At 49.2% G+C, this 88395-nt stretch carries 80 protein-coding genes, 1 tRNA gene, 2 pseudogenes and 1 other annotated feature; of the genes and pseudogenes, 56 read left to right on the plus strand and 27 right to left on the minus strand.

Annotated features, from left to right (window positions below):
- From BZG74_RS11470 to BZG74_RS15845, 3 genes are all read left to right on the plus strand, one after another.
- Nucleotides 1–191: transposase (locus tag BZG74_RS11470; RefSeq protein ID WP_162274017.1), on the plus strand; the 191-nt coding region annotated here is incomplete at its 5' end.
- A 313-nt stretch (nucleotides 192–504) separates the two neighbouring features.
- Nucleotides 505–1254 (plus strand): hypothetical protein, encoded by a 750-nt coding sequence (locus tag BZG74_RS11480; protein ID WP_077772723.1) that lies wholly within the window; start codon nucleotides 505–507, stop codon nucleotides 1252–1254.
- 128 nt (nucleotides 1255–1382) lie between these two features.
- Nucleotides 1383–1622, plus strand: a complete 240-nt coding sequence (locus BZG74_RS15845) for a hypothetical protein (protein ID WP_077458646.1) — start codon at nucleotides 1383–1385, stop codon at nucleotides 1620–1622.
- Nucleotides 1623–2028: 406 nt separating this feature from the next.
- On the opposite strand, the gene BZG74_RS11490 is transcribed toward BZG74_RS15845, so the two are convergent.
- On the minus strand, nucleotides 2029–3051 hold the full coding sequence (locus BZG74_RS11490; RefSeq protein WP_077772724.1) for an IS110 family RNA-guided transposase: 1023 nt from the start codon (nucleotides 3049–3051) through the stop codon (nucleotides 2029–2031).
- Nucleotides 3052–3140: 89 nt separating this feature from the next.
- Between BZG74_RS11490 and BZG74_RS11495 the strand changes: the two genes are divergently transcribed.
- From BZG74_RS11495 to BZG74_RS11535, 8 genes are all read left to right on the plus strand, one after another.
- Nucleotides 3141–4037, plus strand: a complete 897-nt coding sequence (locus BZG74_RS11495) for a hypothetical protein (protein WP_077772725.1) — start codon at nucleotides 3141–3143, stop codon at nucleotides 4035–4037.
- 139 nt (nucleotides 4038–4176) lie between these two features.
- Complete coding sequence (locus BZG74_RS11505) at nucleotides 4177–4698, plus strand: GrpB family protein (RefSeq protein ID WP_077772727.1); 522 nt, start codon at nucleotides 4177–4179, stop codon at nucleotides 4696–4698.
- 86 nt (nucleotides 4699–4784) lie between these two features.
- Entirely contained in the window at nucleotides 4785–5261 is a 477-nt protein-coding gene (locus BZG74_RS11510; RefSeq protein ID WP_077772728.1) for a GNAT family N-acetyltransferase, read from the plus strand.
- 91 nt (nucleotides 5262–5352) lie between these two features.
- A complete protein-coding gene (locus tag BZG74_RS11515; protein ID WP_077772729.1) occupies nucleotides 5353–5766 on the plus strand; it encodes a hypothetical protein in 414 nt (137 codons plus the stop codon).
- Between the two features lie 45 nt (nucleotides 5767–5811).
- Nucleotides 5812–6498 (plus strand): GNAT family N-acetyltransferase, encoded by a 687-nt coding sequence (locus BZG74_RS11520; RefSeq protein WP_158020649.1) that lies wholly within the window; start codon nucleotides 5812–5814, stop codon nucleotides 6496–6498.
- Nucleotides 6499–6649: 151 nt separating this feature from the next.
- Nucleotides 6650–6988, plus strand: a complete 339-nt coding sequence (locus BZG74_RS11525) for a hypothetical protein (protein ID WP_077772731.1) — start codon at nucleotides 6650–6652, stop codon at nucleotides 6986–6988.
- A gap of 12 nt (nucleotides 6989–7000) precedes the next feature.
- Nucleotides 7001–7498, plus strand: coding sequence for an ASCH domain-containing protein (locus tag BZG74_RS11530; RefSeq protein WP_077772732.1), 498 nt, complete (start codon nucleotides 7001–7003; stop codon nucleotides 7496–7498).
- The gene (locus tag BZG74_RS11535) at nucleotides 7495–7890 is read left to right on the plus strand and encodes a GFA family protein (RefSeq protein WP_077772733.1); all 396 of its coding nucleotides are present in this window, start codon (nucleotides 7495–7497) and stop codon (nucleotides 7888–7890) included. Before BZG74_RS11530 ends, BZG74_RS11535 begins: the two co-directional genes overlap by 4 nt.
- Nucleotides 7891–7893: 3 nt before the next feature.
- Here the strand turns inward: BZG74_RS11535 and BZG74_RS11540 are convergent, their stop codons facing one another.
- Nucleotides 7894–8529, minus strand: coding sequence for a phytanoyl-CoA dioxygenase family protein (locus BZG74_RS11540; RefSeq protein ID WP_131825637.1), 636 nt, complete (start codon nucleotides 8527–8529; stop codon nucleotides 7894–7896).
- 250 nt (nucleotides 8530–8779) lie between these two features.
- Nucleotides 8780–10255, minus strand: coding sequence for a sensor domain-containing diguanylate cyclase (locus tag BZG74_RS11545; protein ID WP_077772735.1), 1476 nt, complete (start codon nucleotides 10253–10255; stop codon nucleotides 8780–8782).
- Between the two features lie 216 nt (nucleotides 10256–10471).
- On the opposite strand from BZG74_RS11545, the gene BZG74_RS11550 reads away from it, so the two are divergent.
- Complete coding sequence (locus BZG74_RS11550; protein WP_077772736.1) at nucleotides 10472–10867, plus strand: hypothetical protein; 396 nt, start codon at nucleotides 10472–10474, stop codon at nucleotides 10865–10867.
- Between the two features lie 79 nt (nucleotides 10868–10946).
- On the opposite strand, the gene yciA is transcribed toward BZG74_RS11550, so the two are convergent.
- From yciA to BZG74_RS11565, 3 genes are all read right to left on the minus strand, one after another.
- On the minus strand, nucleotides 10947–11345 hold the full coding sequence (gene yciA, locus BZG74_RS11555) for an acyl-CoA thioester hydrolase YciA (RefSeq protein ID WP_077605980.1): 399 nt from the start codon (nucleotides 11343–11345) through the stop codon (nucleotides 10947–10949).
- A gap of 95 nt (nucleotides 11346–11440) precedes the next feature.
- Nucleotides 11441–11983 (minus strand): septation protein A, encoded by a 543-nt coding sequence (locus tag BZG74_RS11560; RefSeq protein WP_077772737.1) that lies wholly within the window; start codon nucleotides 11981–11983, stop codon nucleotides 11441–11443.
- Between the two features lie 143 nt (nucleotides 11984–12126).
- The gene (locus tag BZG74_RS11565; RefSeq protein ID WP_077772738.1) at nucleotides 12127–13470 is read right to left on the minus strand and encodes a sodium-dependent transporter; all 1344 of its coding nucleotides are present in this window, start codon (nucleotides 13468–13470) and stop codon (nucleotides 12127–12129) included.
- 518 nt (nucleotides 13471–13988) lie between these two features.
- On the opposite strand from BZG74_RS11565, the gene cls reads away from it, so the two are divergent.
- A complete protein-coding gene (gene cls / locus BZG74_RS11570; RefSeq protein WP_077772739.1) occupies nucleotides 13989–15449 on the plus strand; it encodes a cardiolipin synthase in 1461 nt (486 codons plus the stop codon).
- Nucleotides 15450–15666: 217 nt separating this feature from the next.
- The gene (locus BZG74_RS11575) at nucleotides 15667–15972 is read left to right on the plus strand and encodes a hypothetical protein (RefSeq protein WP_077668568.1); all 306 of its coding nucleotides are present in this window, start codon (nucleotides 15667–15669) and stop codon (nucleotides 15970–15972) included.
- An 82-nt stretch (nucleotides 15973–16054) separates the two neighbouring features.
- Here BZG74_RS11575 and trpA read toward each other — a convergent pair whose 3' ends face one another.
- From trpA to aroF, 7 genes are all read right to left on the minus strand, one after another.
- Entirely contained in the window at nucleotides 16055–16876 is an 822-nt protein-coding gene (gene trpA / locus BZG74_RS11580) for a tryptophan synthase subunit alpha (RefSeq protein WP_077772740.1), read from the minus strand.
- Nucleotides 16876–18066: a tryptophan synthase subunit beta gene (trpB, locus tag BZG74_RS11585; protein WP_077772741.1), complete on the minus strand. Its 1191-nt coding sequence runs from the start codon at nucleotides 18064–18066 to the stop codon at nucleotides 16876–16878. The genes trpA and trpB overlap by 1 nt, the downstream gene beginning before the upstream one ends.
- Before the next feature lie 92 nt (nucleotides 18067–18158).
- Nucleotides 18159–19547 (minus strand): bifunctional indole-3-glycerol-phosphate synthase TrpC/phosphoribosylanthranilate isomerase TrpF, encoded by a 1389-nt coding sequence (trpCF, locus tag BZG74_RS11590; protein ID WP_077772742.1) that lies wholly within the window; start codon nucleotides 19545–19547, stop codon nucleotides 18159–18161.
- A complete protein-coding gene (gene trpD, locus BZG74_RS11595) occupies nucleotides 19544–20548 on the minus strand; it encodes an anthranilate phosphoribosyltransferase (RefSeq protein ID WP_077772743.1) in 1005 nt (334 codons plus the stop codon). Before trpD ends, trpCF begins: the two co-directional genes overlap by 4 nt.
- 80 nt (nucleotides 20549–20628) lie before the next feature.
- On the minus strand, nucleotides 20629–21243 hold the full coding sequence (locus BZG74_RS11600) for an aminodeoxychorismate/anthranilate synthase component II (protein WP_077772744.1): 615 nt from the start codon (nucleotides 21241–21243) through the stop codon (nucleotides 20629–20631).
- Complete coding sequence (locus BZG74_RS11605) at nucleotides 21240–22844, minus strand: anthranilate synthase component 1 (RefSeq protein WP_077772745.1); 1605 nt, start codon at nucleotides 22842–22844, stop codon at nucleotides 21240–21242. The genes BZG74_RS11600 and BZG74_RS11605 overlap by 4 nt, the downstream gene beginning before the upstream one ends.
- Nucleotides 22841–23854 carry a 3-deoxy-7-phosphoheptulonate synthase gene (gene aroF, locus BZG74_RS11610; protein WP_077772746.1) on the minus strand — a complete coding sequence of 338 codons (1014 nt, stop codon included), beginning with the start codon at nucleotides 23852–23854 and terminating at the stop codon, nucleotides 22841–22843. The genes BZG74_RS11605 and aroF overlap by 4 nt, the downstream gene beginning before the upstream one ends.
- 83 nt (nucleotides 23855–23937) lie before the next feature.
- Nucleotides 23938–24032, minus strand: a sequence feature (Trp leader region).
- 416 nt (nucleotides 24033–24448) lie between these two features.
- Between aroF and rnm the strand changes: the two genes are divergently transcribed.
- The 5 genes from rnm (at nucleotide 24449) to BZG74_RS11635 (ending at nucleotide 30704) form a co-directional block, all read left to right on the plus strand.
- A complete protein-coding gene (rnm, locus tag BZG74_RS11615; protein WP_077772747.1) occupies nucleotides 24449–25351 on the plus strand; it encodes an RNase RNM in 903 nt (300 codons plus the stop codon).
- 106 nt (nucleotides 25352–25457) lie between these two features.
- Nucleotides 25458–26078, plus strand: coding sequence for an L-threonylcarbamoyladenylate synthase (locus tag BZG74_RS11620; protein ID WP_069362606.1), 621 nt, complete (start codon nucleotides 25458–25460; stop codon nucleotides 26076–26078).
- 299 nt (nucleotides 26079–26377) lie between these two features.
- Nucleotides 26378–27355 carry a 23S rRNA pseudouridine(2605) synthase RluB gene (gene rluB / locus BZG74_RS11625; protein ID WP_077772748.1) on the plus strand — a complete coding sequence of 326 codons (978 nt, stop codon included), beginning with the start codon at nucleotides 26378–26380 and terminating at the stop codon, nucleotides 27353–27355.
- Nucleotides 27356–27555: 200 nt separating this feature from the next.
- On the plus strand, nucleotides 27556–28455 hold the full coding sequence (locus BZG74_RS11630) for an AraC family transcriptional regulator (protein WP_077772749.1): 900 nt from the start codon (nucleotides 27556–27558) through the stop codon (nucleotides 28453–28455).
- Between the two features lie 77 nt (nucleotides 28456–28532).
- The gene (locus BZG74_RS11635) at nucleotides 28533–30704 is read left to right on the plus strand and encodes a TonB-dependent siderophore receptor (protein WP_235605755.1); all 2172 of its coding nucleotides are present in this window, start codon (nucleotides 28533–28535) and stop codon (nucleotides 30702–30704) included.
- Between the two features lie 44 nt (nucleotides 30705–30748).
- Here the strand turns inward: BZG74_RS11635 and BZG74_RS11640 are convergent, their stop codons facing one another.
- Nucleotides 30749–31492 (minus strand): YciK family oxidoreductase, encoded by a 744-nt coding sequence (locus tag BZG74_RS11640; RefSeq protein WP_077772750.1) that lies wholly within the window; start codon nucleotides 31490–31492, stop codon nucleotides 30749–30751.
- Between the two features lie 125 nt (nucleotides 31493–31617).
- On the opposite strand from BZG74_RS11640, the gene sohB reads away from it, so the two are divergent.
- The 3 genes from sohB (at nucleotide 31618) to BZG74_RS11655 (ending at nucleotide 36761) form a co-directional block, all read left to right on the plus strand.
- A complete protein-coding gene (gene sohB / locus BZG74_RS11645; RefSeq protein WP_077772751.1) occupies nucleotides 31618–32670 on the plus strand; it encodes a protease SohB in 1053 nt (350 codons plus the stop codon).
- A gap of 394 nt (nucleotides 32671–33064) precedes the next feature.
- Nucleotides 33065–35695, plus strand: a complete 2631-nt coding sequence (gene topA, locus BZG74_RS11650) for a type I DNA topoisomerase (protein ID WP_077772752.1) — start codon at nucleotides 33065–33067, stop codon at nucleotides 35693–35695.
- 142 nt (nucleotides 35696–35837) lie between these two features.
- The gene (locus tag BZG74_RS11655; RefSeq protein WP_077772753.1) at nucleotides 35838–36761 is read left to right on the plus strand and encodes a TIGR01212 family radical SAM protein; all 924 of its coding nucleotides are present in this window, start codon (nucleotides 35838–35840) and stop codon (nucleotides 36759–36761) included.
- Here the strand turns inward: BZG74_RS11655 and BZG74_RS11660 are convergent.
- Nucleotides 36748–39876, minus strand: coding sequence for an efflux RND transporter permease subunit (locus tag BZG74_RS11660; RefSeq protein WP_077772754.1), 3129 nt, complete (start codon nucleotides 39874–39876; stop codon nucleotides 36748–36750). The two genes, BZG74_RS11655 and BZG74_RS11660, sit on opposite strands and share 14 nt — an antisense overlap.
- Nucleotides 39869–41014, minus strand: coding sequence for an efflux RND transporter periplasmic adaptor subunit (locus tag BZG74_RS11665; RefSeq protein ID WP_077772755.1), 1146 nt, complete (start codon nucleotides 41012–41014; stop codon nucleotides 39869–39871). The genes BZG74_RS11660 and BZG74_RS11665 overlap by 8 nt, the downstream gene beginning before the upstream one ends.
- 802 nt (nucleotides 41015–41816) lie before the next feature.
- Between BZG74_RS11665 and BZG74_RS11670 the strand changes: the two genes are divergently transcribed.
- On the plus strand, nucleotides 41817–42866 hold the full coding sequence (locus BZG74_RS11670; RefSeq protein ID WP_077772756.1) for a porin: 1050 nt from the start codon (nucleotides 41817–41819) through the stop codon (nucleotides 42864–42866).
- Nucleotides 42867–42942: 76 nt separating this feature from the next.
- Nucleotides 42943–43761, plus strand: coding sequence for a DUF2057 family protein (locus BZG74_RS11675; RefSeq protein WP_077772757.1), 819 nt, complete (start codon nucleotides 42943–42945; stop codon nucleotides 43759–43761).
- Here the strand turns inward: BZG74_RS11675 and BZG74_RS11680 are convergent.
- On the minus strand, nucleotides 43758–45182 hold the full coding sequence (locus BZG74_RS11680; RefSeq protein ID WP_077772758.1) for an aminotransferase-like domain-containing protein: 1425 nt from the start codon (nucleotides 45180–45182) through the stop codon (nucleotides 43758–43760). The two genes, BZG74_RS11675 and BZG74_RS11680, sit on opposite strands and share 4 nt — an antisense overlap.
- A gap of 150 nt (nucleotides 45183–45332) precedes the next feature.
- Between BZG74_RS11680 and BZG74_RS11685 the strand changes: the two genes are divergently transcribed.
- The 10 genes from BZG74_RS11685 to BZG74_RS11730 all read left to right on the plus strand — a co-directional run bounded on the left by BZG74_RS11685 (nucleotide 45333) and on the right by BZG74_RS11730 (nucleotide 57438).
- On the plus strand, nucleotides 45333–46697 hold the full coding sequence (locus tag BZG74_RS11685; protein ID WP_077772759.1) for a cytochrome ubiquinol oxidase subunit I: 1365 nt from the start codon (nucleotides 45333–45335) through the stop codon (nucleotides 46695–46697).
- Between the two features lie 9 nt (nucleotides 46698–46706).
- Nucleotides 46707–47708, plus strand: coding sequence for a cytochrome d ubiquinol oxidase subunit II (gene cydB, locus BZG74_RS11690; protein ID WP_077772760.1), 1002 nt, complete (start codon nucleotides 46707–46709; stop codon nucleotides 47706–47708).
- Nucleotides 47708–47842, plus strand: coding sequence for a DUF2474 domain-containing protein (locus BZG74_RS11695; RefSeq protein ID WP_392397592.1), 135 nt, complete (start codon nucleotides 47708–47710; stop codon nucleotides 47840–47842). The genes cydB and BZG74_RS11695 overlap by 1 nt, the downstream gene beginning before the upstream one ends.
- A 154-nt stretch (nucleotides 47843–47996) precedes the next feature.
- Nucleotides 47997–48344, plus strand: a complete 348-nt coding sequence (locus BZG74_RS11700; protein WP_077772761.1) for a DUF805 domain-containing protein — start codon at nucleotides 47997–47999, stop codon at nucleotides 48342–48344.
- A 66-nt stretch (nucleotides 48345–48410) separates the two neighbouring features.
- Nucleotides 48411–48935, plus strand: a complete 525-nt coding sequence (locus BZG74_RS11705; RefSeq protein ID WP_201247383.1) for a GrpB family protein — start codon at nucleotides 48411–48413, stop codon at nucleotides 48933–48935.
- Nucleotides 48936–49107: 172 nt separating this feature from the next.
- Nucleotides 49108–50313, plus strand: coding sequence for an EAL domain-containing response regulator (locus BZG74_RS11710; protein WP_077772762.1), 1206 nt, complete (start codon nucleotides 49108–49110; stop codon nucleotides 50311–50313).
- Nucleotides 50310–55094 carry a PAS domain S-box protein gene (locus BZG74_RS11715; protein ID WP_077772763.1) on the plus strand — a complete coding sequence of 1595 codons (4785 nt, stop codon included), beginning with the start codon at nucleotides 50310–50312 and terminating at the stop codon, nucleotides 55092–55094. The genes BZG74_RS11710 and BZG74_RS11715 overlap by 4 nt, the downstream gene beginning before the upstream one ends.
- A gap of 16 nt (nucleotides 55095–55110) precedes the next feature.
- Nucleotides 55111–56031 carry a GGDEF domain-containing protein gene (locus tag BZG74_RS11720; RefSeq protein WP_077772764.1) on the plus strand — a complete coding sequence of 307 codons (921 nt, stop codon included), beginning with the start codon at nucleotides 55111–55113 and terminating at the stop codon, nucleotides 56029–56031.
- Nucleotides 56032–56322: 291 nt separating this feature from the next.
- A tRNA-Leu gene (locus tag BZG74_RS11725) sits at nucleotides 56323–56409 on the plus strand.
- Nucleotides 56410–56886: 477 nt separating this feature from the next.
- Entirely contained in the window at nucleotides 56887–57438 is a 552-nt protein-coding gene (locus tag BZG74_RS11730; RefSeq protein WP_077600183.1) for a recombinase family protein, read from the plus strand.
- Nucleotides 57439–58382: 944 nt separating this feature from the next.
- Here the strand turns inward: BZG74_RS11730 and BZG74_RS11735 are convergent.
- Together BZG74_RS11735 and BZG74_RS11740 are read right to left on the minus strand one after the other, a co-directional pair.
- Nucleotides 58383–59240, minus strand: a complete 858-nt coding sequence (locus tag BZG74_RS11735; RefSeq protein WP_077772765.1) for a hypothetical protein — start codon at nucleotides 59238–59240, stop codon at nucleotides 58383–58385.
- A 296-nt stretch (nucleotides 59241–59536) separates the two neighbouring features.
- Nucleotides 59537–60115, minus strand: coding sequence for a helix-turn-helix domain-containing protein (locus BZG74_RS11740; protein WP_077772766.1), 579 nt, complete (start codon nucleotides 60113–60115; stop codon nucleotides 59537–59539).
- Nucleotides 60116–60461: 346 nt separating this feature from the next.
- On the opposite strand from BZG74_RS11740, the gene BZG74_RS11745 reads away from it, so the two are divergent.
- From BZG74_RS11745 to BZG74_RS11785, 9 genes are all read left to right on the plus strand, one after another.
- Nucleotides 60462–60695 (plus strand): hypothetical protein, encoded by a 234-nt coding sequence (locus BZG74_RS11745; RefSeq protein ID WP_077772767.1) that lies wholly within the window; start codon nucleotides 60462–60464, stop codon nucleotides 60693–60695.
- A 1416-nt stretch (nucleotides 60696–62111) separates the two neighbouring features.
- The gene (locus tag BZG74_RS11750; RefSeq protein ID WP_077772768.1) at nucleotides 62112–62462 is read left to right on the plus strand and encodes a MarR family winged helix-turn-helix transcriptional regulator; all 351 of its coding nucleotides are present in this window, start codon (nucleotides 62112–62114) and stop codon (nucleotides 62460–62462) included.
- 72 nt (nucleotides 62463–62534) lie between these two features.
- On the plus strand, nucleotides 62535–62756 hold the full coding sequence (locus BZG74_RS11755; RefSeq protein WP_077772769.1) for a ParE family toxin-like protein: 222 nt from the start codon (nucleotides 62535–62537) through the stop codon (nucleotides 62754–62756).
- The gene (locus BZG74_RS11760; protein WP_077772770.1) at nucleotides 62753–63832 is read left to right on the plus strand and encodes a tyrosine-type recombinase/integrase; all 1080 of its coding nucleotides are present in this window, start codon (nucleotides 62753–62755) and stop codon (nucleotides 63830–63832) included. Before BZG74_RS11755 ends, BZG74_RS11760 begins: the two co-directional genes overlap by 4 nt.
- Before the next feature lie 9 nt (nucleotides 63833–63841).
- On the plus strand, nucleotides 63842–64111 hold the full coding sequence (locus tag BZG74_RS11765; RefSeq protein ID WP_077772771.1) for a hypothetical protein: 270 nt from the start codon (nucleotides 63842–63844) through the stop codon (nucleotides 64109–64111).
- Between the two features lie 582 nt (nucleotides 64112–64693).
- Complete coding sequence (locus tag BZG74_RS11770; RefSeq protein ID WP_077772772.1) at nucleotides 64694–65596, plus strand: cache domain-containing protein; 903 nt, start codon at nucleotides 64694–64696, stop codon at nucleotides 65594–65596.
- Complete coding sequence (locus BZG74_RS11775; RefSeq protein WP_077772773.1) at nucleotides 65597–66643, plus strand: methyl-accepting chemotaxis protein; 1047 nt, start codon at nucleotides 65597–65599, stop codon at nucleotides 66641–66643.
- Nucleotides 66644–66729: 86 nt separating this feature from the next.
- Nucleotides 66730–67608: a LysR family transcriptional regulator gene (locus BZG74_RS11780; RefSeq protein WP_077772774.1), complete on the plus strand. Its 879-nt coding sequence runs from the start codon at nucleotides 66730–66732 to the stop codon at nucleotides 67606–67608.
- Nucleotides 67609–67746: 138 nt separating this feature from the next.
- Nucleotides 67747–68673: a YeiH family protein gene (locus BZG74_RS11785; protein WP_077772775.1), complete on the plus strand. Its 927-nt coding sequence runs from the start codon at nucleotides 67747–67749 to the stop codon at nucleotides 68671–68673.
- A gap of 20 nt (nucleotides 68674–68693) precedes the next feature.
- On the opposite strand, the gene BZG74_RS15615 is transcribed toward BZG74_RS11785, so the two are convergent.
- Nucleotides 68694–68840 carry a hypothetical protein gene (locus BZG74_RS15615; RefSeq protein WP_158011282.1) on the minus strand — a complete coding sequence of 49 codons (147 nt, stop codon included), beginning with the start codon at nucleotides 68838–68840 and terminating at the stop codon, nucleotides 68694–68696.
- 270 nt (nucleotides 68841–69110) lie between these two features.
- Between BZG74_RS15615 and BZG74_RS11790 the strand changes: the two are divergent.
- The 4 genes and pseudogenes from BZG74_RS11790 to BZG74_RS11800 all read left to right on the plus strand — a co-directional run.
- Nucleotides 69111–69743: pseudogene (locus BZG74_RS11790) on the plus strand (cation transporter); the annotation flags it as partial.
- Nucleotides 69744–70064: 321 nt separating this feature from the next.
- Nucleotides 70065–70511 (plus strand): GNAT family N-acetyltransferase, encoded by a 447-nt coding sequence (locus BZG74_RS11795; protein ID WP_077772777.1) that lies wholly within the window; start codon nucleotides 70065–70067, stop codon nucleotides 70509–70511.
- 22 nt (nucleotides 70512–70533) lie between these two features.
- Nucleotides 70534–70620, plus strand: a pseudogene (locus tag BZG74_RS15555) (FAD-dependent oxidoreductase); the annotation flags it as partial.
- A gap of 98 nt (nucleotides 70621–70718) precedes the next feature.
- Nucleotides 70719–71738 carry a S66 family peptidase gene (locus BZG74_RS11800; RefSeq protein WP_077772778.1) on the plus strand — a complete coding sequence of 340 codons (1020 nt, stop codon included), beginning with the start codon at nucleotides 70719–70721 and terminating at the stop codon, nucleotides 71736–71738.
- 7 nt (nucleotides 71739–71745) lie between these two features.
- On the opposite strand, the gene BZG74_RS11805 is transcribed toward BZG74_RS11800, so the two are convergent.
- The gene (locus BZG74_RS11805) at nucleotides 71746–72384 is read right to left on the minus strand and encodes an NAD(P)-dependent oxidoreductase (protein WP_077772779.1); all 639 of its coding nucleotides are present in this window, start codon (nucleotides 72382–72384) and stop codon (nucleotides 71746–71748) included.
- A 107-nt stretch (nucleotides 72385–72491) separates the two neighbouring features.
- Between BZG74_RS11805 and BZG74_RS11810 the strand changes: the two genes are divergently transcribed.
- Nucleotides 72492–73400 carry a LysR family transcriptional regulator gene (locus tag BZG74_RS11810; protein WP_077772780.1) on the plus strand — a complete coding sequence of 303 codons (909 nt, stop codon included), beginning with the start codon at nucleotides 72492–72494 and terminating at the stop codon, nucleotides 73398–73400.
- 12 nt (nucleotides 73401–73412) lie between these two features.
- Here BZG74_RS11810 and ubiT read toward each other — a convergent pair whose 3' ends face one another.
- On the minus strand, nucleotides 73413–73919 hold the full coding sequence (gene ubiT, locus BZG74_RS11815) for a ubiquinone anaerobic biosynthesis accessory factor UbiT (RefSeq protein WP_158020650.1): 507 nt from the start codon (nucleotides 73917–73919) through the stop codon (nucleotides 73413–73415).
- 219 nt (nucleotides 73920–74138) lie between these two features.
- On the opposite strand from ubiT, the gene ubiU reads away from it, so the two are divergent.
- The 7 genes from ubiU (at nucleotide 74139) to yqfB (ending at nucleotide 81390) form a co-directional block, all read left to right on the plus strand.
- Nucleotides 74139–75134, plus strand: coding sequence for a ubiquinone anaerobic biosynthesis protein UbiU (ubiU, locus tag BZG74_RS11820; RefSeq protein ID WP_077772782.1), 996 nt, complete (start codon nucleotides 74139–74141; stop codon nucleotides 75132–75134).
- Nucleotides 75135–75143: 9 nt separating this feature from the next.
- Nucleotides 75144–76019, plus strand: coding sequence for a U32 family peptidase (locus tag BZG74_RS11825; RefSeq protein WP_077772783.1), 876 nt, complete (start codon nucleotides 75144–75146; stop codon nucleotides 76017–76019).
- Nucleotides 76020–76162: 143 nt separating this feature from the next.
- Nucleotides 76163–76654, plus strand: a complete 492-nt coding sequence (locus tag BZG74_RS11830) for a GNAT family N-acetyltransferase (RefSeq protein ID WP_077772784.1) — start codon at nucleotides 76163–76165, stop codon at nucleotides 76652–76654.
- Entirely contained in the window at nucleotides 76651–77049 is a 399-nt protein-coding gene (locus tag BZG74_RS11835; protein ID WP_077772785.1) for a VOC family protein, read from the plus strand. Before BZG74_RS11830 ends, BZG74_RS11835 begins: the two co-directional genes overlap by 4 nt.
- Nucleotides 77050–77255: 206 nt before the next feature.
- Entirely contained in the window at nucleotides 77256–79433 is a 2178-nt protein-coding gene (gene katG / locus BZG74_RS11840; RefSeq protein ID WP_077772786.1) for a catalase/peroxidase HPI, read from the plus strand.
- A 181-nt stretch (nucleotides 79434–79614) separates the two neighbouring features.
- Nucleotides 79615–80982: an anaerobic C4-dicarboxylate transporter DcuC gene (gene dcuC / locus BZG74_RS11845; RefSeq protein ID WP_077772787.1), complete on the plus strand. Its 1368-nt coding sequence runs from the start codon at nucleotides 79615–79617 to the stop codon at nucleotides 80980–80982.
- Nucleotides 80983–81075: 93 nt separating this feature from the next.
- The gene (gene yqfB, locus BZG74_RS11850) at nucleotides 81076–81390 is read left to right on the plus strand and encodes a N(4)-acetylcytidine aminohydrolase (RefSeq protein ID WP_077772788.1); all 315 of its coding nucleotides are present in this window, start codon (nucleotides 81076–81078) and stop codon (nucleotides 81388–81390) included.
- An 89-nt stretch (nucleotides 81391–81479) separates the two neighbouring features.
- Here yqfB and BZG74_RS11855 read toward each other — a convergent pair whose 3' ends face one another.
- The 3 genes from BZG74_RS11855 to budA are packed head-to-tail and all read right to left on the minus strand — an operon-like array spanning nucleotide 81480 to nucleotide 84766.
- Entirely contained in the window at nucleotides 81480–82238 is a 759-nt protein-coding gene (locus BZG74_RS11855) for an SDR family NAD(P)-dependent oxidoreductase (protein WP_069362573.1), read from the minus strand.
- Nucleotides 82239–82265: 27 nt separating this feature from the next.
- Complete coding sequence (gene alsS / locus BZG74_RS11860) at nucleotides 82266–83948, minus strand: acetolactate synthase AlsS (protein WP_077772789.1); 1683 nt, start codon at nucleotides 83946–83948, stop codon at nucleotides 82266–82268.
- A 41-nt stretch (nucleotides 83949–83989) separates the two neighbouring features.
- Nucleotides 83990–84766 carry an acetolactate decarboxylase gene (gene budA / locus BZG74_RS11865; RefSeq protein WP_077480760.1) on the minus strand — a complete coding sequence of 259 codons (777 nt, stop codon included), beginning with the start codon at nucleotides 84764–84766 and terminating at the stop codon, nucleotides 83990–83992.
- 194 nt (nucleotides 84767–84960) lie between these two features.
- On the opposite strand from budA, the gene BZG74_RS11870 reads away from it, so the two are divergent.
- Nucleotides 84961–85860: a LysR family transcriptional regulator gene (locus BZG74_RS11870; protein ID WP_077772790.1), complete on the plus strand. Its 900-nt coding sequence runs from the start codon at nucleotides 84961–84963 to the stop codon at nucleotides 85858–85860.
- A 4-nt stretch (nucleotides 85861–85864) separates the two neighbouring features.
- Here BZG74_RS11870 and BZG74_RS11875 read toward each other — a convergent pair whose 3' ends face one another.
- Together BZG74_RS11875 and BZG74_RS11880 are read right to left on the minus strand one after the other, a co-directional pair.
- Nucleotides 85865–86926 carry a hypothetical protein gene (locus BZG74_RS11875; protein ID WP_077772791.1) on the minus strand — a complete coding sequence of 354 codons (1062 nt, stop codon included), beginning with the start codon at nucleotides 86924–86926 and terminating at the stop codon, nucleotides 85865–85867.
- A gap of 124 nt (nucleotides 86927–87050) precedes the next feature.
- Nucleotides 87051–88103: a hypothetical protein gene (locus BZG74_RS11880; protein ID WP_077772792.1), complete on the minus strand. Its 1053-nt coding sequence runs from the start codon at nucleotides 88101–88103 to the stop codon at nucleotides 87051–87053.
- Nucleotides 88104–88395 lie beyond the last annotated feature (292 nt).

The following is an 88395-nucleotide window of genomic DNA, read 5'->3' on the forward strand; positions in this document are numbered from 1 at the left end:
TGAAAAAGCACTTACCAGCAATCCTTAATGCAATGCGGCTTAAGGCATCGAATGGCTTGGCGGAGGCTATAAATGCCAAAATCCAATACATGAAGCTTAGAGCTAAAGGCTTTAGAAACAAACAAAGGTTCAAGACAGCGATACTGTTCTATTTTGGGGGACTTGATATGACTTTCCACCATGAACGATGAAGAGCCAAGCTCCAGGTTGAAGAGAGGCCAAGAAATCTCACCGTTAATAGCGTTGATTTTCAGACGATGAAGGTTCAGTTTGTAGCCCTAGGTTTAATTACAAAAAGTGAGAAGAAGCGAAGCATTAAGGACAGTGGAACATATTGGTCTTTGACGCCATTTGGGGAGACAAAAATGATGCAACTGAGAGCATTGCGAAAAGAATAATAGAGGTTTCAGTCTGAATTACATAACAATGCAAAGCACTCGGACGCAGCGATACTTCGCCGGTGTTTGAAGCGTTAGGCAACTATAAAAGGAGTTCTGTGTAAGAATGAAGTCTGCATTGCATCCAACGGTAAATAGAAGTATTACTGTTGTAGATTATATAAATGAATTTGGGGTAAAACTTGATGGCAATGGACACCTGAGAGTTAGGCCATTTGCTAGATGTCCTGCCTGCGGTAGCGAAATGCATACTAAGGGAGAGGCAAATCCAACTGTTGATGGTGTGTTTAGCCATCAGCCAAATGTTAATCAATTTTGTCCATTAAAAGCTTCAGCAGGGCAGTCATATATAAATCTTCCACCGGTTGATGAAGATCCAAATAGAGCCAAAGCACTTCGAGATTCTTTTATAAATAACTGGAAGTTTCACTACGGATTGATGAAAGGTCACTTGACTGTACTTAGTATTTTTGACTTCATTAATTTAATAAAATTTGCAGACAACAAAAGAATATGGAGTTACCGGCATGTCAAAGAAGCGCAGCTTTCATATATATTTTTGGCGTTAAAAGAGTTTCCGCCAGTAAAGTCTAAGGGTAAATACATCCGCCGAGATTGGGTAAGATTTTGGTTCGATTCAAGGGTACGAAGCCTTGACGACTTATGGATCAAAACAAATGGAGATTGGTTGATGATAAAGGCTACCTATGCAAACCCGAGAAGTGGCGGCTTGCCAACGCATAAACAGCTTAAAGATACAGAGATCATTCAACCTGATCTAGGTTTCTTAAACACAGAAGAACCGAAATTAGCTGACTTTGTTCTCAAAGAAATGGAGAAAGCATTTGGAGTTTAGTTGCCTAACAAGCGCAGGCACGGCGACGGCTTTTTCGCTGCGTCTTCGCCTTCGCCTCCACTACAAAGCCGCGCGTGCTGCGGGCGTTAGTTGCTAGGTGAAAAATTAGGTTGTTGGAGATAATCAAGTTGGTTCAAATATACGGCGCTGAAGAGACCAAAGCGTTCTGTTGTAATTGCAAAAAGGTGACGCTTCATAAGTATGAAAGCTTCTCTAAATCTGGTGAAGCCACGGGAAAAGAAGTTAAGGGTTTCTTTTCTGGCTTATTTGCAGCAATAGCGAATGCGTTAATGGAAGGTGAGCATTCAGGTGATTACAAGTGCAAAGTCTGCGGTACAAACTTACATACACCAGACTACCTAGATTAAGGTTGTAGATCTCGGCAGGTGGTAAGTTTCACAACTAACAATAAGATTTAAGGGTGATTCACAACGCTAATCTCTCTCACTTCAAGCAAGTTTAGTGTTTATGGCACAATGCTTTAGGTAGGTGGTTAGCGTTGTTCACACCTTAATTTGGCTACATGGATTCCCCCGTTCGTCAAGCATCCGCGAAGCGTATTGAGTTTGGTTTGGACTGCCGCTCTACATTCGGCCTTTTACTGACTCACGTCATGGCCCTGATGACATTGCGCGGTTGCAGTGCCTGATTCGTTAGAAGGCATCAAGGTGCCCGCCGCATTAACAGGCTCTCTGCAAATGGTCTTCACCGATACTCATCAGCTTGCGTGTGCAATGACCCGGTTGGTGTATTTTTCCTTACGACAGCGACGAGTTAGGCCGCGTAGTCTTGATAATCCGTTTGATGGTGCAATAACGCCCACACAATGCGTGCATTTTTGGCCGCGAGAGCGACAATGGCGCGGTTCATGCCACGTCGCTCAAGGACATTTCGCCCCCAAACACTGAGCCTATCTTGCTTATCGCCTAGGTTCGTGATGACGGCTCCCGCACCATGCACTAAGAGCGTTCTGAGGTATTTATCTCCTCGTTTACTAATACGACCCAATCGCGGCTTTCCTCCGGTTGAGTACTGTTTGGGCACTAATCCAAGCCAAGCCGCAAAGTCTCTACCGGAATCAAACTGCTCGCCTTTTCCGATAGTGGCGATAATCGCCGTTGCTGTTTGTGGGCCAATGCCGCGAACATTAAGAATACGCTGGGCATTAGGACTGGCCTTGGTAACCATATCGAAACACTGCTCGGTATCGGCGATACGCTGATTAAGTGTTTGTAGGTGGTCAAAGCAATCTGCCACGACAGCACGAGCAATATCAGGCAGGCCATTTTCTGCTGCCTCGAGAATGAGTGGTACTTGACGGTGAACGGCGGCCCGTCCTGTTGGAATAATAATGCCGAACTCTGGCAGTAATGCACGAATACGATTAATGAGGGCGGTACGTTCATTGACCCAATGTTCACGTACACGATGTATGGCGAGAATCGCTTGGCGTTCGGGTGATTTAACAGGAATGAACCGGCTGTTTGGACGCTGAGCAGCGTCACAAATGGCAACGGCATCGTTCAGGTCATTTTTTCCTTTTGTGCGATAAGGACCGACGTACTTTGCGGCCATGATACGGGTATCGTGACCGAGCTTGTTGAATTCTCTGCCCCAATAATGTGCCCCACTGCAGGCCTCGATGCCTATGCACATCGTAGGCATATTTGCTAATGTAGCCAGTAGTTTAGCGCGTGAAACAGATTTATGGAGAATGACTTTTCCGTGGTCATCCACCGCGTGAAGAGAAAAGTGGTGCTTGGCGAGATCAACGCCACAAAAGAATTGAGTAGACATGGTTACCTCCGGTATTAAAGGCCGCATCTAAGTGTGGCAGATCTTCAAGAGGGGAAATCCATGTCATTCGTTAGTGTCACGGAGGACATATGAACGATTCGGAATTGTTAGAACAAGCCTTACATAGTGGGGCAATAATTCATCAACCTCATGCGTTGAAAGCATTTTTATCAGCAAATTTCCTTGCTAAACGTTTTGGTGAAAATGACAAACTTTTTTCTCATACGTCTATTTTAATGGCTAATGATTCAGTTTTGGTACAGCCTACATATGAGGAATCTGTTCAAGCACCAGCATTACAAGACTTTCGTATTCAAAGAATACTGAATCGTGGTATTTATCCCGCAGCTTATCAAGCTACTTTTCAGTGGTATCAAAACAAAGGTTTTGATGAGGTTTTTCGCTACTTTGCCACCAAAGCAGCATCTGCTAATGAATACTTATCCCACAATGTGACGATATTGCTTGCAATGAATAGTGTCTATAGGCAATTGAATGAACATCAGATCCCAGCCTTTCTTAATCGTTTTACAGAGTTCGTTACGTCTACGTTTTCAAATATAGATAACGTTAACTCGAAACCAGTGCCAGTAAAGGCCAGTCTCTCAGATGTATTATCATCTTGTATTGAGCAATTTGGTTTCTTTGGACACAACCTGATCACTTTGGCTTGGCTATTACGTTGCAAAGATCAGTTGTCAACATCGCTGTATGAAGCAATGCTGTCAAACTTATATGTTCAGGCCAATAGTCCTTTGGAAGACCCCGAAGATGAAATCGATCAAGTCATATGGGGGCAATGCAAGGCCGAGCCGGGTATAGAATCGTTTGAATCACGTATAAATTGCTTAATCTTTGATTACACGTCAAATTTGCATCAAATCACATTTGCTGATGCTCTATGCTTGTTACAATCTGAGTTTCCTCAATATACGGCAGATTTAAATAAAATAGCAAAATATCAATGTCTTGTTCTTGAAAAATGAAACTAACAAACGCTTAAATACGGATTCGCAACGCGTAGCATTTGTGGTTTGCGGCAGATTTAGTAATTTAGGTGGTATGCGTAACATCGGTATTGCGTTACTCACACCTTAGTTTGGCCTTAGGCAAATGGAGATAGACGTGAGTTTAAGGATAATTGAAGTCGTAGATTTTCAGTCGTCGTGGGCTGATGATTTTAACCGAGAAAAAGCGCTAATCTGTAATGCGTTAAGCAAAGAAAATGTGGTGGGAGTTCACCATATCGGTAGCACTTCAGTTGAAGGTCTATGTGCGAAACCAATTATAGATATTCTGCTTGAAGTTAAATGTCTCAGTGCGCTGGATGAGCAAAGTTACTTGATGGAATCGTTGGGTTATCTCGCTAAAGGTGAGTTTGGTATCACGGGTAGGCGCTACTTTCAAAAAGGTGGGGTTCAACGAACTCATCAAGTCCACGCCTTTCTAACCGGTTCACACGAAGCACAAAGACACATCGCTTTTAAAGAGTATCTTATTGCATTTCCTGAAGTGGCCGATGAGTATGGTGTGCTAAAGAAAAATGGAGCAGCAATCTGCAACAATGATATGGATGTATATTGCCGCCATAAAGATAGCTTTATTAGAGAGCATGAGGCTAAGGCTCTAAGCTGGAAATTTGCCTAACAATGTAATTAATTTCGCTCCCTGCTGTCGCCGGACGCTCATTCCTCGCGCCACTTATTGCGAGCGTTATACAATTAAGGAGAAAAATGAAGCCTGATTTACACGGAAGTAGAATTGTGTTGAGGTCAATTCAAACGAATGATTCTGATGATTTGCTTGAAATTTATGGTGATATTCAAACAATGGAATTTGCCTCAGATCCAGCTTTTACATCGAAAGATATGATAGTTCAAATGATAGAAAGCGTCGTCCAACTAGAGAAATCAGGTGAATCGTTGGAATGGGCGGTAATGGAGAAAGTGACAAAAAAAGTTATTGGAACCTGCGGCTTACATGGTTTTAGTGGTAACGGTAATTCCTGTGAGGTCGGATGCTTACTAAATTCATCGTACTGGCGACAAGGGTATATGTCGGAAGCTCTTAGCTTATTATTTTCTCATGCTAAATCTTTGGGCATTAAAGAATTGTATGCAGATATTGATGAGGGTAACTTTCGGTCTCAAGCTTTGTTTAACAAGCTAGATTTTAAAGCTAAAAATGGGCAGTTTCAGCGCTTGCTATGAGGCATCGTATAATAAGCAGTTGCAGACGACGCCAGCAAGCCGGAGCGGCTGAAATGAGCGTTTTCTATGTCAGGGAAGATCGAAAAATTAAATGAAAATTAAGCATTTATCTGTTAACTCATGCCGACCGAAGCGTAGCTCGGAGATTTTAGCTGAGCTGACAAATGGTGAGACTAAAGCATTTCCTTCAAAGACGATGACTGGTGCATGGATGTGTGTTTGGAGCGAGAGTGATAACGAACTAATAGAGCTCATTCCAGTGCAGTATAAATTGACGTTTGGCGACTTAGCTGCAATTTATGAAGAGCAAGGTGAAAAGCAAAATTTTCATGCATCTCACTTTATGCTCGAAGCAAACAAAACGGTAGATGAGTTAGTTGCGATAGCAGAAAAATATCAATTAAATCATCGATTTAGAAAACACTTTGGTGGTCCTTTGTATGAGGTTTGGCTAGAAGATGGCCTGCTAGTTGAATTTTGCTCTGCCGAAATTTCAAAACTTTAAGTGTCGCGTAGCCAGCACTTTTTACTAAGTATGGAGTATAAAGCGATGGATAGCATTGATAAATCTTGGCTTGCGCGTTTGGGCGTGAATCATATTGAGAGCAATTATATTTTCACTGGTTGTGAATACTATAAACGAGGCGGCGAAGAGGATTTAGCGTTTCTGTATGCTTCTGATAACCTGACACTGGTCAGCTGCAATGAAGACGTTCGCACACACCTAGAAAAATCTAAGCTGCGATCGCTGCATGACTATATCGACAATGTGAACTCTCAAGCGTTTGAGGTCTGTATTGATGATATTGACTATTATCTATCAGGCCATATTTGTGACGCTAAATCAAAGGTAGAGATTGATCAGCTCACGCTGGAAGCCCATCGGGAGCACATCGAACAATTTATTACAGGGTTTGATGAGGAAGAATTATATAAAGCGGATTTTAGTCTGGACTCAGACTATTTTTATATGGCATATCTGGAAAGTCAGCCTGTTGGGATCATTGCATCATATTGTGGTGTCGAGCCCTTTGAATCGCTGTCTATCTTGGTGACACCAAAATGCCGTCAGCGTGGTGTCGGCAAGGCACTGATTTCAAGGTGGGTCAAAGAGGTTGAAAAGAGGGGACGTGTCGCCCGATATCGTGCCAACCGGGAAAATATTGCCTCTCGACGCCTTTGCGAGTCGTTAGGCTTTGTTGCTCACAGTCATATTCAAATACTGGCAAAACTATGAGTAGCGGCAACGACCCAATACGCATTGGTGGGGTTATCGAAATATGATGAGTGGGAGAGGCGTTTGTGGCTGATATTCATGGAGATTAAATGTTGTCTTTAGAACCCGCCATTAGATTGTTGATGATGCATTTTTAAGGGCGTTTTTGAGTATGACTAATTGGCTACGGGCTTTACTCGTGTTTGGGGCTTTGGCGGTCTCTTTTTCATCGATGGCGCAGTCGCTGCCAGAAGGCGCAATCCAAGCAGGATCGCTAGCTAATCAAAAATTGATCCAAGATGCCATGGTAGGGGTGCTGGTTACGGTGGCATCTCAAGGCTGTGAGAAACCGGAGGAATTTGTGCCTTATGTGCGAGAAATGCCGTCAGGCGAGGTAGGCACAAGGGTGTGGCGGGAGCTATGGATTGTCGAAGGCTGTGGTGACAGCTATCCGATAAAACTTCGCTTTCAGGAGGCGGGAGCTGGCGCCGCGAATTGGATGATTGAATAAACAAGGACGCTCATGAATACAGAACAACAGGCATTTTTAAACGCCTACCTTGCCACCTTAAGTGAAGCAGAACGTCAAGCCGTGCCTGAAACGATTGCCGAGTACTTTTGCGCGGATGAATACAATGCTAACGAATGCGCCCGTTTGATTGACCAAGGCATAAAACGCGCATCGTGTAGCTTAAAAGCTTGCTACGAGATCGAAAACGAACCTTACCCGCAAGTAGGGCGTTTAACCGTGGTGCTTAACTGGGCGCAGCAGCCGGTTTGCATTATCAAGGTGACGGAAGTTAGCGAGTGCCCGTTTGATCAAGTGACTGCTGAATTCGCCGCAGCGGAAGGTGAAGGCGACAAGAGCTATGCGTGGTGGCGGCAGGCTCATCTGGCATTTTTTGAGCAAGAGGGGCAAGCACTCGGTGTGCCGTTTACAACCCAATCTCTTTTGGTGTTAGAGCGCTTTGAGAAAGTCTATCCGCTTGATCACCATGAAACTGAGCAGGTAAGCGCATGATAAAACAAGTCGGTCAAACGCCCATCCAACCCGAACATTTGGCGCGCTGCCACTGCGGAGCGGTTGTGTTAGCCCTTACGTTACCCAATGGCATTGAAAAACCCAGACGTTGCGATTGCTCGATGTGTCGACGCCGCGGCGCCATTGTTGGCTCAGTCAAGCTTGCACAATTGCGTGTCGTTGCTGGCAGTGAACAACTCAGTGTGTATTCCTTTAATACCCACACGGCTAAGCACTACTTCTGCTCACGCTGTGGCATTTACACCCATCACCAACGTCGCTCCAATCCGAGTGAGTTTGGGTTCAATATCGCTTGTTTAGATGGCGTCAATCCGTTTGAGTTGGAGAATATTCCCGTGATGGATGGGATCCATCATCCAGCAGATCGTTAAGTTTTACAGCGCCTCTGGATAGTGCGTTTTCAGTAACTCTTCGACCACCGCTAGGTTCTGTCCGAGCTTTCTCAGTGCCAGCAGGCGCGTTTTGCTAAATTTAGCGTCTTTGGGCACCAAGCGCATGATGTAGGCCGCGCGTTTGCCTTGGTAGACATCCTCTGATTTATGGAAAAAAGCGTTACAGAACAGCAGCGCATCACCTGCATCCAACGCAGAGGTCACCTTACCTTTCTCCATATAGTCATACTCTTGGTGAGTGATTTGAAACGGCGGGTGCTCGGGCACCGACGGGTCGGCAATGCGCACCAGTGAGTGCAATTGATTGGCTTCGCGGATCAGCGATAGGCGTACCGCCCCCTCTTCCATCACGATAGATAACCGCCCTGAGCCGGCTTCTTTCACTGGCGTCAGCGGGATCCATACCGTGAGCATATCTTCCGGTCGCTCCATGAAACCAATCGAGTCAAAATCAGTATGGAAAGGAAAGCCTTGATCCTCAGGCGTTTTCTCCAAATATAAATCGGCCAAAATGCGATAGTCTGGCAGGAGCGCCTCGATGGTGTCAGCGATGTTGAGATCTGGGTCGCGGAACACCATGGGCCCATAGATCGCTTTTTGTAGATGTCGGCATACCACGTTTGGCCATTGGGCATGGCGTCGAGTTTAGCGGCGAGGGCTGTTCGTGTCTCTTGGCTCAGTACACCAGGGACGACTTTGCCGTGGTGAGGAGAGAGGTTGTCGAGAAAGTCGGGGCGAGCTGACATAGAAGCTCCTTGGTGGGGACATAAAACTTAATGTGTTACCTGAAGTTTAGCAAGTCACCGTCGTCACTGAATAACAGCGATTGGCGAGGTAAGCGTACTAATCGAACAAGCCGCCAGCAAGGTTAAGCATAACAGACGACCCGATTGCGCCCGGAGAGTTTGGCGTTATATAAAGCGTCGTCGGCATGCTGGTAGAGGTGTTTAGCATCGAGTAGGGCCGCGTCGAGCTCTGCACAACCAATTGAGACGGACACGCGGATAGCCGGGGAGTAGCCGAGAATCGAGTTGTGGTCATAAATCGCCTCACAGAGCTGGTTGGCATAGTGTTGCGCGGCCTCTTTACCGGTATTTTCCAGCAGACAAGCAAACTCTTCCCCACCAATGCGATAAATGTTGCTGTGCAGAGGAAGATGCGTTTCGAGTAAAGACGCGAAGGCTTCGAGGACGTGATCGCCAACGATATGGCCGTAGTTATCGTTAATGCGTTTAAAATGGTCGATATCAATAATAAGCAGGGATAGAGGTTGATGTTGGTAACGGGCTTTGTCGCCAACGCGAGCAAGGTCGCTGGCAAACTGACGACGATTGTATAGTTGTGTGAGCGGATCGGTCGCGGCTTGGCGCATTAATGCTTGTTCTTCCGCCTTACGCTGACTGATATCCCACATCACGCCTGCGACCACACCTTGAGGCTTATTTTTAGGATCGTTATTGGTGGTGATTTCTACCCATGTATATTCGCCATTATCGCATTGAACCTGCATGTCCATTTTTAGCTCGTTGCCAGCAGGCGATAAAAAGTGGCGCACCCGCGAGAAGAACTCTCTACGATATCCAGGATGAATGCGGCGCAGCCAGTGCCGGCTGGTGTAGGTACGGGAATCACGAATGCTGCTGGTAGCACTGTCGCCGATGATCTCTGCCGAGCACCAGCAGATACCGCGTTGTACATCCACTTGCCAAGTGCTGCAGTGGGTATTGTCTTTAATGATGTCTATTTGTCGTTGTTTAGAAAACAACTCGTTTTTTAGCACTTTGCTCGCGATCAGATGCCCTGTTGCGCGCAGCAAGGTCACATCACTTTCTGACCAGCGTTGCTCACGTTCGCAATCATCAAACCCCAGCGTTCCCCACCATTTGTTATCGACAATGATGGGGATAGTCAGCATCGATAAAATGCGCTGTTGCGTTAAGTAGCGTTTGAGCCAGGATGAGGGTAATTGATCAGTAATGACCGCTTGGTATTCGCCCCGCTGTCGGCTTTCAATTAGCTTTCGGTATTCGGGGTGAGCGAGGCTAGAGCTAAAATGATTAAAATGGGGCAGGCGAATTTGCGCATACTTCTTCTCGTTGGCCCACTCGAAAACATAATCCTGCAAAATATCGGTATCGCTGATCGCCAATACTTGAAACACCCACACGCGACTGACTTGCGTGACAGCTCCTATTTCAGCGAGCAAGTGATTAATGTTGGCAAGCCTGTCGTCACCACTGACCAGCATGTCTGCGCCGCGTAGCACGGCCGATAGCAGATCGACGTTTAGCTCAGAGAGTTGGTGTCTATCAAGTTCAGGTTGGATCCCAGTTAGGATGGTCATGCCGATAGTCCGTTATCTACAAAGTCACCGCTTCGTTGAGCTTAGCAGCCAACTGAGTAATTAGTTAACACGTTATGAGCAAATCTTCAGTGTCGTGGCTCACGTTTACCTCAAAACACGATAGTGTTGTAGGTAAAAATAGACATAATAAGCGCCGCAGTGGGATGAGCCCTGTGAAAGTGTGAGTCAATAACGCACCTTAATATGGAAATAAAAATGAGAAAGTCAGTAGTAATAAAACAAACGCCAACCCATTTATGTGTGAATGATGATTGTTATGCGATGCGCAATATTGTTGACGCTAGCGTTGAAGCGCTCACGTGGAAAGATCACCTACTAAGGATGTTAGGGCTAGGGATGCTAACCGCGAGCATTTTATTTTTTATGTTAGCGGGAGAGTTGCCTTATGCGGAGTATTTGCCTGCCGTGGGCTTTGCTGCAGGCGCGCTGTTAGCTTTGCTGACATGCGAAAAATACGTGTTACGCATTGAGTATAACCACCAAGACGATACCGGTGTGCAGTGGCTGACTATCGCTAAAAGTGGAAAGAAAACGGATAAAGTGCTTTTTGACCAGCACGTCGCGCAATTAAAGCGATTGTTAGTCTCATAGCGATACTGGTGGCGTTGTTGGATAGAGCGGATAGACTAGGGCCTGTGATGTAACAGGCCCTTTTTAGTTATGGATCGCGTTATTTTTTGATCGCGCGAGGGCGGCCGTTTTCATCAATAGCGACATAATTAAAGGTCGCATGGCTCACTTTGCTGCGATCGCCAATCTCATCATGACTGACAGGCTTAACCCAAACTTCAAGCTCAATGGTAATCGAGGTATTGCCGATACGTTGGCAAGTCCCGTAGCAGCAAACCACATCGCCGACACTGACGGGCGATTTAAATGTAATGTCATTGACAGAGACAGTGACAACGCGTCCACCAGAAATTTCTTTGGCGAGGATCGCACCCGCTAAATCGAGCTGGGACATAATCCAGCCGCCAAAAATATCCCCATTGGCGTTAGTGTCGGCGGGCATTGCCAATGTACGAAGCAGCAGTTGGCCGCGGGGGCAGTTGTTTTTATTGTCAGGCATGGCTCTCTTCACATCTTATCGCAAAGGGGGATTGCCCCCTTTTTTATAGAACAAGATAAGAATTGTGACCGCTAACACAGCATTTGGGCAAGTTTTTATTGGTCTGAGTTGCTCTCTTTGGGCATATGGCGATAGATATACACCCCAGTTGCAATCATAAACAGGAAGGTCAGGATTAAAGTGCCGAAGACCTTAAAGTTCACCCAGGTATCAAGCGGCATACTATAAGCAACATAAATGTTCACCCCGGCTAATAGGGAAAAGAACCCAATCCAGGCCCAGTTAACGGTGCGCCACACGCGCTCTGGCAGTGTAATCTCTTTGCTGAGCATATTCTTAATCAAAGGCTTACCCATCGCCTCGGACACCGCCAAGCCAATGGCGAATAAGACATACACAATGGTGACTTTCCACTTGATGAAGTTGTCATCGTGAAAAAATAGCGTCATGCCGCCAAATATGGCGACCAGAACGGCGGTAATGATTTGCATCTTTTCAACGCGCTTATACAACGCCCAAACCAGTACAACTTGCACTAGGGTGGCGATGATCAGTGCACCGGTTGCCATATAAATATCGTAGAATTTGTATAAGGTGAAAAAGATAATTAAAGGAATAAAATCAATCAGTTGTTTCATAACGCCGCCGCGTAACTAGGTGTATTTAAGCTAAGTATGTACGCAGTGTACCCAAATGCGCAGGGAGGGGAAACGACAAGGCGGAGAGAGGAAAGGTAACAAGGTAGGCGCCTTGGCAGGGGGTTGCCAAGGCGCGTTGAAGATTAAATCCAATCCCAGCCGAACACCAATAGCATCAGTATCGGGCAGATAACACGAACATAGCCTGGCCATATTTTCCAAAACCAGGTTTCGCCGAGCTCAGGGCTGCCCTGAACCAGCTCTTTCAAGATTTCGTTGCGGTGCCATAGCCAGCCTGCAACCAGAGCAAACAGCAGGCCAAGGATAGGCTGTGCGTACTCGGTGGTGACGGTAACTACCAAGCCAAACAGATCGCCAAAGTTGTAAACAATCACCGCCGAGGCAATCGTGATAAGGCCGCCAATCCACCATACCGCTTTATCTCGTGATTGACGGAATTCCTCAGTAGCACAGGCTACAGGTACTTCAAGCAATGAGATGGCTGAGGTGAGGGCGGCAATGACCATCAGCAAGAAGAAGGCAAAACCGACAAAAATGCCCGCCGTTCCCATGGTGTCGAACATGGCAGGGAGAACACTGAATACCAGTGTATCACTGCTGAGAAGCGCGCCTGCATCGCTGTAGATAGCCACGCCATTGTGTTGGGCAACAAACATGGCAGGCATGATCAACAGCCCCGCAATAAAGGCGATGCCCGTATCGAGCAGTGCTACTTGTGCAGCGGTTTTAGGGATGTTGGCGGTTTTGGACAAATACGAGCCGTATACCATCATCACGCACACCCCCAGAGAGAGTGAGAAAAACGCTTGCCCCATGGCACTCACGACCAGCCCCGGCGAGAGGTGCGACATATCTGGGATCAGGTACATCTTCAGCCCTTCCATCGCGCCAGGCTGAAATAAAATGTAAACCACCATGATCACGAACAGTAAAAAGAGGACGGGCATTAAACGTGAGGACCAGCGTTCGATCCCGTTGGCAATACCATTACGGACCACCAAAATCGTTGGCACCATAAAGCACAGCATCAATGCGAGGTTACGGGTTTCGCTAAACGACTCCAACCATGCTGCCGCATCGGTAAAGCCTATTAATGCAAGTAAGGGGGAGACCATATAGCCCACCAGCCAACCGGCCACGATGGTGTAAAAGCTTAAAATGCCAGTCGCGCCGAGCAACCCGACTAATCCAAGTAATCGACCAATCCATTTTTGTCCACCGGATACGGCTGACAGAGATCGAACGGGGTTTGCATTGCCATAGCGTCCAATAGTGAGTTCTGCTATCAAAAGGGGATACGCTAGGACAAAGACCATCAGCAAATAAATAAACAGAAAAACGGCGCCGCCGTTTGAGGCTGTTTGCGTGGGGAAACCCCAAATGTTGCCGAGCCCAATCGCGGAGCCAGCAGCCGCCAAAATAAACCCTAATCGGGATGAAAATTGTGCGCGTTGTGTGTTTGCCATACCTACTCGATATCGTATTCGATAATTAATTGATTATTATGGACGCATAATCAGTGGCGCCCGTCAGGTACTCATTTAAGGTGTAAACTAATAATTACAGTCTTAAGTGAGTGGTTCCCTCTACAAAGACTCGTAAGTAAACCAGTTTATGCGTAGAATTTGAAGATCATGCCGTACGTAATACCATCATATCGCCACATTTCCCCATATTCTCTCTCCGTGTGATTACTTAGTGTGCATCGATAAGGGGAATCCGCTGCCTATAGTGAGTATCACAGTGGCTTTCTCTATCGCAATTATTGATTTAACACATTTTTAACATTGCTGCTTTGGGTCACGTTAAAATGCATCATAAGATGTACTTAACATTAAATTGGTGTGGTATTTATCACGACTTTTCCGCCGCTTGTCTTTTTCTAAAGACAAATCATGGCTTGCACCGAGTGGCAAGCTAGGCAGAATAGAGAAGGCGAGAGAACACGCTTTCGTCAGTTATTAATTAAGGTGTGCAATAAGGCATGGAAAAAGTCTACGAGATCGTAACCTTACTGTTGCTGTTGGTCTATTGGTTAACCATTGCTGGGGTAACTGTGCGAGTGGTATTCAAGCGCCGCGCGCTGGGTGTATCGATCGCTTGGTTAATGATCATTTATATCCTCCCGATTGTGGGGGTGATTGCCTACCTGCTATTTGGCGAGCTTAACCTCGGTAAAACGCGTGCAATGCGAGCAAAAGCGATGTTTGAGCCATATCGTCAATGGTTGCTCAGTTTGCAGTCGTGTCCTGCACACCGTCCTCAGCATATCAATGAACAATCTCACCATGTCAATCGACTTTGCCATGCCCGAATTGGTGTGCCGGAGCTCACCGGTAACCAGCTGGCGTTGCAAACAGAGCCGGCTGATATTCTTAAGTCGATCGCGCTCGACATTCGCCAAGCGCAAAAAAGCGTCGATATGGTGTTTTATATTTGGCATCCCGGCGGCCATGCCGATGAAGTTGCGCAGGCGGCCTGCGATACCGCCAAACGGGGGATCCCCGTGCGTATTATGCTAGACTCTGCCGGCAGTAAAGTTTTTTTCCGCAGCAAATGGCCACATGCAATGCGTGAAGCCGGCGTTGAGCTGATTGAAGCTCTTGCCGTGAATCCATTTCGGATGTTCTTCCGTCGCCTTGATATTCGCCAGCACCGCAAGGTGGCGATCATTGATAATCATATTGCCTATACCGGCTCGATGAACCTCGTGGATCCGCGCTTTTTTAAGCAAGACGCAGGTGTGGGCCAATGGGTGGATGTGATGGTGCGGGTCTCTGGTCCCACCGTGCCGGTATTAAGTAGCGTATTTGCGTGGGATTGGGAGGTAGAGACTGGACTCCGCGACTTGCCGTCATCGCCAGAGTGTTTGCTGATTGAAGATCACCAACACGCCAATCACGCGGTGCAGGCCATCCCGTCTGGACCTGGCTTGCCAGAAGGGATGATTCAACAAGTGCTGACTCTGGCTATCCATCAAGCAGAGAAGAGTATTGTGATCACCACCCCGTACTTGGTGCCAAGTGAAGGGCTGATGGTGAGCTTACAAACGGCCGCGCAGCGTGGGGTGTCAGTCACGCTGATTATTCCCGAAAAAAATGACTCCTTGATGGTGGAGTGGGCGAGCCGCTCGTTCTTTGAAGATTTAATGTCAGCAGGGATAGAAATCTACCGCTTCGGTGGTGGATTATTGCATACCAAATCCGTGTTGGTCGATGAGCAGTACTGCCTTGTGGGTACGGTTAACCTTGATATGCGCAGTTTATGGCTGAATTTTGAGCTCACGCTGACCGTCGACGATCCCGAGTTTTGTGCGAGCATTAACGCGCTACATCGCCACTATTTGGCACAATCGACCCGCATTAGTGCGGACGCTTGGCAACAAAGGCCGGTCTATCATAAGCCGATCGAGCAGTTCTTTTACATGTTTAGCCCGCTATTATAAGCGCTGCTGAGTCGCCGGGCGATACGCGAGGAGACGTGCGGGCGAATTCATTTACCGTATGCAGTATTATTGAATAAGTATTTGTTGTTGCGTGGGCTGATGCAACAAGAATGTAACCATCTATGATCTTAAGCAATACAAAGCTGGATAGTCCTCCATTCCTTATGGGAAAGCACTATAATAGGGAGTGCCCCAAGTCGAGTGATAGGAGGCTAACATGTCTATCCATTCACGTAGTTACACCTTAAACACCACCCCCGCGCGTCAAGCGCATGTGCGGGTGATCCCCAATGGCAATGTGACGGTGCACATCGCCGACGAGGAGAGCCCCCACCTCGCTGAATTTGATGAAGTGTCGTTTCAGCGCAAAGGCAAAATTACCCAGTTGTTGGCTGAGCACATTGAGCCCGGCAAACATGATAATTGGGCGTTACCTTTGAACCATCGTGATGCCAACGAGCTCGCGACATTGATTGACCAAGCTCAAGAAGAGTTCGAGATATTAATGCGCGATCTAAGCTAATACACGATCGAGCTAATACGCGATACACTAACGCATGACCCACCAGTGCAACAGCTGGTGGGTCTTTTTTATCAGGCCCTGACTAACCTTGGTCTGTTGCGGCTTTCATTTCTCTCACAAACTGCGTGAGCGCATGAAGCATCGTGGGCACATCATGTTGATGCTGCTCGATGATTTTCACCACCGCAGAGCCAGAGATGGCGCCTGCCGCCCCGGCGCTAATTGCCGCTTTGACTTGCTCAGGGGTTGAGATGCCAAAGCCAAGCAGCGGGCGCGGTGCCTCATGATGATGCAAGGTGCCGAGTAGGTGTTCAACCGGTGCCCCTGCTTTAGCCTCTGCCCCTGTGACGCCGGCGCGCGATACCAGATAGGTATAGCCACGACCCAGCTCCGCCACTTGGGCTAAGGTTGCATCGTCTGCGTTAGGTGGGGCGATAAAAATTGGATCAATACCCTGCGCCAAGGCTTGTTCACGAAATGGTGCAGATTCAGCAATCGGCACATCTGCTACCAGTACCGAATCGATACCCACTTCCGCACACCGGCGGTAAAAAGCGTCAACACCGCGTGCATAGACTAGGTTAGCGTACATCAGCAGCCCAATCGGCACGTGAGGGTGTTTTTCGCGTATCGCTGCCAACATGTCGAAACAGCTATCAGGTGTGGTGCCTGCCGATCTTGCTCTGATAGTGGCATCCTGAATAGTGGGGCCATCGGCCAATGGATCGGAAAAAGGCATGCCAAGCTCCAGCGCATCGGCGCCGCCTTCAACCAATGCATCGACCACGGCGAGTGACTGTTCTGGGCTTGGATCCCCCAAGGTGACAAAAGGAACAAAGGCACCCTGTTGTTTGGCATCCAGGTTTGCAAACATCGCTTGATATCGAGTTGATGGTGCCGTCATTACAGCTCTCCTTTGCCTTCTAAAATGTCATACACAGTAAAGATATCTTTATCACCACGTCCGGATAGATTGACCACTAAAAGCTGTTCTTTTTCAGGATCAGCGGCAATCATTTTTTGTGCCTGAGCAATGGCGTGGGCAGATTCTAACGCGGGAATAATGCCTTCGTTCCGCGCAAGAGCTTGAAACGCTTCCAAGGCTTCATCGTCGGTGATGGCCGGATATTCGGCACGACCAATGGCGTTAAGGTGCGCATGCTGTGGTCCCACGGACGGGAAATCCAATCCGGCTGATACTGAATACGACTCCTCGACTTGGCCATATTCATCTTGCATCAATGGGGATTTCATGCCGAAGAAAATACCGGGCTTGCCGTGCTTTAAGGGCGCGCCGTGTTGATCGGTATCGAGTCCTTTGCCCGCCGGCTCAACACCAATTAAACGCACATCTTTGTCATCGATAAAGTCAGCAAACATGCCAATCGCGTTTGAGCCGCCACCCACACAGGCAATCACCGCATCCGGCAAGCGACCTTCTACCTGCTGAATTTGCGCGCGGGTTTCCTCACCAATAATGCGTTGAAACTCGCGCACAATGGTCGGGAAGGGGTGCGGGCCCGCCGCAGTGCCGAGCAAATAGTGGGCGGTATCATAGTTGGCTGACCAGTCGCGCATTGCTTCGTTACATGCATCTTTTAACGTCGCAGAGCCTGCATGTACTGGGATCACAGTGGCACCCATCAGCTTCATTCGAAACACATTAGGACTTTGACGCTCAACGTCTTTGGCCCCCATATAGATGCGACACTTTAGCCCCAATAGCGCACATGCCAGCGCGGTCGCCACACCGTGTTGGCCGGCTCCGGTTTCGGCAATGATCTCTGATTTGCCCATACGCTGGGCAAGCATCGCTTGACCCAGTACTTGGTTGGTTTTGTGCGCCCCGCCGTGTAGCAAGTCTTCACGCTTGAGATACAGCTTGGTGTTCGTCCCCTTGGTGAGGTTGCGGCAAAGCGTCAACGCGGTGGGTCGTCCAGCATACTCTTGCAGCAGGCGGATAAAGTCGTCTTTAAAGTTAGGGTCGTCTTGGGCATCAATAAACGCCTGTTCGAGCTGATCAAGCGCAGGCACCAGAATTTGGGGCACGTACTGACCACCAAATTCGCCAAAATACGGGTTAAGCTTGCTCATAATTATCCTTTTACGTCTTTAACTGGGGGCCGAGATACGTTGACTGTCTTGGTGACATCTGTTCTCTCAGCCAAATCAACTATCTCGAAAAATCAATAGCGGCGAAGGGCGCGGAACGCCGTGTTTAACTTGTTGGCATCTTTCACCCCAGGCGCATGCTCGACACCGGAGTTAAAATCCAGCCCAAGGCACCCTTGTTCGGCCGCTTTGGCCGCATTCTCGGGGGTGAGCCCGCCGGCAATCATGACTTTGTCTTTGGCAGTTTTAGGGATCAGGTGCCAATCAAAGGTTTTACCCGTGCCGCCAGATTGTTGGCCGACTCGGCTGTCGATAAGGTGACGGTCCGCATTCACGCCGTCTAAAGCCGGTGCGACATCAGAGACACCGTGCGCTTTCCAAATTTCACAGTGCTCAGGGAGCTTCTCGCGCAGTGCTTGTAGATACGCTGCGTCTTCATCCCCATGCAGTTGCACCGCGTGAAGGCTTAGCTGTTGGGCATAGTCGCCTACGGTGTCCAGTGCATGATTTTGGAACACGCCCACATAGCGCAGCGGCGCACCTTGCTGGACGCGCTCGGCCACGGCGGGAGTCACCGCGCGCGGAGAGTGCTCAACAAAAATGAGTCCACCGTAGACAGCGCCAGCGTTATAGGCGGCGAGGGCATCGTCGGCGGAGGTGAGCCCGCAGACTTTGTTCTCTCCTAAGATCACTTTACGTAGCGCGAGGGTCAGATTGGGCTCTGCCATTAATGCACTGCCAATCAAAAAGCCATCCGCATGGTGGGCAAGATCGCGCACATGACGATGACTATGAATGCCACTTTCTGAAATCACGATCGCTTTTTCGCCCACTTGTGGTGCTAAGCGTTTGGTGCGATCGCGATCGATACTTAAATCGCGCAAATTACGGTTGTTAATCCCAATCACCACCGCCCCTAAGGCATTGGCACGTGCGAGCTCGTCTTCGGTGCTCACTTCAGTAAGCACGCCCAGCTTTAGCGATTCGGCTAAATCGGCCAGCTCGCGGTATTCGGCGTCGTCGAGTACCGATAGCATCAATAAGATCGCATCGGCTTGATAATGACGTGCGAGGTAAACCTGATACGGGTCGATAATAAAATCTTTACAAAGCACAGGCGCATCGACTTGTGCGCGCACGATCGGTAAGAAGTCAAAACTGCCCTGAAAGTGGTCCTCGTCCGTCAGGACTGAAATGGCCGCGGCAAAGGGTTGGTAAGCACGGGCGATACTGGCTGGATCGAAGTCTTCTCGGATCAGGCCTTTTGAAGGTGAGGCTTTTTTGCACTCCAAGATAAACTGTGACCCCGGCGCGGCCAGTGCAGCACGAAAATCGCGATCACTGAGCGTCAGTTGGTCGATAAAGCTATCCAGCGGCTGAGCACTTTTGCGCGCGGCTACCCAGCGTTTTTTGTCATCGACAATGCGGCCTAAAATGGTGTCGTTGAGGGCTGAGGTGGTCATACTGCGCTCCTTTGTGCTAACGCTTGCATGATGGTGTAAGGCTTGCCCGACGCCATCACGTCCAAGGCCTGTTGTGTGTTTGCTTTCAAGTCTTCTTGTCCGAATAAGCGTAGCAATAGTGCCACATTGACAGCCACCGCCGCTTGCTGGGCGTCTGTGCCTTTACCTTGCAAAATCGCGCTGATCATCGCGCGGTTTTGCTCCGGTGTGCCCCCAGCAATGCTGTCCAGCGGGTATTCGGATACACCAAAGTCGCTGGGGGTTAAGGTGTATTGCTCAATGTGGGTCGGGGTGATTTCTGCCACCGTTGTGGGGCCGTGAATAGCCACTTCATCCAGACCGTCACCATGAACCACGGCCGCGCGCGTCATATTGAGGTTTTGCATGGTTTGTGCAATCGGCGCAACTAGGGCTTGGTCGTACACGCCCATCAGCTCAATGCTAGGTTTCGCCGGATTAATTAACGGCCCAAGCAGATTAAAGATAGTGCGGGTTTTCATCGCTTGGCGCACGGGCATCGCATGTCGCACGCCGGTATGATATTGCGGTGCGAACAAAAAGCAGACGCCCAGATTATCCAAGGCCTCGCGGGCGTGGTCGGCAGGCATCGCCAAATCAATGCCAAAGGCGGCGAGTAAATCCGACGAGCCCGATTTGCTCGACACCCCGCGGTTACCGTGTTTGGCCACTTTCACGCCACAGGCGGCGGCGACAAAGGCGGCCGTGGTTGAAATATTAATGGTGTTCGCGCCATCGCCTCCGGTGCCAACGATATCGGCAAACGGATAACTAGGGCGGGGGAACGGCTCGGCGTTGTCAGTCAGTGCTTTTGCCGCGCCCGCGATTTCTTCAGGCGTTTCCCCTTTAATCTTCAATGCGGTTAACGCAGCCGCTAATCGTGCTGGCTCGAGCTCGCCCTGAATGATCGCACTAAACAGCTGCTCGCTCTGCGCTTGGCTGAGTGACTGTTGTTGGTAAAGCGTCTCTAGTAGTTGATCCATCACTGTACTTAACCTCGGTATTTGTCTGTTCGAGCTCCGTGCTTATCTGGCACGTGTTGTTGTTAGCGCTGATGTTCTTGTTAGCGATAATAATAGCCACTGGCCCAATCGATGGTGTGGGTGAGCAGGGCGGCGCCTTGTGCGGTCAAAATAGATTCTGGGTGGAATTGATAACCGACCACGTAGTCGGTATTGCTTACCACGGCCATCACTTTTTGCGCGTCGCCATCCAAGGTCGTGGCGATGACATCCAAGCTGGCCGGCACCTCAGTCGCCACCAGCGAGTGGTAACGGGCCACGGTGAGTGGGGATGCCAATGGGCCAAATACCGCATGTTGCTGGTGGTGCATGGCTGAGGCTTTGCCGTGCATGATGGTGCCAGCTCCGGCGACTGTGCCTCCGTAGGCTTCGACGATCGCTTGCTGACCCAGGCAAATCCCCAGCATCGGCACTTGGCCGCGTAGCTTCTCAATCAACGCGGGCATACAGCCGGCATCGGAAGGCGCACCTGGGCCGGGCGAAAGCACCAGTAGCGGCTGGGGCAGGGTACGAATATGACGAACAATCGCCTCGGCCTCTAAATGATTGCGAAACACCGTGACTGGGTAACCAAGTGCGCGAAATTGATCCACCAAGTTGTAGGTAAAGGAGTCCATGTTATCGAGCAGCACGATGTCCATTGGCGGGGTACTCATGATTGGCCTCCTTGGTGGGCGGTTTGAATCGCATGGATCACCGCTTGAGCTTTGCCGCGGGTTTCGTCCGCTTCGGCTTGTGGGTCAGAATCAAACACCACGCCCGCGCCGGCTTGCACGGTGGCAAGGCCGTTTTCAACGTAGGCAGAGCGGATCACAATGCAGGTATCCATCTCGCCTGATCCGGTAAAATAGCCCACGGCGCCACCATAACTGCCACGACGGCACTGTTCGGTGTCACGGATGAGCTGCATCGCCCGAAGTTTAGGTGCACCGGTGAGCGTGCCCATATTCATACAGGCTTGGTACGCATGCAGCGCGTCTAAATCGGGTTTCAGCTGACCCACAACCCGAGAAACTAAGTGCATCACATGGCTGTAGCGGTCGACTTTGAGCAAGTCGGCGACATGGCGGCTACCGGGTGTGCTAATTCGCGCAACATCGTTGCGGGCCAAATCGACCAGCATCATGTGCTCGGCGTTTTCTTTTTCATCATTGCGCAGCTCAAGCTCAATGCGGCTATCCAAGTCGTGGTCAATGTCGCCTTGGGCGGTCTTTCCGCGTCGGCGTGTGCCCGCGATGGGATAAATCTCAACCTGATTAGTCGCTTGAGTGTATTTGAGGGCGCTTTCTGGCGAGGCGCCAAACAAGCTAAATTGGCTATCACGCAGATAAAACATATACGGGCTAGGGTTGCCGCGCTTCAGCGCCCGATAAGCATTGAGCGGTGACGGACACGCGAGGGTAAAGCGGCGCGATGGCACCACTTGAAACACATCACCGGCAATCACGTGCTTTTTCAACGCGTCAACCTGCTGACAAAAGTCTGAATCAGAGACAGAAACCGCGACGTTGTGATCAGTGACCACGGGCGCTTCTGGAAGCGGCGCAGGCGATAAGCAGGCTTCTTTGATGCTTTGCAAACGACGCGATAAATCCACATAGTGGGCGCGGGCGTTATCACCCCCAAATAAGGTGCCTTGTAAGCGCGCTTGACGATGCTGGTGGTCAATCACCAGCAAGCTCTCTGCAACATAAAAAAGGTAGTCGGGGCAGTGCTCGGTGCCCTCCACCGCTGGCAGGGTTTCAGTGCTGGCCACCAAATCATAGGCAAAAAGGCCACCGACAAAGAGCGCATCGTCAGGTTGGTTATTCAACGCAACACTTTGTTTGATAACACGCAGGGCATCAAACACCGACGCTTGGCGCAGACGGGCGTCTTCATCCATTAGCGCACCATTGTCGTTGGGATGGCGGAACGTCAACGTTAGGGCGGGGAAGTCGCCATCGTTGGCCTGTGCAACCTCACAGGCGAGGGCTTTCAGCGCTGCGCTCTGGGCGATGCTCTCCAGCAAATGACTGCCATTATGAGCAAGCGCTTGTAAGGTGACGCGCTGCCCGCGGCATTCAATGCGCACGGCGGCATCGATCAGCATCAGGCTTTTAAGGTTGCGTTTGGAGTCAATCTCTGCCGACTCCAACAGCATGCTATAAGGCTTATCTTGGCACACGGCGGCATACAACTCGGTTGGGTCGGCCACATAAGGCACCGAGAGTTGGAGCGTATCAAGCTCGCCATGTTGGGGATCATGAGTGTTCACAGCTTTCTCCCTGCCGCTTGCACAAAGGGGGTAAGTTCTTGCATTAGCTGCGCGAACATATCGCCGGTTAAGGCTTGGTGACCGTCTGACAGTGCTTCGCTTGGGTTTAAGTGGCTCTCCACAATGATGCCATCCGCGCCCACGGCCGCTGCGGCGCGTGATAGTGGCGTCACCAGCTCTCGCACGCCGGTACCATGGCTTGGGTCGACCAACACTGGCAAATGGCTGCGCTGCTTCATCAAGGCCACGGCATTCAAATCCAAGGTGTTACGTGTGGCGGTTTCGTAAGTGCGAATACCGCGTTCACATAAAATCACATTGGGGTTACCCGCATCGACAATATATTCCGCTGCCAGCAAACACTCTTCGATAGTGGCGGAAAGCCCACGTTTTAACAAGACAGGTTTGCCAGTTTCGCCTACCGCTTTGAGTAAGCCATAGTTTTGCATATTACGTGCGCCAATTTGCAAGCAATCAATGTACTCGCATACCGCGTCGACTTGGCTAATTTCCATCACTTCTGACACGGTTGGCATGCCAGTCAGCTCACTGGCTTGTTTGAGTAGCTTTAGTCCCTCAACCCCCATGCCTTGGAAATCATAAGGGCTGGTGCGTGGTTTAAAGGCGCCGCCCCGTAATACACGTGCACCATGGGTTTTAACGCGGTCCGCCACGGATAGCAATTGAGACTCCGACTCCACCGAGCAGGGGCCTGCCATGACCACGAAGTGTTGACCGCCTACAGGTACATTGCCGATATGCACCACGCTGTCGTGCGGCTGCACATCACGGCTCACGCGTTTGTACTTGGTTAAAATCGGTTTGACTTCCTCAACCAGCGGGTTGGCCTCAAAATGACACTGTTGCAACACACGTTCATCACCCAGTGCGCCCAATACAATGCGTTCCACTCCCGGCATATAGAGCGGCTTTAACCCGCATTGCTCGATTTCATTGAGGAGGGCTTTGGCATCCTGCTCGGTAGCTTGGGGCTTAAGTACAATAATCATCAAATATCCTTATCAATTATGGTTGCCGGTTACCGCGGCTGAATGCGTGGTGGCACGATAACGCGTGATGGCAAAACTGAGAGACAAAAACGCCCGCATCAGTGGCGGGCGTTGTGAATAAGGTAGCTGTTTATACAGCGTGTCACACCGCCCGTGAGGAGCCGTGCCACCAAATAAGTGCAACAGAGGTCATGGATGTCGCTAACACACTCACGGCCTGTGTGGCAGTGGGTGTAGTGTGAATCGAATGTGATCTAAACGCGGCGTTGAAATACATGCTGCGAGACTCCGTTGTGACTGTTACCCTTAGCGCCATATTGCTCCCCGAAACTGAGAAGTGGTGCGCGTTAACTTGTGTACTAGTAAACTGATATTTTGCTTCTGTGTCAACGGGGAAATCGAAAAGAATGCAGAAAAAGTGCGGAGTAAGCACACGATAATAAACAACAAAGATATTCACCGTGCTCGCCGAGCGCTGATTAACTTGGCGCATTCGCATCGACTGAACCCGCATGGCGCATACCTAGACTCGGGCTGATAAGACACCAACTGACAGTGCCAAGGTGCGAGCACATTAAGGAAACCCGATACACCATGATCATTGATTTACATAGCCATACCACAGCCTCCGACGGCCGCCTATCACCAAAAGATTTGGTGCAGCGCGCCGTCGAGCGTCGCGTGGGCTTGTTGGCGATTACCGACCACGACACCATCGCTGGGCTGGTGGAGGCGCAAGCAGAAATCGACCATCAAAACTTGCCCCTTACTCTGGTCAACGGCATTGAAATTTCGACCTTGTGGCAGAATTTTGATATCCACATTGTAGGGTTAAATGTCGATCCCCAGCACTCGGCATTAACCGCATTAATTGCCGAACAAGCTGAGCGACGCCAACAACGTGCTGAGCTGATTGCTGAGCGGTTAGCGCGCTCGCATTACACAGGGGCGCTCGCGGGTGCGCGTGAACTGGCTGGCGATGCACCGCTCACCCGTGCCCATTTCGCGCGCTGGTTGGTTGAACAAGGTCACGCGAAAACCATGCAAGCCTGTTTTAAGCGCTTTTTAACTCGAGGGAACACCGGCTATGCACCACCGAACTGGTGTTCGATTGCAGATGCGGTTGCGGCGATCCATGAGGCCGGCGGGCAGGCGGTGCTTGCTCATCCGGGTAGATACAAGCTCAAAGCCAAATGGCTGAAGCGATTACTGGCGGCGTTTTCTGACGCCAATGGCGATGCTATCGAAGTCGCTCTTCCTCAGCAGTCGCAACAAGAGCGGCGTTTGCTGGCCGATTACGCGCGGGATTACGGCTTGTTGGCCTCGCTGGGATCGGATTTTCATTATCCTTCTCCGTGGACAGAGCTAGGCCGCAATTTATGGCTACCCAAAGACAGTCAGCCGGTTTGGCATGACTGGACATGGTTAGACGCGGCTGAACAAAAATGGCAATCAGTAAATCAACTAGATAGCGACAAGCCAGACGCGTTACAATAAACAAATACGTTATATTGATAGCGATAAGGATTATCCGGCGCGCAGACCATTCACGCTGGATTTGCGGTGCGCATCCCGATGGGGTCAAGCTACAGCAGGAGGAAACATGAGTCAGTTTTTTTATGTCCACCCAGAGAACCCGCAAGCGCGGCTGATCAAACAAGCGGTGGAAATTGTCCGAAACGGTGGGGTGATCATTTATCCGACCGATTCGGGCTATGCGCTTGGCTGTCAGCTTGAGAACAAACAAGCGTTAGAGCGTATTTGCCGTATTCGTGATCTCGATAAAGATCATAACTTCACCTTACTGTGCCGTGATCTGTCTGAGTTATCACTGTATGCACGGGTCGATAATGTTGCATTTCGCTTGATTCGTAATAACACACCTGGCGCATATACGTTTATTTTCAAAGCGACCAAAGAAGTGCCAAAACGGTTGATGAATCCAAAACGGAAAACTATTGGCATTCGTGTTCCAGACAACCAAATCGCCCTGGATTTGCTCGAGGCGCTGGGTGAGCCGCTAATGTCGACCTCACTGATTCTGCCCGGTAATGATTTCACCGAATCCGATCCTGAAGCGATTCGCGATCAGCTAGAGCACAGTGTGGATTTGATTATGCACGGTGGTGTACTAGGTGAGCACCCCACCACAGTGGTCGATTTCAGCGAAGGCTTGCCTGAAATTCGCCGTCATGGCAGCGGTGATCCCGCCCCGTTTGATTAATATCGGACGACGGGTGAACCAACGCACAGTGTCGCGCGTAATTACCCATGCAATGTTCTTGTTCTGATGTTGCGTCAACCACAGGTTGACCTTCCATTCCCGCCCAGCCGCCTTGCTGGGCGTTTTTTGTCCAGGTGTTTTGCGATTGACTCAGCCACAACAGCTGATACGGCGTGAAACTGTTTCTCTACTCCCTAGGTTCTTGGTATCATGCACGGCTGGCTAACTTATTATCGTTAGCTCTTATGCCAACCGAGACAGTGATGACGCCTGTGAAGGCGACAGTAAGGTAAGAAAACATGAGCGAAAAATTACAGAAGGTGCTAGCGCGTGCTGGCGTAGGTTCACGCCGCGAGATGGAAGGCTACATCCAAGCCGGTCGGGTGAGTGTCAATGGTGCTGTTGCCAAACTAGGTGACCGCCTTGATGACCCTAGTGCGTTGGTACGTGTTGATGGTCACGCGGTGCAGCTTAATGCGCCTTCTGAGTCTGTGTGTCGCGTTCTTGCATACAATAAACCAGAGGGTGAGTTGTGTACGCGAAGCGACCCAGAAGGGCGTCGTACTGTATTCGACCGCTTACCTAAATTGAAAGATGCGCGTTGGGTTGCGGTCGGTCGCCTGGATGCCAACACCTCAGGCTTAATGCTGTTCACTACCGACGGTGAATTAGCGAATCGCTTGATGCACCCAAGTCGCCAAGTGCAACGTGAGTACATGGTACGTGTGTTTGGTGACGTGAACGAAGATATGGTGAAAAACCTCGTTCATGGCGTTGAGCTAGAAGATGGCGTGGCACGCTTTGAAGACGTCGTTTATGCGGGCGGCGAGGGGATGAATCACACCTTCTATGTGGTGATTACCGAAGGGCGTAACCGTGAAGTGCGTCGTTTGTGGGAAACCCAAGGTGTGACGGTAAGCCGTTTGAAGCGTGTGCGCTACGGCGATATCTATCTTGAAAAAGATCTGCCGCGTGGCGGCTGGCGCGAGATGGACCTTAAAGAGGTCAATTACCTGCGCGAAATGGTAGAGATGAAGCCAGAATCGCAAACGGTGATCACGCCAGAAGATCAAAAGCGTAAAAAATCGCGCCAGAAGATCCGCCGTGCAGTACGTCGCTACGAGGAGCGTATCGACAGTAATGATAAGCCGAAGAAAACACGCCAGGCTCGTCGGGGCAACGCACCTGCAGCAGGGCCGAAAGGCGGAAGCCCGAAAAAGGGCAATCAGCGTTCGGGCGCGCCACGTGGTAAAGGTAAACCCAGAACGCGGAAGTAAGTCTGCGTGATGTTCGCTAAAGCCCGGCCATGTGCCGGGTTTTTGTTTTTGTATGACGGTCTATGTCGTCGCGATCTTTATTATTGATAGCAGCCATCTCATGCTTCTAATTGGTTCGCCGATCGCAAGCTAGTGGTGATAATGATTATTGTTTGTGTTAGTTTTGGGTTTATTTATAAACTTGTCGACAAACGGATGTGATGACAACGGCATTAGCACCAGAGCAAACCGCACGCTTTGATCGCATAGAGCGGGTTTTAGACTTTATTCACTCAAACCTTGATCAACCACTTTCTGTTAGTGAGTTGGCCGCCCACAGCTGCTGGTCTCGCTGGCAGTTACAGCGCGTTTTCTCGGAGCAAACTGGCGTGAGTGTGGCGCACTATGTACGTGAACTGAGGCTTAGTTATGCCGCTAAACAGTTGCTCACTCGGCCCGATAGAGTGATTGATATCGCGCTGTCGTTTGGGTTTACCTCAGAGGCAAATTTTTCCCGCGCATTTCGTCAACAGTTTGGGGTAAGCCCTCGGACCTATCGTCGCCGAGGGGTGATGGATGGCATCCGAACGCCACTGCATATCACCACACTGGCAACCCCAAAACCCTCGTGGCTGTCAGTGCATATTCAAACGCGATCATCGATCACGCTGGTGGGGCAGACTTCGCCGATATTAGGCTTGTTCGCACCTCATCCCAATTTTATGGACGTGGTGCCTAAGCTGTGGCGTGATGCGCATGAGGCTGGGTTTATTGACGCCAGCCAGCCAAGTATTGGTGCGATTGATGTAGCCAGTGCTGATACGCTTCAAACGCCGTTACCGTATTTAGCGGGTCAACAAGGCGACACCTTATCAGCGACTTCTTTTACTCAATGGACGGTGCCTGAGTCGACCTATGCGGTGATTACGCATTTAGGGCCAGTGAGCGAGCTACCTAATACTTTGCATACCTTTATTTATCATTGGCTGCCAGCCTCAGGCTATCGGTGCACTGACGGGATTGAGCTTGAAGTTTATCCGTCGGGCTATCAACCACAGCGTGACACTGCAGAAATGACGTATTGGATCCCGCTCGAGTGTCGCCATCATGCACCAAAATGAACAGTATTCATTTTGTGCCTCTTTAAAATGCGAATGATTACGTTTTACGTTCTATTTGCATTGAGAGGAAAAACATCATGGATATGGGTTGTGCACGCATGCAGCAGGTTGGCGGGTGGCGACTGTCCCCGTTAGCAATGGCGGTCATGGGGTGCCTGATGGTGCCATCAGCTTATGCCAAGTCGCAACACGCCGAGATGGAAACCATAGAAGTCTTGGGCGATACCTACCGAAACACCGCCACTAAAACAGTACTGGCACCAGAAGAAACACCTCAAGCGGTCACTGTCATCGACCGAGAGGCCATCGAACAGAGCCAAGCTAGTTCATTGAGTGAAGTGGTGCGCTATACGCCGGGTGTAAATACTGAACTGCGGGGTGGGGCCGTCACGCGTCTCGATCTCTTTAACATTCGTGGTTTCATTAACTACCAAAACTTTTTTGATGGCCTCGCGGTTCCCTACAATACTTGGAATTTACAGCCACAGATTGATCCGATTGCGATTGAACAGGTGGAAGTGTTTAAAGGGCCGACGTCGGTGTTATACGGGAATATTCCACCGGGTGGGATGGTGAATATGATCGCCAAAACGCCGCAACAAGAAACGGCACACCGCGTGGCAATGAGCACTGACTCTGATGCCCTGCGTGAAGTATCTGTTGACAGTACCGGTGCGATTTCTGACACTCCATTGGCGTACCGGATGGTGGCGCTGGCACGACAAAAAGATGGTCAAGCGGGCGATTCAGAAGAAGAGCGCTATGTCGTCGCTCCATCGTTAGATTGGCGGGTGTCGCCAGATACGTTGGTGAACGTTAACCTTTATTACCAAGCGGATCCAGCGGCGGGCATTTATACCTCATTGCCGGCCAAAGGCTCGGTATTGCACAGTGACCAAGGCAGCCTCTCTAGCGACAGTTTTTCCGGGGACAACAACTGGAACACCTATGATCGTGAGTTTCTGATGCTGGGTTATAAGGTGCAACACCAGCTCTCATCAAATTGGTCGTTGCTGCACTCAGCACGCTACACAGATGCTGATTTGCTGCAAAAAAATATGTACATCGATACACGGTTAGTGAATGACGACAACTATCGTCAAAATACGTTTGATGGCCGCCACTATCCGCGAAACGCTTACCTGACCAATGAAACAATGGCGGCTTGGGTGGTCGATACACAGCTTTCTGGTGATTTGAGCTGGGGAGCGGCACAGCACTACACCTTATTCGGCGTTGATTATCAAGATATGTCTTCAGACGTTGATTATGACGACACGTTGGCGAATGTGGTGCCGGATATTGATATTTTTGACCCCGACAACAACCAGGTTGATCCTGATTCTCTGGATTTTGTCTACCAAGATAAGCATGACATCTCGGTAACGCAGACCGGCCTCTATGCCCAAGATCAGATCCTGTGGAACCAATGGGTGTTGCTCGCAGGGGCTCGTTACGACGAGTACGAGTTAAAAGATGACCAGCACACACTGTATGCGGGTTCACCGAGTACGTCAGAGAAAAACATTCGCCATTATAATCTGGCATTTCGCGCCGGTGCGATGTATCAGTTTGATAACGGTATTTCTCCTTATCTGAGTTACTCAGAAAGCTTTGAGCCAACGGATATGGATAATCGCGGTAATGTGTTTGACCCATCCACCGGCAAACAATGGGAAACCGGCCTCAAGTACTTGTCGCTAGACGGTAGTACGGGCGTCAACGTGGCGTTGTTCGAGCTTAAAAAGCAAGATGCGCTGGTGAACGATCCCAATGACTCGTATGCAAAAATCCAAACCGGTGAAATTCGCTCTCGTGGCATAGAGGTCGAATTTAATCATGCACTTAGTTTAGAGACGGATGTGGCCTTAACTTATGGCTATATTGACATGGAGATCACGGATGACCCTAACCTAGAGGGCAAGACCCCAGTTTGGGTGCCAGAGCAGACTGCCAGTGCGTGGCTGAATCACCAGATCAGTGCGGGTACACGCGTGAGTGTGGGCACACGTTATGTGGGTGAGTCACAGGGTAACGCAACCAATACCTTTACGGTGCCCGACTATACCGTGTTTGATACAGCGGTGAGTTACGATCTCTCGCAAGCATCATCGTCGCTATCAGGCGCAAAACTGTCCCTATCTGCAACAAACTTGTTCGATAAAACCACTTACAGCTGTTTTGATGAATTGAACTGTTGGTATGGTGATGAGCGAAATGTCAAGGCAACACTCAGCGTTGACTTTTAACCCACCATCTAGCAAAGCGCCCCCAGTGCTGGGGGCGCTTTTGCTTAACGTTTTGGCTGCGCATCAATGCACTGACCATGCTCCTTGATGCCCTCTGGCGCCATGAGGTACAGATAGAGCGGCATAATATCCAATGGTGTTTTCAGTGTTTCTGGATCTTCCCCTGGGAAAGCGCTCGCGCGCATGCTGGTGCGGGTACCACCCGGGTTGATCGCGTTGACACGTACTTTGGTATCAGACATTTCATCTGCCAGCACTTGCATCATGCCTTCGGTCGCGAACTTAGAAATCGCATAGCTGCCCCAATAAGCACGCCCTTGGTGGCCGACAGTCGATGTGGTAAACACCACGCGGGCATCGTCAGACTTTTTCAATAATGGCAACAGGGCTTGCGTCATCAGCATGGTGGCTTTGACATTCACCTGCATCACATCGTCATGTGACTTTTCATCAATTTGATCGAATGGGCTAAGCACACCGAGAAGGCCAGCGTTGTGCAACACGCCGTCTAAGCGCCCGAACTGCTGCTCAATCGTATCTGCCATATCCAAATAATGCTGACGCGTGGCACCCAGCATATCTAATGGGATAATCGCAGGTTGCGGTGCGTCCATTGCTTCAATTTCATCGTATACTGCTTCAAGTTTTTTCACGGTGCGGCCGAGAAGGATGACAGTGGCCCCTTTCTCTGCATAGCTAAGTGCGGCTTGGCGGCCAATGCCAGCGCCTGCACCGGTCACCAAAATCACACGCCCTTCAAGCGCGTTTGAGCTTACTTGGTAGTCCACGATATAAATCCTTATTTATTGTTAAACGTAGATTATTGTAAGGTTGCAGATAAAGTGTGACAACCAAGTGCGTGATGTACGGTTAACGGCATTGCCAACGTAGCGATAAAAAAGAGGATACAACATTGGATTTCATTGCGGATTATGGGCTTTTTCTGGCCAAAGTCGTCACTTTCTTATTAGCGGCATTTGTGTTGGTCGCTTTAGTGCGCGCCGCGAGCGACAAAGGGGGGCAAAAAGGTAGCCTGAAGCTCACTGACTTGACTGAGCGGTTTAAAAACTATCGTCAATCGCTAGAGCAGCATTTGTACAATGACTCGGCGTTAAAAGCGCGAGAGAAAGACGAGAAAAAAGCCAAGAAAAAGGAAGAAAAGGCGCAAAAAGCCGCAGCCAAAAAGCAGAGCGAATCATCGGCTCAACGAGATCCACAACTGTTCGTGATCCACTTTAAAGGCAGCATTGATGCCCGCGAAGTGGAGGCGTTACGCGAAGAGGTGACGGCGATTTTGTCGGTAGCAACCGAACAGGACGAAGTCTTGGTCAACGTCGAGAGTGGTGGCGGTATGGTGCATGGCTACGGCCTAGCGGCGTCTCAGCTGGCACGCTTCCGTCAAGCAGGCGTGCCCTTAACCGTGGCGGTCGATAAAGTAGCGGCAAGCGGTGGGTATATGATGGCATGCGTCGCGGATAAGTTGATTGCAGCGCCGTTTGCGATCATTGGCTCGATTGGGGTGATTGCCCAGCTGCCCAACTTTAACAAGCTGCTCAAGAAAAACGATATCGAGTTTGAGCAGCTGACCGCCGGCGAGTTTAAGCGCACGCTAACCATGTTTGGTGAAAACACTGATAAAGCACGCGAGAAGTTCAAAACGGAGCTGGAAGAAACCCATGGTCTGTTCAAAGCGTTTATCAGCGAATACCGCCCGTCTCTTAATGTCGATAAGGTTGCCACCGGTGAACACTGGTTTGGTAACCAAGCATTGGATCTGGGATTGATTGACCAGGTCTGTACCAGCGACGAGTATTTGTTCCAGGCGGCGAATAACGAGCGAAAAGTGCTGTCGGTGTCTTACCATCAGCGTAAAAACATTGCTGAAAAGCTTGCTGGCGCATCCGCGGAGGTGGCCGATCGTGTGCTGCTAAAATGGATCAGTCGTGGGCAGCGCCCGCTCGTATAGCCCTCAGCCTCCCAGCACGCGCACGGCGTGATACTGGGAGGCCGGTGTTTACGCACAGTGCGCTAAGCAAATACGTACAATAATTAGCTCAATACCAATAATAATGTGAGCCAAGCCAAAAATTACCGCATCCATTTAGCTATTTTACGTGTGGCAATGGTAATGATTAGCGCGTTTTTTACCGGAAAGTGGCATCAAGAAGCATAGATACATCCCTCTCACAATTGATTAACAATTGCGGAAGGGACGAGCAATCAGCGTGTTTTGCTGCGAATTTAGTTGATATTCGGCTAGACTCGCTCAATATTGTAAACAGAAAGCGGCACTCCAGCATGGGAGTGAAACGCAACGAATTTTCGACAGTTTTAGCGCAAAGGGCGTCAATTAGGTCATTATGGGCAAATCTCTCGTCATCGTGGAGTCCCCAGCAAAGGCGAAAACGATCAACAAATATCTCGGCAAAGACTTCGTGGTGAAGTCGAGTGTCGGGCATGTTCGTGACTTGCCAACTGGAGCGACGCAAGGCGGTAAAAAGGCCGCACCTGTGTCCACGAAAGGGCTCAGCGCCGAAGAAAAAGCGCGAATTAAAAAAGAAAAAGAACAGAAGGCGCTCATCAACAAGATGGGCGTTGATCCTTACAATGGTTGGCAAGCGAAATACCAAGTGTTGCCCGGTAAGGAAAAAGTCGTCGCCGAGCTTAAGTCACTGGCTGAGAAAGCCGACAACGTTTATCTCGCAACGGATTTGGACCGCGAAGGGGAGGCCATTGCTTGGCACCTGCGCGAACTGATTGGCGGTGATAACGACCGCTTCAAACGCGTGGTCTTTAATGAGATCACTAAAAATGCGATCACACAGGCGTTTGAAGCACCGGGTGACGTCAATATCGACGGTGTCAATGCGCAGCAAGCGCGGCGGTTCCTCGACCGTGTGGTGGGCTTTATGGTTTCACCGCTGCTGTGGAAAAAAGTGGCGCGAGGCTTATCGGCCGGTCGTGTGCAGTCGGTCGCGGTCAAGCTGCTTGTTGAACGTGAGCATCAGATAAAAGCCTTTATTCCCGAAGAATTTTGGGATGTGCACGCCGATACGCTCACGCCGAAAGAGCAAGCACTGCGTTTGCTCGTGGCGCAGCAAAACGGTAAGGCGTTTAAGCCGAAGAACAAAGAAGAGGCAATGGCGGCGGTGTCGGCGCTTGAGCGCGCCAGCTTTGAGGTGCGTGATCGCGAAGATCGCCCGTCAACCAGCAAACCATCAGCGCCTTATATCACCTCAACTTTGCAACAGGCGGCAAGTACGCGCCTGGGCTTTGGGGTGAAGAAAACCATGATGCTGGCCCAGCGTCTTTATGAAGCCGGTTATATCACTTACATGCGTACCGACTCGACCAACCTCAGTAAAGAGGCGGTCGAGGCAGCGCGTGGTCACATTGCCAGCGAATACGGTGAGAAATACTTACCTGAGTCGGCCAACGTCTATGGGGCAAAAGCCAACGCGCAAGAAGCGCACGAGGCAATTCGTCCGTCAGATGTCAGTGTAAATGCCGATGATTTGCAGGGGATGGATCCCGATGCGCATCGCCTGTACGACTTGATCTGGCGTCAGTTTGTGGCCTGCCAAATGGTACCGGCAAAATATGACTCGACTACCTTGACGGTCGATGCGAGCGATTACACCTTAAAAGCGAAAGGACGTACGCTGCGTTTTGACGGTTGGACTCGGGTACAGCGACCTTCTGGGAAAAACGAAGATCAAACGTTGCCAGCGGTCGAGGTGGGTGAGTCACTGACACTCGATAAGCTTGATCCCAAGCAGCACTTTACCAAGCCACCGGCCCGTTATACCGAAGCGGCTTTGGTCAAAGAGTTAGAGAAAGCGGGGATTGGTCGTCCGTCTACCTATGCCTCTATCATTTCCACCATTCAAGACCGTGGATATGTGCGAGTCGAAAATCGTCGCTTCTATGCTGAAAAAATGGGCGAGATTGTCACAGACCGTCTCAACCAAAGCTTTGCCGATTTAATGGACTACGACTTCACTGCTCGCATGGAAGCGTCGCTCGATAAAATCGCTGAAGGTCAAGCCGACTGGAAAGCGGTGCTTGACGATTTCTTTGCTGACTTTACCGCTGAGCTAGAGCAAGCGGAGCAGGATGAAGACGAAGGCGGAATGAAGCCCAACTACATGGTAATGACAGATATCGACTGTCCAACCTGTGGACGTAAAATGGGGATTCGTACCGCATCGACTGGGGTGTTCCTCGGGTGTTCGGGCTACGCATTACCACCGAAAGAGCGATGCAAAACCACCATCAATTTGATGGATGAAGATGGCATCGTCAATGTGCTCGAAGAGGACGTTGAAACCGCAGATCTCCGGGCGATGAAGCGTTGCCCGATTTGTGAAACGGCAATGGACTCTTACCTCATTGATCAGCATCGCAAGCTGCATGTGTGTGGTAATAACCCGAGCTGTGAAGGTTATGTAGTTGAAAAAGGTGAGTTTAAGCCGAAAGGCTATGATGGGCCTGTGGTGGAGTGCGACAAATGTGGTTACGACATGGTGCTGAAAAATGGCCGGTTCGGTAAATACATGGGTTGCACTAACGAGGAATGTAAAAACACGCGTAAGATCCTCAAAAATGGTGACGTGGCGCCACCGAAAGAGGATCCGGTGCACTTCCCAGAGCTGCCATGTGAAAACTCGGACGCCTACTTTGTGCTGCGAGATGGTGCTTCTGGCCTGTTCATGGCCGCGAGTAATTTCCCGAAATCTCGTGAAACGCGTGCACCGCTGGTGGAAGAGCTTCACCGCTTTAAAGACCGCATTTCGGACAAGTTTAAATACCTTGCCGATGCCCCGCAGGAAGATCCCGATGGGCGTCCTACTGTGGTTCGTTTTGCACGTAAAACAAAAGAGAATTACGTGCGCAGCGAGGAAGACGGTAAACCTACAGGCTGGTCAGCCTTCTTTGTTGATGGCCAGTGGGAAGTCACTGATAAGCGCAAGAAGAAAGCCAAAGCCTAATCGGTATACCCGCCAACGACTAAACCCGCCACCAAGGCGGGTTTGTTGTTTTAGGACAAGCTCGCTCTTGCTTGATCCGCACCAATATCTCCTCGACAACAGTTGTTAGAATCTCGCCTTTGTCTTTTATCGCTGAGGCGTCATGGAGCTGCACCAACTCGTCAATACACTTGGCCAAGATTTAAAACACCGCTATGGCGAACGCGTCCATAAACTCACTTTGCATGGGGGTTTTAGCTGCCCAAACCGCGATGGCACGCTCGGGCGAGGAGGCTGTACCTTTTGCAATGTCGCATCGTTTTCCGATGAAACCGCGCAGCACCAATCCGTTAGTGATCAATTGCGCCTACGCGCCAAAGAAGTAGACCGAGCACGTCGTTATCTGGCGTATTTTCAAGCCTACACCAGTACATATGATGAAGTAGAGCGATTAAAGGCCCTGTACGAGCAAGCATTAGCGCGTGAAAACATGGTCGGGCTGTGTGTCGGTACACGGCCAGATTGTGTGCCTGACCAGGTGTTAACGCTGTTGGCGGACTATCGTCAACAAGGGTTTGAAGTCTGGCTAGAGCTTGGTTTGCAAACGGGGCATGATAAGACGTTGAAGCGCATTAATCGCGGCCATGATGTGGCGGTGTACGAGCGAATCACCCGACAAGCTCGTGCGCTCGGTATCAAAGTATGCACGCATTTGATTGTTGGCTTGCCTGGTGAGGGTATCACCGACCATCAAACAACGATTGACCGTGTCGTGAACACAGGCACCGATGGCATCAAATTGCATCCTTTGCATATTGTAGAGGGCAGTACCATGGCGAAAGCGTGGCGGGCGGGACGTCAAAGCGACATCACGTTAGACGCCTACGTTGACAGTGCCACGATGATGATCCAGCGAACGCCCCCTGACGTGGTGTATCATCGCGTGTCTGCGAACGCGCGCCCACCAACGTTACTGGCCCCTTCATGGTGCGAAAATCGCTGGCTAGCGATGACGGCCATTGCTAACCAGCTGGACAAACATGGCGCACAAGGCGCTGCGCTCGGAACTGCTTTTATTGCGCGTTAGGCTTTGACTGTGATGAGGAAACGCCGGGAGTGAGCCGGCGCAGCAGCTGTCCAATATCTTGCAACATCAGATATAAACACGGTACCAAGAACAGCGTCAGCAAGGTGGCAAACATCACCGCAAAGCCAAGTGCGACGGCCATCGGGATCACAAATCTTGCTTGCAGGCTGGTTTCAAACATGATGGGTAACACGCCCGCAAAGGTGGTGATAGACGTCAGTGTGATCGCCCGAAAACGGGCACAGCCTGCGTCGATCACTGCTTTTTTGATCGCAACCCCCGCGTGACGCGCTCGATTAATATAGTCAGTCATCACCAGCGCATCGTTGACCACCACGCCTGCTGCGGCAATCAAACCAAAGGTCGACATCATACTTAAATCGATATCAAACCAATAATGTCCCCAAATAGCGCCCGTTAAGCTAAAAGGGATCACCGACATGATAATCAGCGGTTGCGTATAGCTTTTTAAGGGCACGGCTAATAACGCATAGACTACAATCATCCCGGCGACAAAGAACAGCTTTTGTTCATCTTGCTGTGCCTGCTGCTCTTCAATTGAGCCACTGAGTTCACTGGTAACATCCGGATAATCGGCTAAAACTTCAGGGATCACCGATTGTTGAATGGTCTCAACCACTTGATTGGGTTCGACTAACTCTTCATCAATTGCCCCATAGACATAAACCGTTCTAAATCCTGCTTCGCGGCGCAGGCTACTCACCCCAGGTTGCTGTTCAAGTTTAACCACATCGCCTAACATAACTTGTTGACCGGTTGGGGTGGTGATCACCGCGTAACGTAGTGATGAAAAGGCCTCCCGGGTTAACTTGGGGTAGCGAACCATGACTTTTATCTCTTCACCGTCACGGATTAGGCGTTGTGCTTCGCCCCCGTAAAAACTTCCACCGACTTGCTGGGCAATGGTGGTGAGATCCAACCCCAAATCATGAGCGACCGGGGTGAGGGAGATCAATACTTCCTGACTACCTGAATCGATTGACGAGGAGATATCAAAAAGGCCAGCTTGTTGATTCAGGCGAGACATCAAGGCGCGACCTGCTGCGTTAAGTGTGTCAATGTCAGGGCCAAATAATAGAAAACCGAACTCATCACCTTGTTCTCCACCATTCACGTCATCTTGAATGGTGAGTTTTTTAACCCCTGGGATCTCCGGCATCGCCTCGCGCCAGCGCCGAGATAGCTCGAAGGTGGTAAAGGGGCGCAAGGTGTCATCGACTAAGGGGATCACCAGCTGTCCAGATGTTCGTCCTTCGTTAAACACCAGGGTGTCTTGCACCATGGCTTGCCCTGTTGCTTCCTCTGTCTTTGCATCGACGTGATAAACCATGTCTTCAATGGCTTTAAGCGCAGCAATGGTTTGCTCACTGGACGCATTGTTGTTCATCTCCAGCCGAATATTGGGAAAATCATGCGGGACTTTGGGCGTGGGGACCATACGCACATGACTGGCGACCACCAATGAAATACTGATAGCTAATAAGGCACCAAATAATGCGAAAGCCGACCAGCGCCAATGTACCGCGAAAGTGACGGCGCGGCGGTATGGTCCATTCACAAAACGATGAAATTGCCGATTAAAGCGCTGTCGGAAGCTATTTGGTTTGGGCGCGGAAAAGTGGGTATGCGCCAAGTGAGCGGGCAAAATAAGCTTCGACTCTACCAAGCTAAAGATAAGGCACAAGATGACGATTGACGCGATGCCAAAGAAAAAAGCGCGTTCAGGGCCGCTCGACATAATAAAGGGAGCAAACACTGCAATGGTGGTCAGTACCCCAAAAGTGGCAGGGGTGGCAACACGCTGCGCGCCTGCGACAACGTTTTGAATGCCGCCGCCTTTGTGTTCCACTTCGGTATAGACACTTTCACCGATAACGATCGCGTCATCGACGACGATCCCCAGCACCATAATAAACGCAAACAGTGAGACGATATTGATGCTGACCCCAATCACTGGCATTAGCATGACGGCACCAAGAAAACAGACAGGCAAACCGATAAGCACCCAGAGCGCAAGTTTGAAGCGCAAGAATAATGTGAGTAGCAAAGCGACCAGTACAGCACCTTGTAATAAGTTTTTCAGCATCATATCAAGGCGCGCGTTGAGGTAGTGTGTCATGTCTACCACCGATTTGAGCGCGAGCCCGGCGGGCAATGCTGCGTTTTTGTTTTGTATGTAACCTTTGACTGCATCAGCGACAGTGACCATGTTTTCGCTCGCTGTGGCGTTCACTGAGAGAAAAATTGCGTTTTTCCCTGAGTATTTAAAATAGCGTTCGCCCTCCGTAAACCCATCTTTAATCGTGGCAATATCCTGCAGCAACAGCTGACTGCCGTTGGGGCCAATTTTGATTGGGATCTGGCGAAATTCATCACCGCGGTAGCGTTGATTCTCGACACGAATCGCAATCATTCCGCTATCGGTGCGCACTTCACCGGCAGAGAAGTTGGCGGAATAGCGGGCAATGGCATCACTCACCTGGTTAAGCGTGAGGTTATACTTGCGCAGAATGCGTGGTGCCACCTCGATGGCAATTTCGTAGGTGGGGGCACTGAGCTCCACCAAGGTGACGTCTTTAAGCTGGAGGAGTTCGTCTTCAATATCCTGTGCCGCGCGCTTAAGCTCAGTCAGTGGCTTATTGCCCACCACCGCCATTTGAATAACGGGTTGGCGAAACTCCACTTGCGCCACGTTCAGCGGCTCCATCGATGCTGGGAGGTTAGAGAGGGCGTCGACTTCTTGTTTGACCCTATCAAGCACTTGGTTAAGATCTTCGCCAACATCGACTTCGATTTCTACTTGGCCAAAGCCACGCCGCGCGGTTGAAACCACTGATTCAATGCCCGTGACATCTTTAATGGCCTCTTCGACTTTAACCAGAATACTTTCTTCGACCTCTTGTGGAGATGCCCCCGGATAGTCCGCTGTGATATGGATATAGTTGATCTCGATGTTAGGGAACATCTGGCGTTGAATGAAAAAATAACTGGCCACCCCCATAACCAGAACAAACACCATGATCAGGTTCGCGGCGACAGGGTTGTGGGCGAAGTAGGCAATGATCCCGCGCGAGTGTGCGTCAGTGTTACTCATCGTCGCCCTCCGTTGATACCTCGGATGACAGCCGTACTGTCATGCCTGGCTCTGGGAACTCTGGCGGTGTCGTAACGACTTGGTCATTCGGTGTCAGCCCCTGATCGGCGTAGATATATTGACCTTCGGTTCTTACGACACGCAGAGTGCGAGGGGAGAGTTTTCCGGCTTGATCAACCACCCACACTTGACGGTTATTGATTATAGACTGAGGCAGTTTGAATACGCGCTCTAACGTCTTTCCTTTGAAGGTTGCTTCGACATAGCTGCCAAAAGGAAGAGCTGGCTGAGCCGATTGAATGCCATATGGGTCGTCAAGGCGCACTACCACTCGCATCATTCGCGTACTTTGCTCGACGATGCCTAGATCGCGCACAAGCTTTGCCTGGCGTTGAATCGGTTCGCTGCCGTTGCGAACTAAGTGCACATCAGTACCTGGCAATGGCTTGGGGAGAAAAAGGCTATCGAAGCCAGCGATTGGGAGATGGATCTCCGCAGCTTCAACGCTGTTAAGCGTGCCTACATGCGTCCCGGCGCTGATGTATTGGCCGGTACCGATGTCGCGTGACACCACAAGTGCATCGTAAGGGGCAGTCACTTGGCAGTTGTCTAAGTCGCGTTGTGCGCGTTTTAACGCTGCTTGCGCTGATTTTACCCGGGCTTTTGCACTGAGTACTTGTGGCTTGCGTAAGTAGAGATCGGTGACTTGTGAGGGAGGAAGGCTTTTTGCCTGACGTTTTGCCACCGCTGCCTGGGCTTGTTCTTCAATTAGCGCTGCTTTGGCGCTGGCCAGATCGGCCTCGGCAGTTAACACTGCGGCTTGATAGTTATCTGGCTCAATGGAAAGCAGCACCTCGCCACGCTTAACAATGCCACCTGCAACGAAGTTTGGATGCCACGTAACCACTTCACCCGACACTTGGGCAGAAAGCTGTGTGGTTTCTAACGGGGTAACTTCGCCGTGGGCCCGCAAGAGCACTTGGTGTTGTGTGGGCTGCACAACGCGTGTTTCAACAATCGGCGGTGGTGGTGCCGCGTCACCTTGTTGGGGGGCGGACTTTGTTGCCGCGATGGCGGTATAGCCGAGGTAGCCAAGACCGAGAATTATAAGGGGTAAAAACCAACGTAGTCCTTTCATTAATGCCGGGATCCTTTTTCGCCATAGCGTGGTGATATGTTGCGCTTTAGGGTGAGCTTAACGCTTCATTGACTAATTTATCACGCGAATTTGTGGATTGAATGACAGGTCAACCTAACTTTTGATGCGCATCAGTTTTTCCACAGGGGTCAGTACGGCTTGATATGCAACAGCGATCGTTGGACGACGGCGCATCAACGTCTAAGTGCCAAGACGAGGTTTTGTCACGGATGAGTACCGAGAAGTAAATCCAGTCGTAATCGTAGTTATTTTTCATAATAAAATTACATGCCCCCTCGATGTTATGCGTCTTTTTGCCGTTTTTAACGATAATAAAACCTTTTTTATGTAAAAAAATACCTTCCCTTATCCATTTTTCTCTCGTTAATTTCGTAATAAAAATAAGTTGGACGGTTTTTGTCGTTTTTGACGTGATTTTATATCCATGTTTTATGATATTTATTCCATATTGTTTGCATGAAGTGCTTGTCTGCGGGTACGGTGACTTTTGGTTTTTTTATTTAAGTTGTTGTTTATAATGCTTTTTTGTTTTTTGCTGGATAAGATCTATGTCATAAAACGGTCAAAAACATGCTCTAGTTCATATTATTCGCATTAAAAATTAAGCCGTGATTGATATTTTTCTTTGCGTAATTAGTCTGAAGGTGTGGCTACACGAAATGTGTAAGCAGCGGGGGAAAGCTGAAATATGTTTCTTAGCTTTCAAATCGGTTTTGCACTCGACAAAACTTAATAAATCAACGAGGCAAAACCCGTATCTTGCAGATAGCAGGAGTCTTTCATGAATAAGATTTTTAAGCGTTCGCTTATTAGTGCAGTGGTTGCATTAGGATCAACTGGTGCAATGGCCGCCGACCACGAAGGTGTGGTTGGTGTTTTGACTGACTACAATGTCGACCTTTATGGTGTTGCGGCTATTTCAGCCTTCAACCAAGAAGATGGTAACGGCTACGACTATGAGAATGAATCTCGCGTCGGGGTTCGAGCCGGTAAGGCGTTTAATGAAGATGTCTATATCTTCATGCAAATCGAATCAGGGTATGTCGGTGAAGATGGCACAGGCGCAACATTAGGTAATCGTGATACTTTCATTGGTATGAGAGGGGATTGGGGGCAAGTGCGTTTTGGTCGTATGTTGACGCCAATGTACGAGGTCGTTGATTGGCCCTATTCGAACCCTGGGTTAGGCCGCGTTTTTGACTGGGGGGCGGACACCAAGTCGCATTATGATCGTAAGGGCGATATTGCCCGTTATGACTCGCCAGACTTTGATGGTTTTAGTTTCGATGTCTCGGTTGGACGCGGTGATAAAGATCGCAAAGGGTCAAACCACTTTGGGGCTGCGGTGCATTATACAGTGGCAGAAGCCTTTACGCTGCACGGCGGTTACGAGTACAACTCTAATTATGAGACTGATATTGATAATTATGAGGGTGATATTGATACTAAGGCCTATTTAGCCGGTATTGAGGTACCCCTTCCAGGGGGCTTTAAGATTTCAGCGGCCTATAAATACAATGACGGCGTATATAAAGTTGGTGATTCAGACCCGCTGAAGACCTATAACGGTGTAGAGTCTGAACAAGAGCAAATATCCGTTGTCGGTGATTATTGGAACGGGCCTTGGGGATTCCGTTTGGGTTATGCGGCGAATGGTGATTCGGATCTTGACAACAATGTAGATGTCGATGATAGCGACTCCGTCATTGCTGGTCAGTTGATGTACTCGAAGAATGGTTTCTTACCTTATCTTCGTATTGGCCAGCACGATGCGGGCAATCTAGAGGACAAAAAAGCGTTTGCCCGTTTGGGTATCGAATATAACTTTTAACAGTAACACTTTGCCTTTCTATTCTTTTTTGCCGGCCAGGATGGCCGGTTTTTTTAAATTCCTGTAAGGGGGCTGTATGAAAGCAACTTTCCGTCTTGTGATCGCATCGAGTTGTCTACTTATTGTCGGTTGTACTAGCTTTGATTCGTCGAGCCAATTTGATGATGTTGCGAGTTCAGTGAAAGAGCGTCGCCACTATGTGCAGGTGGTGACGAAATCTATCACGCCAGACATTCAGGTCTTGTCTGGGACGAATGTCGTTAAAGCCAGTGCGAATTATGTGGCGAACTATCCCGTTGATAAGTCAGCAGGCCCCGACGTGGCTCCTTCCAGATTGATGACCGAGGTATCGTATTTCAAAAACTATCAAGAGTATGAAAACGTCACCATCAATGGTGAAATGGTGTCGCTTAAAAATACCCAAGTAACCTCAGAGACGTGTACAGAGCATTGTGTGACGACGCAATATGTATCATTTCCATTATCTCCAGATACCGTCGCCAATTGGCCTGAACAACAGGTAACCTACACATTTAGCAGTTCTGGAGGCGGGAATCGGGTGCAATTATCGATTCCGAAAGCTTACTTTCTTGCGGCCTACGATGAGGTTTCGCGAGTATTGGGGCAACAAAGCCAGTCCGTTGTATCCGCTAGTCAGCCAACCTCTGTGAAGGCTAAGGAAGAGAAACCAGAAGCAATGGTAAACTACTGGTATCAGCAAGCGAGTGACGCCGAGCGTCGCGACTTTGCGGATTGGGCGTTTGCGCATCGTGATGGAAGCGGTGTACTGCCGACCACTCAAAGTCAGCCTTTGCAGATGATGGGATATTGGTATCAGCAGGCGACTGCTACCTCGCGGAAAGCCATCCTTACTTGGTTACTAAACCAGTCCTAGCGTATTACCAAGCTTTGAATGTGCTGTGCAATCAAATCACATAAGGTTGCCAGCGCATTTTTATGTGCATGATCGAGTGGGTAAGAGGCATTCAACCGAAAGCAATGGGCAAACTGTGCGTGTGTCGCAAACATATTGCCCGGCGCGATACTGATATGGTGTTTGAGCGCAAGGTGGTAAAGCGCGGTGGTATCACTGCCTTTAGGCAAAGTTATCCATAAAAAATACCCCCCTTGGCTGTTAATGACATTAACGCCTTGCGGTAAATGGGCGATCAGAAACTGATAGGTCTCCTTTTTTCGTTCAGCCAGTGTGCGACGCAGCTGCTTTAGATGGTGTTCATAGTTTCGATTATGAAGATAATGCGCGACGGCAAGTTGAATGGGGACGCTGGTGGTCACTGTGCTCATTAGCTGCAGCTTTTGTAGTTTCTGGGCTTGATCACCGGCTGCCACCCAACCGAGGCGAAAGGCATCGACCAAGGTTTTTGAGAAAGAGGAACAGTGCAACACATGGCCGCTGCGATCGAACGCTTTAGTAGGGTGCGGTTTGTGTTCTCCATCATAGAGTTCGCCATAGACATCGTCTTCGATTAAATACACCTGATAGCGTTTGACGAGTTCGGCAAGGCGTGCTTTTTTCTCGTCTAACAGCGAATATCCCAACGGATTTTGATGATTGCTCATCAGCCAACAAGCGCGGATTGGATGGGTTTGCAAGGCGCGTTCAAGTGCATCGAGATCAATACCTTCTGTAGGATGTGTTCGGATCGCCATCGCTTTGAGTCCCCGGTTTTCAAGGGCTTGTAATGCCCCGTAAAACGCCGGGCTTTCGACTGCGACCCAATCGCCAGGTTGTGTGACCGCGCGTAAGCTTAGGTTAAGCGCATCCAACCCGCCCGCGGTGATCACGATTTCATCGGGAGAAACCTGCATCCCCTGCGCTGCATAGCGTTGGGCAATCAGGTGACGTAGTTGGGTATTACCCGGGGGAAGATTGTCGACCACACTATGAATCGACATAAAGCGCACCGCAGTGGTGAGCGAGCGGTTTACTTGATGGCGAGGGGCAAGCAGGGGATCAACATAGGCATGCCCATAGCTTGCCATGCCCGGCGAGCGGCTGGCTTGCAACACATCGAAAATATAGTCATTGATATCGACAGATTCTGCAGGATGAATCGCACTATCTGGCTTGTTATCGTCGAGTTCGGCATGAGGAGCGACGCGGTAACCTGAGCGGGATTGAGAAACAATCCACCCTTGGCTTTCTAGCAGTTGATAGGCTTGAAGTACCGTCATAACACTCAACCCTGAATAAGCGGCCTGTTTTCTCAGCGAGGGGAGTTTTTCTCCCACATGCCAAATGCCGGCTTGAATTTGTTGTTTGATCTGCTCGCTAAGCTGCTGATACTTCGACATCTTCCTACCATAATCGCCGCTAAGTGAACCAGACTATAACACTGACAATATAAAACTGTTATAGGTTAATCTGAATCGTCTGTATATGGGCACATTAAAAATGAGCTTCTACCATGCGCGTTGGTCTAATTACTGAAGTGGACTTCACGTATGTTTGGTCTTGATGCCTTTATGTTGGCCCGTATTCAATTCGCGTTTACGGTTTCTTTTCACATTATTTTTCCTGCGATTACTATTGGTCTTGCCTGTTATCTTGCGGTGCTTGAGGGGCTATGGCTTAGAACTCGCGAGCAAGAGTACAAAACCCTCTACCTTTTCTGGTCGAAAATTTTTGCGGTCAACTTCGGGATGGGCGTGGTGTCTGGGTTGGTAATGGCATACCAATTTGGCACCAACTGGAGTGGCTTTTCCGAGTTTGCGGGCAGTATTACCGGCCCGCTGCTGACTTATGAGGTACTTACGGCGTTCTTTTTAGAAGCCGGATTTCTTGGTGTGATGCTGTTTGGTTGGCAGCGTGTCGGTGATCGTTTGCACTTTTTCGCCACGTCCATGGTCGCGTTGGGCTCTGTGATCTCTGCCTTTTGGATTTTAGCCTCCAACAGTTGGATGCACACGCCACAAGGGCATGAAGTGGTCAATGGTCAAGTAGTACCTGTAGATTGGTTCGCGGTGGTGTTTAATCCCTCTTTCCCTTATCGCTTAGCGCACATGGTGGTCGCGGCGTTTTTATCCAGTGCCTTATTTGTTGGTGCGTCGGCGGCGTGGCACCTGCTCAAAGGGCAGCGCAGCCCAGCCGTGAAGCGGATGTTTTCGATGTCGATGTGGATGCTGTTGTTCACCGCGCCCATTCAAGCGTTTATTGGTGATTTGCATGGCCTGAACACCTTGGAATATCAACCTGCCAAAATAGCAGCGATGGAAGGGCATTGGGACAACAGTCATGGTGAACCCACGCCGCTTATTTTATTTGGCTTACCGGATATGGAGGCGGAAACCACCCGCTACAAAGTAGAAATTCCCTATTTGGGGAGTCTGATCTTGAAACATAGTTTGACCGAGCAAATCCCAGCGCTAAACGAATTCTCTGCGGAAGACAGACCCAATTCGCCCGTAGTCTTCTGGGCGTTTCGTCTGATGGTGGGCTTAGGGCTATTGATGATCACACTTGGACTAGTGGCGGCGTGGCAGCGCTATAAAGGGCGTCTGTTTGAACACCAAGGGCTGCTCCGTTTTGCTTTCTATATGGGGCCGGCGGGGTTGGTCGCGATTCTAGCTGGCTGGGTAACTACTGAAGTAGGGCGCCAACCTTGGGTCGTGCATGGCCTTTTACGCACCCAAGATGCGGTGTCTGCCCACGGTGACTTGCACATGAGTATTAGCTTGATCAGTTTCTTTGTAGTGTACGGCTTGGTCTTTGGGTTGGGGTACATCTATATGATCCATCAAATTAAATTAGGTCCGGATCAGCATGATGATACACCGCATGAACCGTTAACTGTCTCTGGCCGTGTCTAAGGGGGAAACATGGATTTAGCAATGATTTGGTTTGGCATCATCGTGTTTGCCACTTTAATGTACATCGTGATGGACGGATTTGACTTGGGGATCGGAATCCTGATGCCGTTTATTACTGAGCGCGAAGAGCGCGACTTGATGGTTAACAGTGTCGCGCCGGTATGGGATGGCAATGAAACTTGGTTGGTCCTGGGTGGGGCGGCATTATTTGGTGCTTTCCCCTTGGCATATGCCGTGATTGTCGATGCGTTAGCAATCCCGCTCACTTTGATGTTGGTGGCGCTTATTTTTCGTGGTGTGGCGTTTGAGTTCCGTTTCAAAGCCTTGCCCGGGCATCATGGCTTTTGGGATACCGCTTTTATGGCGGGGTCGATTTTTGCCACCTTTTTCCAAGGGGTGACAGTGGGTGCGGTGATTGAAGGTTTTCCTGTCGAGGGCCGCGCTTTTGCTGGTGGCGGCCTCGATTGGTTGGCACCGTTTCCTCTCTTTTGCGGCATAGGACTGATTATTGCGTACGGTTTACTGGGGGCCACTTGGCTGATCATGAAAACGGAGCATGCGTTGCAAATGCGTATGTACCACTTGAGTCGTCGACTGGTTGTGTTGATGGCGATAAGTATTGCGATAGTCAGTGTCTGGACGCCATTCGCGTATCCGGGGATTGCCGACCGTTGGTTTAGTCTGCCAAATCTGCTCATTCTCTCCCCGGTTCCTTTATTGACCGCTTTTTGTTTGCTCCGTCTCTGGCGCACCCGCCCTGATCACGCTCACCACCGACCATTTATCATGGCGTTGTGTGTCACCTTAGTCGGGTTTATTGGCATGGGCATCAGCATTTGGCCACATATCATTCCACCCAAGATCACAATTTGGCAGGCCGCCTCACCGCAACAAAGCTTGCAATTTATGCTGATTGGCGCGGTGTTTATCATCCCGGTTATTTTGATGTACACCTATTGGAGTTACCGTGTCTTTAGTGGCAAAGTGAATCCGGACGAGGCCTATCACTGATGGCTGATATGACAAAACCGACTTGGCAGCGTTGGCTTTGGTTAATCGCTATCTGGGGAGCCAGTGTAGCGGCATTGGGGGCTGTCTCTTGGCTATTTAAGCTTTTGATGCACGCTGCGGGTTTGCAAAGTTAGCTGCCGTTAACTTTCTATTACGTGGCGAATCAGTGATAAGCTTCTCAAGCTAATGATAAAGCGGTCGGATGTCTTATCACTGAAATAGTACTGACTCGATAGTCCGTTTTATGATACGTGCGAACACTTCTTTCAACTAAAAATAGGGTTACGTATGGAATGGTATTTAAAAGTGCTGCGCAATTATGCCACTTTTTCAGGGCGCGCCCATCGTCGAGAGTATTGGATGTTCTTTCTGATTAACTTTTGCATCTCATTGGCGCTAAACATTGTCGCTGAAGCGACGGGGCTGGTGTTGCTGAGCATTGTGTATTCATTGGCGGTACTACTGGCAACCTTGGCAGTCACATCAAGGCGTTTGCATGACACGGGACGTTCGGCATGGTGGCTGCTAATCGCTTTTATCCCTATTATCGGTATGATCACTTTGCTGGTGTTGTGTGCGTTGGAAGGCGAGCCTGAAAGCAACCCTTACGGTCCCGCTCCGCTGAGTGTGTCGTGAAGTCATACCTAACGCTATTTTAAAAGCCGATGTTATTATCGGCTTTTTGTCCCCTCGGAGCCTAACGTGATAGCGATCGAACCTTACCAACTGATTCCTGCCAGCTTTTCGCCTTGGCGTCCCATTTACTTAGAGATTGCCCAAGCCCTGTCTGATCATATCTCCACACCTCGTATTGAGGTACTGCATTTTGGCTCCACGTCAGCGAAAGTAGGAGGCAAGGGGATTATTGATTTATCCATTCTGTATCGTCCTGGCGAGCGCGATGATACTGTCACTCACCTCTATGCGCTAGGCTTCCAAGATCAGCACAGTAAGCAGCCGTTTCCAGAACACCGCCCTCGCAAAGACGCGTCTGTGACCTATCAAGGTGAGCGATTTTTGATTCATGCTCACGTGATTGAAAAAAACAGTGATGAGCATCATCGCCAAGTGGCATATAAACAATATTTGCTCGATAACCCCGATGTACGCGCCGAGTACGAAGAAAAAAAGCGCTCTATTTTAAAAGCAGGCGTTAACGAGCAAGACAGCTACGTAAAGCATAAAGCGCCGTTTGTGAAAGCGATTCTTAATGACATCAGTGATTGAATATGAATTCAAAGTCCTTTTCTTACGCTTTTCCCTCTCATCACTAGACTTTAGTCGTATGGGGGGATGTCACTCAAGTGCATACGCTATTGTTGGTCTATAGTACTGAAGTATGCACGAGGTATTGAACCTTGAGGCTTTTGCTTTTCCAGAGGGCGAAGAGGGTCCGTGAGTGAGTGACTTACAACAGGGAATACTAGTTGTTGATGATCAGAAAGTGGTTCGGCACACCCTATTTTTATGTCTTCAAAACCTCGGTTTTACAAACGTTTATCAGGCTGAGAACGGTCGCGAAGCGAAAAAACTCCTAAACACTCACTCGATTCAATGCGTATTTTGCGATCTCAATATGCCCATTGAAGATGGGTTTGAGGTGCTTAAATTTCTAGACGCACAAGCCTATCAAGGCGCCATTGTATTAATGAGTGGTGAGGAAGAGGAAGTACTGGCTTCAACCGCCAATTTGGCGCGTCTTTATCAACTGAATATCATTGAATGTGTGGCCAAGCCACTTTCATTTGCAACAGTGAAACGACTGCTGACCGCCAGTGAACGTGTACTAGATATGGAGGCTCACCATGCGCCGCATGCACTGCCACCACTCACCGCCAAGTTATTAAAAGGATACATAGATAAAGGCGGGCTAAGGGCGTTTTTCCAGCCGCAAATTTCTTTGTCCTCAGGTCGCCTTAAGGGGTTTGAGGTGTTGGCACGGTTGTTCAAACCTGACGAGAGCATGGTTTTTCCTGACCTGTTTATCCCCACCGCAGAAAAGCATATCGAAAGCATAACCGATCTGACCAAGCGTGTTATTGAGTGTGCGTACCAAGATATTAATCAATATGGGCAAGATATCGCCACTTTGTCATTTGCCTTTAATATATCCGCCAAAGTGTTGGAGGCCCCTAATTTTCCCCAGTGGTTACAAGCGACAACCGCCAAGTATCAATTGCGTCCTGAACAGATTATCTGTGAGTTAACAGAGACAGCTTTTACCACTGATCAAGCGACCATTGATACCCAAATGCTGCGGTTAAAAATGATGAAATTTAAATTATCCATCGATGATTTTGGCACAGGCTATTCGTCTATTGCCCAGCTGCATTCGATTCCTTTTGATGAGCTGAAAGTGGACAAGCGCTTTGTGCTCGATTGTTTATCGAATACTAAATCTGCGGCTGTGGTTGAACAAAGTATTCAACTCGCCAAAGCAATCGGGGTAAACGTTGTGGCGGAGGGGATTGAGACTCAAGCCGTATGTGACTTTGTTAAGGCACTGGGATGTGACATTGGACAAGGCTACTTGTACGCCAAACCAGAACCACTGAATGTATTTGATTGGCGTACAGCCAGTATTCAGCGTGGGAATCGTGAATGAAGTTTTCTGTGAAGCTACCTATTATTTTGTTGATGCTGGGCGGCTTAATGCTGGCATCCGTTACCGTGGTCTCTTGGAAAGGCCGCGATCTGCTTCAAGAAAGCACATTAACTAACATAGAGCGAGAAGCAGCACTACTGATTCGATTGATTGAAAGGAATCTTTTTGAAAGGTATCACGATGCTCGCGCGTTTCCTCTGTCGCTAGGGGAAATTGAATCAGATAGCCTGAGTAACCAACAAGTAAATGACAATACGGTAAGAAACCTTAACGAGTTAATCGCTAATTATAAAGTTTACCGTCGTATTGCGATTGTGAGTATGGAGGGCGAATTACTGGCGATAAATAACCAAAATACGCATGGTAAATCGCTCCCGCCTCTTGACCTTTCCCAAGCACAAATTATGAACAGTGTTTGGTTCAATGAGATCCTTAACGGCCAAACCCTCGCCCCCGAACAACCGAATAGTACGTATGTCACTGGGCCAGAGCGTTTTATTTTCGGCTCCAATGCCTCTTCCTACGACATGATCTTTGCTTCTGTGATCCGTAATACCGCCAACCGCCCTGTCGGTATTTGGGTCAATGTGGTCGATTTCTCTACCGTTGAGTCCATTGTGGCTGAAAGCTACGACTTACTCGCTAAACGCGGGCTAGTCAGTGCGGAATTAACCCTCTTAGACCGCCAGGGCCGTATTATCGTTGATTATGATCCTGTCGGACAAAATGAATCAACGTATCAAAGGGACTTTCAAGTTCTGGGTAAATTAAACTTGGCGACAAACGGTGTCGAAGGGGCGAGATTAGCCGTTGCTGGATTAACGGGGTCAAACATCTCAACACACTATCGGAAACAAGTGGATCAGGTCACCGGGTTTGCCCATACCGAAGGGGCGTATGATTATCCAGGACTGGGTTGGTCAGCGATGATCCGCGTCGAAGTGGGGGAGGCGCTGCTTGCGCCCAATACCCTGTATAAAAATTCTTTCATCATGACTGCCACACTGCTGTCGTTGATTGTACTGCTTGCCTTCTATGTATCACGGCAAGTTTTTAAACCTTTAGGGCAGCTAAGCACCGCGGTGCGAAAACTGGCGCGGGGCGAGCATAACTTTTCCCTACCACAGCGAGACAGAGGCGATGAAGTGGGGGTCATGGCCAGTGAGCTGCTCAAACTGCGTGATATGGTGAGCGAGCGAGAAAGCTTAATCAGAGAAACGGAAGAGCAGCGCTTTCAGTTAGATATCCAAAGTCGCGCTATTGAAGCGACTGCAACAGGGATCATCGTCTCTGATGTTAGGCTTGCAGATTACCCCATTATTTATGCCAATAAAGCGTTTGAGACCTTAACAGGCTACAGCTCGAAAGAAGTGGTGGGTAAAAACTGTCGCTTTTTGCAGGCCGATGATCGTGATCAGCCCGAGTTTGAACGCCTCCGCTATGCCCTTAAAAACGCCTTATCTTGCTCCGTAGTGGTGCGCAATTATAAAAAAGACGGCACACTTTTTTACAATAGTCTACGCCTCGATCCTATTTTTGATGATGCGGGCTCGTTGACCCATTATATCGGGATGCAGTCGGATATTACGGAGCTTAAGCAGGTAGACGATGAGGCTAAATTTAAACTCGAACAAGAAATACAACGCCGAACCCAAGACTTACAAGAATCCGAAGGGCGTTTGAGGACGGTGTTTGACACCGCACTTGATGGCATGGTGGTGATCGACACCCAAGGCAATATTCTCGAAGTTAACCGTTCATTGGAGCTTATCTTTGGGCGCATTCGTGAAGAGCTGGTGGGAGAAAATGCCTCTATTTTGATGCCAGATAAGTATAAAGCCCATCACGATGGGTTTATAAGTCAATATCAGTTAACAGGGAGTAAAAAGCTGATTGGCACACCACGAAAACTGCAGGGTGTGCATAAATCCGGGCGTGAGTTTCCCATTGAGGTATCCGTTGGCGAAACCTGGTTTGGCGATACGCAGGGATTTGTCGGTGTTATCAAAGATATCACAGTCGAAGAAGACGTTAAGCAGCGAGAGCAACGTCTTCAATATGCGCTAAAAGAAAGAGAAGTCATCTATCGAACTGCTTTTGATCAGGCGGCAGTGGGTATATGTCGTGTTGACCTTGAGGGTAATTTTATTGAGGTCAATGACAGAATGAGCGAGATACTGGGCTATAGCCAAGAGGCGCTGCTACAACTTAGTTACCAGGACATTACTCACCCAGATCATCTTTCAACCAGTCATGCGCAAGTCGCGCAACTCACCATAGGGGAAAGCCGCTCGTTTTCCATGGACAAGCAATATATCACCCAGGGCGGTGAAGCCTTATGGGCCACGGTATCGGTGTCTACTGTGATGGATGAAGACGGCTCGCCTAGGTATTTTATTGCGGCGTTGGAAGATATTAGTCAACGTAAAGCAATAGAGCGTGAATTGCTCTCTGCAAAAAGGGCGCGAGATGAGCTGCTTCGCGGTATGCAGTTAGCCTCTGATGCGGGAGGGATTTGCAATTGGTCAATGGATGTCACTACGGGGGAGCTTAAGTGGGACGATAACATGTATCGTTTGTATGGGATTGCACCTGAAGCGCCGGTAAATTACGAGGTGTGGCAGGCGTGTATTCATCCCGATGACCGTCAAAATGCGATTAAAGAAGTAGAAACGGCACTAAACGATAGCAACGTCTTTAATGCTGAGTTTCGTGTGATCCACCCTAAGACTCAGCGAATCAGTTGGATTAAAGCCGCGGGCAATGTGGTGAAAGATGATCAGTCGGGGCGAGAAATGCTCTTTGGCATCAACCTAGACATTACGCATGATCGACAGACACAAGCCAAGTTAGAGAAGGAATCCGTGATGGCGAGAAATGCCAATGAGGCAAAATCTCGCTTCTTAGCCACCATGAGCCATGAAATTAGAACGCCCATGAATGGTGTGATTGGAATGGTGGATTTACTAAAAGAAACGCCTCTGGAGCCAGAGCAATCTAAAATGGTGTCGACGATTCGAGACTCTTCTTTCTCGTTACTTGAGATAATCAACGATATTCTTGATTTTTCCAAAATCGAATCAGGGCAAATGGAGTTGGACCCGACCGACGTCAATGTACTCGACTTAATTGAGAAAACCTTGGACGCACTATGGGTTAGCGCTGATCAAAAAGGCGTCGAACTCTTTTTCTCACATGACTATGCCACCCCTGACTTTATCTTGGTTGATCCGGTGCGCGTGCGCCAAATTCTTCTTAACTTATTAGGGAACGCCATTAAGTTCACCAGCAAAGAAAAAGAGGGAGGCCATGTCTTTGTCAAAACAGCATATTGTCAAGACAGTGAGATGCTTACGTTGAGCATCCGAGATACTGGCGTTGGCATGACCCACGAACAGATGGATAAACTGTTCAAGCCCTTTACACAGGCGGATAGTTCCACCACGCGGAGATACGGGGGAACGGGTCTAGGACTGAGTATTTCCAAGTCATTTGTCGATATGATGGGTGGGGATATTGAGGTTGAGAGTGAGTTTGGTAAAGGCAGTGAGTTTATAGTCCGAGTACCTGCCCGCAGTAGCGCCAAAACCCATGAAACCAATCGACGTTATCCGTTTTCTGCGTTTTCTTTTGTCTTATTTATCGATCATGAACCGCTTGAGAACACCTGTATAGCATTGCTTGAAAGCTTATACCCCCGTGAGATTCTGGATGCAAAAGTCACGGTGCCAGCTAACTGGGACCCGGATACTATGATTGCGATTACAACAGATGAAAGAATGTTGGAAAGACATCAGGGCGTGCGTTGCCTATTGCTTGGGGATGATTTAGGTGGAAATGACGCCTATAAGTATCCAGGGCCTTATCGGTTAAACCGATATCCCCTTAAACCCAGTGAATTTGTACTGGGCGCTGCAGTGATGTGCGGGCTTGAAAGCCCGGATGTTGATTGGAGTGAAGCGGTAAATGGCGATGCCTTTGCCGATAGCAGTCAAGTGGATGCACAAGCGTGTGGCACCATTTTATGTGCTGAAGATCAGCCAACCAACCAGCTCGTTCTTGCCAAGCAGCTAAAACAGCTTGGTTATCAATTTGAAATGACATCGGATGGCAAAGAGGCACTTGAGAAGTGGTATCAAGGGGAGTATGCAATGCTCTTAACAGACTGTCATATGCCCGAAATGGATGGTTTTGAATTGGCGGCTGAGATAAGACGATTAGAGGCTGAAGAAAATCGCGAGCGTACGTTAATAATTGCCATCACCGCCAATGCACTCGTGGGAGAAGCGGATCACTGCTTGCAATCGGGGATGGATGATTATGTTTCCAAACCTGTTGAGATCCAGACACTTAAACGCGTGTTGGCATTGCGCCTTAGAGGGCGAGCGTTGAGAAAGGGCGAACCCGCAGTGGCTCAGACTAGCGAAGAAGTCTCTCATACGGAACCGCTCATCGATGACCGTCAGCTCGAGAAAGTCATTGGCAGCTCAGACCAGGAAATGAAGTCCGCTATATTGTCTATGTTCTGGGACGGCGTATCGGCAGATGTCAATGCGCTCGAACAGGCGATTGTCGGCGGTGACGATGAAAAAATAAAAGCGATTGCTCATGGGGCAAAAGGCGCATCTGCATCAAGTGGGGCGATGCGCTTGAGCGAGCTGTTCCGAGTCATCGAAAACAGCAGTCACGATCTTGAACAAGTAAGAACTGTGTTTACCGAAATAAGTGCAATGATGACCGCAATTGAAACCGATCTGCGGGAAGAAAAAATCATTCAATGAATGTAAGAGGCGCGATGTGATACATATCAACACGCAAGACCAAATTCCTTTTGAGCACTTTGAAAAAGCGAGTCGCGATACACTCAAATACTTGAATAAAAAGTTTGGCTACGGGACGTGGATGATGACTCGCAAGCATGAAGATCAATGGGTCATCTTACAGGTAGAAGGTAACAAATACGGTATTGATGAATTGACCACTCTCAGGTGGAGCGATTCAATGTGCAGCCGTATGGTGCAGGGCGAAGGGCCGCGTTGGGCGCCTGATGTTGACAATGTCTCCGCGTATGTGAACGCGCCAATTTACCAAGCTGAGACAATTAAGTCTTATATTGGGATACCCGTTTGCTATTCGGATGGTAATTTATTTGGCACTTTGTGCGCGATAGACACAGAACCAGTCGATCGCATCCCGCCTGATGGGTTAGAAACCATCGAGCTTGTCTCTAAATTACTTTCAACGCTATTACAGCTTGAGCTGCAAAACATCGACGTTTCGCGGAAACAAATGAGTTTTTTACCCTCACAATTAAAAGATCATGAAACCGGTTTTCTTAATCGATTAGGTTGGTCTTTATATTTAGAAAAAGAAGAAAGCAATATCCGCTCGGTGGGTACACCCGTGCATGTGGTGGCTATTGATGTTTCTCTGGGCAACCAATCAACGCACTTAAAGGATACGGCAATGACCACCCTGTTTGTGTCCATTCTCAATGGTGTCTTACATGACGGTGGCTATATTGCCCGATTGGGGGAAGATATCTACACCATGCTCTGTGCCAATAAAACCGAGGAGCAAATGGCAGTGATGGTTGAACGTCTTGCCAACGAATTGAGTGAGGCTGAGATCCCTGTCGCTATTGGCTTCAAAAAACACGACTATGGTGATGACTTGGATGTCACTGTGATTGCTGCCATCAAAAGTGTCCGGCAATAACTATGACGTGAAAGCCAGCCACTCCCTAGTTTGTTTGCTCGCTTTTCAACCATCTGAATCAAAAAGAATAACAGGACTATTGACCTCGGGTTAAATTTCATTAAAGGACACCCACGTTCGCAGCACAGTCTGCGGACTATGGTGCTACCACGCATAACTGCGTTGCCCTGGTGGTGGAATTGGTAGACACAAGGGATTTAAAATCCCGTGGGGTGATAGATTCGTAAGTGCATGTTTTACAAGAAAAAATAGACCGTTGTCCAAACTAGTTAACACATGTGACTTCAAAAAGCGGGGATGGTGGAATCGGTAGACACACGAGATTTAAAATCTCGCGGCGTACGCGCTGTGCGGGTTCAAGTCCCGCTCTCCGCACCAATACAGACCTTGAGCTTCGGCTTGAGGTCTTTTTTTGTGTACATGTAGTCACATGTGGTTAAAGATGACTGTCGTTATGTGTGTGACATCTAATGTAAGGGGCTAACGCTCTCACGAGCAGCAACGAGACAACCTAGAGACAGGCAATAGGCATTTCCAACACCTATTTGAATCGCGTTTTCAAATAGCACATCGGGAAGGTCTATATGCCTAAGAAAAAACCAGAGCCAGTATTCACTAAAGATTCACTGAAAGTAGCTTTTGAGCGACCAAATCCAGAAGATTTAGGAATACCACTACATGACGCCCCACGGAGAGCCCGTAGTTATTTATTAGTCAGCGTTATAGGCCTCTTAATGTTGCCTTTTGAACCTACCTCAAACAGCTACGGCAGGGTGGTCTATAAGTCCTGTTTGACAGTTTTAGGCCTATATAAAATTATGAGCCCATCTTATAGACCAAGGTGAAGAGTAAGAAATGGCTGTTATCGCGTATTACCGTGTTTCAACTGACGACCAAACAATCGAGAATCAACGAAGAGAGCTCAATAAGACATACCGTATAGACAAGGAGTTCGCTGATTGTGGAGTGAGCGGGACAGTTAGCGCTGAGAAGAGGCCAGAGTTTAAGAAGCTACTCGACTATGTGCGCGAAGGAGACACGCTTGTGACGGTCGATCTTGATAGATTGGGGCGAGACAGCATTGATGTGCAAAACACCGTGAGAGAGCTTCTGAGAGGCGGTGTGAACGTCATTGTGACAAGGTTAGGGGTAGACCTCAGCACAGACGCAGGAGAGCTTCTGGTGACCATTCTGTCCAAGGTTGCAGAGATGGAAAGAAGGAAGATGCTAGAGCGCTCAAATGCAGGCAGAGAGCGTGCAAAGGCAGAAGGTAAGCATATGGGTCGCCCTCACACTATAAGCAAAGAGCAGGTGCGTGAGCTTCGCTCAAAGGGGTACTCTATTAATGCCACAGCCGAGGCTTTGGGGTGCTCTGTGTCGTCGGTTAAGAGGCTACAAAAGCCATAGATGAAATATCAACCGAATATACATCGCTGAATTCAGATATTTGTGTTGTGCGGGCTGCTTGATTTACGACGTCTAATTGAAGACCCCTAGGGAAAACTTTTAGATATACATTGAGAGAGGTTAACCATTGATAGCCTCGTGGGTAGCCCTCTTCATGGTTCCTTACGTTAGCACTAGGGCATTTACAACGCCTAATTGAAGACCCCTTGGGGAAAACTCTTAGATATACATTAAGAGAGGTTAGCCATTGGTAGCCTCAACGATAGAGCCTTGTTGTCGAGTCTTCACGCCCTCACTAAGACATTTACAACGTCTAATTGAAGAGCCCAAGGAAAAACTCTTAGATATACATTAAGAGCCCTCTGTGACATCACACCACTGCTGCTGTAGTCGTAGCAGATACTAAATAGACCACCAGCACAACACTATCGCACCTTTGCTTACATGGATGAGTAGCTAAGTAGAGCGACTCTGCGTTGACTGTTATTTCACTTAATAGAAGGAGTTATCATTGTGAGCAGCAGTCGAATAGAGTGTGTCTGAGCTGTATGGTCTAGTATGGCCTATGGTCTGTTGCCTTAAGAAAATACGCGAGCGAAGCCAAGAGAGCTTTAGCTGGCCTCGTTGGATCGTTGTTCTGATTTGAATGAGTGAACTACATAGCCATAGGCAGGATTGAAGCTGCTCCTCGCCAAACTCACGGGCAACAGATAGCATGAATAAGGGGTGACAAGAATTAAACTGATTAAAAGCGCGGTCTCTTCGTATTACAGTCGTCTGTGTAAACGCTACAAGACCACTGACGCTGCACAGAGGGTTACGCTCTCACGACACACTGCCGCAATAACTCTTACCATCAGAAACCACTACCTCACTGTACGTATCCATCTATTCCACTCAGGAGCAAGTGACCCACACCCGCTGCTTCAATGCCTATGGTTGGTCTAACCATTAAACATTGGGAAAGGTACTTTAACCTCTCTCTTTAATTCAACGCCGGATTCTTTTTCGAGTATTGCTTTGAACCTTTGGTCTAGGCATGCATTCAGTACTTGTTCATTGTTTTCCATCGTGTTTTCGATATCACATAATTCTGTGGTTGCCATTGTAATCGCAGAGTTCATTAATGCCGGTCTTAGGGGGTGCTTGGGGTATATTTCGCCATGGTTATTTTTATTGAAGAGCTCTACTAAGTCATTTAAAGTATCGCCATGGCGCATTCTGAGATAGTCAACCTTTTCGGAATAAAGACAAACTGCTTCTTCGTGCACAGTGTCTTTAATGGACTCGTCTATCCTCATGATGTAGTGATTCGATTGGCTATTAGTTATCTCGAACAAAAAGCCTCTCTCTATTAGTGTTTTAATGGCGCCATCAAGAGCGAGTGAGTTTAATTGAATATCCATAAGGCTTGCTGCCATTAGTATTTCTTTTTCTCTTTCTGAAAGAGTGTCTTTAACATTCAGATAGTGCTCAATTTTTTCGGACTTTTTGTCTTCCTTTGAAGGTGGTTCGACTAAGCTAGTTTTTATGTTGCTCGTTTTGACGATACAAACCGAAATTAGTGTATGAAAGCCTTTAAATAATAGTAAGCCTAAGAAAAAACCCAAAACCCCAAGCATAAATATGACATATGAAACATGCTCTTCGGGTAATGGTTTCAATAATAAAGTTTTGGTTGCGATAATAAGAGGTGTGAGTATTGCGGACGAGATGGCGACTATGATACGTAAAAGAAAAATCGCACTAGATTCACTAAGTTTTTGAACTGAGCTTATTAAGCACTCCGAAAATTTCACCATTCCACAATCCTATCTAAATATGACGTCTGATTGAAAGCACCAAGGGAAAGCTTGAGATATACTCTCAGTAGAAGCCTTGATTTTAGGTAGCCTAGCGTTATCTTTAACAAGTTATGCCAGGCTGCAGATGAGAGTGTTGCACTTCGCGGTTGAATCCGCGAGACCCTAGCTACCTTTGCTCTCCTTGCTGTCCCAACAGGCACAGGCACAGTTATCCTTCTGTGCCTGTCTTTCTAACACTTGGTCAGGTTGAAGGAAATCGAGAGTTTTCTGACTAGTAATCTCATAGGCCACTATCATCCGTCATTCATCGCGTCTCCATATCCCGCTTCCGCCTGTAGCGAGGCAATCATATTCTTTAACTGCATATTCTCAATGGTCGATAGACTGTTACCCTTACCGTCCATCAAAAACTCTAACTGAGGCTTAGTCATAGGCTTGTTTGCGATAAACATAGCATACAGGCGGTCTACCTCATTGCCATTCACGTCGCTGTCTGCTGGCGACATAAGCTGTTCTGGCTCATTCACCTGTAAACCAGTCAATTCAGCAAACAGCTTCTTGTTCAGTCGATACACATTCACCAGATGACCACCTTTGTCGCTGGTCGAAGAATGCTTTTCAATGATACCGGAGGCGACCAGACGCTTCACATTGGCACTTACGGTCGTAACAGACCAACCTGTATCACGCGCCAAGCGTTTCAGTGATGGGTAGCACACAAAATCGCTGTCAAAATAAATAGATAGCTGCATTAGAAGAAAGCGTTCGTTTGCCTTTAGGTTAAGCGTTTGTGGGGGAATCTGTCCTAGCATCTTGGTCATCTCAAACTGTGTTTCAGGAAATTTGATAGCTTCGCGCTTAGTGTTTTTCATTATAGCGTGCCTAAAGACTGTTGTGTACCTATCAAGAAACACAAGAAGAGTATCACTGGCTACTTGAATGCACAAGCGACTAATAAAAATTACTGTTCTATTTGATTGTTTAATAAACTTAACTAGGCATCCCTATGGTACTTATGTTTCTTGAGACCCCCTTTTAAAACTTTATCTGGCGACCCTACTCAAGCAAGTGGTAACAAACAAATCATTATAAACAAAACATTAAAACAAAGGGCTTACGCCGCTACCGCTCAATTTTTTTCTGTCTCTAAAGTGAAAAAGATAAGTGCAGAGCATCTTGATACTCTTGGGCTGTAATCAAGACATGGAGACCAAAGCAATGCAGCTTTACCTGAACTACCGCAATGGGACGCTATCGATCGATGAAGCACGGCTCTCAGACGAAGAAAGCGACCTCCCCACGATCTTATTCAACTACCAGTACACGCCACACGTCGTGAAGACCATGACGCTTGAAGAAAACTCAGTGCAAGGCTTGAGTGATGTGGTCGGTGATGTGAGCTGGCGCGAAAAGCACAACTTCGATGAAATCTATGACGAAGCCTATAGCTAGCTACTGTTCCAACTCAGGATCCAAGAAGCCCTTGAACGCGACAAGATAGATGAAGATTTTGGTCTCATTGATGGGGAAGTGAACCCATAAGCCTGGTCAGCTCGAACCAGTTTTTAAACTACGGTAAAATTTTGGTTGTCTTAGTGTTTATACAGTCGCTACTATCTGGCATAGTGCACAGGTTTCTCTCACAAACCAGCACACAGGCACGCTCACAGCCTTGGTTAGATCGAGCCATATTGGTCACTAATTGAACACTGGAAGTTCTACTTGAAAAAATCTGAAAGCCCTTTTCCTAAATAATGAATTGGGGCTACCCCCACAACCCCATCTGCACAAACCCTGATAACCAAATAGACATGCATGACATTATCCTTTAATGCATTAGTAATGCTGAGATGAGTGCATATATATCCCTTTAGGCTCTCCTAATGTGTTACACCCTGTGGATTTAGAATCCCTTTTAGTGACAAGTAGAAGCACTCGACCTTTTCCCTGCTGTATTGTACTACCCGGCGAGTACAGTCTCCTGCCGTGGGGGAAACCCACAGCCAGACTCACAGCACCACACAAAGCTACCACATAGACCACGTACATTAAGCAAGGCACAAAGCTACCACATAGACCACGTACATTAAGCAAGGCACAAAGCCACCACATAGACCACACACAGCCGCGCATTAAGCCAAGCCAACCAAGTGCATTAAGACAACCTCACACAGCCGCACAGAGACAGACACACAGCCGCACACTAGGCCAAGCATTACGCCCATATAAGATAGAAACGGTCGGCACCAATATGATTAGTTCAGCTTAGTCAATGTATTTGTACCTATTGGGTGGTCTAATGTGGTCTATATGCTCATTCTTTAACCTGATTGTGCTGGGGAATGAATAATGTTGAACAAAAGGTGCTTTTGTTTCTAGCTTGGTGTAGCGCATATTTAGCGATAGGCTGCTACAGGTTGGGCCGGAGTGTGCTAGTTATAGGGTTTAGGAGGCGTCAAGCCAAATGCTTATGGAGGTCTACAAACCAAGGAAGCATTTATAGTTATGCATAGATGTGTGTTTAAGTGGGCGGGTGTCTGGTTTTTTCAGGTGATAACACTTTGACTTTCCAATTCATCATGGATAAAAGCATGCATGTCAAGCGTGAAAATTGACAGCTAGAAAGGTATCTTTTACATGAGCGTATTGAAATCAGGTATTGACATACATGCCATTGTAATCGATTTTTATTACCGCAAATGGATGCGCATGATATAACTAATACGGAGAAGATAACTGTAGACACCACATGGTATGCTTTAAAGGCAGACCACCTAGTAGATGCGGTGTCTATATTAGAAGGTTGTAAAGCCGAAGGTTTTCCGTGTATTGAAACACACGTGGGAACGTTTATAGGAGTTGAAAAATATGGAGCCATTCCCAAGTGCTGCTTGTCAGGCGTTTAAGAAGCAAATACTAGCCTTTCGCGCCCTTGTTAGCCAAGAGTTTCATCCAGTACAAATGATGATTTTTCTTGATGTTATCAATCAGCCTAAAGGCACTGTGACGGCCTCTTACGTACAGCATGCTTATGGTGTGTCACAGGTTTCAGCATCACGCCACTGTAGAGCATTGACCAAGCGCGTTAACGCTAACCGTGCAGGGCACGACCTCTGTTACTGGCAGCTTGATGATTATGATTTCCGCACCAAGGTACTTGTGCTTACTGAGAAGGGTGAGCAGGTAGCAGAAGAAATGCGCCAGCACTTCACACGCTAACGTCTCTGTTTAGCGACATGGGTTATACAAGGCGGCTACGGTCGCCTTTCTATTAACCTAAAGGAGGACGTAGTGACTATTCAGTACGCATCGAAGGGTATTGATAGGAGTGTCGTTAGAAGGGCTGAGAAAAAGCTAGCAATGGCAGAGCGAGACCCAAAAAGGATGATAAGAAAGCTACGCAAGCAAGGCTCAAAGGTCATTGAGGTGGGCATGAATTACAGGCTCATAGACCACGGCAAGGGCTGGCGGCTTGTTACCCATAGCCAATATAATCGGGAGGTCTGGAAATGAGCGAGGCGGCAAGCAAGCACAAGATCGTAGTTAGGAAGCGCGGCAACTCATACCAAGCTGATTTTAAGGTTGACGGCAAGCGTCGCCAGATAAGCAGGAAGACGGAAGAGGAAGCCAAGCAGGCAGCCTTAGAAGCGTTAGGCGTCAAGGAGAAAGCGCCAGAGAAGACGGGCATCACGCGCTATGAAAACGTAGAGCTGCTAATCAAACAAGGCACAAGCAAAAAGAATACGCTTGAGTATGCCTTTATCCGTGCCTGTAAGCGTAAGTGGAACGACGACCAGAAGGACAGCCAAAAGACACGCAGAATAGCTATGAGGCTGCTTGATTACTTTGGCTGGAAGACTCACCCGAAAGAAATCACATCGTTTGCGGTGGCTGAGTTCTGCGACGAGATGATAGACCAAGGAAAATCAGGCAGCACTATCAATAGGTATCTGAGTTGCCTTAGCGTGATAATGCGAAACGCTGCGGTGGTCGGTGTGATTGACTCATTGCCGTACATCGAGCGAGCCAAGGAAGGAAAGAGGCGCGACCGTTTCTTCACTGAGAAAGAGGAAGCGGCAATGATTGCTTTCATGGAGGACACAGGGCGCTCTGATTTTGCTGACTTCATCAAGTTGGGTATTGATACAGGGTGCCGCACAGGGGAGCTAATCGGTCTTTGCTGGGGCGACGTGGCAGATGATGGCCAAAGTATTCTATTGCGAGACACAAAGAACGGTGAGCAGCGTAGAGTTCCCCTCCTAAAGCGGTCTGCAAAGACACTGAGAAAGCGCAAGGCCACTACAGAGGCCACAGGGCAGCACGACAAGGTGTTTAGCACCATGACACATGATAAGCTGTCTTGGCATTGGCGCATCATGCGCAGGGAGCCGGGCTTTGCAAACGATCCATGCTTTGTGCCTCACGTAATGCGTCACACATGCACAACAAGAATGGCGTCGCGCAATATAACATCAGGCAAAATGATGGAATGGTTAGGCCACAAGTCGCCAGCAATGGTGAAGCGTTATACCCATATGAACATCACGCATCTTCAAGATATTCGCAAGCTGTTGGACACGAAAAAGTGATAGAACAAGATGTATGAATACGAAAACCTAGAGGATAAAGAAAAACGACCCACAATTGCTAAACTTGAAGCAGAGATTGAGCATTTAGAGGTGTCAACTCTGGTTGAGGTCGCAAGATTAATCCTATATGGTTTCTGTGTGGGTTCAGCATCGTTTGCCGCTTACTTATTGTATTTCAAAGGGGGCACAATGTGTCATAAATATTTCCCATATCTCGCTGTTTTCATTGGGTTAGCTTTGGGAGCTTTGACCTCTTTATTGCTTTACTCATTGATGTAAAAGTTTAAAAAGAATGAACACTTAGGGAAGGCTTAGCGGTCTTCCCTTTTTTGCGTCTATTGCCTGTCATACATGTCACAAAGAGTGTCACAAAGAGTGTCACAACCGTCACAAAAGGTGTCACAAGCGCATTATAGTACAGACGGTGTGATATATAATTTATTTTAAGTTTTTGATTTGTAGAGGGTGTGGGTTGTCTATCTTTTCTTACGTGTGACAGCCGTGGATTTAAAATCCCTCGGCGTTCGCGCTGTGCCGGTTCAAGTCCGGCCCGGGGCACCATAGCACTCTCATTACCCTATCTATTGCTTCCATTTTTTATTCGCGCTTCTTCAGTGTCTGTTTTAATATTTTGAAACCTTTCAATCCAATTCCCTTGTGCTAAACAGGGTTGAATTATGGCGAATTTGTATAGAAATTTGGGGTAAATGTGCTGATCTTCTAGATGCTATCCTTCCTTTTACTCAGTGATCTCGCCAAAGCACCATATATTATGTCGTTTGTCATTATTCCGTCATGCTTGTCTAATTTGCTGACTAATATTGATGTGTTGGTTAGTAATGATAATAAAAAGGACGGCGTATGCGTTGGCAAACTCTTTCGATCAGAAAGCGAATTTATATTGTTCTTTCGACTATCTTAGTGCTCAGCACTTTGATTGCGATGGTGCAACAAGCGATGTTGTCGGCAAACAAGCAGCTCGATGATCTCAAAAATATTATATTACCTAGTCAGCTGAGGGGGCTGGCGTTTGAAATTAGTAATGAGCTACAACCCGCGATCACCGGTTCTAACTTTCTTGCCCATCACTCTGGACTGATTGATTGGGTGGATAATGGCGGCGATCTGACCAATCTCGCGCCAATTCATCAAGCGCTGTCGAATGCGAAGACGCGTTTGGGTTCAGACAACGCATTTGCAACGATCGATAGTAGCCAAGGGAAGTATATTTTTACTTATGATGGCGAGCATCGCAGCGCCTCAATGACCACCTATCCGTTCAAAGACTTTTACCCGAATTTTCTGAGTAAGAATCAGCCCTATGAGCTGAACATGAACAAAGATCCCAATGGCAATCAGTATGTGATTTTCATCAACTATCGCAGCGTGCCCGAAAACCCTGCGACGGGTCAGCCGTATGTAGTAGCGGGAGTAGGGTTTAATGTCAGTAGCTTAGTGAATCTGGTACAGGGGTTTCGCATTGGTGAGCAGGGAAGAGCCATGCTTGCCGCGCGCGACGGCAGCGTGCAGGTCGCACCGACAGACTCGGCACTGAATGCGGACAATGCGAGCGCATTTCGTCAAGCGGTCACCAAGGGGACGGATAAACCGGTGATCAGCGAAGTGACCATCGGTGATGAAGCGTTTCTGCTGGGGTCTTATTGGCTCGCAGACTTGGACCGTTTCGTGGTGGTTGAAATCCCCAAAGCACAAATCACAGGGCCCATTCTGAATCAATTCATTCAGTCTTTATTAGTGACCTGAGTGTTTATTGCTATTGCACTCCTTGTCACTCATTGGGTGATCAGTAGTTTGACGCAACCGATAAAAAAGCTTTCCGCCGAGGTCGATGAAATTGCCAGTCGACTCGACTTGAGCCACCAGATAGCAGTGAACGATCAAGCGGAAGTTGGTAGATTGGCAAATAAAATCAATGGTTTGCTGGCGCGTATTCGAGATGCATTGCAAGCGGTAAACCAGACGGTGGACGAGTCACAGTCTGCATTTGGTGTCCTCAAGCAGCAAGCTCATGAGGTGAATCAAGCCGGAATGGTGCAGCAACAGTCGCTACAAACGATCTCTGCCGCGAGCCAAGACATTACTGAAATCACCACCGACGTGACGGATTCGGCTAATCACGCCGGCGAGCTGTCTCAGGCCGGAAATGCGGCGCTTAAAGAAGCGTTAAATGGCATGCATACCAGCCTGCGGCATATTGAGCAACTGGGTGAAAACATGGCCTCGAGTCAGAGCAGTTTGGATGAGTTGAATCACCATATCGAGAATATTCTTCGTGTGCTTGAGGTGATCAGCACCATCTCGGAACAGACCAATTTACTCGCACTAAACGCGGCGATTGAGGCAGCGCGAGCGGGCGAACATGGTCGTGGTTTTGCGGTAGTTGCTGATGAAGTGCGCTCCTTGTCGCAGCGCACCGGTGAGTCGACCAGTGAGATCCAAGAAATTATCAATCAGCTGCGCTCGGCATCAGATAATGTGACTGGGAAAATCAACCAAGTCAGTCAGGATAGCCAGCATAGCCTCGACACTCACCAACAAGCGGTAGAAAATATGCACACCTTGGATAGCCATTTGCAGCAACTGTTTGAACATAATGGGCGGATTGCCGAGGGGGCCAATACGCAAAGCGGCGCGGTGAATGAAATCAATCAGAGCATTGAAGAGCTCGCTCAGCAGGGCACCCGCACTCAAGAGGTGTTTGAGCAAAGTGAACAGGCGGTGAGTGGGTTTGATTTACGCATGAAAGAGCTCACCAAAAAAGTCAGCGCGTTTAAAGGGTTGAATGCGTAATCGCCGCGCGTCCAAGGGCGCTGATAAGCGGTAATTGCGCTTTGTGTCTTTGCCGCGCTCCGGTAGGATAGCGTGAGGAGGGCGGCATGAATCTAACCCAAATTGATGCGTTTTGTGCAGTCGCAGAGACCGGCTCAGTGTCTGAAGCTGCACGTCAGCTGGATGTGAATCGTTCACGATTGAGTATGGCGATTAAAGCGCTAGAACAATCACTTAACGCCGACTTGTTTTATCGCACCGGTAACCGTCTAACCCTATCGGAAATCGGCAAAGCTGTGTACAAAGATTTCGAGAGTATATCGGTCACGGCGGCACGTATTCGTCGTACGTGCGAGCAAGCGAACGCGGGCTTTAATGCCGAAGTGTGGATCGCGCGTGATGATGCGATCCCCGATCAACTTTGGCAGGACTGGGCGCACCAGCTAAACAAGCGCTTTACGGCGACGTCCTTCAACCTGGTGTTAGCGTCGAGCGGTGATCTGGCCAATTTGGTTGAAACGCAACAAGTCGATTTTGCCTTTGGAGTAGACTACGAGCGGATTGACGATCCGCGCATCAACTATCAACCGCTGGGTAAAATTCGCATGATGTCGGTGTGCAACAGTGAGCATCCATTGAGTCGATTGCGTCGAGTCAGTGATGATCAATTGCGTAATGCCATGCAAGCGGTAATGGTCTATCTCAATGAAAAAGACAATCCCGAGCTGCAACCTTTCTCACGCCGCTACATTGGCTTTTCGAGCTTTGAATATATGCTCAATACCATCTTACAAGAAGAAGCGTGGGGCGTGTTGCCTGAGCCGCTGATCCGGCAATACTTACGAGAACAGCGCTTAGCAGTGATCAAACATACCTATGGTTTGACCCAAGAAGACTATTGTCTATTCACCGCCTCAGGGATGGCCGAGCATCCGGGAATCCAATGGCTGAGTGATAGCATTACCAACTATTTGTTTGATTTCTAAATACGCGGCTCGATAAGTGGTTTTTCAATGGGTTGCCATATAGGTTAAGCAAAACTTAACCTAGGTTAAAAAGTTTAAGATTTTCTGAACACCTACCGAGCGCTACAATGCCGTCACTGATTTTTACTGAGCATCATTATGACCGCATACACGCGTTATCTTCCTTTTTCATTGGCTGTGTTAGCCTGTTTAACCCCTTGGGTAAGCTCGCCGATCGCTCTGGTGCTGGGCTTTTTGTTAACCTCCTTGGGCTGGGTACCAAGCGCAATCCCCCTCACCAAAATCACCAAAAAGTTGCTGGCTTATTCGATTGTGGGTCTAGGGTTTGGTATCCCACTGCAAGAGGCGCTCGCCGTGACAGGCGATGGGATAGGGCTGATTATTGCCACCATTGCAGGCACGCTGGTTTTTGGCACATTACTGGCCAAACTTATGGGACTGGATAAAAAGACCGGTCACCTGATTGCCTCAGGCACTGCGATTTGTGGCGGCAGTGCAATCGCAGCTGTCTCGCCCGCTATCAACGCGGATGATAAACAAATTGGTCTCGCGTTAGGCACGGTGTTTGTGTTGAATTCATTGGCGCTGTTTGTGTTTCCTATAGTAGGACATGCGCTGGGGCTAGATCAGCACACGTTTGGAACCTGGGCGGCGATCGCGATTCATGATACGTCATCGGTGGTGGGCGCGGCGTCCGCTTATGGTGAGCAAGCACTAACGACTGCGACTACCCTCAAACTTGCGCGCGCATTATGGATTGTGCCTGTGGCGTTTGTCAGTGCACTCATGTTTCGCAGCCACGCTAAAAAAATCACGATTCCGTACTTTATCGTTTTCTATTGTCTGGCGATTGGTATCAGTGATGCCTTTGTCCAAGCGCAACCTATCTATGAGGTGATTTTCGCCATTTCAAAGCAAGTATTAGTGGTGTGTTTATTCTTAATCGGCTGCAGTATTTCTGTTACCCAGCTACGCACGGCAGGCCCTAAGCCTTTACTGTTTGGTGTTGCGCTGTGGGTGATTATCTCCTGTACATCGCTTGCTTGGCTGCTGCTCGCTGCCTAGTCTCCATCGTTGCCTCAGGTTCACTCATGCGGCGTGTCCTGAGGTAAACGTAATACCGCGACCAACAGAAACGCACTGAGTGCCGCACCAAACTGCCACCATCCTGTGCTGGTTATCGCGAGGAAAAGCTGCAAGCCAATTGCCGCGAGTAACACGCCTTTTCTCATCTTCTTAGTCCATAAAGAATCTAAATTCAGATTTAGTATGCGTAAAAGTTATATACAAGCAAAATGCGATTTAGCGCTATCTCATAACTAAAATTTGTTTAGAACACTCACTGTCAGAAATATTGACAGTTATTTTTGCTTGTAAGCTATTGAAATAATATATATTTTATTGAGCTCTTTACAGAGTGATGAAAATGTCAGCAAGTTCGTGTTTGTAAAGCGGCGCCGTAGCACCAAGAATATGTGCGTGTTTTCTACTTTTGGTGTTTTATGTCTCCTCAAAACGTGATCAATGAAAAGTCAGTATTAGTGTTTTCGGCCCTTCTCGCATTGGGGTTTGCCATCGCCGGCCTTGCCGTTGGATGGATTGCTGGCTCTTTAGTGATTATGTTCGACGGTATCTACTCGTTGATTAGTCTAGTGTTAACTTTGTTGTCACTGGGAGCGTCATGGTATATCCACTCGCGTTACGCGCGGCCGATTACACGTGCGCTGCTGACACCGCTTGTTGTCGCCATCAAAGGCGCTGTGATTATGTTGTTGGTGAGTTATTCTCTTTATGAAGCGGTCTCCTCCTTGGTCGAAGGCGGACGTGCGGTTAACCCGTCATTGGCGGTGCTATTTGGTATTATCAACGTGGTGGGTTGTGGCTACGGATGGTGGATGATTGCACGTAAAAGCCAAGCAGGGCAAAGCCAGTTAGTAGAGGCGGAATCGCGCCAGTGGCAAATGGACACCTTATTAAGTCTGGCGGTCACCTTGGGCTTTCTAGGTGCTTGGTTAGTGGCGCATTCACCTTGGTCGGATTATGCGGTTTATGCAGATCCTATGATGATGGTGTTGATGTCGTTCTACTTTATTAAAGTGCCATTTGTCATGGTGCGTAACGCGTTACAAGAGCTCGCGCCTGTTACTGTGAAGTGGTATCGCACCCGCTCAATGGCGTAATCAGAACACGACGCAACACGGACCTAGCCAAGCAATCCTATATCCGTGCAGGGGTCGATAGATGCTGAGGCGGCGTTTAGCCGCCTTATTTATATCACCTTATGCACTATAACTTTTTTGATTGGATTTCATATCAACCTAGATACTGTGAGCGATTTCAACGTAGTGTGACAGTATACATTTTGTCCTTTATGCTCGTCTGTTGAGGTGTTGACAGCAGAACGTCGCGACGGCGCTTACACTGAAAAGTAACCATGGCGCTGTAGTAGAGAGAGAATGTTGCATATAGAAAAAGCGGAGTTAAATGATCTAGACGCTCTCATTGCGTTATTTGACCAGTACCAGCGTTGGCTTGCGATTCGTCCGCCGCTCAGCCAAACATGGGCGTTTGCTGAGCAACGGTTGCGCGAGCAAGACGCGTGTATACTGACCGCTTCTCGCCAATCCTCCATGGTGGGATTTGTCCACCTAACGCCTTTGTATTCATTGGCGAGGGCGCGTCGTGGCTTAATTATTAACGATTTGTACGTGCAGCCGGATTCACGGCGACGAGGTGTCGCGCGGGCGTTAATCTCTCACGCTCTCAAGGAGGTTCGTGCCCGCCAAGCCGCTTGCTTATTGCTACAAACCCATCAAAGCAATCATGCCGCTCATCATCTTATTGAATCTTTTGGCTTTATTTGCGACGTTAGCCAGTATTATTTTCTGGACGTGACCGATTAACGGGTGACGAAAGGAGTAGCTAATGGCGTACGATTTTGTGGTCGTTGGGGGCGGTATCGCCGGCGTGGCCACCGCTTGGCAGTTGCAACAGCGATATCCAAAAATGTCAGACTATCAGTGCGCCATCCAGCGATTAATCGGCGGAGTATTGTGACTGTCTCGTCCAGATGATTTAATGGTGGGAGGTGAAATATCAAGGATGACAATATGTTACTGCCACCATCTCTTAAAGAAGGCGAGACAATTGGCTTTTTCTCGCCATCATCACCTGCCACCGTATTTGCGCCCCAACGATTTGAACGCGCGGTGGAGTATGTCAAAGCACAAGGCTTTGATCTTAAGGCAGGGGCATTGACAGGGCAATCGGATCACTATCGCTCAGGCTCGATCAAGGCGCGTGCGGAAGAGCTCAATCAACTGATCCGTGATCCGAATGTGCGCTGCATCATGTCGACGATTGGTGGAATGAACAGCAATGCTTTGCTTCCCTACATCGATTATGCTGCTTTGGCTGATGATCCTAAGATTATCGTGGGTTATTCGGACCTCACTGCCTTATTGCTCGGTATCTATGCGAAAACGGGACTCATCACGTTTTATGGGCCAGCCTTAGTGGCGTCTTTAGGGGAGTTCCCGCCATTGGTTGATGAAACCTTTGACGCGTTTCGAGCAGTAACAACTGAGAATGTAACGCTGCCGATGACCTATAAGATGCCTGCCCAGTGGACGGATGTCATGATCGATTGGGGCGAGCAGACAGAGGCAAAACCGACCTATAAGAATGCATGGCAGTTTATGGGTAAAGGTCAGGTAAATGGCCGCATTATCGGTGGCAATCTCAATACGCTGAGTGGGATCTGGGGAACACCTTATATGCCAGCGATTAAGACAGGCGATATTCTGCTGATTGAGGACTCTTTGTTGGATATTGCCACGGTTGAGCGCTCACTCGCACACCTAAAACTGGCTGGGGTGTTTGATACGGTAGGCGCGGTGTTACTTGGTAAACACGAGCTGTTTGATGACAAAGGAACGGGACGTTCAACCTATGACGTTCTTGAAGAAATACTCGATGGGCAGCCGCTCGCTGTGGTTGATGGTTTTGACAGTTGCCATACGCATCCGATGTTAACCATACCTTTGGGGGCTCAAGCCTGTATTGATTTTGATGCCCAGACGGTCTCACTCACGCAACCTTGGTTGGCGGGTGAGCACGCTGGGCAATGAGCTTGGATTAGTAAGCCACACCGATACGTTGGCGACGGTGGGCGCCACTTTCCAGTTCGTCGATCATCGCGATAGCATAGTCAGCAACGCTGATTTTGCTGTCACCATGGTCATCGGTAAGCAAGGTATCCGCGCCAACGCGATAGCGGCCTATTTTGTCGCCCGGGAAAATCTCTGCGGCAGGGCTGATGAACGTCCAATCTAGGGTATGGGCGTGTTCACGGAATACCTTCAAAGCGTCGCCTTGAGCGAGCGCTTCTGCTTTATAAGCGTCAGGGAAGTCGGGCAGGCTAACCAGCTCGACTCCCGGTGAAACTTCTAGCGAGCCAGCACCGCCGACCCAAAGTAAACGTTTGACGTTAGCCCCGGGTAATTCGTCAATTAAGCGCTTAGCGCTGTTTGCCACCATCTCATGGTTGCCTGCAGCGCGCCCGCCCACGGCGGCAATGACTGCATCAGCGTCAGCAACGGCCTGTTGTACAGAGTGATGGTTATTCAGCAAGTCGAATTGACGTACCTCGACATCGTCGCGGGTCACTTTTTCTGGCTGACGAACAAGAGCGATAACCTCATGCCCACGATGAAGCGCTTCTTCGACGATTTGGCTACCGATCCAACCTGTTGCACCAATAATTGCGATTTTCATATTGTCTTCCTCATGCTGTGATTGCTTGGATGGATGTAGCTTATTAGCTTTCATCTATTGGATAAATAACCATAATAGATACAGTTTGTATCAATTAAAGAGACAATATGGATAGGCTAACGGCAATACGTAGTTTTGTAGAAGTGGCGAATTGCAAAAGCTTTACGCGGGCGGCCGAACAACTTGGGCTAACGCGTTTGCAGGTTTCAAGGTATGTGCAAGAGGTCGAGCAATGGCTTGCACAGCGTCTGTTGCATCGGACAACGCGTAAAGTCAGCTTAACGTATGCCGGTGAGCAAGCCTATGGTCATTGCCAGCGTATTTTGGACGAAGCGGCGGCGTTAACGTTGACGACTGGACGATTACAGGGCGCCTTAACCGGTCGTATTCGAGTCGCTGCGCCAATCGGGTTAGCGCAAGGGATTCTTGTTGCGCCAGTAACGCAATTTACCGATGCGCATCCAGAGGTCGTGATTGAAGTGATTGCCTCCGACCAATTTACGCCCTTAGTGGATGAGCGGGTCGATATTGCGCTGCGCTTCACACCTCAGCCGGATGAACATTTAATTGCCCGCAAACTCATGGCCATCGATTCTATAGTGTGTGCATCACCGGCATATATAGCCAGCGCGTCGCAGCCTAATCACCCGAGCGATCTCAGTGATCACCCGTGCTTAATTCATGTCAGCGGTGATCATTGGCAGTTTATTAAAGACAGTCGCCGAGAAGAGATAAGAGTGAGTGGGCCGATTCACGCCAACGACTTAGGCACCTTGGTCAATGCGGCGCGAATGGGAAAAGGGATTGTCCGTGTGCCATGTGATTTAGCCAATCCCTATGTGGAGCAGGGGGAGTTAATACCTTTGCTGACCGGTTATCGCTTACCGCCCAGTGCACTGTGGGCGGTCTATTTATCGCGTAGTTATCAACAGCCTGTCGTGCGCCACTTTATCGATCACCTAGCAAGCTGCTGGCAGCATGATATCCAAGCTCCCATTGATGGGTCAGATACTTGAAAAGCGTGACAACTACAACGCGAGTTTAGTGAGGTAGTGATGGCTTAACGTCAGTGAGCGTGCCAGTGGTTTGGGCAGGCTGTCGATTTCGAGGCTATCAAGCAGGTTTTTCACATGCAGCCCAAGTTCGGTATCACCACTGATGCTGAGTTGGCGCTGGAAAAACAGCGTATCTGGATCGCAATAGTGAGTCGCCATTTTTAAAAACGCTAACCAATCTCCTTCGATACTGGCGTCTTCTTCCCCAGACAAGCGCACCAATAATTGGTTGTCTTCGTTCAGCGACATGAACCAATTCGCGTTGAGATCGCGCAATCCAATGCGAATGGTAAGGCCAGCAAGAAAGTCGAACTCATCCTCTGCCAGCGGCACCGCAAAAGCGGTATTCATGACTTTGGTCAGCACCTGAGCTTGCAGCCCATGTGGCAACTGAGTGATGGCTTTTAGCCCTGGCGTAATCAGAGCTGGCTGAGGCAGTGGCAGGGCAAGGGGTTGTTGGGTGATTGGGTTAACGAGCATTTGGCTTTCCTTTGGTGCCAATGGTTGAATGCCACTAGAGTAGCGATATTGAATGCTCCGCCATTGGATCCGAGTCAAAAATGAGAGGAGTTTTTGTGCCAACAGCGTCATTTATCGCGATTTTTGTCATCATGGATAAGTGAGCTTGATACACATCAACCTCCCATACTAGCAACGCCCTTATCTTAGCCGGACAATCATAAAATGGAATGCAATGTTATGGAGCTCCTTTGTCCGGCGGGCAATATTCCGGCGGTTAAAAAAGCGATCGAACATGGCGCCGATGCGGTGTATGTCGGCTTAAAAGACGATACCAATGCGCGCCATTTTGCGGGGCTGAACTTCACCGATAGCAAATTGCAGCGTGCCAGTCAGTATGTACATGACCACGGCAAAGACTTGCACGTTGCCATTAATACCTTTGCCCATCCTGATGGTTGGCGCCGTTGGCAATATGCGATTGATAGCGCCGCCGGAAATGGCGCTGATGCGCTGATCCTCGCTGACATGGCCTGTTTAGACTACGCCGCTAACACCTATCCCAATTTGGATATACACCTTTCTGTTCAAGCATCCGCCACCAACGCTGGGGCGATCCGTTTCTATCAGCAGCAATATGGCGTTAAACGGGTGGTATTGCCGCGGGTGCTGTCTATTCATCAGGTTAAACAACTGGCACGCGATACCGATGTCGATTTAGAGGTATTTGCCTTCGGCAGCCTGTGCATTATGGCTGAAGGGCGCTGCTATTTATCGTCTTATCTCACCGGCCAGTCGCCCAATACCGTGGGCGCTTGCTCACCGGCAGCATTCGTGCGCTGGCAAGATACTGAGCATGGGCTGGAGTCGCGCTTAAATGGCGTCTTGATTGATCGGTACCAAGCCGATGAAAAAGCGGGGTATCCCACCCTTTGCAAAGGCCGTTTCTGTGTCGATGGCAACCGCTATCACGCACTGGAAGAGCCCACCAGTTTGAACACTTTAAGTGTCCTGCCTGAGCTTTATCGCGCCGGGATAAAATCGGTCAAAATCGAAGGTCGTCAGCGCAGCCCTGCGTATGTGGAGCAAGTTGCACGGGTATGGCGTCAAGCGATTGATCGCTGTGTCGCAAACCCTGATGCGTTTGATATTGCACCGGATTGGGCGCACTCGCTCGATAGTCTTTCTGAAGGGGTGCAAACCAGTTTGGGTGCTTACCATCGCAAGTGGCAATAAGGAATTATGATGCATTTTTCTCTCGGGCCGATCCTGTATTACTGGCCCAAGGCTGAGGTTGAAGCCTTTTATCAAGCGGCAGCAGACAGCCAAGCTGATGTGATTTATCTCGGTGAAACCGTCTGTGCCAAGCGGCGAGAGCTGAAAACCAAAGACTGGATCGGGCTCGCGCGTGAGCTGGCTGAGTCTGGTAAACAAGTGGTGCTCTCGACCATGGCACTGATTGAAGCGCCCTCAGAGCTGACCATGCTAAAACGCTACTGTGACAATGATGATATTCGCATTGAAGCGAATGACCTGAGCGCGGTGCAGTTTTTAAGTGAGCGTCGGCAGCCCTTTGTGGTGGGGGCCGCTATCAACTGCTATAACCCGCAAACATTAAAGCAATTTGTCGACCTGGGCATGACACGCTGGGTAATGCCGGTGGAGCTTTCGCGCGATTGGTTGGTGAATATGTTGAACGGCTGCGATGCACTGGGTATTCGCGACCAGTTTGAGGTGGAGGTGACTGGCTATGGTTACTTACCACTGGCTTATTCGGCACGCTGTTTTACTGCGCGCTCAGAAAATCGTGCCAAAGATGACTGCGAGCTGTGCTGCCTCAACTACCCCAATGGACGGTTAACGGAATCCCAAGAGGGTCAGGCCGTATTTGTGCTGAACGGCATTCAAACCCAGTCTGGCCAGTGCACAAATCTCATTAACGATTTACCGTCGATGCAAGGGCTAGTGGATGTGGTGCGGTTAAGTCCACTGTCGCTTGACACCTTGCACTGGGTAGACAAATTCCGTGCTAACCAAGCAGGCAATAACCCGCAACCGCTTAACCACGATTGCAACGGCTATTGGCACCACTTGGCAGGCATGACACAAGTCATCGAGTAGTTGACGCTTCCTTTCAAGGGTGTGGGTAGAGTCACTGCATCACTCTGATTTATCGGCCATTATCTAGAGTTGTAGTTTGACTAAACAATTGCATTAGGCGGTTGAGAGCCAGAACACCTCAATACTTGAAAAGGAACACAAGGATGCAAGTGAGACGTGCCTCGGTTGAGGACTTGGATGCCATCTTCGCTCTAAATGTACAAATTGGTGACATGCATCATCAACATGCGCCGCATTTGTTTGCAACGCCTGGCCCAAGCGGTCGGGCGTTTTTGCAGCAAGCGCTGCAAGAAGCGGATAAGTACTTTTGGGTGGCAGAGCATCAAAACAAAGTGATTGGCTTTTTGTCGGCAAGGCTGGAGTCGTTTGTACACATTCCTCATCTGGTCGACGATCCTATGTGTCATGTGAATACCATTGTGGTTGACCGTGATGCTCGCGGAACCGGCGCGGGCAAAGCGTTAATGGCTGCGTGCACCCAATGGGCGAAAGACAATCATACCACTGTGATTAAACTAGAAGTGATGACGTTTAATCAGGACGCGCAGGCGTTTTACCATGCGCTGGGGTTTACCCCAGACTCTATCACCATGATGCAAACATTGAATTGCGAGCCGGAGGAGCCAGCACAATGATTGATAAAGACACCGTGATGCGGGTGGCACGACCCACTGACAATTTGGCCGACATTACTAACATGTATTGTGATGGGCTGGGGTTTGAGCTATTGGCGACGTTTTCTGGCCATAATGATTTTGATGGTGCCATTATTGGTCACCCACATCACAACTATCACCTTGAATTTACCCATCATCGCGGCACTCATGTCGGTCCAGCACCGTCACAGGAAAACCTGTTGGTCTTTTACTTGCCGGATCACGCTGCATGGCAGACTGCCTGTCAACAAATTGAATCCGCTGGGTTTAAACCGGTGCCGAGCTACAATAGCTACTGGGATAAAGACGGGCGTACCTTTGAAGATCTGGACGGTTATCGTGTGGTACTACAAAACCGTGAGTGGGCATGGTAGAGCAAAGCGATGAATTGGTTCAGGCGTGGAGGTAAGTGTCAGCAATCACAGTCATTGGCAAAACAGATTAGCGCGGATGTCTCATGCCTATTAACGTTGTATTAGTCGGGACAATCATGCACTTCGCCTGATTGCCTATTAACGCAATGCGCAAGCTGATTCGCTGTGAAGAAAGCTTGTCGAACAATAAGAGCAAGGAGAAAGCAATGTCTCAACAACGCTCAACGTCAGGTGGCCAGTGCCCTGTCATGCACGGCAGCAAAACCTCGGAAGCGATGGCACACAAAACCTGGTGGCCAAACGCGCTAAACCTCGACATTCTTCATCAACATGACAGTAAAACCTCCCCCTTTGATGATGATTTCGATTATCAAGCCGCGCTTAAAACCCTCGATATTGATGCACTAAAAAAGGATGTGAAAGCGTTACTGACCGAGAGTCAGTCTTGGTGGCCCGCCGATTGGGGACATTATGGTGGCTTGATGATCCGTATGGCATGGCACTCCGCGGGGAGCTATCGCATTGCTGACGGTCGCGGTGGAGGTGCCACCGGTAATCAACGTTTTGCGCCTTTAAACTCATGGCCGGATAACGCCAACCTCGATAAGGCCCGCCGCCTGTTGTGGCCGATTAAGAAAAAATATGGCAACAAAATAAGCTGGGCAGATTTGATCTTGCTGGCGGGGACGATGGCGTATGAATCGATGGGCTTAAAACCCTATGGGTTTGCATTTGGCCGCGAGGATATTTGGCACCCTGAGAAAGATACCTATTGGGGCGCAGAGAAAGAATGGCTGGCGCCAAGTGATGCTGAGAACAGCCGCTACTCTGGTGAGCGCGATCTGGAAAATCCATTGGCGGCGGTGATGATGGGGCTGATTTATGTCAACCCAGAAGGGGTAGATGGCCATCCGGATCCGCTTAAAACCGCGCAAGATATGCGTGTCACCTTCGAGCGCATGGCGATGAACGATGAAGAAACGGTCGCACTCACCGCAGGTGGCCATACAGTCGGTAAGTGTCACGGCAATGGCGATGCGGAACAGCTCGGCCCCGAGCCGGAAGGCGCAGCGATTGAAGAGCAAGGCTTAGGTTGGAACAACCATCAAGCGCGTGGCATTGGTCGCGATACGGTCACCAGTGGCATTGAAGGGGCGTGGACCACCCATCCCACGCAATGGGATAACGGCTACTTTTATCTGTTGTTTAACTACGAGTGGGAATTGAAGAAAAGCCCAGCAGGTGCGTGGCAGTGGGAGCCCATCGACATCAAAGAAGAAGATAAACCTGTCGATGTGGAAGACCCTTCCATTCGTCGTAATCCCATCATGACGGATGCCGACATGGCACTCAAAATGGACCCAACCTATCGCAGCATTGCGGAGCGTTTTTATCAACATCCCGAGCAGTTAGCGGATGCCTTTGCTAAAGCTTGGTTTAAACTCACGCACCGCGACATGGGGCCTAAATCGCGTTACATCGGCCCAGATGTGCCAAGTGAAGATTTGATTTGGCAAGACCCTGTACCGGCAGGACGTACTGATTATGACGTCGCGTCGGTAAAAGCGGATATTGCCAACAGTGACCTGACACTGGCAGAGAAAGTGACCACCGCATGGGATAGCGCACGGACTTATCGTCAATCCGATAAACGGGGTGGCGCGAACGGCGCGCGGATCCGCCTAGCGCCACAAAAAGATTGGCAAGGGAACGAGCCGGAGCGTTTGGCGAAGGTAGTCAACGTGCTGAGCAATATAGCCCAGAAGCATCAGATTAGTTTGGCCGACACCATCGTGTTGGCAGGCAATCAAGGCATCGAAGAAGCAGCAAAGGCGGCTGGCTTCCCTGTCGACGTTCCCTTTGCACCCGGACGTGGTGATGCCACGCTTGAGCAGACTGATGTGGCTTCGTTTGAGGTGTTAGAACCGGTTGCAGATGGATTCCGCAATTGGCTGAAAAAAGACTATACCGTTCAGCCTGAGGAGTTATTGCTCGATCGTGCCCAGCTGATGGGACTCACGGCCCCTGAAATGACGGTATTGCTGGGTGGTATGCGCGTACTGGGTACCAATTATAGCGCTGCGCCGGAAGGCGTGCTGACTGACCGAGTGGGCCAGCTAAGTCATGACTTTTTTGTCAACCTGACAGACATGGCGTATCAATGGAAACCCGTCGGCCGCAACCGCTATGAAATCATTGCACGCGACTCTGGTACGGTGAAGTGGACGGCAAGTCGCGTCGACTTAGTGTTTGGCTCTAATTCAATTTTGCGCGCTTATGCCGAGTTTTACGCGCAAGATGACAACCAAGCCAAGTTTGTACACGATTTTGTCGCAGCGTGGGTAAAAGTGATGAATGCTGACCGTTTTGATCTCCACTACTAGCCGATGACTTAACCAAGACAAACTGTGATCGCCAAGCCGCCTTTTATCGAGAGGCGGCTTTTTATTTGTCTTAAATCAAGCTCGGGTTTGGTTTATGTCGTGCTACAGACAGGGGTTTAGTACAGTGAGGTGAGTAAATTCCATCCAATTCTTTTATCTTTATCATCTGGCGGAGTGAATTATGCTAGAACTTCTCATTGGGCTAGTGGTAACCGTGGCCGTGGGTTACTTCATTGTCAAAGGTTATCGTGCTGCAAGCACCTTGCTAACCGCAGGGATTTTATTACTGATTATCACCGGGTTAATCGGGCACAGTGTGCTGCCGGCTAAATTAACGTCGACGGGCAACCTGTTTACCGACTCGCTGGAATACGTGAAATACATGCTGCAATACCGAGGTGGTGGCCTCGGGATGCAAATTATGTTGTTGTGTGGCTTTGCGGCCTATATGTCGCACATTGGTGCCAACAACGTCGTGGTGAAGCAGTTCTCTAGGCCGCTATCGGTGATCAAGTCACCCTATGTGCTGCTCGTAGCGGCTTACATCGTGGCATGTTTAATGTCGCTGGCGGTCAGCTCTGCAACTGGGTTGGGTGTCCTTCTGATGGCCACCTTGTTCCCGATGATGACCGCGATGGGCATTTCTCGCCCTGCTGCCACCGCGGTGTGTGCATCTCCTGCTGCTATTATCTTGTCACCCACATCGGGTGATGTGGTGATTGCGGCGGAAAAATCCGGGTTGCCTCTCCATGTGTTTGCGGTTGAAACCGTATTGCCGGTCTCTATCTGTGCGATCATCGTAATGGCCGCCGCGGCTTACTTTTGGAATAAATATCTGGATAACAAAGAAAACACGCCGATGGAACGTGTGGATGTCTCTGAGATAGAAACACATGCACCTGCTTATTACGCAGTGTTGCCGTTTTTACCCATTATCGGGGTGTTTTTATTTAATGGTGAAACCATCCATGGCCTCTATCTCGATATCTATACCATTGTGGTACTGTCGATCTTTTTGGGGGCATTGGTGGACTTTGCGACCAAGAAATTTGATGGCAAAAGAACGCTAGAAGATCTCGATGCCTGTTATGAAGGCATGGCGGATGCCTTTAAAGGCGTCGTGATGCTGTTGGTGGCTGCTGGTGTATTCGCCCAAGGCTTGATGTCGATTGGTGCGATAGACAACTTATTGGGCCTAGCGGAAAGCGCGGGCGCAGGCGGTATCGCGTTGATGATGCTGTTAACCCTGCTCACTGTAGCGGCAGCGATTGCGACAGGATCGGGTAATGCACCTTTCTATGCGTTTGTCGAGCTAGCGCCCTCGTTAGCCGCGAAGATGGGGCTTAACCCAGCCTTTTTGATTATCCCCATGTTGCAAGCGTCTAATTTAGGCCGCACGGTTTCGCCCGTGTCGGGAGTGATTGTGGCGACATCTGGGATGGCAAAACTCAGCCCGTTTGAGGTGGTTAAACGCACCTCGGTGCCAGTTCTCTGCGGGTTAATCACCGTGATTATTGGCACGCTTGTATTGGTGCCGATGATGGCGTAACGTCGCAAGGCATGGAAAGCCCGCGTACAAGTGCTCGCGGGCTTTTTTAATCGTATCGCACTATAGGCCAACACAGTTTTGGAAGAAAACAACATGACTGCCCCGACTAAAATCACCTTTTTCTCCACTTTAACGCCCATGGTGGCCTCCGGTGTTAAAACCATCACCATTCGCGATGAATCCGAAAGTCACTATCAACCTGGTTCGCGCGTCGCGGTACATCAGCTAGAAACCGATGATTATGTGTGTGACATCGTGATCGACAGCGTTGCTCCGCTTGCTTTCGAGGATATTAATGCCCGCCATGCTGAACAAGAAGGAATGTCGCTGACTGAGCTGAAAGCGCTGATTTTGCAAATCTACCCAGAACGCCCACCGTTGTTTGTGATTGATTTTCATCTGGCTTAACAGCTCGCGCGCTCGCAGCGCGTGGATTGACAGTGCGCCATTAAAAAAGCGCCCGGTAAAACGGGCGCTTGGTGACGTTTGGTGGGTTATCAGACGATTTTAGGTTGACCATCCGAGGCGGTGGCGCCTCCATCAACGGGGAGGTTAACACCGGAGATAAATGACGCATCGTCACTGACAAGAAATGCTACCGCAGAAGCCACTTCTTCAGGCTCTGCAGGACGGCCAAGTGCGATACGTTCATTAAATTTTTCTCTCACCGATTCAGGCCAGCCATTGGTCATGTTGGTTTTAACCAAGCTCGGGCATACGGCATTAATACGTACGCCTTGAAGGCCGTGATCAAGTGCCATGGCACGCGTTAGGTTCGCAACCGCGCCTTTAGCGGCACAGTAAAAAGCCGCGCCCCAATCTCCGCCTAGGCCTGATACTGATGCTGTGTTTACCATTGAGCCTTTGGTTTTAATTAACTCAGGCATGGCATATTTGGCGCAAAAAACCACACCATCAATATCCACGCCTGATACTTTCTCCCAGTCGTCTAATGTGCCGTCAATCACAGAGCCGGGGGTATGCACCCCAGCGTTATTGATCAGCATATCTAGCTGCCCAAAGTGGGATACCACTTCTTGAATCATCGCTTCTACCGCTTTTGGGTCCGATACGTCGACAGAGAGCTTTAAGACGCGATCAGCATCGTATTTTGCGGCTGTGTCATTTAATGCCGCTTGGTTCCAGTCCGCAATGGCCACTTTGGCGCCTTCTTGATAGAGGCGGTCGGTAATGGCTGCGCCAATACCGTTAGCTGCGCCAGTAATCAATGCCACTTTTTGATTAATACCTTTCATCGTTTTCTCCATTGTTTAGCGTTTCAATTAAGCAAATACCGGATCCATACTGCCGGCCTCACGAGGGGCCATCAGCTTGTCGTTGTCACTGTAATCAACAGGAATCGCGATCACGGCGGGTCCTTCGGTGTCCATAGCTTGTTTCAGTTGGCTGGCGAGCTCTTCTTGGCGCGTGACCGCAAAACCTTTGGCACCAAACGCCTCGGCGTAGGCTTTAAAGTCAATCGGGCCAAATTTCACACCGGAAAAGCGCTGATATTTTTTGACCTCTTGCATCTCTACCATGTTGTAGGCGTTGTCCACCCAAATAATGTGTAGCAAGTTGCATTTGAGGCGCACAGCAGTCTCAAGCTCCATGCTCGATTGCATAAACCCACCGTCTCCGGAAACGGACACCACTTTGCGATCGGGGTTGAGCAAGCTGGCACCAATTCCCCAAGGAAGGGCGACGCCCATGGTTTGTTGACCGTTCGAGACCAACAATTGACGGGAGCGGAAGCAGTTGAGGTAACGGGCAATCCAAATGTGGAAACTGCCCATGTCCAAGCACAAGGTTGTGTCTGGGGTGATCACATCCTGCATCACTTTGATTAGGTGTAACGGATGCAAAGCAAACTCTTGGTGTGACTGGCTATAGGCACGAATCGCTTGGCGTTGGTGAGCGACTTCTTCGAGCACATCGACGGTGGTAGATGGCATCAGCCAGTGGTGATCGAGCTGCTCGGTGAGAGCGTTCAGGGTAGGCTCAATTTGACCAACGAGCTCAACGCTGGGGCGATAGTAGTGCTCAATTTCCGCAGGTTCGACGTCAATATGAACGATGTCTGTGTGTTGGGTATTCCAAAGTTCAGGGTCGTATTCAATCGGGCTAAAGCCAATGGTGATGATAAGATCTGCATCTGCAAGCAATAGATCGCCGGGCTGGTTGTTGAACAAACCCACGCGACCCGCAAAGCGCTGGTAGTAGCTAATATCAACGGTACCTGCCGCCTGATAGGTGCCGAGAACGGGTAATTGGGTACGATTAAGCAGAGTACGAATAGCGGTGGCATTCTCGGGGCGACTGGCTTGTAAGCCTAGGAGGAAAACCGGATTTTTCGCCGCTTTGATTTTACTGGCTGCCTCGCTGATGGCCCGCGTATCTGCCATACCGGGATGGGCGGGGAAGGTCGGCGCGAGAATATCGCTTTCCACGGGGTCGTTGAGAATGTCCATGGGCAGACTGACAAAGGCAGCGCCGGGGCGGCCGCTTTCTGCTGAGCGGAAGGCATTGGCAAGGATCTCAGACGCAGCAGTGCTGGCTTGAACCTCGGCGCTGTATTTGGTGACGGAGCGGAATACGCTCACGGTATCAAGGCTTTGGTGGGTTTGTTTTTGTTGATCGGCCCGTTTTACCGCGCCCCCTAATGCGACCAAGGGATCGCCTTCTGAGGTTGCGGTTGCCAGACCGGTAACCAAGTTGGCACAGCCAGGGCCAGAGGTCACCATGGTCACACCCGCCTTGCCGGTTAGACGGCCGACGACGCCTGCCATAAAGGCACCATTCGCCTCGTGACGAACGGGGATCATCTTAATGTTGGTGTCTTCAACCGCGTCAAAGAGACGGTCGATTTTGGCGCCAGGAATACCAAAAATGTATTCCACACCTTGGCGTTCTAGGTGATTTGCGATCAGTTGTGCGCCATTGTCCCACTGTGTTTTTTTAGTCATGTTGGGCTCCTCGTGAGGTTGCCTCCCGATGGGAGGTGATATTATTTTTCTGCTTGTTCGATAGCGGCGTGTATGTTGTCCGGCGTTAAGTTCGCGCCGAGGAAGCTGGCATTGGTCGGAAGATCAATGACCAGTTTAGAGACCCGTCCAATTTGCAAGGTGCCACAAGCCAATTCGTAGTCTTGGACATGGCCTCCGCCTTGGCGTGTGTCAGTGATAAAGTGCTCGTGATAGCCAGCGACATTGATCCCTTGGGTATATTGTGGGCTGCGAAATCCTGCAATCACGCCATTAACATGATCAAAGCGAAACTCAGGTTGTGCAGCGATGGCCTCAAGCATGGGTTTGTACGGTGGGGTTTGTTTGGGCACAGTGCGCGTGCGTACATGCTCAAAGGCACCGTCGATACGAACCGCACAAAAAATGTTGTCGCTTGGCACCAAGCTATCGATGACATCATGCAGCTCTTGGCGCGACATGGGGTGATCAAAACTCTGGCTAATCTCTGGCTTGAAGAAGGTCATGACCGCAAAGGGGGTCTTTTGGTCCGGGTCGGCGTGACGCGCCGAGCCATCACCGCGCAGCTGAAATATGGTTTTATCAAAGGCGATGAGTTCACCGTCGAGTTGGTTAAATGTGCCGAGGCCGAAGTCGCCATGTTTGAGGAGATCGGCCATGGTGGTGTCGCCTTCGTAGACGCCATCAATCAAGGCACTCATCAGGGAGGTTTGATAGATTTCACCCTCTCCAGTGTGTTGGTGATGCTCAACGTAGGCGGCCGCAATGTGCTCGGCACAGTGGCAGGTTTGGGTGCTCATAAAGCGTCCTCGTTAACCGTGTTTAACGACCGTTCTGATAACCAAACGGTTTGTTGTATGAAATCTATAGATATGATGCGAGCTGACGTGGATAGCATCCAATACAAAAAAGGTTGGCTTTGATATCGAAAAGATATGGCACATAAAAAACGTGGTAAGATACTGAATATCAGAGATTTCTCGGAGGCAGGGTCATGGAGATAAGGTATTTACGGTATTTTGTAACGGTGGCAGAGTGCCGACACTTTACCCGCGCAGCCGAAAAGTTGGGCATTGCACAACCACCACTGAGCCAGCAAATTAAAAAGCTAGAGCAAGAGGTGGGGGTGCCTTTATTTGAACGCTTATCTCGCGGGGTGGCGTTAACCCCCGCCGGTCAGGTGCTTTATGATGATGCGGTGAAAATCTTGGCGCAGTTGGATCATGCGGTGCAGCGGGTCAAACAAGTGGCGCGAGGAGAGCGGAATCAACTGCGGCTTGGATTTGCCAGCTCGACGGTGGTGAGCCAAGCCGTGTTAGAACTTGTTCGGCGATTACAGCAAGCCCATCCAGACATTGATTTTCAACCGATAGAGTTACCCATGCCAGCGTTGGTGGAAACCTTGCGCGAACAGGATGTCGATCTCGCCTTTCTACGCTTACCATGTTATGCCAGTGAACACGTGGCACACACGCCGTTGTTTCCTGATCCGTTTAAGCTGGTGGTACCTGCTAATCATGTCTTTGCCAAGCAGCAAAGCGTGACGTTGTCACAGTTGGGCGATGACCCGATTATTCTGTTTCCGCGTGATATTGGCCCAGGGTTACATGATGCCTTGGTGGATGCCCTAAAAGGGGCGGGACTGGCGCCATCGAATGCCTCTTTAGCGCCACAATTGCATTCGGCAACGGCGATGGTTTCCGCGGGGTTTGGGATTGCCTTGGTGCCTGAATCATTGACCACACAGCTGAGCGATCATGTTGCTGTGGTCGCGGTTGAAGACATGCCCTTAGTGAGTCACGTCGTATTGGCGTGGCAGCGCACCAATACCGCTCAGGTTGTGCGTCGGTGTATTCATACCGCACGAGAGCAAGTCACTCAGATGGGGAGCTGAGCCGTTAAGGCCGTTGAGCGGCATGCTGTAAAAACTCTAATTGCATTCGCTCTTGCTCACTCATTTGATAGGGCTCGTCGGATAACTGTCCGGTGTCAAAAACACCGAGTGAATAATGATCCTGTGGGCTGATGCCAAATTGTGCTCGCTCACCGGGGTAGCCAGACATACGCTCAATGAAGACGTCTTTGAGTTGCCATTCATCACCATAGCCGCTCATTGAGGCTCTAAATGCACGTAGATCCAGAGTTTGCTCTCCCTCACTGAGGCGTGTCTTGCTGGTTAATACCGCAACGGGTTGATCATCAGTAGTAAATAGGTTGGCACGCACCCGATAAATACCGCTCTTGTCGATATCCAAAACGAGTGGAATGACCATATCCGGCCCACGGCCGAAAACTGGCTTCACCCCTTTCACTTCCGCAATTGGCTGATAAAGACGGAAGTCGGCGGTGAGTACATCGTCGCCATCATCAAAACTGAGTGCTGCTTTGAGACGAAGTTCAATAGGCCAATCGGCTTCGGGCTCAATGTTCCACTGTGTATCTGTGACATCGAGTTGGGTCAATTCCCGATTGGACTGGACATCGATAATCGACAAGGTCGCGTGATTAAGAGAGGCTGGGGTGACCAGTGAGGCTTGGATGTTTTCCGGATAAAAGTAGCGATACTGGTTGAGCTTTAATGCCGCTTTCACCGAGCCGTCGAGAATCGGCATCGGCGTTGAAACGTGCCGGTTCCAGTGTAAATAAGGACTTTGTTTTGAAGGAATAGGAATCGAATAGGTGGGGTGTTGGATTTGCTCTGCATAGTCAGCGGCAATATAGCTAAGTGCTGGTTCAACTGAGGCTTGCTTGATATCTGGCTCCGCAGGTTGATGTTGTGTCTCATCGCCTGTGAGGTCAAGCTCCGCCGGCGGGGGATCATCATCGGATCGAGGTAACAAAGACAAACGATCGCCCTCATTGGTAGATTGAGGCACAGGTGTATCAGCCACATCAAACCATAAATAAGCCGTGGTTCCAATTGATACTAGCAAGGTTACTGCGAGCAGCAGTCTAGTCATAGCAATCCCTAATTAATGTGTTACAGCCAAGGTAGCACAGCAAAGAAAAGCGAATAAATCCAAGCAGCTGCCCTTATACCGATGAAAGGGCAGCTTTGTTAGTTTTGTCACAGCTTACACGAAATTATTGTGGGAGTGCATGGACAAGCTCTGACAAGGTGTCACGGTCTGAATCTTTCACAAAGCGATATTTCTTACCAAACCAGCCATCTTCGTCAACCGTATCGACGGCGATTCGAGACTGATCGCCGAGCACAAGTTCTGGATCGGTCGCTGTTACCTTCCCTTTGTGCCAAGGGTTAAAGATGGTGAGGTGGCTATATTTGTCGCCCATCAATAATGGATAGTGCGAGGGCATAAAGCGTCTAACCCCCGTTTGTACGTAACCTAGCTTACCGTCAAATTCGATCGCGGTAGAGCAGCTATCAAATGCTTCGGCATCCGCGGCGCCACAGGCGGAGTGAGCGGCAACCACGCCATCATCACTGCCCGGAATAAAGGGAGACGTGGCACCTAAGAAGTCAGAGCCATTGCCCACAAAGCGGATACGCGGTACACGGTTATCAGGCCACATGGCGAGTTGGCGCGCGTTTGCCACTTTCAGGTCGTTCAGTACGCCGATATTGTCTTTACTAGGGAGTTGTCCCATCCACAGTGACACGGCTTTTTTCATGGCATGATTTAGCCAACCACCTCCCTCGGCAACATTCACTGCGATGTTAGCTAGTTCAACGCCACCACCTGCGCCTGCAAAGTCAAAGGTGCCGACAATGTTGAGAGGCTCGAGCCCTGCGTTATTCAGCCAGTTTGCTTGGTTATCTAACAGGTAGCGAGCCACCAAGTCGCCGGTAGAGTGGGTCACTAAAATGCAGCCGGACAGACAGGTTTCTTGCTCGGAAAGCGTTTTTAATGCAGGCCATAGATAGTCTGATGCAATCTTTCCTTCTATCCGCTCGTGAGCGGGCCAATCGACACGGGCATCAGCATGCTGTAACCAGTAGTTTTGCCAGTAGTCTGAGCCGTCTGCGGCTACTTGATCACGATCTGGACGGCTTTGTAGTTGGTCGGGTTGAAAACCATGAACTAATACAACGTTGTATTGACCGATGGCAGCAAAGCCTGTTGAAGACACCATAAATAGGGCGATTGCCATTGTTATCTTATAAATATATTTCATTTTTGTTGCCAACCTGTTTTGAGTAAACACTCAGTACTTATAGCTGATTATAAACTCATTGCCATAGTAATAAACAGGACAATAAAAGAGCATTTAAACGAAAAAAATAAGGAAACACCCTATCCACTTCCTTGTTTTGTATAGTAAATAACCGTATTTTGTGTGAGAAGACATCGGCAGGGTCAAGTATTAACCATGCATTGTTAGGGGCTAATATTTTTATGAATAAACGGGTTAATCACATCATTTGTTGAAATGTGATCTTGTTTCTAAATAAAACGATGTTTATCGC

It is taken from the genome of Salinivibrio sharmensis (assembly GCF_001995985.1).
Lineage (GTDB): Bacteria > Pseudomonadota > Gammaproteobacteria > Enterobacterales > Vibrionaceae > Salinivibrio > Salinivibrio sharmensis.

Excerpts from the sequence above, each read along its gene's own strand:
- BZG74_RS11480 (WP_077772723.1), top strand. The coding sequence starts at position 505 with ATGAAGTCTGCATTGCATCCAACGGTAAATAGAAGTATTACTGTTGTA.
- BZG74_RS11490 (WP_077772724.1), bottom strand. The coding sequence starts at position 3,051 with ATGTCTACTCAATTCTTTTGTGGCGTTGATCTCGCCAAGCACCACTTT.
- BZG74_RS11495 (WP_077772725.1), top strand. The coding sequence starts at position 3,141 with ATGAACGATTCGGAATTGTTAGAACAAGCCTTACATAGTGGGGCAATA.
- BZG74_RS11510 (WP_077772728.1), top strand. The coding sequence starts at position 4,785 with ATGAAGCCTGATTTACACGGAAGTAGAATTGTGTTGAGGTCAATTCAA.
- BZG74_RS11515 (WP_077772729.1), top strand. The coding sequence starts at position 5,353 with ATGAAAATTAAGCATTTATCTGTTAACTCATGCCGACCGAAGCGTAGC.
- BZG74_RS11520 (WP_158020649.1), top strand. The coding sequence starts at position 5,812 with ATGGATAGCATTGATAAATCTTGGCTTGCGCGTTTGGGCGTGAATCAT.
- BZG74_RS11525 (WP_077772731.1), top strand. The coding sequence starts at position 6,650 with ATGACTAATTGGCTACGGGCTTTACTCGTGTTTGGGGCTTTGGCGGTC.
- BZG74_RS11530 (WP_077772732.1), top strand. The coding sequence starts at position 7,001 with ATGAATACAGAACAACAGGCATTTTTAAACGCCTACCTTGCCACCTTA.
- BZG74_RS11535 (WP_077772733.1), top strand. The coding sequence starts at position 7,495 with ATGATAAAACAAGTCGGTCAAACGCCCATCCAACCCGAACATTTGGCG.
- BZG74_RS11545 (WP_077772735.1), bottom strand. The coding sequence starts at position 10,255 with ATGACCATCCTAACTGGGATCCAACCTGAACTTGATAGACACCAACTC.
- BZG74_RS11550 (WP_077772736.1), top strand. The coding sequence starts at position 10,472 with ATGAGAAAGTCAGTAGTAATAAAACAAACGCCAACCCATTTATGTGTG.
- yciA (WP_077605980.1), bottom strand. The coding sequence starts at position 11,345 with ATGCCTGACAATAAAAACAACTGCCCCCGCGGCCAACTGCTGCTTCGT.
- BZG74_RS11560 (WP_077772737.1), bottom strand. The coding sequence starts at position 11,983 with ATGAAACAACTGATTGATTTTATTCCTTTAATTATCTTTTTCACCTTA.
- BZG74_RS11565 (WP_077772738.1), bottom strand. The coding sequence starts at position 13,470 with ATGGCAAACACACAACGCGCACAATTTTCATCCCGATTAGGGTTTATT.
- cls (WP_077772739.1), top strand. The coding sequence starts at position 13,989 with ATGGAAAAAGTCTACGAGATCGTAACCTTACTGTTGCTGTTGGTCTAT.
- BZG74_RS11575 (WP_077668568.1), top strand. The coding sequence starts at position 15,667 with ATGTCTATCCATTCACGTAGTTACACCTTAAACACCACCCCCGCGCGT.
- trpA (WP_077772740.1), bottom strand. The coding sequence starts at position 16,876 with ATGACGGCACCATCAACTCGATATCAAGCGATGTTTGCAAACCTGGAT.
- trpB (WP_077772741.1), bottom strand. The coding sequence starts at position 18,066 with ATGAGCAAGCTTAACCCGTATTTTGGCGAATTTGGTGGTCAGTACGTG.
- trpCF (WP_077772742.1), bottom strand. The coding sequence starts at position 19,547 with ATGACCACCTCAGCCCTCAACGACACCATTTTAGGCCGCATTGTCGAT.
- trpD (WP_077772743.1), bottom strand. The coding sequence starts at position 20,548 with ATGGATCAACTACTAGAGACGCTTTACCAACAACAGTCACTCAGCCAA.
- BZG74_RS11600 (WP_077772744.1), bottom strand. The coding sequence starts at position 21,243 with ATGAGTACCCCGCCAATGGACATCGTGCTGCTCGATAACATGGACTCC.
- aroF (WP_077772746.1), bottom strand. The coding sequence starts at position 23,854 with ATGATTATTGTACTTAAGCCCCAAGCTACCGAGCAGGATGCCAAAGCC.
- rnm (WP_077772747.1), top strand. The coding sequence starts at position 24,449 with ATGATCATTGATTTACATAGCCATACCACAGCCTCCGACGGCCGCCTA.
- BZG74_RS11620 (WP_069362606.1), top strand. The coding sequence starts at position 25,458 with ATGAGTCAGTTTTTTTATGTCCACCCAGAGAACCCGCAAGCGCGGCTG.
- rluB (WP_077772748.1), top strand. The coding sequence starts at position 26,378 with ATGAGCGAAAAATTACAGAAGGTGCTAGCGCGTGCTGGCGTAGGTTCA.
- BZG74_RS11630 (WP_077772749.1), top strand. The coding sequence starts at position 27,556 with ATGACAACGGCATTAGCACCAGAGCAAACCGCACGCTTTGATCGCATA.
- BZG74_RS11635 (WP_235605755.1), top strand. The coding sequence starts at position 28,533 with ATGGATATGGGTTGTGCACGCATGCAGCAGGTTGGCGGGTGGCGACTG.
- topA (WP_077772752.1), top strand. The coding sequence starts at position 33,065 with ATGGGCAAATCTCTCGTCATCGTGGAGTCCCCAGCAAAGGCGAAAACG.
- BZG74_RS11655 (WP_077772753.1), top strand. The coding sequence starts at position 35,838 with ATGGAGCTGCACCAACTCGTCAATACACTTGGCCAAGATTTAAAACAC.
- BZG74_RS11660 (WP_077772754.1), bottom strand. The coding sequence starts at position 39,876 with ATGAGTAACACTGACGCACACTCGCGCGGGATCATTGCCTACTTCGCC.
- BZG74_RS11665 (WP_077772755.1), bottom strand. The coding sequence starts at position 41,014 with ATGAAAGGACTACGTTGGTTTTTACCCCTTATAATTCTCGGTCTTGGC.
- BZG74_RS11670 (WP_077772756.1), top strand. The coding sequence starts at position 41,817 with ATGAATAAGATTTTTAAGCGTTCGCTTATTAGTGCAGTGGTTGCATTA.
- BZG74_RS11675 (WP_077772757.1), top strand. The coding sequence starts at position 42,943 with ATGAAAGCAACTTTCCGTCTTGTGATCGCATCGAGTTGTCTACTTATT.
- BZG74_RS11680 (WP_077772758.1), bottom strand. The coding sequence starts at position 45,182 with ATGTCGAAGTATCAGCAGCTTAGCGAGCAGATCAAACAACAAATTCAA.
- BZG74_RS11685 (WP_077772759.1), top strand. The coding sequence starts at position 45,333 with ATGTTTGGTCTTGATGCCTTTATGTTGGCCCGTATTCAATTCGCGTTT.
- cydB (WP_077772760.1), top strand. The coding sequence starts at position 46,707 with ATGGATTTAGCAATGATTTGGTTTGGCATCATCGTGTTTGCCACTTTA.
- BZG74_RS11695 (WP_392397592.1), top strand. The coding sequence starts at position 47,708 with ATGGCTGATATGACAAAACCGACTTGGCAGCGTTGGCTTTGGTTAATC.
- BZG74_RS11700 (WP_077772761.1), top strand. The coding sequence starts at position 47,997 with ATGGAATGGTATTTAAAAGTGCTGCGCAATTATGCCACTTTTTCAGGG.
- BZG74_RS11715 (WP_077772763.1), top strand. The coding sequence starts at position 50,310 with ATGAAGTTTTCTGTGAAGCTACCTATTATTTTGTTGATGCTGGGCGGC.
- BZG74_RS11730 (WP_077600183.1), top strand. The coding sequence starts at position 56,887 with ATGGCTGTTATCGCGTATTACCGTGTTTCAACTGACGACCAAACAATC.
- BZG74_RS11735 (WP_077772765.1), bottom strand. The coding sequence starts at position 59,240 with ATGGTGAAATTTTCGGAGTGCTTAATAAGCTCAGTTCAAAAACTTAGT.
- BZG74_RS11740 (WP_077772766.1), bottom strand. The coding sequence starts at position 60,115 with ATGAAAAACACTAAGCGCGAAGCTATCAAATTTCCTGAAACACAGTTT.
- BZG74_RS11745 (WP_077772767.1), top strand. The coding sequence starts at position 60,462 with ATGCAGCTTTACCTGAACTACCGCAATGGGACGCTATCGATCGATGAA.
- BZG74_RS11750 (WP_077772768.1), top strand. The coding sequence starts at position 62,112 with ATGGAGCCATTCCCAAGTGCTGCTTGTCAGGCGTTTAAGAAGCAAATA.
- BZG74_RS11760 (WP_077772770.1), top strand. The coding sequence starts at position 62,753 with ATGAGCGAGGCGGCAAGCAAGCACAAGATCGTAGTTAGGAAGCGCGGC.
- BZG74_RS11765 (WP_077772771.1), top strand. The coding sequence starts at position 63,842 with ATGTATGAATACGAAAACCTAGAGGATAAAGAAAAACGACCCACAATT.
- BZG74_RS11770 (WP_077772772.1), top strand. The coding sequence starts at position 64,694 with ATGCGTTGGCAAACTCTTTCGATCAGAAAGCGAATTTATATTGTTCTT.
- BZG74_RS11780 (WP_077772774.1), top strand. The coding sequence starts at position 66,730 with ATGAATCTAACCCAAATTGATGCGTTTTGTGCAGTCGCAGAGACCGGC.
- BZG74_RS11785 (WP_077772775.1), top strand. The coding sequence starts at position 67,747 with ATGACCGCATACACGCGTTATCTTCCTTTTTCATTGGCTGTGTTAGCC.
- BZG74_RS15615 (WP_158011282.1), bottom strand. The coding sequence starts at position 68,840 with ATGAGAAAAGGCGTGTTACTCGCGGCAATTGGCTTGCAGCTTTTCCTC.
- BZG74_RS11795 (WP_077772777.1), top strand. The coding sequence starts at position 70,065 with ATGTTGCATATAGAAAAAGCGGAGTTAAATGATCTAGACGCTCTCATT.
- BZG74_RS11800 (WP_077772778.1), top strand. The coding sequence starts at position 70,719 with ATGTTACTGCCACCATCTCTTAAAGAAGGCGAGACAATTGGCTTTTTC.
- BZG74_RS11805 (WP_077772779.1), bottom strand. The coding sequence starts at position 72,384 with ATGAAAATCGCAATTATTGGTGCAACAGGTTGGATCGGTAGCCAAATC.
- BZG74_RS11810 (WP_077772780.1), top strand. The coding sequence starts at position 72,492 with ATGGATAGGCTAACGGCAATACGTAGTTTTGTAGAAGTGGCGAATTGC.
- ubiT (WP_158020650.1), bottom strand. The coding sequence starts at position 73,919 with ATGCTCGTTAACCCAATCACCCAACAACCCCTTGCCCTGCCACTGCCT.
- ubiU (WP_077772782.1), top strand. The coding sequence starts at position 74,139 with ATGGAGCTCCTTTGTCCGGCGGGCAATATTCCGGCGGTTAAAAAAGCG.
- BZG74_RS11825 (WP_077772783.1), top strand. The coding sequence starts at position 75,144 with ATGCATTTTTCTCTCGGGCCGATCCTGTATTACTGGCCCAAGGCTGAG.
- BZG74_RS11830 (WP_077772784.1), top strand. The coding sequence starts at position 76,163 with ATGCAAGTGAGACGTGCCTCGGTTGAGGACTTGGATGCCATCTTCGCT.
- BZG74_RS11835 (WP_077772785.1), top strand. The coding sequence starts at position 76,651 with ATGATTGATAAAGACACCGTGATGCGGGTGGCACGACCCACTGACAAT.
- katG (WP_077772786.1), top strand. The coding sequence starts at position 77,256 with ATGTCTCAACAACGCTCAACGTCAGGTGGCCAGTGCCCTGTCATGCAC.
- dcuC (WP_077772787.1), top strand. The coding sequence starts at position 79,615 with ATGCTAGAACTTCTCATTGGGCTAGTGGTAACCGTGGCCGTGGGTTAC.
- yqfB (WP_077772788.1), top strand. The coding sequence starts at position 81,076 with ATGACTGCCCCGACTAAAATCACCTTTTTCTCCACTTTAACGCCCATG.
- BZG74_RS11855 (WP_069362573.1), bottom strand. The coding sequence starts at position 82,238 with ATGAAAGGTATTAATCAAAAAGTGGCATTGATTACTGGCGCAGCTAAC.
- alsS (WP_077772789.1), bottom strand. The coding sequence starts at position 83,948 with ATGACTAAAAAAACACAGTGGGACAATGGCGCACAACTGATCGCAAAT.
- budA (WP_077480760.1), bottom strand. The coding sequence starts at position 84,766 with ATGAGCACCCAAACCTGCCACTGTGCCGAGCACATTGCGGCCGCCTAC.
- BZG74_RS11870 (WP_077772790.1), top strand. The coding sequence starts at position 84,961 with ATGGAGATAAGGTATTTACGGTATTTTGTAACGGTGGCAGAGTGCCGA.
- BZG74_RS11875 (WP_077772791.1), bottom strand. The coding sequence starts at position 86,926 with ATGACTAGACTGCTGCTCGCAGTAACCTTGCTAGTATCAATTGGAACC.
- BZG74_RS11880 (WP_077772792.1), bottom strand. The coding sequence starts at position 88,103 with ATGAAATATATTTATAAGATAACAATGGCAATCGCCCTATTTATGGTG.